We start from the raw sequence: 115343 nt of genomic DNA, 5'->3' as shown, positions 1-115343 counted from the left end.
AAGTGTGAACAAACAAAGTTGGTTTTGAGTAGTTAGTTAGGCTAAAAAGTCCATGAATTGTACCTGATGGATGGAAAAGAAAATGAAAAGCTAGTTATTTTCATGCTTTAATAAGAGGGAGATCAATGTTTTTTAAGTACTTAGTTTATACATTTTGCGTTAGTGCAACTTTGTTCCGAGATAATTTGCTAAGAGAAGAGAACGGCTAGAATACTTGATATATCTACATATTCTTGGGATGAATGAAATAGCGTATAAATACAAGAAACAGTTCTTACGCTGAAAGGCTATAAACGTTGATATATCAATACTTTATCTTGGTTACTAGTTTACATAATCTATCTTATCGGAAGCAATGTACGTATATGGCTATCATTCATATACACAAAATGAAATACGGTCATTAGTTATCAATATTAAAATGTACGACTATTTCTAATAAGTTAATAGTATAATTTGGATACTAGTAAAAAGGTGGTAAATAAATGGGGAGATACTATTATTTAAAAGGTAACGGTTGGGGCTGTGGGGTATGGTTTGTATTATTTTTACTCTTCATTACTGCACCAATTTGGATTTACTTATTAACCATCCCTCTCAGATTCTTAGTTTTTTTAGGTGAAATAGGTGAGGCAATATTCGGTGAAGGTAATGGGGCTATCATGCTTATCATTGCAGGACTATTATTTGCTGGGATGTTAGTGCTTATAGCTAAGTTCTTAGAGAAAATAGAGAGTAGAAATAAAGAGGAAGAGTAAGACGACTGTTTAACACAGTTGTTTTTTTTATTGTATTTATTTCAGTGTTTCTTATTCCATTACGGAACACGAAGTTATTAGATGATTATCATATTTTTGAGATAAGAAAGGTATTGATTTAACAACACATGATTTTGTTCAATTATTCACAAGTGAAACTGAAAAAGTTTCGTGTTTCTGAAGTTGTGTTATTAATGAAATTAACACAAATCTTTTTGAGTATTAATATTCATCTCTCATTAAGAAGAAATTGACTAAAGGGGGTAAAGGGGTGGCAGGGGGCAGTATGCCACGAACTAAGTACTTCTATAATACACATAACAATTTTTAATGATTGTAATTTTAGAAGCAGTATTCGATTAAACATACAGGTTTTATTAGAAGTTAGGATTTAACTAGCTTCTTTTTTATTGAAAAGAAAAAGCACAAAGGCTTTATCCTTCATGCTTTAAACACTTGAACTATTATTCTTTCTTTTAATAAGCACTTCTACAATCTTGTAAATGACTGCAAAAATAACGATTGCAAATAAAGCCGTAGATACAGAATAGGAATCTCTTATATATCCAATTAATGCACCGAATATAATACAACCTATTACAACTAATAAAAACTTTAATCCTTTGTTCATTTCCAATCACCTCATAATATTGGGAATAATTCCAAAAAGTACTAGATTTCTTACAATTAATGCTGTATTGTAATTATATAGAAAATTTAGAATAAAAGAAAGAAGGTTGAAGCAAAATGAAGAAATTTATCCTGAAATCTGCCATTTGTCTTACAGCATGTGCAGTATTCGCATCACCATTTAGTGCTAATGCATCAACTATGACAACCCAGCAATTGCCGGGCGACTATAACAATAGTTGTAAGGTTGTCGCAACAAAGTATTATGACAACGTTACATATAGCAACTATGAAGTAAAAGTTGTTAACGCAATTGCTACTGGTGCAGTAGGCGGAATTGGTTACGCAATTACAAAAAGTGCTTTAACTGCGTTTGTTATGGGTGGATTAAGAGAATCAATTCCAAAAGTACCTAAACAAAAAGCTGTTTATACAAAAGTACAAAGTCGTGAATGTAAAGATAGTACAGGGGTTTATCGTCAATTAATTACTACATATTATAGCGATAGCAAACGTACAAAAGAGTTAGGAACACAATATAAAACAGTACGCTAATATTAATGGGAGAGGACACGGAAAACCGTGTTCTTTTTTTTTATGCTTTTTTCGTCTGTTTTTTCACTATACGTTGTTTAGGGGGTGTAAGGAGTAATAGTTTGAGTTTCTCAGAATGGAGGTTGTAAATAAAAAATCTCTCAATACTAATCTAGCTTAAATTCTTATCATTTGTCTTACTTTTGCTATTTATTAAGTCCATATATGTAGAAAGGAGTAGAAATCTCAACTGTTGATACAGAGAGGGAGTAATTTTTATTTTGAGTAAAAGTCACATTGTGTGACAGCAATTTATTAATGGGCAGTAAAAGAGGTGAAGAGGCGAAGTGTTAACCAGTGAGTCAGTTAAATTTATTCGATTGCTAACAGATTTAACACAAAACGAATTAGCTAAGAAGTTAAGGGTAGATAGAAGTTTAATTTCAAGAATTGAAGCCGGTGAACGAACTATTACACCTGCCTTAGTTAGGCGATTAAAAGAGATTCTTTATTTGAAAGGATGGAGTGAATCAGATTTATTTCTAATTTATGAAGTGATTAAAATCCGGAAATTAAAACATGTAACTAGAAAGGATGGTCTTTAATGAATGTAAATAATATAAAACAAAATTTAAATTACATCAAAACAGTGATTGAAAATGGAAGTCTAAAAGAAAATAGAGTGATTATCAATGTGATGATTGCAGAAACCATTCACGGTCTTAAAAATACAGCATTTTTGTTTAAAGTGAAATATACAAGCGAAGGCTACAAAATGCATTATTCATCTTACGAAAAACGTGCAAAGAAATATAAATCAAGATTACTTGTCGATATGGAAGAACTGGAAAGGAAATTAAATAAGAAACCAGTTAACGAAAAAGCGTGTAAGAAACTCATTCAAAAAATGTTAGATACAGATTTATATACCTCTTACACACAGGCAGTCATTAACCAATGGCAACCAAAAACTAAACATTATAAAACGGAAGCTATTTCAATTTAATAAAGGAAAGGTGAAGAAGATGGGTGAAGAAAAAACAATTCATGATATTGAAGTTCCTGTGGGTATTAACCCAAGACAGGTAACTATTGCACAGGATTATGTTACGAGTAGGCTACAAGAAGGTTTTACAGTTTCCGGCTTTTGCACAAAACATAATCTTTCAACAAAAAGTTGGTATCAGTGGCTTAATAATGATGGTTTCAACAAATATATAAATGAAATGTCAGATGTAATTCTTCCAGCAGATGAACTTGAAGCTGTTCGGAAAATGAAGAAAAAAATTATGGGGTTTGCAGATAAGCCCAACGTGTCAGTAAGTGAACTAAAGATTTTTTCAGATACGTTTAGTTATGTCTTTGAAGCTGAAGCACGCTTGCAGATTGAAAAGTTAGGATTGAACAAAGAAATTAAATCTCAAGATTCAAAGGAATCACGTGAAGAGATGCGTGCTAGATTACTTAAAGAATTAAGGAGTTGAATGAAATGAATGCATATATGAATATTTCAGAAGGATATCAACAAATCAGAGAAGCAGCGACTTCTAAAAGGAAGGAAGAGAGTGTTACAAAAATTGATTTAACCAGTGGTAACGAATTAATAAATGTTGAAGATATGAACACCGATCAGAAAGTAGAATTGTTAACAAAAGTTGTCGCAGATTTGTTCATTAAAATAAATGGGGGTGTTGAATAATGGCAAAGAAATCCGCAGTAAAGCAAATGGGGGAATTATTTAAGAAGGTAGAACAATTAAAAGAACAGTTTGAATTTGCTTCACAAAAAGCTTTGGAAGAAGCTGAAGTATTAAAACAAGAAATTCAAGAAGAAGAAACAGAAGTACAAGAGTTATATACAATGTATGTTCTCGATCAAATTGTTCTTGAAGCTTACCAAGTAGCAAAGGATAAACTTGATAATAAAAAGAAACTCCTTGCAGTAGCTGAAGGAAAGAGTGCTGATATGGAAGGGTTAAAGAAAAAAGAATTATTTAAACTATATCACCAAATAAAAGAAATTGAAGATGACTATAGAAAGGAAGATAATCAAAACGTTGCAGTTAATCGCAAACGTATTCTTCAAGCAAAAGTTGATTATCTAAAGTTCATGCACGAAGCACAAAAAGAAATGACTGCTACTTATAAGTTTAATCGTAAAATAGGAGATTTAAAGGTTGATTTAGGGTTATTGGATTATAACCATATTGGTGGGATAAAGACAGCACAGGGATTCTTTGAAATTGCTTATGATGGAACTCCTGGGATTGAGATAACTCGAGAAGAAGTTACTTCGGCATTTAACAGAGGAGTGGTTAGTCCTAAGGTAGTAGAAGCAATCAAATAAACAAATAACAACATTTTATTCACTGGTATCTTCATTGATATCAGTGTTTGTATTTTACTATAGGAGGTTATGTTAATGGAGATATTAAAGAAGCTAAAAAATATAGTCTATTCGTTATTTAAGAAAGAAAGGGATACTGGAAAGCGTGAAATTAAAAAAATAAATAAAAATATTAAAAGAGTTGAACTACTAAAGCTGGAATTAAACCAGGTTACAAATGCTTATGATAAGAAAATAGAAGAATTGGAAGCAACACACACTTCAGCACTATGGGAGTATGAACAGTCTTATCAAAAATTACGAAAACTTGTTGAAAAACAGCAACAAGGGCTGATTGAAGAAGAAAAAATTGATAAACAACGTGAAGAAGTTAAACCATTTGAAAAAGCCTTTAATGAAGTTAATGAACAACTTATTGGTATTAAGGAACATAAGAAAGACAGTGTAATGAATATCATTTCAGAAATAGATCAATTACAAGAAAACTATACTAAAGCATTAGCTGAAGAAATTAAAACTAAATCTCTTGAAATGGTAAAGCAGAGACAAGAATATTTAAAAGAAGTACAGTCTCTAGGATATGACTACAAAAAAGCCATAGATACAGAACGTTTATTAAAAGAAACATTTGCAAAACATAATTTTGTTTACGAAGGAACGCTGGTTGATTCTCTTGCAATATTAACTAAAGATGTACCAATAAGTATTGATAAGTTATCTATTGCGGAAGATACAGTGAATGAAGCATTGATTGGTAAAATTCCATATGTAAACTGATACCCCGAACAGTTGGTTGATTCCTTCTGTTTGGGGGTTTTTTTTATGTAATTTAAAGGTATAAGAGGTATAATCTACTGTATAGAAGTGGAAAGGGGAAAAAACATTGAAACACAGTTGGGTTAAAGAATTCATGGAATTATTTTTTACAGATACGTTGAAAGCATATCAGCTTAAATCAGAAAACATACCTACAAAGCTTTATAAATATCAGCCTGTTAGTCCAGAAAGAATTGAGAGTTTAAAACAAAATAAAATATGGTTTTCAAAAGCTACTGCATTAAATGATCCTTTTGATTGTAGAAGTACTTATTTTAATGAAGATGAATTAATTACTACATTTAAAAAGCATAAGTTGGATGAAACATCAGGAAAGACCTTCGAAGAACTAGTAAAAGGAATGGATGAAATGATGGATTATTTTCGAAGTAATGTTGAATTGACCTGTTTTTCTGAAAAACCTTCTAATATGCCGATGTGGGGAAATTATGCAGATAATCACAAGGGAATATGTATAGAATATGATTTTACACAGTTAGAGTCTGACAATCAGTTTTCGAAATACCTATTTCCTGTTGGCTATGAATCGAATAGATATAACATAACTAACATTTTAAAGGATATAGTTGAGGAGAAAATTTCAAATAAGACCTATTTAATCTTTTTCTTAATGTTGTTGAAACATGACAGTTGGAATTATGAAAAAGAATGGCGAATATTTAATATAGAGGGTTATGAAGGTAACGATAGAAAAGGTTCTCTTATAGAGTGCCCTATAAAACCTACAGCAATTTATTTTGGCTTGAATTGTAGTGATGAAGATATTGAAGCTATTTCTTCAGTTGTAGATAAAGGTGTTACTAAATTACACAAAGTACAACTCAAAAACCATGAATTTTTCCATCTCGATGTGATTTAAATTATTCTGACGTATAAGAAGCTACTATTAGTGGCTTCCTATAGTGTCCTGTAGCGAAATTAGATGAATAACTATACGTTAACAAAAAGATAATTCGCTTGTAGACCTCCATAGAAGCAATGTTATATTAAGAGAAAATTAACAATGTAACATTAATTTTAAAAAAGGGTTGCAATCTGTGTCGAATGGTACTATAATAAATATTGTTCGAAGGTCGTATGAAGTGATTCATTGATAAATAACTACTTACTGTTGAATATCAGTTAATATCACGGTGGTTCACAAGTTGTCTACTATTATGACGGTTTAGTAACTTACTCAAAATCGTGTTCCTTCGGGAGTGTCGGTTCGACCCCGACCATCGGTACTTTAGCTTTACTTGACAGGATGATTCCTGTTTTTATTTTTACTTATTGGTCGACAAATTTTGATAATATTTGCGGGTGTAGTTTAGTGGTAAAACCTCAGCCTTCCAAGCTGATGTCGTGAGTTCGATTCTCATCACCCGCTCCATACATATTGTTATCACAACGCAGTGTCTCGCTTTCAAAGCTGAGATGTTGCGTTTTTTATTTTTAGCCGTAAATATAGCGTCTATCTTGAAAAGATAGACGCTATATTTACGTACATCAGTTAATGACTTGATAGGTTGCTTCGCCGCCGTGAATTTGAATGAACATGTCACTTAAGGATTTAGTTAGTTTATAAGCCTGTTCTTCTGAAAGTGAAGGTTTTAAATAGATGAACTGTACAGCTTGTGTTGTCTTTTCAGTTACGTACGCTCGGTTAGAATCCACATAAGGGCTTCCGAAAGCTCCTAGGGCATCTTTTGAAATGATTTTATTTTCTAAAGAAATGTTACGTTCATTTAGAGCTTCGTAAGACTCTTCTTTTTTACCGATAGTAAATTCAACGTGGCCCTCTAAATTAGAAGAATCATAAATTCCAATTGGTACTTCATATTGCAATGAAAAAAAGTTATTAATGTCCACAGCAGAATTGATAGAAGGAAGATACGTTTGTTTTCCTATCCGTCGAATTAAAGCTTCTATAGAAGGACGGTATTTACTTGGATCCGTTCCAAATGTTTTGAAAAGCTTTCTCCACTCGCTAACACCTTCAAATTCTGTTACTTTTTTTGACTCAAGGTCAAAATAAATGGATTCTTGAAAAAGGCGCAGACGTCCTTTTAGCATTTGAGGAGAATCGCCAACTTCAATATTTTTATACTGAATGATTCCCATTTTAAAAGAAGGGCAAAGCTGTTTAATAGCGGGTGATAATGTAAAGTTCATTTTTTTGATCCTTTCTATTATAATTAGTATTTGTTCGTTTATAGATACCATCCTATCATTTCATTGAGTGAGAAAACAGTTCAATGCATGAATATATAGAATTTCTTAGAAAGGAGGCTATTACTCACTATGAATGCGTATCAGTTGAAGGAAGAAATTATTTCATACAGCAAAGAGATTGGAATCGATAAGATTGGATTTGCGAGTGCTTCTATGTTTGATGAGTTAAAGAATCGATTGTTAGCACAGCAAGAGTTAGGTTATGCTTCAGGCTTTGAGGAACCTGATATTGAAAAAAGAGTAGATCCCACATTAGTTGTTCCAAAAGCTAGATCCATTATTTCAATTGCACTTGCGTATCCTTCTAAATTAAAGGATGCACCAAAGAGCACAAAGGAAGATCGCCGAGGGATCTTTTGCCGTGCTTCTTGGGGACAAGATTATCATACGGTTTTACGTGATAGGCTTCAAAAGCTTGAAGCTTTCATAAAAGAAAAAGTACCTGCAGCTATCCTTCAATCGATGGTAGATACAGGCGAGCTGTCGGACCGAGCTGTAGCAGAAAGAGCTGGTATTGGCTGGAGCGGTAAGAACTGTGCCATTATCACACCTGAATTCGGTTCCTACGTGTATTTAGGGGAAATGATTACAGATATCCCGTTTCCTCCTGATAAACCGATAGAAGACGGCTGTGGTACTTGTAATAAGTGCGTGGATGTGTGCCCTACCGGTGCGCTTGTAACAGGCGGTCAGCTGAATTCGCAGCGATGTATTGCCTTTTTAACCCAAACAAAAGGATTTTTAGCTGAAGAATTTCGAAGTAAATTAGGCAATCGTTTATATGGCTGTGATACATGTCAAACTGTGTGTCCTGAAAATAAAGGCAAAGACTTTCATTTTCACCCTGAGATGGAGCCTGACCCAGAACTTGCGAAGCCTAAATTAAAACCGCTTTTAACGATGAGTAATCGTGAGTTCAAAGAGAAATTTGGACATGTTTCAGGATCATGGAGAGGGAAAAAGCCAATTCAGCGTAATGCCATTATTGCACTTGCCCATTTTAAAGACCAAACCGCTGTTCCAGATTTAATTGAGTTAATTAAAAATGACGTTCGCCCTGTCATTAGAGGAACGGCGGCATGGGCGTTGGGCAAAATTGGTGATAAAGAAGCATTAGATACACTTATGAACTTAAGAGAAAAAGAAAAGGATCAAGAAGTAATTGAAGAAATGTCAAAAGGTATAGAGATGCTTCAAGAGATCTAAACCGTATTTTTATTGATAAAGTTAGCTAATGAGTCATAGCGTATAATAAACGCTTAGAAAAGTGGTGACATTATGCTAACAAAAAGGAATGTATTATATACTTTAATTAAAGCGCGTGCGGACAGCTATGTAAAAGGTGAGCTTCATGAAGACTTTAAGCCTTTCATTGAACAGCAGTGTGAGCTAAAGCGGTCTCTTGTAAAAAAAAGAGAAGTTGATGTTTTAAAATGTAATATGAAAGGTTCTATTCAATCTGCTCATACGGATCAGGAAGAAACAAGAGTATTATATAAGGTGCACATTCAGGCATTTTTAAAACAAAACGATTTTTTCTATATAGAAGAAGAAATTGAAGATCGTTTAGCTCTTTTTTATAAAGATACACTTATTCAAGATGAGCTGCTGGTAAAGGATTTTTCTGAAGATGAGGTTGAAATGGATGTAGAAGAAGTAGAGGAAGACGAAGAAAGAGCCTCTTATTATGATCGTCTTGCAGCTGTTCAGTATGCAGAAAAACATTGGGATAAACCTAATGAAAGTTATAAGCAGTTTGAGGTAAACTGCACCAACTATATCTCACAGTGTTTGCATGCAGGAAAGGCGCCGATGCGGGGGTATCCTAAAAAAGCAAACGGATGGTGGATGAGAGGGAACGCCTGGAGCTATAGCTGGGCCGTTGCTCATTCCATGCACAGCTATTTAAGTAACTCCAAATCAGGACTTCGGGCTGTGAGGAAATCTTCAGCAAGCGAACTTGTCCCGGGAGACGTTATCTGCTACGATTTTGAAGGAGATGGAAGATGGAATCATACGACGATTGTTGTAGCAAAAGACGGTCACGGTATGCCTCTTGTGAATGCGAACACGTATAATAGTCGAATGAGATATTGGGCTTATGAAGATTCAACGGCTTACACGCCAAAGATTAAGTATGATTTTTTCCATATCGTTGATCGGTAAGTCTTTCGTTTTAGCAAGTTAGTGGTATAATGATGAATAGATTTGTTAGCAGAGGTGAAAATTTGTGGGAGTACACGTAGTGTTATTTCAACCAGAAATTCCAGCAAATACAGGAAATATTGCGCGAACATGTGCAGCAACAAATACGACGCTGCATTTAGTTCGGCCGTTAGGCTTTTCAACAGATGATAAAATGTTAAAGCGAGCTGGATTGGATTACTGGGAATTTGTAAATGTGGTGTATCATGATTCATTAGAAGAAGTATTTGAAAAGTATCCTGAAGCAGGCTTTTACTTCATCACAAAATTTGGTCAACAGCCACATACAACATTTGATTATAGTGACTTAGAGCAGGATCATTTCTTCGTATTTGGGAGAGAAACAAAGGGTCTGCCAAAGCACATTATTGAAGAGAACATGGAAAGATGTCTTCGTTTACCGATGACAGAAAATGTTCGTTCTTTAAATTTATCTAATACAGCAGCTATTTTAATCTATGAAGCGCTGCGTCAACAAAATTACGCTGGTTTATCTTAAATAAAAAGCGAGGTTCAATAAAATTTGAACCTCGCTTTTTTATTTATGTCGACGATGATATGTAGTGGTTATTTTTTAACGCCCGGTTTATCATTGTATCCCGCTCTGAAGATGGATGCTAAAAAAGCAATTGTTACTCCTAATACTAAAAGTAAGCGCATTGATTTTCCTCCTCAATCTAATTAAAAGGATTATACAGCTACTGCAGTTAAAACCGACTTCCCATATCTCATGATGATAATAATGACAAAATAACTCTTCTAGAGACGTAAGTTCTCTAATAAAATTTAACCGTTCCTTCTTACTCTTTTATTATAGCTAATAAATACTTCACTGTGAATGCCTAGCAAGGACAAATTTCTGAATTTTACAATTTAAAAAGCATGTTCAAACATTTTGCTGCATAGATTGTATTAATCTTGTTCACTAGCACCATAACTAGTAGGGGAGGTCCTTTAATGGATATATTAAAGAAAGTTGAAAGATACCGCGAAGAAGAGAATCGTCTTAAGTGGGAAGGGACATTTGAAGAGTACCTAAAGCTGATTAAAGATGAGCCTTTAATTGCTCAGCCTGCACACTCTAGAGTATACAACATGATAAAGGATGCAGGAATTGAAGAGGTAAATGGTAAAAGACATTATAAATTTTTCAGTGGACAAATGTTTGGACTTGAAGATTCGCTAGAACGCTTGGTGGAAGAATATTTTCACCCAGCTGCAAAGCGTTTAGATGTTCGTAAACGTATTTTACTTTTAATGGGTCCAGTAAGTGGTGGTAAATCGACGCTAGTGACCATGTTAAAAAGAGGGCTTGAAGCTTATTCGCTTACTGATCGAGGAGCTGTTTACGCTATTAAAGGATGCCCAATGCATGAAGATCCGCTGCATTTAATTCCACATCATTTACGTAAAGACTTCTTTGAAGAGTATGGTATCCGAATTGAAGGAAACTTATCTCCTTTAAATACAATGCGATTAGAGGAAGAGTATGGAGGCAGAATTGAAGACGTCATCATCGAACGCATTTTCTTCTCAGAGGACAAACGAACTGGAATTGGAACGTTCAGTCCTTCTGATCCGAAATCTCAAGACATTGCTGACCTAACAGGAAGCATTGACTTTTCAACAATTGCAGAGTATGGATCTGAGTCAGATCCGCGCGCTTACCGCTTTGACGGAGAGCTTAATAAAGCAAACCGGGGAATGATGGAGTTCCAGGAGATGTTAAAATGTGACGAGAAATTTTTATGGCATTTACTCTCTTTAACCCAAGAAGGAAACTTTAAAGCAGGAAGATTTGCTTTAATTAGTGCAGATGAATTAATCGTAGCGCATACAAATGAAACAGAGTATCGCTCGTTTATTTCCAATAAGAAAAATGAAGCTTTGCATTCACGAATTATTGTAATGCCTGTTCCATATAACTTAAAAGTGAGTGATGAGGAAAAAATTTATGACAAAATGATTCGTGAAAGTGACGTATCAGATGTTCATATTGCCCCTCATACACTACGTATTGCGTCTATTTTTACTACGTTAACAAGATTAAAAGAGCCTAAAAAAGGCGATATCGATTTGTTAAAGAAAATGCGCTTATACGACGGTCAATCTGTAGAAGGCTATAATGATGCAGACGTAGAAGAGTTACAAAAAGAATATACGGATGAAGGAATGAGCGGTATTGATCCTCGTTATGTCATTAACCGCATTTCATCTACCATCATTCGAAAAGATATTAAATCAATCAATGCATTAGATGTACTGCGTTCATTGAAGGAAGGATTAGCACAGCATGCGTCTATTTCTGCTGAGGACCGAGAGCGTTACCTGAATTATATTTCTCTGGCGCGTAAAGAATATGATGAAATTGCTAAAAAAGAAGTGCAAAAAGCGTTCGTTTATTCTTACGAAGAGTCTGCTAAAACATTAATGGATAATTATTTAGATAATGTCGAAGCATACTGCAACAAAAATAAGCTTCGTGATCCGCTAACAGGAGAAGAGCTAAATCCAGATGATAAATTAATGCGTTCAATTGAAGAACAAATTGGTATTTCAGAAAATGCGAAAAAAGCATTCCGCGAAGAAATCTTAATTCGTATTTCCGCTTATGCACGTAAAGGAAAACGATTTGACTATAATTCTCATGAACGCTTACGTGAAGCGATTCAGAAAAAACTGTTTGCAGATTTAAAAGACGTAGTGAAAATTACAACGTCCACTAAAACACCAGATGAGCAGCAGCTGAAGAAAGTAAATGAAGTAGTGGCTCGATTGATTGATGAGCATGGGTACAATTCAGTATCTGCTAATGAACTGCTGCGCTATGTAGGAAGTTTGTTAAATCGATAACTCAGTACTAACAAGAAAACATGGCACTTCCGATCTGTGCCATGTTTTTCTTATCTCTTAAAATAAACTCTGCATAATTAGGCTAGTGTGTAGTACGCATTGCACTTAACCATCATATGATAAGTCATAAACATATACATGACACTAGACACTATAAAATGAATAGTTAATAGTAAAAGAATTAGTTAGCAAGTATACCATTCTTGCGCATAGGATAAGAGTAACCAACCTTTGAACTAAAGGTATTTGTCAGAAACTTTCGGTATAGCTTATGCATGCCGAGTAAAAACGTGCAGGTGTTTTTTAAATAAGGAGGGGAATAGCGTGGGAAAAGAAGTAGATAAAAGTTTTGCTGTCTCAAAAGAAGACTGGTCCCTCCATCGTAAAGGCCACGATGATCAAAAAAGACATCAAGAAAAAATTAAAGAAGCGATTAAAAATAATTTACCGGACTTAATTACAGAAGAAAATATCGTGATGTCCAATGGAAGAGAAGTTGTTAAAATCCCGATCAAATCATTGGATGAATATCGAATTCGGTACAATTATGATAAAAACAAACATGTGGGTCAAGGTGATGGAGACAGTAAAGTTGGGGATGTAGTAGCACGTGACGGATCTGCTGGAGATGGTCAAAAAGGAGCAGGAAAAGGTCAAGGAGCAGGTGATCAGGCTGGAGAAGACTACTTTGAAGCGGAAGTGTCCCTCATGGAGCTTCAAGAGGCTTTATTTGCTCAATTAGAACTGCCTAATCTTCAGCGAAAAGAATCTGATCAAATTGTTGTGGAACACATTGAATTTAATGATATACGACGTACAGGTTTGATGGGGAATATTGATAAAAAACGAACGATGATGAGCGCTTATAAGCGAAACGCAATGACAGGAAAGCCTGCTTTTCATCCTATTTATCCGGAGGATTTAAAATTTAAAACGTGGAATGAAGTTATAAAGCCAGAATCGAAAGCAGTCGTTTTAGCTATGATGGATACGAGCGGTTCGATGGGCATATGGGAAAAATATATGGCACGAAGCTTTTTCTTTTGGATGACACGCTTTTTACGTACGAAATACGAAACGGTGGAAATTGAATTTATTGCGCATCATACAGAGGCAAAAGTAGTGTCAGAAGAAGACTTCTTCTCCAAAGGAGAAAGTGGAGGAACCATCTGCTCATCTGCTTACCGAAAAGCGCTTGAATTAATTAACCAAAAGTATGATCCGAGCCGTTACAATATTTACCCGTTTCATTTTTCAGATGGTGATAACTTAACTTCAGATAACGCAAGGTGTGTAAAGTTAGTAAATGAATTAATGAAAGTGTCAAATATGTTTGGGTATGGGGAAGTAAATCAGTACAATCGACATTCCACTTTAATGTCTGCGTACAAAAACATTCAAGACGAAAGCTTTAGACACTTTATTTTAAAACAAAAATCAGACGTTTTTCATGCGATGAAAAGCTTTTTTAGAAAAGAGACCGAAGACCAAAAATATGCATAACCTAAAAGGCCTAGACTTGTTATCTAGGTCTTTTTTATGCGGTTTATTCAGCGCTTCTTTGGAGATAGTAAAAGTACGACTTTATCCAAAAGGAGAATAAGTGAATGAACGAAAATATAAAGAGTGAAATGCAAAAACATCAACAAAATCAGCGGTTGAATGCAGCCGAGTTAGGTTACTTATGGGCGCAATATTTAGGCGATACGCTGTATGTATGCGTTCTTGGATATTTTCTATCTGTTGTAAAAGATCCAGAGATTAAGGAACTTTTAAAAAAAGCACATCAGTTTTCACAAACTCATGTAGACGAATTGACGGAATTATTCAGTTCAGAAAAAATTCCAATTCCAGTAGGGTTTGGGGAACAAGATGTGAACAAAGGAGTTCCTGCTTTATTCGATGATATTTTTATGGCTATTTATGTAAACGAAATGGCCATTGGAGGTATGAAGAAATATGCCAGAGCGCTAAGCGCAGTGAGAAGGCAAGATATTTATGACCACCTATCTCGATGTGTAAAAGAAAGCGACATTCTTTTAGAGAATTCTAACCACGTTATTTTAAGAAAAAGCATGCTGATGAGACCTCCGGTTATTCCTTATCCTGTAAAAGTGAATTTTGTGGACGAAAAAACATTTATATCACCATTTTTCTCTCAAATGCATCCTTTAACTTCTTTAGAGGTTACCGCTATTCAAGAAATTGTTAATACAAATGTATTAGGTAAAACGCTGATGCTGGCCTTTAGTCAAGTAGCTACCACACAAAAATTACGCTCTTATTTTTTTGATGGAGTCAAGCTTGCAAGTAAGCAAATCAAGCACTTCACCGAATTACTGTCTGAAGCTGATTTACCAAGTCCGAGGTTGCTTGATGCATATGTAACCAACTCAACGATTTCACCGTTTTCAGATAAGCTGATGATGTATCATACTTCTACAGCGGTGACGATCGCTATTGATAACTGCGGTGCTGGTTTGTCTATGGCCTTCCGTTCGGATGTAGCAGTAGAATTTTCTCAGCTAATTGGGCGTATAGGGAAGTACGGAAAAGATGGAATTCGAATTATGATTGAGCAAGGGTGGATGGAAGAACCTCCAATGGCAACTGATCGTAAGAAGTTGGCAGAGAAATAAGAAAGATATGTTGTGGATTATCAGTAATTTTGCGGTGCTGAAACATATATAGCTAAATGAAAATAGGTTGCTCTAGACCCACTTGAATGAACAGTGATAAGATAAAAAAGCTGATTTTTCAAGAAGTAAGTCGAGGTGTGCAAATGAATAATAGTATAAGGGAGTCCATTGCGAAAAAAGTAGCATGGATTAGCGTATGGAGCAATATTGCCCTTACGCTAGGAAAAGTAATAGTAGGATGGATTGGAAATAGTGATGCCGTATTTGCTGATGGTATTCACTCTGCAGCGGACGTATTTGCCTCTATTATTGTCTTGTTGGTTATACGAGTAGCAAATAAGCCAGCAGATGATGATCATCCATACGGGCATGGAAAAGCAGAAGTAATTGTCTCAGGAATTGTAGGAATTATTTTATTGCTTGTATCATTTTATGTGGTATTTGAAGGAGTCGTTGGTTTATTCCATCCGGTTGAATCTCCAAATATTTTAGCCATGTGGATTGCTGTTATTTCATACATAGCAAAGGTATTATTGTACCGTTATTCTTTAAACGTAGCCAAGCAGCACCACAGTAAGGCAATTGAGGCAATTGCATTTGATCATAAAGCAGATATTGTTGCTTCTATTGCAGCGGCAATTGGTGTTTTATTATCCATTATTGGTGATAAAATGGATGTTCAACTGCTGTTATACGGAGATAAAATAGCAAGTATCTTTGTTGCTTATTTAATTTTTAACATTGCCAGACAAATGATGGGAGAGTCTTTTCAAATCTTAATGGAAGGCAATATTGATGAAGAGCTACTGAAAGAACTTGAAGAAAGTATTTATGAATTTGAAGATGTGAAGCGGATTGATCGCGTTCGAGCAAGAGAACATGGCCATTACATATTAGTGGATGTACGTATTTCAATTGACCACTTTAAAACAATTAAGGAAGGTCATGATTTAGGACGAGAAATCAAAGCTACACTTATGAAAAAGCATGATAATATTCAGGAAGTATTAATCCATTTGAATCCTTATTATCCAGATTAAAAAGACGCAGCGAAAATTTTTCGCTGCGTCTTTTTGCATTTTTTTACATACTATTTATTTTTTTAGAAACAATGAATATTAACAAGAGACATCGAGGCAGGTGAGTGGCACTGTTAATTAAACGAAGGCCTAAGCGAAAAAAAAGTCCTATCTCCCTTGAAGAAAAGGAGCCAAAAATAGAAATTGAACTTGGTACAAACATAGAAGAAACTCTAAATGTGCTAGAAGAACGGTTAGACTATACGAGCGATATAGGGAAAAGGTGGCTAAAGTTCAATTATGAGCGTGCGCTTTTAGTTTATTTTGTTCCTCTTATGGATTCAGTGAAATTAAATGAGCATGTGATCAAACCTTTATTAATCGAAAAAGAAGGAAAGATAAGTGAAATTATTCAGGCCGCTTCAATTACTCCTACAAAAGATTTGAATGAAATGATTAGTTTAATGAGCCGAGGTGCGTCTGTTTTATTAATAGAGAATGATCCGTTTGTTTATGCAATTGATTCTACCAAAACGGCTACAAGAGAAGTTAATCAAGCGCTGAATGAAAAAGTGATTAGGGGTTCACAGGAAAGTTTTGTCGAGAGCTTGGACAAAAATCTAAACATGATGAGGCAAAAATTTTTAGATGGAAGCCTTATTGTACGCTATATCGAAGTAGGCAGTATTTCACGCACTCGAGTGGCAGTTTTATATTTGAAAAATATAGCAAACGCAGAAATTTGTAATATGATTATTGATCGTATCAAACAAATTGAAGTGGATGGAGTGGATAGTGGGAGTGTCATTGAAGAGGCTCTAGAAGATTCACCTCTGTCACCATTTCCTCAGCTGCTGAATACAGAAAGGCCGGATCGAGTAATGGGTAACTTGTTAGAAGGAAGAATGGCAGTTTTAACAAATGGTAATAGTTCTGCGTTAATTGCTCCTGTTAACTTTTTTACTTTTTATCAATCGCCTGAAGATTACAATACACGTGCACTTTATGGCTCATTTTTTCGACTTTTACGCGTGTTCAGTTTTTTTGTTGCCATGAGTTTACCTGCGATTTATATTGCAACGATTTCTTTTCATTACGAGTTAATTCCTTTGGACTTAGTATTTACGGTAAAAGGATCTCTTGAGAACGTTCCGTTTCCTCCGATAGTAGAGGCATTTATTATGGTATTGATATTGGAACTATTAAAAGAAGCATCGCTCAGGCTGCCTTCATCCATTGCTCAAACCATCGGGGTAGTTGGAGGATTAGTTATCGGCACAGCAATTGTTGAAGCGAGTTTAGTTTCAAATATGATGATTATTGTTATTGCTCTAACAGCCGTTTCTTCCTTTGTTGTGCCATCAAACGAAATGAGCACAACGCTGCGAATTTTAAGTTTTCCTATGATGATCGGAGCAGCCGCTTTTGGCTATTTGGGTATTGTTTTTGTACTAGTTCTTATTGTTATGCATTTAGTTATTTTAGAGTCTATTACGATGCCTTACTTAATCCCTTTTGCGCCATTTAAATTTTCTGGCTTAAAGGATGTTTTTATAAGGATGCATCAGCTCTATTTGAATGAAAGGCCTGCTAACGCTAAGCCTCAAAAACGCCAACGTCAAAAAGCGATAAGGAATTGGGATTCAAATGAATAAAAATAGTATTTCAGCCAGCCAGCTGTTCTTTATCATTTTGCAAACTCAAATTGGTATTGGTGTTTTAGGGTTACCTTATAACTTATTTAAGACGGCGCATACGGACGGCTGGATTTCCATGTTAATTAGCGGGTGTATAATTCAAGTCATTACATTGTTCCACTGGGGACTAACGCATCGGTTGCCAGGTCTAACTTTATATCAAATGACCAGCAAGCTGCTTGGTAAGTGGATAGGGAATTTTCTAAATGTAGGATATGTATTTTATTACATCATTGTTTCAAGTGTTATTACTGTTTTGTATGTAAACGTGTTAAAGCGCTGGCTGTACCACTTAACCCCAGCATATGTTTTGGTCCTTTTATTAGTTGTTATTGCCCTATATTTTGCAAAAGAGAATGTTCGAAACATAGGGCGTTTTTTTACAATTGTATCTGTATTTTTAATCATTTTAGTCTTACTGGTGTCAAATGCTTATAAAGAGGCTGATGTCCGGTATCTATTTCCGATTGGGCACAGCGGTATTCAAAATATCTTGCTAGCGTCAAAAGAAGGAAGTATCTCAATGCTAGGCTTTGAAGCCATTTTGATTTTAGCACCGTTTGTAAAGGCAAAATCCACTATGACATTGAAAATGGTCATGCTTAGTAATTGTATCGTTACCGTTTTATATGTTTATATCATCATTGCTTGTTATTTGTTTTTTAGCCCAGATGAAATTTTAATCGTACCAGAACCGGTTTTATACATTTTGAAGGCGACACAAAACTCAGTGATTGAACGAATCGATTTGGTTTTTATTACTTTTTGGATTATTTCTGTTATTACGTCCCTTATTATGTACGTGTATATTTCAAGTGTAGGCATGCAGGAAATATTCAAAAAGAAAACTCACCGTCCGTTTGTTCCAATTGTATTGATATTCGTAACAGGTCTTTCTATTTATTTTTCAAGAACGGATAATCTTGTGGCAGCTTTGTCACAGGCAACTAACTACTTAATTTACGTATTCATTTTCTGTATTCCTATTTGTTTGTTAATTCTATCATGGATAAGAAAAGGAACAGTAAAAAATGAAGTATAAACTTATCAAGGTATTGAGCATATGTTTAATTTTAAGTTTTCTAACAGGATGTTGGGATCAAAAATTGTTAAAAGATACGATGTTTTTGTCTACAGTGGCTTATGAAAAAAAGAAAGATAAGGTGATTTCTACTATTGCGATCCGTTCCTATACGTCTAAAGAAGGGACATTAGTGAATAAAACCTATCATGTAGCAGGGGATTCACCTCGAGACGATCGTACAAAAATTAACCAGCAGGTTTCTGGAATTGTTATGTCTGCTAAAAAAAGAATTGTTTTATTTGAAAATCAATTAGCTAAGGAGGGTGTATTAGAATTATCCGACGTTTTATATCGCACATCAGAAAGTCCTTTGACAGCTAAGTATGTCATTGTAGAAGGAAAGCCGAGTACCATAGTTGAATTACAGCAAGTAGGAGAAGAGCTAATTGGAGAGTATTTAGACGGAGTTGTTCATACGGCTGAAGTCAATTCTTTAGTGCCTGTTGAAACTCTTCAGTCACTTTGTACCGTTTTATTTGATGAAGGAAAAGGACTAGCACTCCCTTATGTGAAATTAAATACTGAAAATAAGACCGTTGATGTAATCGGTACAGCTTTATTTAATGAAGATAAATTTTCAGGCATTACATTAAATCCTGAGGAATCCAAGGTGCTTCTTTTATTAGGAAATCAAAAAGGTAAATATATGATTATGAGTCACAAAATTACCATACATGATCAACAGTATGTAGTATCGTATGATGTGTCAGGCGCTAAAGCAAAAATGCACCTTAAACCGGATGCGATGTACGGAGCGAAAGTAACCATACCGCTACATGTAAAAGTAAGCATTAATGAATTTACCAAAAATGAAATGTCATCTCCTGCATTGACAAAAAAGGTGCAGGAAGAAATTGAAAAGATTCTACAAAAAAAAGCTGAAAAAGTAGTTGGAAAGCTACAAAAAGCTAATTGTGATTTTCTGGAAATAGGAAGAGAAGCAGCTGCTTATCATCCGAGTATATGGAAAAGGCTTAAATGGAGACAGGACTATAAAAACATCTCGATTAATCCGAAAGTACAAGTGGAAATTATCCATCGTGGAATTATTAATTAAAAAAAGTCATGCGAAACGCATGGCTTTTTTTAAGTGGAAAAATGTTAGTTTACAAAATAATAAAAAGGGAATTGTATTTATTTATTGATGTGATAGGATAAAAAAAGCATGTAAATCCATTCACTACGAATGAAAGCAGTGGACATATACATATAGATAATAATAAATGGTTTGGGGAGTCAAAGAAGGTGATGTTGAAGTGAATGTAAGCATCAGGTCAATCGTTAAAAAAGTCATGTTCATTCTATTTATTGCGTACGGGGCAGTGGTCATTTATGCTACTCTCATACGGGAAAACGAACATGTTTACGGAAAAGCAATGAACTTGGATTTATTTAGTACAATCCGTCTGATGTGGGACAGCGGTAATATAATGCTCACTCTGACAAATATACTGGGAAATATCGTGATGTTTGCGCCGCTTGGAATGTTTATTCCGTTGTTTATGAAGTGGTTTGACGGTTTTATTCAAGTCTTTACGACTGGTTTCTTAATCAGTTTTCTGATTGAAATTTTACAGTACAAGCTAACGGAACGAGTATTTGATATTGATGATATCTTTTTGAATACGCTAGGTACATTTATAGGCTGGGTTATTATTAAAATACTATATTGGATCAAGAACATGCTGAAAGCACGTTTCAAAAAAAGATGAAAGGACTTCTTTACGAAGTCCTTTTTGCATCTTGTTGATAGAAACACTTAATGCAGCGTCTTACGGAAGAATGTGAGGATTCAACGATAATGTGCTGACAATTTTGCTGAACAAATAATAACTTTCCTTCAAGCTGCTTAATTTGTTTTTTTAGCTGTTCTACTTCATTATTGATAGATATTTGAACCACTGTTAACAAACTCTTTAGCTTTTTCTTTCATTCCTTCTTTTCTTACTTCGTTTACATCTTTTTCATTTTCTTGAGCCATGTTACGAATATCTTGAGAAATACGCATCGAACAGAATTTAGGTCCACACATTGAACAGAAATGGGCTGTTTTAGCACCTTCAGCGGGAAGTGTTTCATCGTGATATTCTTTTGCGCGCTCTGGATCTAGTGACAGGTTAAATTGATCATTCCATCTAAATTCAAATCTTGCTTTAGACAGAGCATTATCGCGTTTTTGTGCTCCTGGATGGCCTTTTGCTAGGTCAGCAGCATGCGCAGCAATTTTATAGGTGATAACGCCTTCGCGAACGTCTTCTTTATTCGGGAGTCCTAAATGTTCTTTTGGCGTTACGTAGCAAAGCATAGCTGTCCCAAACCAGCCAATCATTGCAGCACCAATACCTGATGTAATATGGTCATAGCCTGGAGCGATGTCGGTTGTAAGCGGTCCAAGAGTATAGAAGGGAGCTTCCTGGCATATTTCCATTTGTTTATCTACGTTTTCTTTGATGAGATGCATTGGAACATGTCCAGGACCTTCAATCATAACTTGAACATCGTGTTTCCAAGCAATTTTAGTTAATTCACCAAGCGTTTCTAATTCACCGAACTGTGCCTCATCATTAGCATCTGCAATGGAACCAGGACGTAGCCCATCGCCAAGCGAAATAGCAATATCGTATGCTTTACAGATTTCACAGATTTCTTCAAAGCGAGTATATAAAAAATTCTCTTCATGATGAGCTAAACACCACTGCGCCAAGATGGATCCTCCGCGTGAAACAATACCTGTCGTACGTTTCGCTGTCAGAGGAATATAACGTAAAAGAACACCTGCGTGAATAGTAAAGTAATCAACACCTTGTTCTGCTTGTTCAATTAATGTATCGCGGTATGCTTCCCACGTTAGATCTTCTGCTACGCCTTTTACTTTTTCAAGCGCTTGGTAAATAGGAACGGTCCCTACAGGAACAGGCGAGTTGCGGATAATCCATTCGCGTGTTGTGTGGATATCCTTTCCTGTTGATAGATCCATAATTGTATCGGCTCCCCAACGCGTTGCCCATGTCATTTTTTCTACTTCATCTTCAATAGCTGAACGAATAGCTGAATTTCCGATATTAGCATTAATTTTCACATGGAATTTGCGGCCGATAATCATCGGTTCGCTCTCAGGGTGATTGATATTATTAGGGATAATCGCACGTCCTCTTGCTACTTCTTCACGCACAATTTCAGGATTCATCTGTTCACGAATAGCGATAAATTCCATTTCGGGCGTGATGACTCCTTTTTTCGCATAGTGCATTTGCGTTACATTTTGATTTTTTTTCGCGCGCAAAGGTAAACGTTTAGTGATAAAGCGCTCGTACTGATCTCTTGGATCACCGTCATAATAACCGTTATCCTGTGGCTGAACCGTACGGCCTTGATATGTTTCTACATCGTTTCGTTCTGCAATCCACTTTTCGCGCAGAGCCGGTAATCCTTTTTGTAAATTAATTTCATAAGAGGGATCTGTATAAACACCGCTCGTGTCGTATACACGTACGGGACTATTTTCTTCTTCACCAAAAGACCCTGTAGTAGGAGACTGATGAATTTCACGCATAGGTACTTTAAGGTCTTGTCTGGATCCTTGGACATATACTTTGTGACTGTTTGGAAAAGGCTTTTTCATAGAAACTGATACATTTTGTTTTGACATTACATATTCCTCCGGTTTCGCATAAAGTGTAGCTATACCGAACCATAAAAAAATCGGGTTCTGTGATAGACAGAACCCGATGGAATAGGCAAAAAAAGAATAAAACTATACTATTCTTTTCAAGACTACTTCCCTCCGCTGGTATAACCCAAATCAGGTTCAAAGGGTTAAAGAGTTTTATTGCACTCTTCTCTCAGTCTGAGCTATCAGACACCCCTAGTAGAAATAACATTCAAATTATTCAATTTACGGCTTAAGTTTACCATCATTCGGTAAAAAATCAACCCTTAAATAAAAAAAGCTAGACAATTAGCGTTGTCTAGCAGCATCGATTGCAATCACAATAGCTGTAATAATATGCATGATAAATCCCAAAAATGGAATCCAAGCAACCAGTGAGGTAACAAGCCCTAGTATGTTTCCATAAGCAGATAACCCTCGTCTATTAGCTAAAATGAGTGTGATAGCATGAAGAATAAATCCAATAAAAAGAGGAGTATAGCTAAAGCCCATAACAATTCCCGCGCCAATTAAAGGAATTCCCAGCAAGGCTTCATACCCAGCAGTGACCCATTTCATTGTACGTACATTTCCATTCATAGTAAAAAGCCTCCTAAAAAAGATACTACTATATACGAGAAAAGAGAGAAAAAAGTTTCAAATTACTTAGGGGATATGTCGTATAAGTCAGCCCTATTGGATTAAAATGATAGATGACAGTAAAGGGGGATGGAAAAAACATAATGATTTAGTCATTTTTTCACACTAAAGAAAAATAGTCTAGATGATTCATTTTTAGCTAAGGGACCAGAATTTATACTGAACATAGTGACTGCTTTTTAAAATAAATAAAAGCTGATATCGTGTTTTTTGGTTGTAGCATGTAAGCTTTTTATTACAAATTATTAAAGATTCTTATCTTTTTGCAAATACACATTGTATTTCATAGTTTTAACAATTATGATAAAAAAGCAAGTGTCAAAATAGGAAAATAGTTGAGCATGTAAAACGAAGCGATAAGCTTATTAATTTGAAAGAAAGGCAAGGTACATAGCTTTATGTGGGAAATTATTGTAGCAATCATTTTAGGGATTGTAGAAGGTTTAACAGAGTTTGCTCCCGTTTCGTCAACTGGGCATATGATTATTGTGGATGACCTGTGGTTAAATTCAAAAGAATTATTTTCATCTCCAGTAGCTAATACATTTAAGATTGTTATTCAGCTAGGGTCGATTTTAGCAGTAGTTGTTATTTTTAAAGATCGTTTTATTAATTTATTAGGATTGGGAAAAAAACCAGCTGCTGCAATTGGACCGACAAATCGCTTAAATTTAATGCAGGTAATTGTTGGTTTGTTACCCGCAGGAGTGTTAGGACTTTTGTTTGATGATTACATTGATGAACATTTGTTTTCTTTAAATACGGTGCTAATTGGCTTAGTGGTCGGAGCTGTATTAATGATTCTAGCAGATTTGTTTGGACCTAAACGTCCGCGTGTAGAGACGGTGGACCAAATGTCTTATGGACAAGCACTAGGTATAGGACTGTTTCAATGTATTGCTCTTTGGCCAGGTTTTTCTCGTTCAGGCTCAACGATTTCAGGAGGGGTTCTTCTTGGAATGAGCCATAAGGCAGCCGCAGATTTTACATTTATTATGGCAGTGCCAATTATGGCAGGAGCAAGTGGACTTTCATTGGTTAAAAACTGGCAGTATTTCACATCAGATGCACTACCGTTTTTTATTGCTGGTTTTATCAGCGCCTTTATTTTTGCGCTTATATCGATTCGCTTTTTCTTAAAATTAATCAACCGCATTAAATTAGTTCCGTTTGCCATTTATCGAATTATTTTAGCGGCTATTCTATATTTTGTATTTTTATAAAATAAATAAGCGTATTTTATAGCCATTTAAACTTCTGATAAAGACTTAAAAAGCAAGAAAAAGCTATTGCAACATTGCAATAGCTTTTTTGCATAAATATATATTATTGTCTTTTGAAAGCGTTTTATAAACATGGGTATTGACAAAACGTGTCGAAAAATAGTAAATTAATATTTGTGCAGTATAAAGTTAAGTAAAAGTAAGACTTCTGTTTAGTTTTATTGACTGTAAAAAACGTATGACAACGTATAGATCGTTTTAATTTTATAAAAATTGAATAATAAGCTTAATCGTATAGAGCGGGGGAATCATTATCGGCAGTAAAGCTGCCTTGGGGTGAATCCTTACAAAAGGTAGGAAACTCTCAATTCCGAATCCGACAGTTAACCTCGTTTGCTTTATTGAGAGAAAGAGCCCAAAATAGCGTAAGTAAAAGGCTGTTCTTTCTTAAGAATAGTCTTTTTTTGTTTTTTCAGAAAAGTATATACAAATGTCATACATCTTTGGGGAGGTACATCTATGAAAAAAATTCGTTTTGGTTTGGCTACGCAGATTTTTACCGGTTTAATCCTCGGTGTTCTTGTAGGAGTAATTTGGTTTAACGATCCGCGTGTAGTAACATACCTGCAGCCGCTGGGAGACTTGTTCTTAAGATTGATTAAGATGATTGTTATTCCAATTGTTATCTCAAGTTTAGTCGTTGGAGTTGCAGGAGCAGGTAGCGGTAAACAGGTCGGAAAGCTTGGCGTTAAAACCATTCTCTATTTTGAAATTATTACAACTTTCGCAATTGTAATCGGTGTATTGATTGCTAATATTTTTCATCCTGGACAAGGTGTAGACATTCATTCAGCACAGAAGAGTGATATTTCACAATACGTTGAAACATCCGAACAGCAAGAAGGAAAGTCAGTGGCTGAAACGTTCTTACACATTGTTCCGACAAACTTTTTCCAGTCAATTGTTGAAGGGGACATGCTAGCAATTATCTTCTTTACAGTATTGTTCGCACTTGGAGTAGCGGCAATTGGAGAAAGAGGAAAGCCTGTTGTTCAATTCTTTGACGGCGTTTCTCACGCAATGTTTCACGTGGTAAACCTAGTAATGAAAGTGGCTCCGATTGGAGTATTTGCTTTAATTGGTGTAACAGTTTCGAAATTCGGTTTAGAGTCACTTCTTTCATTAGGAAAGCTTGTTATCTTAGTTTACTTAGCGTTAATTTTCTTCCTACTTGTTGTATTAGGAGGAATTGCGAAATGGGCAGGAATTAACATTTTCCACTTATTCCGCTATATGAAAGATGAACTGTTGTTAGCATACAGTACATCTAGTTCTGAGACAGTTCTTCCGCGAATTATGGAAAAACTTGAAAAGATGGGCTGTCCAAAAGCTATCGTATCGTTCGTTGTACCAATTGGTTATACATTTAACCTAGATGGTTCTGTTCTCTATCAAGCGATTGCAGCGTTATTCTTAGCGCAGGTGTATGGTATTGATTTAACGATCGTTCAACAGCTGACGCTCATTCTGGTATTGATGGTTACATCTAAAGGAATGGCTGCGGTGCCAGGAACATCATTTGTTGTATTACTGGCTACTCTTGGAACAATCGGCGTTCCGGCAGAAGGATTAGCCTTCATTGCGGGAGTAGACAGAATCATGGATATGGCACGTACGGTTGTTAACTTAGTAGGAAACACACTAGCAGCAATTGTGATGTCTAAATCTGAAGGCAAATTTGACCCTAAAAAAGGTACAGAGGTCATGAGAGCCGGCTAATTTATAAATTAAAAAGCTACTTATTCTATTCAAAAAATTAGAATAAGTAGCTTTTTTCATAATAATTCCTTTATTATTATGGAAATTGACCCTATAATATGTAACATCAGGTATAAATATATCCAAATTTTATTCTTACATAAAAGCAGTCACTGGTTCCTTTCTTTATCAATAAATATAGAGATAGCTTAGCTAGTTGGGGGATAGTAGAGTATGTGGAAAAAGCGAATATGGGTCATTGCCTCGATAGTAATCGTATGTTTGTTAATCCCTTACAGTTTACCGATTGTGTTTGCTTTATTAACAGCATTAGCGCTTGAGGGTATTGTTCAAAAATTGCATCAATCTTTTAAAATGAAGAGAGTCTACGCAGTGCTTATGACCTTCATTTTATATGTTGTTTCGCTCATACTTATTGGATTTTTTATTGTTCGGACAATCGTTACGCAAGTGGTAGCTCTTTCAAAGATAGCGCCTTCATTTGTAAAAGAAATCTATGAAACCGCGATTTATCCAACTATTATCAAGTGGAAATACTATTCAAACGCTCTTCCTACAGAAGTGATTTCTTCTATCGAGCGCACGCTTGAAAAAACCGTAAATTCATTAGATTCTCTATTAAAAAGTACCGTGGAAATCATCATTAGCTTTGCTGCTACTGTTCCTGGATTTCTACTAGAGTTTCTTATTTATTTAGTAGCGCTTGTATTTATCAGCCTTGAGCTGCCTGCTATTAAAAATAAAATTAAGTCATTTTTAACAGAAGAAACGAAATATAAGCTACAAGTTGTCATCACTCAGCTTATCCAAGCGGGGGTTGGTTTTATTAAGGCACAAATTATTTTAAGTGTCATGACGTTTGTAATGGCTTATGTAGGGCTTTGGCTATTAGATGTTCCGTATACCGCGCTGCTTAGTTTATTAATTGTAATTGTCGATATCTTACCAATCCTTGGGACGGGCTCGGTGCTCGTTCCATGGGGGATTTTTGCTCTTACGCAAGGGCATGACTCATTAGCAATCGGCTTATTTATTCTATTTGGAGTGATTACGGTAGTAAGACGTGTAGTAGAACCAAAAGTGTTTTCTACAAATATGGGTATTTCACCTTTGGCTGCACTAGTTAGTTTGTACATTGGATTTAAACTTTTAGGTTTTGTCGGGTTGTTTTTAGGACCGGCTTTAGTTATTTTATACGATGCTCTTCGTAAAGTAGGTATTATTCAAATTAACTTTAAACTATAAAAGCGCTGGATAAAACTAGCGCTTTTTTTATTGAAACTTTTGTAGTACGTCATACGTAAAGAGGGAAAGGAAAAAACTATGTCGCGTTGGTTTTTATCTATCAATCGGCTAAATTATAGTTTTGCAGTCTTAGATTTAATGACATGAGGAGGAGAATTTTTGTTAGAGTCGGTTTTACTTTCTTTAATTGAAGCGCTAAAACAGCTCTCTTATTTTGGCGTAATTTTAGCATTAACGTTTGAGTTTGTCCCCGCAGAGCTTGTTTTACCTTTAGTAGGGTATTGGGTGTACCAAGGTGATATGAACTTGTATCTGGCTATCCTTGCAGGTACAGTAGGCGGTGTATGTGGACCGTTGACTCTTTACGCACTGGGACGTTACGGTGGACGACCGCTAGTTTTAAAATATGGAAAATATTTTTTGGTGAAAGAAAAAGAAATTGACGCTGCCGATCGCTTTTTTAATAAGTACGGCAGCGGGGTCGCTTTTTTTGGACGGTTTATTCCAGGAGTGCGTACGGCTATCTCTTTTCCATGCGGGATGGCAAAAATGAATGTATGGCTGTTTTCTATTTACACATTTGTTGCGATGCTTCCAGTAACGGCTATTTACGTATATTTAGGATATAAGTTAGGACCTAAGTGGAAAGAGGTGGGTCCGATTGTTTCTCAATACATGCAGCCTATTGGAATCGGAATTGTTGTTTTAATTGCGTTGTTTTTTATCATTAAATATGTGCGGAATAAACAAGTAGGACAGAGCTGATAAATCGAGGAAAAGAGTGAGGATATGTCAGAGCATGAACAATTGAGAATAGAATTACGAAAAATTGAAAAGTGGGAGAAAGACCAAAAAGGACTTTTTTTCTGGGAGCGGCTGGCTCGCTTGCCTTTTTCAGCTTTAGATAAAGTAACGCCAAAGTTCATTCATCAAAAAATAGAAAAATTATTAGATGAAATTGCTAAGTATGTTGATAATGGAGGCCAGTATTTAGCTAATACGTCTGCCACGCTAGAGAAAGCATCAGCCCAATTACAAGAAAATAAGCAGCTGTCAATAGAGGATGTTCAGCATTTATCTCTGCAGGAAATGGATGAGTTGGCGGAGTATTTTATTGAAGTCCGAAAAAAGAATGCGCAGCTGCAAGGAGCTACAACCGGAGTAGGTGGAATTTTCACACTGGCGATTGATATTCCTTTTGTATTGGGACTTACGCTTAAGACACTGCAAGAAGTGGCTGTTTCTTATGGTTACGATCCCACTGAGCAAGAGGAACGCATTTTTATGGTCAAATGCATGCAGTTTTCATCCTCTGATATTGTAGGAAAGCGTGCGATTTTAGAAGAATTAGCAAGCGGCAATCGAACGCAGAGCTTGCAGCAGCTCCAAGGTTGGAGAGAAGTGTTTCTAACCTATAGAGACAACTTGGGATGGAAAAAGCTATTTCAAATGATTCCTATAGCAGGGATGGTGTTTGGGGCGTATATTAACAAACAAGCGATTAGCGATATAGGAGAAGTTGGAATGATGCTTTACCGTAAAAGACGCATTTTAGAAAAAGTCTCACAATCTAAAAAATAAAAATAGGCTGGTATGAAAGTATTTTAGTTGAAGAAAAATCCGAACGAGTTTGATTCTTAGTTGAGAATCAAATACGTTCGGATTTTTTTATTGATATAGTAAATGTAGCTTTCATGTATTTAGTTGCCTCTAGGTGTTGATTGGAGGGCAAGGCGAAGACTCCTGCGGAAAAAGCGGAACAGATGAGACCCCGCAGGAGCGCAAGCGACGAGGAGGCTCAACGGCCGCCCGCGGAAAGCGAAGCCTTGCACGGAAATCAACAGCGGTGTAACGAGCGATTCATATTAGATCGTTTACCTTTTTGTTCGTGTGTAGATGGGATTGATTTGTTTATGTCTCAATTACTTTTTTTCGACATTATTTCTGGGGAAATATGTCGAGGTGTGTTAAGCCTATTTCCTTAATCAAAATGAAAAGTAGGAATGGTAATAGTGTTTTTTCGTCTGGCAATCAGTAAATAAATAATTCCAATTATACTCCATACAATACCGATAAATAAGGATGTTTTTTCTAAGTTAAGCCACATAAAAAATAAAAATAAACTGCCGAGTAAAGGCATAAGTACATATGAAATATATCCACTGAGAGATCGTTTGTTTTGTTGAATAAAATAATGGATAAAAACCGCTATGTTAACTGAACTGAACGCAATTAAAGCACCAAAATTAATTAAAGAGGTAGCTTTTTCAAGAGACAGACTTAGTGAAATTAAAGAGAGACCACCAATAATGACTACGTTCCAAACAGGCGTCTTTGTTTTAGGGTGAATATAGCCAAAAATTCTCCGTGGCAGATAACCATCTTTCCCAATTGCGTAGAGAAGTCTTGATGCACTCATATGTGAGACAAGTCCAGAAGCAATAGTTGATGTTAAGGCTGCTGCTACAAAAATAGATTGAAACAGCTGGCCGCCAATTTTATAAGCGATTTCAGCCGATGCACCTTCTAAATCATGAAACAAAGAGGCTGAAGGGAAAAGAAGCTGAGCAAAGTAAGAAACCGTAATAAATAAGGCGCCTCCCGTACATGCAATAATGAGAATCCCTTTGGGAATGGTTTTCTCAGGCTTAAGTGTTTCTTCAGCCATGGTGGTTACAGCATCAAACCCTAAAAAAGAAAAGCATAAAATAGCTGCTCCGTTTAATAAAAGAGATATAGAAGCCGATTCACTTATAAACGGTTTAAATGATAGCTCTTGCCCTTGAGTTGTAGCACTTAAAATAATAAAGATGATAGCTACTAAAATTTGAAAAGCAACTAATAGCGTACCAAAAGAAACGGTTAAATGAACGCTAAAAATATTCATTATGGTCATGATGACCACAAAGCTGATAATCCATACGGCTTTTGGAACACCTGGAAACAGAGAGCTTAGGTAAATATTTGTCAAAAGTGCATTAATCATCGGTAGAAATAGATAATCAAGAAGAGCCGTCCATCCTACCAAAAAACCAATGCTTGGATTCATTACTTGCTGTGCGTATGTATAAGAAGAACCAGCTCCAGGAAAAGCTTTTACCATTTTTCCATAACTAATGGCTGTGAATAAAATAGCAATCAACGTGAATGCATAAGCACCTGAAACATGTCCATCTGTGGATTCAGTTACAATGCCAAATGTATCGAAAACGGCCATGGGTGCCATGTAGCCTAATCCTATCACGACGATATGCCATAATTTTAGTTGTTTAAGAAGAGAAGGTCCATGATTCATATTTGTCATCCTTTCTGTGTATAATCATTCTGCAATATTTATTATTATACTATATTGTTAGATTTGTCATCTTTTTTTGAAAAAGAAGAGAAAATTGCGCGCTAAGAGATAAAGAGCGTTTAGTTAATTACTAGATAAAGCAAAAAAATGCTTTTTTTCACTTTGATTTTTACCATTGAGTCTAGAAAGCATTTTACATAAAATGAAAGAAAGTAAAAAAGCTTTCGATTAGTATGATCTACTTGTAATAAATACGAAAACAAACTTTTGAATGCGGTTACATTTTTGCGGGTGTATAAACTTATAATGATGATAAAGGAGATGAAGGAAGTGATTGCTACACCCTATATAAACTTGGAGATAAACAAGGGACCAGGTGTGCATGTTGTATTGGATGAAACAAAAAAAGATGGTGTTTATTTTATTAAATTAACGGTCAAGTCGATTAAAAAAAGAAGTCTTCCAAAAATGGCGTTAAAATGGAGCGTTCCGTTGTTAGATATCCAGCTATATAAATCTATACAAACTAGTCAGGGAGATGTGAGTACCTCTTCTGTTCATTGTTTTATGAATAAAAATGGCTCTAACCGCTACACTATTGCATGTTCAGACATACTTCACCCTATTCGGTGTGCCCCCAATTGGAAGGAAATGTGTCTAGATGTGGAGATGAACTTATTTAGTGAAAGCACTTGGTCTCTTCATAGCTACGAAACTGAACTGCGAGTAGATACAAGAATGATTGAAACAGAAGAGTTATTCAAAGATTTAGCGAAATGGTATGAAAGAAAAGAGATTAATCTAGCATCTGCTGTTGAGCATGCAACGGCAATAGATGAAAAAGGAAATGTCTCGTTAGATATTTGATGGTGAGGAGAGAGATAAAGTGGGGATCTCTATTTAATGAACGTACAAAGGAGTTTCACCTGCAGGGCCGCGATGTAAGTTATATCTTTTCAGTGTTGAGAAACGAGCAGCTTGGTCACTTATACTATGGAAAAAAGCTTAAGCACCGTCCGTCTTTTCAGCATTTTTTACGTGTGGAAACAAGAGGAGCTAGCGCTTCGGTCTATGAAGGAGAACTAGCATTTTCTCTTGAAACAATCAAACAAGAGTATCCTTCTTATGGGACAACAGACTTCAGAGAGCCAGCCTACCAACTTCTTCAGCAAAACGGAAGCCGAGTCACCAATTTTGAATACGATAACCATAAAATTTACAAGGGCAAGAAGCCATTAAACGGCTTACCTGCTACATACGTAGAAGAAGAGAGTGAAGCCACGAGTGTAGAAGTTGAACTGATTGATAAATTGCTCAATGCATCACTTATTTTAACGTATACCGTTTACGAAGACCGAAATATTATTACGCGTCACGCACGATTTGAACATAGAGGAGAAGAACCAGTCGATATTTTGCGTATCATGAGCGGCAGCATTGATTTGCCCACATCAAACTATGAAATGGTTCAGCTTTCCGGTGCTTGGATTCGAGAGAGACACGTGAAAACAAGAATGCTTCAGCCGGGTATTCAAAGTATTTCTAGTGCGAGAGGTACAAGCAGCAGTCAGCAAAACCCATTTTTAATTTTAAAGAATCCAGCTGCAACTGAACACAGTGGAGAAGCGTATGGTTTTAGTCTTGTATACAGCGGAAACTTTCTTGGACAAGTGGAAGTAGATCACTATAATGTATCAAGAATAACGATGGGTATTCACCCTTTTGATTTTCAGTGGCGACTAGAAAGTGGACAAACTTTTCAATCACCAGAACTAGTATTGGCTTATTCAAATAACGGGCTAAACGGTCTTAGCCAAGAGTATCATGAGCTTTATCGCAAGCGTCTCGCTAGAGGAAAATGGCGGGATTTAGAGCGACCAGTTTTAATTAATAACTGGGAAGCGACGTATTTTGATTTTAACGAAGAGAAAATTGTACACATTGCCAAAGAAGCACAAAAGCTGGGCGTTGAACTTTTTGTATTGGATGACGGCTGGTTTGGTAAACGTAATGATGATACAACTTCTCTTGGAGACTGGTTTGTAGATGAAAATAAGCTTCCGGGCGGTATGAAATCATTGGCTCAAAAAGTAACGGATTTAGGTATGGACTTTGGATTATGGTTTGAACCTGAAATGATTTCAAAGCAAAGCAACTTGTATGAAAAGCATCCAGATTGGTTGATTCATGTGCCAAATCGTCATCAGTCTCATGGACGAAATCAATATGTGCTTGATTTTTCACGAGAAGAAGTAGTGAATTATATTTATGAACGAATGGAAGCTATTTTAAGTGAAGCACCTATCTCGTATATAAAATGGGATATGAACCGAAATATAACGGAGATTGGATCTGTTGGGCTACCCGCGAATCGCCAGTTTGAAGTAGTACATCGCTATATTTTAGGAGTATATGATTTGTATGAGCGACTAACAAAGAAGTTTCCGGATATTTTATTTGAATCGTGTGCAAGCGGGGGCGCTAGATTTGATCCGGGAATGCTTTATTATGCTCCTCAAGCTTGGACAAGCGATAACACGGACGCGATTGAACGTCTGAAAATTCAGTACGGCACGTCTTTTGCTTATCCAATCAGTTCAATGGGAGCACACGTATCAGCCGTACCAAATCATCAAGTACGCAGAGTAACAAGTCTAGAAACAAGAGGAGACGTTGCGTATTTTGGCGCATTCGGTTATGAGTTAGATGTTACGCTGATGACAGAAGATGAAAAAGAAACGGTAAAAAAACAAATTCAGTATTATAAAAAATACCGATCTCTTATTCAAAATGGAAGATTCTATCGATTAAAAAGTCCGTTTGAACAAGATGGAAATGTGACGAGCTGGATGGTTGTTTCATCCGATCAAAAGCAGGCAATCATCGGTTATTATCAAGTATTAGCTAGATCAAATCCTTCTTATGAACGCATTGAGCTAAAAGGGCTTCATCCTGATTATGAATATACAGTGATGGAAACAGACCAAACAGCTTATGGAGATGAGCTCATGTACGCAGGAATTGCTCTAACTCATGAATATCCGGGTGTTGAAGCATACGATAAAAAATCTGGAGACTTTGTATCGGTTATTTACACACTGCAAGCGCAATAAGCAAAAAGGCTGGGACATAACGAAATAAATCCAATCGAAAGATGAACAAATGAGATACATGAGCTGGACTGCTTATGACACCGCAATTGATTTCCGTGCAAGGCTTCGCTTTTGCTCCTGCGGGGTCTCACCTGTTCCGCTTTTCCCGCAGGAGTCTTCGCCTTGCCCTCCAATCAACTGCTAGAAGGAACGAAACAAATAAAACGATATGCATCATCCAAAAAAAAAACGAACCACTCATCAAACAGGTTGATGAATGGTTCGTTTTTTACTTGGGCTCAACTACTTTTGTCCCAGTCTCTTTAAGTTAACTATTATTTATGAAGTGTTGACATAAAAGGCGTGATAATGGTAACTTTTAGTTATAATTGTTAACTTTATATTTTTTTTAGTTTACTAAAGTGGAGGGGAATCGATGGAAACCACAAGTTTAAGAGATTGGAAAGCACTTGCTCAGTCTATTATTAAAGGGAAAGAAATTACATATAAAGAAGCGCTTCAACTTCTTTATGTACCGGATGAAGAAGTGTTAGAGGTCATGAATGCCGCGTACTTAATTCGTCATCATCATTATGGAAAAAAAGTAAAGCTTAATATGATTATTAATACTAAATCGGGTTTATGCCCAGAAGACTGTGGATATTGTTCGCAGTCGATTGTATCAGAAGCGCCGATTGATAAGTATGCGTGGTTAACAAAAGAGAAAATTGTAGAAGGTGCTTTTGAAGCTCAAAAAAGAAAAGCAGGTACATATTGCATCGTAGCGTCAGGCCGCCGCCCTACTGATAAAGAAGTAGCGCACGTAGTTGGAGCGGTAAAGGAAATTCGTCAAAAGACAGACTTGAAAATCTGTGCCTGTCTAGGATTTTTAACAGATGATCAAGCACACGAACTAGTCGAGGCGGGTGTTCATCGCTATAATCATAATTTAAATACTCACGCTGATAACTATGACAATATTTGTTCTACGCATGGCTATGAAGATCGAGTCGATACGGTTACTACATCTAAAAAAGCAGGTTTGTCACCTTGTTCCGGTGCAATTTTTGGAATGGGCGAGACAAATGAACAAGCCGTTGAATTAGCTTTTCAAATTAAAAAGTTAGATGCAGATTCTATTCCATGCAATTTTCTTGTTGCCGTTCCAGGAACGCCTCTAGAAGACAAAAAGGCGTTAAAGCCAATGCAATGCTTAAAGCTGTTAGCGATGATGCGTTTTGTAAATCCAACCAAAGAAATTCGAATTTCAGGAGGCAGAGAAGTTAACCTCAGATCACTTCAGCCGCTTGGTTTGTTTGCTGCAAACTCAATTTTTGTAGGCGATTATTTAACGACTCAAGGTCAAGAACCTACAGCTGACTGGGGATTAATTGAAGATTTAGGATTTGAAATCGAAGAATGTGCACTGTGAAGCCGTTGAGAAATCAACGGCTTTTTTTATCTTCAGCAGATTTACAGGAACTATACGTTTACTTTACAAAACTCAACAGCTTCTTTATATTGCCTTCACAAATAACCATTATTATAAAACATGTGAACGATAAGTGAATAGTTACTAAGGTTATGAAATTGAGAAACCACAAAAAACAATAGGTCTATATAAACATCCTATGCGTTTTTTGTGGTTTTTTTATAAATGAAAGGAAGGAATCGTTTTGAATAAGGAAGCAGATTTCTTACAACAGCTTGGACAAGATCGTTTAATTGCATCCATTAAAAGTCCGAAAAATTTAGAGCAATTTTTAGAAACAGAGATCCAGGCCGCCTTTTTATTAACGGGAAACATCAGTGTAATTAAACGCTATGTAGATTTACTCAAACAGCATAATCGAACGGTTTTCTTACACATTGAAAAAATTCCGGGAATTAGCTATGACCGGGAAGGGCTTAAATTTCTCGCTAAGTTTGTAAAGCCCACAGGTATCGTAACCACTAAAAGTTCACTCATTAATTACGCAAAACAGGAAGGGCTGGTTGCTATTCAGCGGCTGTTTTTAGTGGATACAGACGCAGTAGCACAGGGGTTAAAAACCGTTCAAGATATTAAACCGGATGCATTAGAACTAATGCCAGGATTGATTCCGGAGATGATAGAGAAAATCGTTAAAAAAACAAGTATCCCTATTATTACAGGTGGACTCATTCAAAATGAAAGCCATATCCAAGCTGCTTTAAAAGCAGGGGCTACGGCAGTTTCTACAGGAAAATCATGGCTATGGAAAAAATATGAATGAGCGAGAAAGGAGCGTTTTTAATGAAAAAAGTAGAGTTAGTTAACGTTGGAAAGTCATACGATCAAAAAACAAATGTCATTCAAGATATTAATGTCACAATTGAACCTGGAGAATTCTTCGTATTAGTAGGTCCTTCAGGGTGCGGGAAAAGTACAATGCTGCGAATGATTGCCGGATTAGAAGAAGTCACACAGGGAGAGTTGCTAATCGGGGATGTAAAAGCAAATAAACTGCTTCCAAGTCAGCGCGATTTGTCCATGGTGTTTCAAAACTATGCTTTATATCCGCATTTGACAGTAGAACAAAATATTCTTTTTGGTCTGCATACAAAGAAGATTTCAAAGCAAGAACAGCACAAGCGCTGCAGGGAAGCAGCAGAAATGCTTGGTTTAAGTGAATATTTAAAACGAAAGCCTAGACAGCTTTCGGGAGGACAGCGTCAGCGTGTAGCACTCGCACGTGCTATAGTTACTCATTCACCTATTTGCCTGATGGATGAGCCGTTATCCAACTTGGATGCGAAGCTGCGAGCAAAGATGAGATCAGAAATTCGCCAGATTCAGCGTAAGTTAGGTATTACGATGATTTATGTCACGCATGATCAAACGGAAGCGATGACGATGGCGGATCGAATGATGATTTTAAATGGAGGTAATATTCAGCAGGTTGGGCGTCCGCTCGATATTTACAATGCACCGGCAAACACGTTCGTAGCGTCGTTTATAGGTTCTCCCCCTATGAACTTATCAAACGTTTCTATAGAAAATAACTTACTCGTTTTTGAAGATAGAAGAGCTATTTCTATGAGTGCATCATACAACAACCTTAGCGGTAAAAAGGAAGTTGTGGTTGGAGTAAGACCTGAGCACGTTCAGCTTGCGACAAACGACAACACCAGCTTTATCGTAGAGGTAGATAATGTCGAAATTCTAGGAACGGAAACACTGCTTACATTTCAAATGGGAGACAAACAGTGGATGGCTAAGTGGAACGGTCAATGGAATATAAAAGTGGGAGAGCGCGTCCCTATTTTTATCGATCCAAAACACCTGTTTTTATTTGATAGTGATACAGGTTCATGCTTGCACTATGAACCATCAACGGAAGATTTAACTGTAAAGGGGGCATTTGTATGAGTGCTGTTACCAAAACAGCAAACTCGCCTGTTTCTGTTTCATCAAATCCACAAGAAAAGAAGTCAATGCCTAACCTATTGGTAGGATTATCTTACTTGCTGCCATCATTATTGTTATTTGGTGTATTTCTTTTCTACCCAATGATTAAGACCTTATATTTAAGTCTTTTTATTACAGACACACAGGGAAATCCCTTGAAATTTGTAGGATTACAAAATTTCTTTTATCTATTTACAGATCCAAACTTTTTACAAAGTATGAAAGCCACTTTTTTATTTGTACTATACACGGTGCCTATTGGCTTAATTATTGCATTATTCCTAGCGCTAATCGCAAATGAAAAGCTAAAAGGAATTGGTTTTTTCAGAACAATGTTTTCATCTACGATGGGAATGAGCGTAGCGGCTTCTTCTGTAATTTGGATGTTTATGTATAACCCGACAATCGGTGTTATTAATAAAGTATTAAATCTTGTAGGCATTCATGATGTGCAGTGGTTATTAGATCCTAAGTATGCGCTGATTGCTGTGTCCATCTCTACGATTTGGATGAACATTGGGTTTACCTTTTTAATTTTACTTGGCGGGTTACAAAATATTGATGAAAAGCTGTATGAAAACGCGCGTATTGCTGGAGTTAGCTATTGGTATCAGCTCCGTAAAATTACGCTTCCTATGCTTTCGCCAACGCTGTTTTTTATTATCACCGTTTCGTTTATTAACGCGTTTCAAACGTTTGGACAAATTGACATTTTAACAAAAGGCGGGCCTACAGATTCCACAAATGTCATTGTTTATTCAATCTACAAAGATGCATTTGTAAACTATAATGTTGGCTCTGCAAGTGCTCAAGCTACAATTTTGTTTTTCTGTATTCTACTGGTTACGGCTCTTCAATTTAAGCTTGGAGAAAGGAAGGTACATTATCAATGAGCATCACGAGAAAATGGACAACTTATTTGTTACTCATTGCAGCTACTTTAGTATTGATGTTTCCTATTCTATACGCTTTTTCCATTAGTTTTATGAGTGGAGCGGAAGTGTTGGAAGGGAAGATTTGGCCATCATCTTTTTCATTTGAAAACTATCGGGATGCTTTTGAAAAAGTTCCGCTGCTTCATTATTTAATTAATAGTTTTGCTGTATCTATTTTTGTCATGGCTGGGCAGCTGTTAGTTTCAAGTTTGGCTGCTTTTGCATTTGTATTTATTAAATTTAAAGGAAGAGATGCTATTTTCTTTCTCTTTATTTCTACGATGATGATTCCATGGGAAGCAACGATGGTTCCTAACTTTTTAACAGCACAAAAGCTAGGCTGGATTAATAACTATTTGGGATTAACAATTCCTTTTTTCGCCTTAGCATTTGGAACATTTTTATTGCGTCAACAGTTTAAAACCATTCCGGGCGAGCTGTATGAAGCTTCTCAAGTCGCAGGGATCAGCCGCTTTCGTTTCTTTTGGAATGTTGTGCTTCCTGTTTCTAAAACAAGTCTAGTTACGCTTGGCGTATATAGCTTTTTAACAACATGGAATATGTATTTATGGCCACTGTTAGTTACAAATACAGAAGATGTTCGTACCGTTCAGATTGGTTTAAAACAAATGCAAACGCAGGAGATTTCAACTGATTGGGGAGTGGTTATGGCCGCTGTCGTAGTTGTTATTATACCGACATTATTACTATTATTCCTAGGTCAAAAACGTCTTCAAAAAGGATTAACACAAGGTGCAATTAAATAGGAGAGTGAATGTGATGAAAAAGATATTGGCTATCGTAACGGCATGCTTGCTAGTCATTCTAGGCGCTTGCTCAAACTCAACTGGTTCTTCGGAAGCGCAAGAAACTAAAAAAACAGCATCAGGTAAAACAGAAGTCGTTTTTTGGCACGCCATGAGCGGTGACCTTGAAAAATCACTCAATAAAATAGTCGATGAGTACAATAAATCTCAGGATAAAGTTGAAGTAAAGCCCGTTTTCCAAGGAACGTATGAGGAAGCACAAACAAAATTTAATACGGTAGCAGGAACTAAAGATGCACCGGCTATCATGCAAACGTTCGAAGTAGGAACGAAATTCATGATAGACAGTGGTAAGGTTCAGCCTGTTCAAAAATTCATTGATGAAGACCACTACGATACTTCACAGTGGGAGAAAAATATTTCAAGCTATTACCAAGTAGATGGAAAGCAATATTCAATGCCGTTTAACTCTTCAACACCGGTTCTGGTTTACAACAAAGATGCCTTTAAAAAAGCAGGGTTAGATCCTGAAAATCCACCAAAAACGTATGGTGAATTAAAGGCAGCTGCAAAGAAACTAACAGAGAAACAAGGAAATAAAACATCACAATACGGTTTTTCAATTCTAAATTACGGATGGTTCTTTGAAGAGCTAGTTGCTTCTCAAGGCGGTTTGTATGTAGATCACGAAAACGGTCGTAAAGGGGATGCCGAGAAGGCAGTATTTAATGGAAAAGAAGGACAAAACGCATTTAATTTAATCAATGACATGTACAAAGAAGGTACTTTCTACAATGTAGGGCAAAACTGGGACGATATGCGCGCAGCATTTCAATCTAAAAAAATTGCAATGTTTTTAGATTCATCAGCAGGTATTAAAACATTAGTAGACAATGCTCCATTTGATGTGGGTGTATCAGATCTTCCTGTGCCAAAAGAAGAGGATCGCCAAGGAGTAGCTATCGGGGGAGCATCTTTATGGATGTCTAAAGGAATTAGTGATGAAACATCTAAAGCGGCGTGGGACTTCATGAAATATTTAGCAACACCAGAAGTTCAGGCAAAATGGCACGTGGAAAGTGGCTATTTTGCGGTTAATCCTAAAGCATATGATCAAGAAATCGTAAAGAAAGAATGGAAAAAATATCCTCAACTAAAAGTGACGGTTGATCAGCTTCATAAAACTAAATCAACTCCGGCAACACAAGGCGCTTTAATTTCGGTATTTCCGGAATCACGCCAAAAGGTAGTAACAGGAATGGAGAGCCTGTACCAGGGAGTAAAGCCGAAACAAGCACTTGATCAAGCAGCAAAAGAAACGAATAGAGCATTAGAAGTAGCCAATCAAAAATAACGTATGATTACGAAGCTCGTCTTTCAAGTTATTTTGAGGACGAGCTTTTTATTTAGTGAATGACTAGTTAGGGGAGATAGAGGACAATGAATAATTCAATTGATCTTTATGCGCATCGCGGCTTTAGCGGACGATATCCTGAAAATACAATGATTGCATTTGAAGAAGCTAGAAAAATGCGAGTTTCAGGTATTGAATTGGATGTACAACTAACCAAAGACGGAGAAATAGTAGTGATTCACGATGAACGAATTGACAGAACGACGAATGGAATGGGATATGTTCAAGAATTTTCATATAAACAGCTGCGGTTATTCGATGCTGGAAGCTGGTATGATTCTCGTTTTTCTAAACAATCAATTCCCACGTTAATAGAAGTGTTTGAGTGGATGATGGACAAAAAGACAGAAATGACCGTGAACATTGAATTAAAAAATGACCAAATTTACTATCCAAAACTTGAGGAAAAAGTTCTTCGTCTAATCGATGAGTTTGATTTAGAAGATCAAGTTATTTTGTCATCTTTTAACTATGATAGCTTGGCTAAAGTGAGATCTCTCCATTCATATATATCAACAGGTTTTTTATTTGAAGGCGTGAGTGAAGATGCGATTGGAAAAGCAAAATCGATAGGTGCGCACCTGCACTGTGATATGTCGTTTGCTCTTTCTTCGTACGGGAAAAAAGCAAAGCAAGAAGGATTAGACTTACGAGTATATACAATTAATGAACTGAATGACTTTTTGAAGCTCCAGCAGGCTTCAGTAAAAGTAGTGATGACAGATTACCCTAACCGTTTTTCCTCTACAATGTTCAAAGGATGACGCAGAAAGGCCGTATGTATTCGTACGGCCTTTTTTATAGGGTAAATATTATTTTATTCTGAATAGTATAAAATTTATATTGTGAAATTGTTTTATAGATGATATATTGAGAGTAGATTATAATGTTCCTTATGAAAGCGAATACATGTTGCGTAGCTCCGCAAACGTTCATTTGCCGGTCCCTAGCATCGTCTGTTATCTCTTTTAGGAGGAATAAAAAATCATGTATGATCAAGATACTATCTATATTATTGGAGATGCCAAAGCTCCTCAAAGCAATCCGATTACTAAAAAGTTCAATCAGTATTTTTTAGGATTGGTAGTTGATAAAACAAATGGAAAAATTATTGATGTGGAATGCTCAGCGACGATTGAGTTAACCGTTCGATTTGTTCAATCAATTTTTATTGGACGTCATATAAGTGATCCCACCCTTATAGACGACATTAACAGCCGCTACTTCGGGTCTTCCCAAAAAGCGCTGGTGGTAGCGTTTCATGATGCACAGAAAAAATATCAGCAAATAACAGCTGCTTTGTCTACATAGACCTAGACGAAATCCAGCCTGACGTTTTCAAACGTTGGGCTGGATTTTGTTTTGCATAAAAACATTTTCGGGGAGATGAAGGGGGAAGAATAAATGATTCAAGATGGATTTATGTATGTGAGTGTGTTAACTGCCTTTGCTGCGCTCATGGTAGGGATTGAAAAACGATTTAAAGGCAATGGATTTTTTAAGTTTATTCCAGGTATTGTACTTATTTATATAGGAGCCGCTCTTATGCAAACGGCAGGATTATTTGGGGATAGCGAGTCAAATGCCGCCATGTATGCAGGCGTTAAAAATGCACTTCTTCCTGCTATGCTGATGCTTATGCTGTTAAAGTGTGATGTTCGAAGTGTAATTAAACTTGGTCCAAGAATGCTGGGAGGATTCATCGTTGCGGTTTTTAGTATAATGATAGGCTTTATCCTCGTCTATGCCATCTTTAAGAATTTCTATGTAGAGGATACGTGGAAAGCTTTTGGTGCTTTATCAGGAAGTTGGACCGGGGGGTCAGCTAACATGGTTGCCCTTCAAGGGATTTTGGATGTTCCAGAAAATATATTTGGCTACGCTCTTATAATGGATACGATTAACTATGCCGTATGGGTTATGTTTATGTTTTGGCTTGTACCATTTGCAGCTAAATTTAATAAATGGACAAAAGCAGACGTCAGCTTTATTGAGAATAGTATAGATGAAGTCGCAGCAACATCTGAAAGCGAAAAAGAAGGCCCACAGTTTCAGCATCTTCTTTATTTGCTTGGGCTAGGTTTGTTCGTTTCGGCATTGTCTACATTTATCGGAGGGCGTTTGCCTGAAGTGGGAGCCGTTATTAATGCAACGAGCTGGACGATTATGATTGCTTCTGTCGTTGGTTTAGTGCTTGCTGTAACTCCAGCGGCAAAAATTCCAGGTACGCTCGATGTATCAAACGTTATGTTATACATCGTTGTAGCGTTAATTGCTTCTCAATCAGATTTTTCAAATTTAGCTCAGGCTCCTATTTACTTAGTATCTGGTTTTCTCATTATGTTCGTCCACTTAGTGATCATGCTGTTGCTAGCTAAACTATTTAAATATGATTTATTTACGCTCGGGGTAGCCAGTTTAGCTAATATTGGCGGAATGGCGTCTGCTCCAATGCTTGCAGCTGCTTATAACCGTGCACTGATTCCGGTAGGAGTCATTATGGCTCTGATGGGTTCCTTCTTAGGTACTTATTTTGGTATGATGATCGCCAAAATTTTAGGGGCGATCTAAGAATAAACCAAAATAGATATAAAAGAATATGTGTGCTGAATCGAAAGGAAGCGATTGAAATGATAATTAAAGACATAACTGTAAAGCATCAAACCGTTCCACTGCTCGTTCCGTTTAAAACAGCGCTTCGAACAGCAACAGAGATAGACAGCATAAGTGTAGAGATTCAGTTAGAAAACGGAATAAAAGGAAAAGGAGCGGCTTCGCCAACATATGTTATTACAGGCGATTCTTTAGAAGGCATTCAAGCTGCACTTCAAGGACCTATTAAACTAGCGCTAATAGGGGAGGATATACGTCAGTTTCAAAAACTCTTAAAAAAAATTCAAAGCTGCTGTATTCACAATTCAAGTGCTAAAGCGGCTGCTGATATCGCTTTGCATGATGCTTATACAAAGTTTCTCAACATTCCTTTATATGCTTTCTTGGGCGATAAGCAGCCTATCTCTACGTGTATGACGATAAGTGTTGATACACCTGAAAAAATGGCTGAAGACGCACAAAAAAGTGCAGCGGACGGATTTGACATTTTAAAAGTGAAGGTAGGTTCAATTCCTGAGCTAGACCTTGAGCGTATTAAACATATTCGATCTGTCATTCCGGATCATGTAAAACTTCGGTTGGATGCAAATCAAGGATGGACTCCAAAACAAGCAGTGCAATTAATTAATGAAATGGAAGCTCTCAACTTTGGTATTGAACTGGTAGAACAGCCTGTCGCTGCTCATGATTGGGAAGGGTTAAAGTTTGTGACTGAACGAGTAAACATACCCATTATGGCAGATGAGAGTCTATTTTCTGCCAAAGATGCATTAAGGCTTGTAAGCGGGCGGTACGTGGATCTTTTAAATATTAAGCTAATGAAGTGCGGAGGCATTAATGAAGCAAGAAAAATCGCGAGTATTGCTGAGGCGAACGGTGTTGCGTGTATGATTGGAAGCATGATGGAACCATCACTTTCCGTGGGAGCAGCTGCTCATCTGGCAGCCGCTCATCCAAATATCACGTATTTTGACTTAGATGCTCCTCTTTGGCTTTCAACTGAACTGGATGTGTTAAAGTACAGCGGTCAAGAGGTTTTCTTATCAGAATCTTCCTGGAATAGGAGAAATCACCGTTCCTATCTCAAAATAAAAAGATAGTAATATAGTAGAAGGAGAGAGACGATGAATATAAAACGTTGGCTTTTGACGGTAACAACAGTTATTTTAGCTACATTTGGAGTCAGTGCAGTTCCTTCTGTTCATGCTTCTGAAGAAAAAGAAACTGCTTATATAGATGTCGCAGCAGCTACTCTTTGGACAGCACCAAACATCTTGCGTGAAGTGGACGCTCCGTCAGCTACTAATCCTGTAGATATGAAGAAGTGGACCACATCGATGAATTTGAAACAGAAGCAGCAGTTATCTAGTGACGGGATGCTTGAGACACAAGCGTTATATGGAAACAAAGTAACGGTTTTAGAGAGACAAGGAGATTGGGTCAAAGTAGCTGTAGACGGACAGCCTACTTCTCGAAATGAATTAGGATATCCCGGGTGGATGCCTACTAAACAATTAACCTATAGCAAAAGGTACGAACAGTATGCAAAGAAGCCTTTTGTAATGGTGACGGCTCCGACTACTTATTTGTATCATTCGCCTTCTTTGAAAAAGAAAGGTATTGAAGTTAGCTATAATACGCGCTTACCTCTTTTGGTAAAATCAAAGAGTGCATATAAAGTATTAAAACCAAATGGAAAGACAGCATGGGTTTCTGCAAAAGCAGGAAAAATCTACGCTTCTCAAAAAGATATTCCTGTACCAACTGGCACGGAGCTTGTTGAAAGCGGAAAGGCATTTTTAAATCTTCCATATTTATGGGCTGGCATGAGTGGTTTTGGATTTGACTGCTCTGGATTTACGTTTACGATGTACCAGTCCCATGGTATTACAATTCCACGTGACTCAGGCCCACAGTCTAGAGCAGGGAAACCAGTAGAGATGAACAATCTTCAACCCGGAGACTTATTATTCTTTGCCTATAACCAAGGGAAAGGAAGCGTCCACCATGTAGCAATGTATGCGGGAGATGGTATGATGATTCATTCGCCGAACTCCGAGCGGACAGTAGAGATTATTCCTTTAAACACGAAGGGGTATATTGAAGAGTATGCAGGTGCACGTCGTTATTTACCTTAATTAGTAAGATAAGAAAGAAGCTCTTTTTGTGAAGGGCTTCTTTTTTAATATAGGTATAAATAAAAATTAGAAAATTTAGATTATTTACGTTTAACTACTTCTCAGTAGGGGAAGAAGTAAAGTAAGAAAAAAAACATTTTTCTTCTCGAAACATATTGACTTTATGTGCAGGGCGTTATATTATTATAAAGCGTCGTTGAGACATAACAGTAACAACGAAGCTGAAAAAAGAATTTTAAAAAGTTGTTGACATTACGTCGGTAACTTGATAAAATAATAAAGTCGCTTAAGAGCGGCGGTTGAACTTTGAAAACTGAACAAAGCGACAAACGTCAACGTTAATTTTTATTTTTTAAAATGAGCAAGTCAAACATTTCTTCGGAGAGTTTGATCCTGGCTCAGGATGAACGCTGGCGGCGTGCCTAATACATGCAAGTCGAGCGAACTGATTAGAAGCTTGCTTCTATGACGTTAGCGGCGGACGGGTGAGTAACACGTGGGCAACCTGCCTGTAAGACTGGGATAACTTCGGGAAACCGAAGCTAATACCGGATAGGATCTTCTCCTTCATGGGAGATGATTGAAAGATGGTTTCGGCTATCACTTACAGATGGGCCCGCGGTGCATTAGCTAGTTGGTGAGGTAACGGCTCACCAAGGCAACGATGCATAGCCGACCTGAGAGGGTGATCGGCCACACTGGGACTGAGACACGGCCCAGACTCCTACGGGAGGCAGCAGTAGGGAATCTTCCGCAATGGACGAAAGTCTGACGGAGCAACGCCGCGTGAGTGATGAAGGCTTTCGGGTCGTAAAACTCTGTTGTTAGGGAAGAACAAGTACGAGAGTAACTGCTCGTACCTTGACGGTACCTAACCAGAAAGCCACGGCTAACTACGTGCCAGCAGCCGCGGTAATACGTAGGTGGCAAGCGTTATCCGGAATTATTGGGCGTAAAGCGCGCGCAGGCGGTTTCTTAAGTCTGATGTGAAAGCCCACGGCTCAACCGTGGAGGGTCATTGGAAACTGGGGAACTTGAGTGCAGAAGAGAAAAGCGGAATTCCACGTGTAGCGGTGAAATGCGTAGAGATGTGGAGGAACACCAGTGGCGAAGGCGGCTTTTTGGTCTGTAACTGACGCTGAGGCGCGAAAGCGTGGGGAGCAAACAGGATTAGATACCCTGGTAGTCCACGCCGTAAACGATGAGTGCTAAGTGTTAGAGGGTTTCCGCCCTTTAGTGCTGCAGCTAACGCATTAAGCACTCCGCCTGGGGAGTACGGTCGCAAGACTGAAACTCAAAGGAATTGACGGGGGCCCGCACAAGCGGTGGAGCATGTGGTTTAATTCGAAGCAACGCGAAGAACCTTACCAGGTCTTGACATCCTCTGACAACTCTAGAGATAGAGTGTTCCCCTTCGGGGGACAGAGTGACAGGTGGTGCATGGTTGTCGTCAGCTCGTGTCGTGAGATGTTGGGTTAAGTCCCGCAACGAGCGCAACCCTTGATCTTAGTTGCCAGCATTTAGTTGGGCACTCTAAGGTGACTGCCGGTGACAAACCGGAGGAAGGTGGGGATGACGTCAAATCATCATGCCCCTTATGACCTGGGCTACACACGTGCTACAATGGATGGTACAAAGGGCTGCAAGACCGCGAGGTCAAGCCAATCCCATAAAACCATTCTCAGTTCGGATTGTAGGCTGCAACTCGCCTACATGAAGCTGGAATCGCTAGTAATCGCGGATCAGCATGCCGCGGTGAATACGTTCCCGGGCCTTGTACACACCGCCCGTCACACCACGAGAGTTTGTAACACCCGAAGTCGGTGGAGTAACCGTAAGGAGCTAGCCGCCTAAGGTGGGACAGATGATTGGGGTGAAGTCGTAACAAGGTAGCCGTATCGGAAGGTGCGGCTGGATCACCTCCTTTCTAAGGATTTTTACATGACGTACGTTTTGACACTTTGTTCAGTCTTGAGAGTTCAATCTCTCAATTATAGAAAGCATACTACTTTCTTCTTACTATATAAGAAGAATTTTGGTTGCGATTGTTCTTTGAAAACTAGATAACAGTAATTGCTGAGGAAAAGTGAAACTTTTCTTTAATCAAACCAATAAATAACACAACTTTATGTTGTACCATTTATTCGCTAATGGTTAAGTTAGAAAGGGCGCACGGTGAATGCCTTGGCACTAGGAGCCGATGAAGGACGGGACTAACACCGATATGCTTCGGGGAGCTGTAAGTGAGCTTTGATCCGGAGATTTCCGAATGGGGAAACCCACTGTTCGTAATGGAACAGTATCTTTATCTGAATACATAGGATATTGAAGGCAGACCCGGGGAACTGAAACATCTAAGTACCCGGAGGAAGAGAAAGCAAATGCGATTTCCTGAGTAGCGGCGAGCGAAACGGAATTAGCCCAAACCAAGAGGCTTGCCTCTTGGGGTTGTAGGACACTCTATACGGAGTTACAAAGGAACGAAGTAAATGAAGCGACCTGGAAAGGTCCGTCGAAGAAGGTAACAACCCTGTAGTTGAAACTTCGTTCCCTCTTGAGTGGATCCTGAGTACGGCGGAACACGTGAAATTCCGTCGGAAGCTGGGAGGACCATCTCCCAAGGCTAAATACTACCTAGTGACCGATAGTGAACCAGTACCGTGAGGGAAAGGTGAAAAGCACCCCGGAAGGGGAGTGAAAGAGATCCTGAAACCGTGTGCCTACAAGTAGTCAGAGCCCGTTAACGGGTGATGGCGTGCCTTTTGTAGAATGAACCGGCGAGTTACGATCCCATGCAAGGTTAAGCTGATAAGGCGGAGCCGTAGCGAAAGCGAGTCTGAATAGGGCGTTTAGTATGTGGTTGTAGACCCGAAACCAGGTGATCTACCCATGTCCAGGGTGAAGTTCAGGTAACACTGAATGGAGGCCCGAACCCACGCACGTTGAAAAGTGCGGGGATGAGGTGTGGGTAGCGGAGAAATTCCAATCGAACCTGGAGATAGCTGGTTCTCTCCGAAATAGCTTTAGGGCTAGCCTCATGTTGTGAGAGTCTTGGAGGTAGAGCACTGATTGGACTAGGGGCCCCCAACGGGTTACCGAATTCAGTCAAACTCCGAATGCCAAAGACTTATCCATGGGAGTCAGACTGCGAGTGATAAGATCCGTAGTCAAAAGGGAAACAGCCCAGACCACCAGCTAAGGTCCCCAAGTATACGTTAAGTGGAAAAGGATGTGGAGTTGCTTAGACAACCAGGATGTTGGCTTAGAAGCAGCCACCATTTAAAGAGTGCGTAATAGCTCACTGGTCGAGTGACTCTGCGCCGAAAATGTACCGGGGCTAAACGTATCACCGAAGCTGTGGATTGACATCTTAGATGTCAGTGGTAGGAGAGCGTTCTAAGTGCTGTGAAGTCAGACCGTAAGGACTGGTGGAGCGCTTAGAAGTGAGAATGCCGGTATGAGTAGCGAAAGACAAGTGAGAATCTTGTCCACCGAATGCCTAAGGTTTCCTGAGGAAGGCTCGTCCGCTCAGGGTTAGTCGGGACCTAAGCCGAGGCTGAAAAGCGTAGGCGATGGCCAACAGGTTGATATTCCTGTACCACCTCCCCGCCGTTTGAGTAATGGGGGGACGCAGTAGGATAGGGTAAGCGCGCTGCTGGATATGCGCGTTCAAGCAGTTAGGCTGATGAGTAGGTAAATCCGCTCATCATAAAGGCTGAGCTGTGATGACGAGGGAATTATAGTACCGAAGTTCCTGATTCCACACTGCCAAGAAAAGCCTCTAGCGAGGCGGGAGGTGCCCGTACCGCAAACCGACACAGGTAGGCGAGGAGAGAATCCTAAGGTGATCGAGAGAACTCTCGTTAAGGAACTCGGCAAAATGACCCCGTAACTTCGGGAGAAGGGGTGCTCTGGTAGGGTGTATAGCCCGAGAGAGCCGCAGTGAATAGGCCCAGGCGACTGTTTAGCAAAAACACAGGTCTCTGCGAAGCCGCAAGGCGAAGTATAGGGGCTGACGCCTGCCCGGTGCTGGAAGGTTAAGAGGAGGGGTTATCCTTTGGGAGAAGCTCTGAATCGAAGCCCCAGTAAACGGCGGCCGTAACTATAACGGTCCTAAGGTAGCGAAATTCCTTGTCGGGTAAGTTCCGACCCGCACGAAAGGCGTAACGATCTGGGCACTGTCTCAACGAGAGACTCGGTGAAATTATAGTACCTGTGAAGATGCAGGTTACCCGCGACAGGACGGAAAGACCCCGTGGAGCTTTACTGTAGCCTGATATTGAATTTTGGTACAGCTTGTACAGGATAGGTAGGAGCCTGAGAAGCCGGAGCGCTAGCTTCGGTGGAGGCGTCGGTGGGATACTACCCTGGCTGTATTGAAATTCTAACCCGCGGCCCTGATCGGGCCGGGAGACAGTGTCAGGTGGGCAGTTTGACTGGGGCGGTCGCCTCCTAAAATGTAACGGAGGCGCCCAAAGGTTCCCTCAGAATGGTTGGAAATCATTCGTAGAGTGTAAAGGCACAAGGGAGCTTGACTGCGAGACCTACAAGTCGAGCAGGGACGAAAGTCGGGCTTAGTGATCCGGTGGTTCCGCATGGAAGGGCCATCGCTCAACGGATAAAAGCTACCCCGGGGATAACAGGCTTATCTCCCCCAAGAGTCCACATCGACGGGGAGGTTTGGCACCTCGATGTCGGCTCATCGCATCCTGGGGCTGTAGTCGGTCCCAAGGGTTGGGCTGTTCGCCCATTAAAGCGGTACGCGAGCTGGGTTCAGAACGTCGTGAGACAGTTCGGTCCCTATCCGTCGTGGGCGTAGGAAATTTGAGAGGAGCTGTCCTTAGTACGAGAGGACCGGGATGGACACACCGCTGGTGTACCAGTTGTCTTGCCAAAGGCATCGCTGGGTAGCTATGTGTGGACGGGATAAGTGCTGAAAGCATCTAAGCATGAAGCCCCCCTCAAGATGAGATTTCCCATAGCGCAAGCTAGTAAGATCCCTGAAAGATGATCAGGTTGATAGGTCAGAGGTGGAAGCGTGGCGACATGTGTAGCTGACTGATACTAATCGATCGAGGACTTAACCAAACTTTTAAAAGCGTAAGCTTTACTCAGCAACCTGTTACCTAGTTTTGAGAGAGCAATCTCTTGTCTGGTGGCGATAGCGAAGAGGTCACACCCGTTCCCATACCGAACACGGAAGTTAAGCTCTTTAGCGCCAATGGTAGTTGGGACTTTGTCCCTGTGAGAGTAGGACGTTGCCAGGCATTTTTATTATCGCGGGGTGGAGCAGTTCGGTAGCTCGTCGGGCTCATAACCCGAAGGTCGCAGGTTCAAATCCTGTCCCCGCAACCAAATTATCTTTTATACATACTTGAATATATTATTACTATCCTTAGGCATAGCCTAAGGATTTTTTGTTTGGCTATATTTATAAACACTTGTTTAGGTTATGATATAAGATAGTGATGCAGATTAATCAGGAGGTTTTTTATGTTACAAAGCAATATTCAAACTTATATTGAAAAAGAAATGAACGTTCAAGGTCAATCTTTATCTCTATATCAAGAAGAAAAGGAATATGCGTTGCAAAAAGAGTTGGTGCCGCAAAACCTGATGATAGAAGAAAAAGAGGCATCTTCACGTTTTAAAGATTCTTATATCGAAAGAGTAGATAAAGAAACGGACGAGCTGATCGCAGAAGAATCTCCTCTTTCGTTTTTAGATACTCCTCTTTCTTACTTAAAAGAACACAGAAGTGAATTTCTATATGTAGAATCAAAATGGTTTGAATTTATTAAGCTTGATGGATGTTCTTTTGAAGTGGATGATGTGTTTGGCACATATAAAGTATTAACGGGGTTACATATGCAAAAAAAATTCGGTTCTGTACTAAAACAATTTTTTGCTAAAGAGCTTAATGAAAGCCCAACAAGCGTCCAGCTTTTATTTAATGATAAAGATGGATTATGGGATGTGAATATTGAGTTAGATGCTATAAAAGAGTTTGATGAAAAAATGTCAATAGGTGAAGCTCTTGTTCTTACATATCGCTTTTTCTTTCATCTAGTGGAGTATGTAGAGAACGAAAAAGCTTAAAAATGATGATTACTTTTACTATAAAGATGCTGGGACAAAAGCAGTTTAGTTAACGTTGAACACGAACTATCTATCAAAAATAGATAGTTCGTGTTTTTTAATGGTCATGGTGAACGTAGGTTTCAGTATGAGGTGCTTCTAGCTGTTGGTTGGAGGGCAAGGCTCCATCGCCCGCTCGCGGAAAGCGAAGCCTTGCACGTAAAGCAACAGCGGCGGAACAAGCATCCCAGGTTATTTATCCGGGTTGTTCGTCTTTAGATTGCATTCATTTCGTTATGGCCCAATCTCTTTTTTGATAGGTGATACATAATGAATGTTAAGTGAAGCTGGAAATATATTTACATCTCTATGTTTTTATGGAATGATAAAGAGTATCTTTACATATATGACTGATATGGGTGAAGAACAACTATCAGGAATCTTTCTAGTTTTTTGAGAAAGCAGCCTACATATTAGCTGTTAATAGTACTCCGAGCAAGAAAGCTTCCGTAGGATGAAGTATAATATATACATACAGGAACTATTTTTAACTCTATAAAAAATGTCTGCTGACGTATGGGATTATAAATAAAGAGGGGATGTTCATGTTATTAAGAAAAATAAAGTCTGAAGAATTGGCAGAAGTCTATCAAATGGGATATGCGGCATGGCCTAAAGGCAGGACGTACAAAGAGTATGTTAGAGATAATCAAAAAGAAGAAACATATGGAATTCGGTATGTATATGTAAATGAAGAGAATCAAATTATTGGTTCATTTATTTTGCTTCTTTTACAAACTCCTCGATTAAAGTTTGCTTTGCATGGTATTGGGTCCGTTGTTGTTCATCAGCTTTATCAACGAATGGGGTATGGCCGAGATATGCTTGAAGACTTTTTTAAAAAGATGAAGATAGAGAAGCGCAGCGCTATTTTTATGCTTTATAGCGATATTCTTCCTGAATATTATCATCAGTTTGGGTTTAAGGAGCTCCCTTCTCATTTACAGCGTTATCCTCAATCCATTGCTATGGTAAATTGCAGCGAGTCACAATATGAATACTTAAGTAAGCAATCCATAGAAGACATACCGGCCTATTTTTAAAAGGTATGTCTTTTTTATAGTATTTATCGACACAATCGTTTACAATTTTATGTAAGCGTTTTCTTTATTTGGAGATGAATGATTTTATTTGTCCTCATAACTGTAGGCAAATCGTGCAGTCAATATAAATTTTATTACATAAAACCTTGCTATCATCTTACTAGTAACTCTTATTCATTTCCATACCATACCGTGTACGTTTGCTGCTAAGTATAACCATATCAATATAAGGAGGAAGCAGGAAGATGAAACGATTATTTATAGCAGGGATGATTTTTATGCTTTTTTTATCTTTAGGTGCTGTATCTTCTTCAGCCGCAGGAAGTTTTACCTCTAAAACATATAACGGAAGAACATACAAACTGTACGTACCTAGCAGTTATCAGGGAGGTGCTGCCTTACCTCTAGTAGTTATGCTACATGGCTGTACTCAAGACCCTGATCAATTTGCAGCAGGAACACAAATGAATGCACTGGCAGAAACAGAGAAGTTCTTTGTCCTCTATCCAGAACAGCCCTCTTCTGCTAATTCAAATAAGTGTTGGAACTGGTTTGATACTGCTCATCAATCAAGGGGAAGCGGTGAACCAGCGTTAATTGCTGGAATGGTTAATCAAATAAAAAGCAGTTATTCAATAGATGCTGACCAAGTCTTTGTTGGAGGGCTATCTGCTGGTGCAGCTATGAGTGTTATTATGGGAGCTACTTATCCAGACATATTTGCGGCTATCAGCGTTGGGGCGGGCTTAGAATATAAAGCAGCCACTAGTGTAACAGGTGCTTATACAGCAATGAGCAGTGGAGGTCCTAATCCTATCCAACAAGGAGATTTAGCCTATTCAGCCATGGGAGAGCATAAGCGAGTGGTTCCGGTTATTTTGTTTCATGGGACAGCTGACTACACTGTTGCCCCTATAAATGCGCATCAAATACTATCGCAATGGGCTCAAACAAATGATAGAGCGTCTGATGGACTGGATAATAACAATATTGATGATACGGCAGATCAAACTTTACCAGGTACAGTATCCGGTGGAAGAAGCTATACGCAATATATTTACAAAGATACAGCAGGAAAAACAGTAATGGAAAAGTACATGATAGAAGGAATGGGACATGCTTGGTCAGGGGGAAGTACATCCGGTTCTTATACAGATCCTAAAGGGCCAAATGCAACTAAATTAAGTTGGAACTTTTTTAAAAATCATCCGAAGAATGGTGACGCTCCTAATCCAGGAGATATATCCCCGCCGGTTACAGCTGCTTCACCAGCGGGAGGAACGTATGGAAGTTCTGTTTCTGTCACATTATCACCCAATGAACCTGCCACCACTTACTATACATTAGATGGAAGTACACCAACTGTTAATTCTCTAAAGTATTCTGAGCCTATTAGCATCAACTCTAGCAAAACAATAAAATTTTTTAGTGTAGACGCTGCGGGTAATCAAGAGGGAGTAAAGACGGAAGTTTATCAAATTTCTGGAACTTCAGAGAAATCCTCAGTATTTTCTTCGCTTGCTGCTGAAGATGGATTTATCGGAAATTTATCAGCTGACGGTATGAGTAGTTCTATTCATAAAATTGGGGATAAGGGAATGTACAATACCGACACATACCGAACCATTTTATCTTTTGATACAAGCTCTTTACCTGATGATGCAAGTATTACGGATGTATCTTTGAAAATTTATCGCAAATCTTCAACTGGTAATATTTCATCTTTGAAAGGCGATATTAAAAGCGGTGTATTTGGAACTAGCAGTGCTTTAGAACAAATAGATTACCAGGCCTCACCATCTATTTCAGCGGCCTTCCAAATGTCAGTGCCTTCACTCGATAATGGATATACAACTATTCAACTTCCTTCCTCACTTTTGGGATATATGAATAGGAACGGCAAAACTCAGTTTCGCTTGTCAAGCTCAGGTTCAGCGGACTTTTTAAGTGACGTAGTTGAAATTTATGGGGGCGACAATCCTGCATATGCTCCAACTTTAACTGTTTCATATAAGTAAAAAAACCTTCTAAAAGCAGTTAGCTTTTAGAAGGTTTTTTTTTGCTGATAAGTTACTTTTATCACCGAATACAACTCCAACTTTTTATAGAGTTTTCTTCAAATTTTGACATGATTTTGATGAAATTTAATCATTATTCAAAAATGAATTGTCAGAAATATTACAAGAAAATGTTTAAAATTAATTAAATCCGTAATAAAAGTAAAATATTCCTGTAATGGAAGTGAAATGAACAGGTGGTATCATTCAGTCATTGAGTAAATAAGGAGGTATTCGGAAAATGAAGAAATTTGTATTTACTCTAGGGACAACGGCAATTCTTTCAGCAGGATTTGTAGGTGCAGCATCTGCCTCTACAAGCGGAACGTATGAAGTACAAAAAGGTGACACTTTATGGAAAATCGCTCAAAATCATAATGTGAGCGTAGACGAGCTAAAAGATGCTAATAACTTAACATCAACACTAATTTATCCAAATCAGACACTAAACTTATCTAGCATAAAAGAAATCGTACATACTGTAAAACGTGGTGACACTTTGTGGTCAATCGGTCAACATTATGGCGTAACAGTAGAAGAAATTAAAGAATGGAACGGTTTAACATCAGACTTAGTTTTCCCTGGAGAACAATTTAAAATTAAAGCGGCACAAGCAGCTCAATCTCAAACAGCTAGTGCGCCAGTAGCAAAGGCAGCTCCACAAGTGCAGCAGTCTCAAACGGCACAAGCTCAGCAAGAACAAGCAGCCCAAGAGCAAGCACAAAAAGAACAAGAGCAAGCTCAAGTAGCAGCCCAAGAGCAAGCACAAAAAGAACAAGAGCAAGCTCAAGCAGCAGCCCAAGAGCAAGCACAAAAAGAACAAGAGCAAGCTCAAGTAGCAGCACAAGAACAAGCACAAAAAGAACAAGCACAAAAAGAACAAGAGCAAGCTCAAGTAGCAGCCCAAGAGCAAGCGCAAAAAGAACAAGAGCAAGCTCAAGCAGCAGCACAAGCACAGGCAGCCCAAGAGCAAGCGCAAAAAGAACAAGAGCAAGCTCAAGCAGCAGCACAAGAGCAGGCACAAAAAGAACAAGCAGCTCAACAGCAACAACAACAAGCTCAGCAACAACAACAAGCTCAACAACAGCAACAACAGCAGTCTCAACAGCAAGCTAGCGGCAAGTCTATGACTGTTGAAGCAACAGCTTATACAGCTAATTGTGCTGGATGCAGTGGTACGACAGCTACTGGAGTAAATTTAAAATCAAATCCAAATCAACGAGTAATTGCGGTTGATCCTAGCGTTATTCCATTAGGTTCAAAAGTATACGTTGAAGGTTATGGTCAAGCTGTAGCGGCAGATACGGGTGGCGCAATTAAAGGAAATCGAATTGACGTATTCGTTTCTTCAGATAGTGCTGCACAAGACTGGGGCAGAAGATCAGTTAAAATTACAGTTATCGACTAATACTAGTCTTATAGAATAGAAGTAAGAAGAGATGTCTTTTAAAAGACATCTCTTTTTTTATGCTTAAAATAAACGTTTGAAAAAAATAGGTCGGGGCATACTGAAATTTATAGTAGGAATTAGTTTGTTATATTAGTAATTATTTCTTAATTTATATACAATGTTTGAGTGTCTTAAAAAGCTTAAATTATGTCAGGAGTATAGAAATATGAAATTTTATAAAAAAATAGCATTACTAATAGTGCTGGGTGTGATCGCAGGATTCTCGTATCTAGGCTATCAGGGATTATTTCGGCACGACGATCATTTGAACACGTCTGATCATAATCCTTTATCTTCTTCTAAACAGAAGCAAAATAGCATAGAAGTTGTTGGGAACCCCGAATCCATTGCCGTGCTAGTAAATAAGCAAAATCTTCTTCCTGATCACTATGAACCCGCTGACCTTGTATACCCAGACGTTCGGTTTATATTTAAAGAAAAAATTGAAAAGCGACAAATGCGTACAGAAGCAGCAAAAGCGTTAGAAAGAATGTTTTCAGCTGCTGAACGAGAAGGGATTTACCTAGCCGGTGTTTCCGCTTATCGTTCTCAAATTCGCCAGGAATCTCTTTATCAAGCGTACATAAAGCAAGATGGAGAAGCGGCAGCCAGTCATTATAGCGCCCATCCAGGCAGCAGTGAGCATCAGACTGGTTTAAGTATAGATGTATCAAGCAGCACAGGTAAGTGTGCGGCTCAAGATTGTTTTAAAGATACTCCTGAAGCCAAATGGATTGAAAGAAATTCATATAAATATGGATACATTGTTCGCTATCCAGAGGGAAAGCAGCAGATTACAGGTTATAAATATGAGCCGTGGCATATACGATTTGTCGGAAAAGAACTCGCCTCTAAAGTGTATAAAAAAGGAATTACGTTAGAAGAATATTATAATGACTACATGCAAGTTGATAATCCAGTTCAATAAAAAAGAAGAGTTATATAAACTCTTCTTTTTTTGTATTGCTGGAATATACCCTTACTTTAAAAGTTGGAACGAGGGAAAGATGTAGAGATGAACCACGGGATGCTATATCCTATGCCTTACTAGTAAAAGAGTTATCGCTTATAAATTATAATGAATTTTGTGATAAAGAATACTCATGTTCGTTTTCATTTCCCTTCACATATTCTACAAAAAAGGGAGGTGAAAGAAAATGAGTTTTTACGGAGGTTATGGTTATGGATACGGAGCAGGTCACGGAAGTAGCTTTGCGTTAATCGTTGTGCTATTTATTTTACTAATCATCATCGGTGCTTCATGGGCAGGGCACTATTAATAAGGTGTCCATAAATAAACTCCCTTGAAATAATTCAAGGGAGTTATCTATTTTTATCTATAACTAGGTAACTGTAAGTACGAAGTGCTTACATATCCTTTAAAGCCGTTGTATTCTACAAAAGCCCAATCAAATGAAAGCTTGTTATCTTTTGAGTAGCCCCAAGCTAAGAAGCTGACGCTTTTTCCTCTAGGAACAGTTGTTACAACTTTGTTGCTTGTGCTAGGCCCTGTGCGTAAATTAAGGTTAGCAGCTGTATGAACAATAGTAGGGACTTTCATTAAATAGGAAGTACTGATATATCCGGTGCCGCCAATTATTTTAATGGCAGCCCAGTCTGCATTTACAAACTTGACTACTTCAATTTGATCTTTTTTTCTTAATGTATCAAGAATCTTTCCCTGAGTGCTAGGTTTTGAACGTATATTGAGTACGTTTGCTGTCACTTCATATACGCTGAACGGTGCGTTTATTTTTTCTGCTGCACTTGCTGTTTGCTCGTGAGTGAATGGCAGTGTTCCAGATAGAGATGAAAAAGTAAAGCCAGCTGCTAATGCAAAAACCGATATAGATTTTGTAATTGTCTTCATGCGAATATCCAACTCCTTAGTGAAATAGGTTATATCTTTTTCTATAACACTAAGAATAAAGAATACTTGTTTCTAAATTGTTACCAACATGCATCCTAGTTGTAAATTTACGAAAGGTCTGTAAAAAGGTTTATTTCACAGACCTTTTAATAGCGCTATTGTTACTCACCCTCGCAATCTCCGTTGATTTATGAAAAGAAAAATATACAAAAATTGATAATACTGTCCCATAAATGCTCCACAAAGCTAAAGCAAAAATAAATTCTTTCTGCAGGCAATAAATAATGGTTAAAGCAACTAGTGCAATAAAACTTATTAAAATGGTCTTTTTCATAAGCACCCCGCCTATTTAGTTTAATTACTCTATACGCTTTTTGATCGTGCTTTACCCTATAATTATTCGGTCATTGCGCTAAAGATGAAAGGAAAAAGTTAAACAAAGCCGAACTTATAATAAAAAGAGAGATGCAGGAGGATACGTATGTTAAAACAACATGTACTAGAAGATATACAAAAGCTACAGTCTATTTGCCAACAAGAAGAAAAAATAGAGCTGAAGCTGAATTTTGACATGTTACGAAGTCGAAAACAAAATGAAGTTAACGATTTTTTTTATTATGAAAATAATCAGCTTGTTGGATTTATTGGTCTTTATGGGTTTGGGAATACAGTAGAAATATGCGGAATGGTCGATCCTAGCTATCGCCGAAAAAAGATTTTTTCAAAGCTGTTTTCTCAAGCTTTACATATGTGTAAGAAGCGTGAGTATACAGAGATTTTATTAAATGCTCCTGGCGATTCGATTTCAGGCAGGGGGTTCTTAAAGAAGATTCCATGTTCATTTACTTTTTCAGAATATCAAATGAAGTGGGTGAAAAAAGAATTAGAAGATGATAATCCCTTTGTTACACTTCGCTCTTCCCTATTAGATACCGATATGAAAATGGAAATGCAAGTTAATATGGAATGCTTTGGTATGTCTTTAACAGAAGCAGCTGCTTATTATGAGCAAATGAAAACGGAAGAACAGCAAAATCATTTTATCGTAGAGTACAATAGTCAGGCGGTTGGAAAGTTAAGGGTATCTTATGATAAAAGCGAAGCATGGATTTATGGATTTGGTATTTTACCTTCCTATCAAAAATTAGGAATAGGAAAGGCTGCTTTAAAACAAGTCGTTTTACAGCAGCATCAGCTAGGATATGATGTATTTCTTGAGGTTGAAGCAAAAAACAAACGCGCTTTGCAACTTTACGAAACATGCGGCTTCGATTCATATCACGTGCAGGATTATTACGTATACAGCTTGTAGATAAAAAACACGGAAATCTTAGATTTTCGTGTTTTTTATTTACATATTAGATGATATGTGATTTTTTGAGTAAATAATGAGAAAGTAGAGAAAAAGTGATATGCCCGTTGATAAAAACAGGGAAGGCCATACAAATAAGATCGGAGCACTGCAAGCAAGGATACACGTAAGAATACCTCCAATAAATGCTTTTCTAAATAATTGATAAGCCATATACCCCAGGCTAATACTGACAAATACATTGATGAGGCTAAGAAAAATAAACGAAAAAAACAAATTATCTCCCCCCTTGTTTTTAATACACAATAAAAAGAAATATTTCACATGTTTAGTGTAGCAAAAAAGAAAAAACAATAAAATTTGGATCCTAAAGATGAAAAAGGAAGCCATCTGTGTTATGTATAGTAAAGTGAATGAGAACGTTAAAAAAGGGAATGAGTTAATAAAGCGATATAATAGAAAGAAAGGAGTAAAAGGATGGAATTTGCCCATATCTTTACACTAAGTGTATCTGTTGTAACAGCTATTAATATTTTATTAGCCGGTATTCTTATTTTCATTGAACGAAGAGATATAGGATCTACATGGGCGTGGCTTCTTATTTTATTTTTTATACCAATTGTCGGTTTTATTGTATATCTATTCTTTGGAAGACAGCTAAAACAGAAAAACTTTTATAAATTGTCATCTGATGAGCGGGAATATTTAAGATCTTCAGTGGAAGAGCAATTAAAAGAGCTTAAAGCGACCCATGAATATCGAAATGATTTATTAATCCAACATAATAAACTGCTGTTCACTAATTTAAATTCTTCTAAGTCACTTGTGCGCATCGACAACGAAATTGATATCTTTAGTGACGGTAATCAAAAATTTGAGGCATTGTTTGAGGATATTCGAAATGCTAAAAAAGAAATTAATATTCAATATTATATTATTCAACGAGATAATCTTGGAAAAAAATTAAGAGATGAGCTAACAAAAAAAGCAAAAGAAGGCATAAAGGTTCGCGTTCTTTATGATGAAGTAGGATCTAGAAAAATGACGCCATCATTCTTTAAGGAGCTTATTTCATATGGCGGCGAAGCACAGGCATTTTTCCCTTCAATTCTTCGCTTAATTAATTTTCGGATTAACAATCGAAATCATCGAAAGCTTTGTATTATCGATGGTGAAGTAGCATACATAGGAGGATTTAACGTAGGAGATGAATATTTAGGGTTAGATCCAAAAATGGGTTATTGGAGAGACACTCATTTTCGCATTAAAGGAGAGTCAGTGAACGATATTCAAGGGCGATTCATTTTAGATTGGCATCAAGCAACAAAGCAGCCAATTGAACTGGAACAATTTTTGCATCGTACAGAAACTCATTCTGGAACAGTTCCTGTACAAATTGTAGCAAGCGGTCCCAATTCGACTACCCAGCACCTGAAAAACATGTATATCTCATTGATTATGTCGGCCAAAGAAAGTGTATACCTTCAAACGCCTTACTTTATTCCTGACGCAAGCTTTATGGATGCTTGTAAAATTGCTTTATTATCTGGAGTAGAGATTCATATTATGATTCCAAACAAACCTGATCATCCTTTTGTTTATTGGGCTACGTGGTCTCATGTAGGGGAACTGCTGGCATACGGTGCGAATATTTATCTCTATGAAAAAGGCTTTTTGCATGCTAAAACGATTGTAGTAGATAATGAAGTGTCTTCTGTAGGAACGACGAATATCGATCCGCGAAGTTTCAGCCTTAATTTTGAAGTGAATGCAGTTGTATATGACCAGACTATTTCCAAAAAGTTGCAGAACCTGTTTCTTGAAGATGTGCAATGCAGTTCAAAATTAACGTTTGAACGATATAAAGAGCGCTCTCTTCTTATAAAATTTAAAGAAGCGGTATCTCGCTTACTGTCACCAATTTTATAATAAAAATCATTGATATCATGAAACAGACTTGAATTTTTAGATTCAGGTCTGTTGTTTTATTGGTTTCTCCTTGTAAGGAGAGCTAGAGATAAAGTTAAAAAGTTTTACCAAAAAATCCAAGGGTATTAATACTATAACAAGCTAAAAAATGATAATACCTAGGAGGAATAGAAAATGACAAAAAATGTAGTAGGTACGTATGATTCAGAAGAGGCCGTTATTACAGCGATTCGAAATTTAAAAACACAGGGATATCCGGACAGTGCACTTTCTGTTTTGACAAACAGTGGTCCTCATCATGAAAATACAGAAGTGATTGAGCGTTCTGCAGGAATCGATGTGCAAACAGTTGATACAGATCAACACTCAAAGCACCATCAATCCTTTATGGAGAAAATAAAAAATGCTTTTACTTCGTCTGAAGAAAAAATGGATCAAGATGTTAATCGAATCGAAAATCAATTAACCGAATATGGTGTACCTGCTGCGGAAGCTTCCTCGTATGTATCTGATCTTAAAAACGGAAAAGTTTTGCTGATGGTAGACGCAGTTGAGCATGATAAACACAATTCAGCTCTAGGACAAACCGTGACACCTGCTGAAAAATCAGCTGACCCAATGAATGAAAAAATGTTATACGGCAATCACGAAAATAAAATAAGGTAATGTTGAAGGAACTAAATAAGATAATAAAAGACTGCGTTCTTAAATAAAAGCTAGTTAACGAAAGGAAGGGGACCGATGAGAAATCTAGAAAAAACGGAATATGAACTTGACTATTTAAAACAGCAGCAAGAAGTTAATCAAGAGCTCATCAAAGTTTCACAGTCTCTTGTCGCTACGTTAAAACAGTATGAAGAAGAACCGACCAATACAGAAGTGTTAGCTGTAATCGCTGATTTAGAAGGTCAGCAAGAACAGCTCAAAGCAAAGACCGAAAAGATATCTGAAGAGCTTGCACATTTATAAAGTGAGATAAAAGAAGTTCCTATAAAAGGAACTTCTTTTTATATTTTATTATACACAGTCTATTGTGAGAGAAAGAGAATCTTATATAACCGGATGTGAACGTTATGGGGGTAGTGATTTTGTTTTAGATACGTATAGATGAGAAGGAACGCGATAAGACATTATATAAAAATGGGAAAAAGGAAGAACGGTCATTCGCTCTTCCTCCAGCCGTATTGCTTATGATAGTGATTTAGAAACGTCCGCCGCCAAGTTGCTGTTCAGCCATTTGCACAAGGCGTTTTGTGATTTCTCCGCCTACTGAGCCGTTTGCGCGTGCAGTTGTGTCAGGACCAAGAGTTACGCCAAATTCGCTAGCGATCTCATACTTCATTTGATCGATTGCTTGTTGAGCACCGTGTACTGCTAATTCGTTGCTGCTCTTATTTCTGCTGTTTGCCATCATAATCAACTCCTTTTATAAGGTTAAGATTATGATTTGATTAATAGATAGTTTTTATACATAAAATAAAAAAATTTTTTCAAGGACTTATAGAATATGCTTATTGGAATATAGTTACAAAGTTTTCCACTAGGTAACGGAAAATAATTATGTGTAGAAAGAGAGAGAGGTCACGTAAAATAGAACACAAGTAAGTAAGCGGTTACATAATGATCGAGATAGAAAGAGAATTTTAATATTCCTATTCTATTTAAAAGGGGAGATTTTCTATGTATCAAAGGTTAAAAAATTCTGTACTATTGGCTATTACATTGAGTTTAGCAATTGGCATTGTACTCTCTTATGAGAAAGAAGCGCTAGCGAAGCAGACGCACGAAAAAGCTACATCCTATCGTACAGTGACAGAGATTTATGATTGGGGAGCGGCGATCACAAAAATTATTATTGACTTAGGTGAACCTGTTCCAACTAATTCACTTACAAAAGAAACGTTTAAGGTGCATGTGGCTCGAAGTGATAGTCGATTAAAACCGTCTTTATTGGAACAAGGAGATCGTACAATAAAAAAAGCCTATATATCCGATAAAGATGGACAACCAGCCGTACACACTGGAAAATATGCAGTTTTAGAAATGGAAGTTGGACCAGCTGTTTCATTAGGAGCACCACTAAATTATGATGAATATGGTACAGGGTTAAATGCATGGATAGACAGTCAATACACCATTACTCAGCAAAAAGACATGATAACAAATAAAGGAAAATTGTCAGGGCTTGTAGTGAAACAGTTTGCGGGAGAGGAAAAAGAACTCGTAGATGATTTTACAATTAAAAAAGGTATATATCATAATATAGAATTAGCATACGCAAGTCATGCTCCGGCAAAGGATAAGAAAAAGAATCCATTAATCATTTGGCTACATGGTGGAGGAGAAGGAGGAACAGATGCAACAATTCCCTTATCTGCCAATAAAGCTGTTAGTTTTATCACAAAAGAAACTCAGGCTTATTTTGAAGGTGCCTACGTTTTAGTACCGCAAGCGCCAACAAAATGGATGGATGGTTATATCGGTGAAGCGGATGGAACTTCTATTTATAAAGAATCACTGATGGCACTAATTCAAGAATATGTTGCTAAAAATCCTGATATTGATCCCAATAGAATCTATATCGGAGGAGCATCTAACGGCGGATATATGACTATGCTTATGATTCGTGATTATCCAAACTATTTTGCAGCAGCATTTCCAGTATGTGAAGGACTAAATGATAGATTAATTACGGATCAAGATCTTGAAAAGATGAAAGAAACGCCTATTTGGTTCGTAGCCGCTAAAAATGATACGGTTCTTCCACCAACGATTAACACTCTTCCAACTTATGAACGTTTGGTGAAAAGCCATGCAAATAATGCTTATTTATCACTATTTGAAGATGTGCATGACACCACGGGTTTATACAAAAATAATGATGGTTCGCCCTATCAGTATAACGGGCATTCATCTTGGATATATCTGTATAATAATGAACCCAACGCTAAAATAAATGGAGCTACAACAACCATAATGGAATGGATGAGCAAGCAATCGTTGAACAACAATTAATCATTTATAAAAAAGCTGTTTCAAGTAGAGCAGCTTTTTTATGTCTCTTTTAAAGCTAAAGCATATATCTAAAATAAACGATTGAATACTTTCGTGATAAAATAAGGAAAGAGATCACGAAGAAAGGAACAGTGAAAGTGAAACCAACCATTTACGATGTTGCGAAAAAAGCAGGGGTATCGATAGCCACTGTATCCAAAGTAATCAATCAGACAGGCCGTATTAGTGAAAAAACGATAAAAAAAGTAAATGAAGTAATGATGGAATTAGATTATCAGCCTAGCAGTGTTGCAGCTGCGTTAACTGGGAAAAAGACATACACAATTGGCGTGCTAGTTCCTGACATCTCTAATCCTTTTTTCGCAGAGGTAGCAAGAGCTTTTGAGAATAGTGCCAGAGCAGCGGGATACACGCTTTTTTTATGCAGTACGGATCATCAAACAGAACGTGAGCATGAATACATAGATCTTTTATTCAAAAAGCAAGTAGATGGAATTATTATCGCAACCGAACTAAATGATACGAAGCTAGTAAAGAAAATTGTGAAGCATGATGTACCACTTGTATTGTTTTCAGTTGATCATCCTTCTATCTCAACGCATGTAGTGACAATTGATAACGTTCGCGGAGGATATATCGCAGGTACGTATTTAATAGAAAAAGGTCATCAATCGGTAACGATTATCACTGAAAAAGATAGAAAAAGCAGTGAGGGGCGATTAGCAGGATTTAAACAAGCGCTCACAGAGGCAAATTTATCACTAGAAAATCAGTCCATTATCAGCTGTTATTCAACAGTAGAAGATAGCAGAAGAGCAAGTAAACAGCTGCTTTCTTTGCCTAATAGGCCGACAGCAGTCTTTGCATGTACGGACTTAATTGGAATATCCCTCATAAATGAGGCAAGAAAGCAGGGGCTTTCAATTCCAGGAGATCTGTCGGTAATTGGATTTGATAATACAATTTATGCGGATATTGCTGAGCCTGGTTTGACAACGATTGAACAACCTATTTCGCAGATGGCAACTAGTACGTTCGAACAGCTGTTAAAGTCTATGAAAAAAGAAGAGCATGCAAAGCAGCGAATAACAATTATTCCAGAACTAGTAGAACGTGCGTCGGTAAAAAAGCTATAAAACAGAGAAAAGAAAAAGCTGCATGTGCCCAGGCACATGCAGCTTTTTTACTTAATAATATTTATAGAGAGACCGGATTTTTGACTTCGTTTATTGTTTCGCCTTTGACTGTTGTTTCTGTTGGAATTGTAAGGAAACCCGTTAAAAAAGCTCCAAAGAAATATAGGCAAGCAAAGATCCAGATTACGCCGCCCGTGCCTAAAAGACCTATGAAAATAGTTACAATTAAAGGGCCTACAAAAGCAGAAAGTCCAGATCCTAAATTCAATACGGACATCGCAGCTCCTTTATTCTCCGGAGCTAAGGAAGGCACTAACGCTGTAAGAGGGACATATCCTGCTAGTGTTGCACCGTAACAGCATGCGACAATCATCATTACCCAATAATTATGTCCTACGAATTGAGGTACATAGTAAAGAGCGAGTGTTACAATTCCGCATCCTACTCCACCAAACCATTTGATTGTATTTACCCAGCCAAATTTATCTCCAACAATACCAAAAATAATATTAAAAGCCATATTCACAAAAAACAGAGTGCCCCAGATTTGAAGCCATTCGCTCATTGTGAAATCGTGTTTCATCATATAGGTTGGCAAGAAGACAACAAATCCAAATTGAGCAGCGGAGTTAATAATCTTTACAACTCCACCGATCCCTACTTTAGGGTTCTCAAATGCAATTGTAATCCCTTTCATTAATTCTTTTGTTTTGTTATCGCTTACTTTTTGAACGGTAAATCTGTCTTTATTCATGATAATTGAAAAGATTCCGCCGATCAAAACAAAAAGTAAACCACTCCACAAGGTAGCAATTTCGCCGATTTTAGGAACCATGTAACTGGAATAAAAAGCTCCGATTACGCTTAAACCAAGCTGGAAGACAAACCAAAACCAGCCTACTGCTTTTGAAAGCATTTCCTGGGGCGTGCGGTAAGACACCCAGACCAAGAATGAGTAAGCAAATAAAGGGTAGCCAAATCCTCTAAGAGCATAACAAATTAATATAATTGTGTAATTCATAATATGAAGTCCTATACCTATAAATCCAATTGAACCAATAATAAAGGATATCAAGCCGAATGCCATTGCTTTTCTAGGACCCCACAGCTGAACCAGTACGCCGGAGAACCAGGAAGAAATAGAGACCGTAATACCGTAAACGGTAAAAAGTAAAGCAGCATGTTCAATGGTTAAACCTCTTTCTACAAGATAAGGAGATAACCATCCTTGTTCTAAGCCATCGCCAATCATAAAAACAATAATACCTATGTATCCCCACGTTAAATGAGAAGGGATCCCAATCCTGTCAAGAGCTGTTTTTCTGGAAATAAATTCATTCATTTTTCCACACCACCAGATCGATTATTTTGTTGAAAACATCAAACTAATTTGGTTAAGCGCTTAATCTATTTGATAAAAAGTATACGCTTACATTTTTTAAACGTCAATTAAAATTTTAAATATATCTAATTTTCAATTAAATGATTTCAACAGTGGAAATAGTAGTAGATAAGATTATAATAACTTGCCCTTATTATAAGAATACTTAAATATAGAGAATTCCCTTAATTTTAAGCATAAATAGATAAAAATAAGGTTTTTCATACTGTACAATCAGATGAATAAAAAACAAATATTCTAAATAATCTATAAAAAATGTTGCATTTCAAAAAACAGTATGTATAATTGGAAATAGGAAAGCGCTTAACCTAAAAATAGGTTTGAGCGAATGTTTTCTTAACTTTTAATTAAAGGGGAAAATAAGATGGGGATTCTTACAATTGGAATAATTGGTGCTGGACGAATAGGTAAATTACATGTTGATAATTTAAAATTAATGCCGCAAATAAAAATTAAAGCGGTTTCAGACGTAGTGGTAGATCATTTGCACGAGTGGGCTGCAAGTAAAGGAATTTCAACGTTAACAACAAATTATCAAGATTTATTAGCAGATTCAGAAATTGATGCCGTTTTCATTTGTTCGCCAACGAATACGCACGCATCGATTATTGAAGAAGCTGCTCGAGCGAAAAAGCATATTTTCTGTGAAAAGCCCGTTAGTTTTTCAGTAGAAGAAACAATCCAAGCGTTAGAAGTAGTAAAAGAACACGGCGTACAGCTTCAAGTTGGCTTTAACCGACGATTTGATCCCAACTTTAAAAAAGTGCATGATCTTGTACAGCAAGGAGAAGTAGGACAGCCGCACATTTTAAAAATCACCTCCAGAGATCCTCAGCCTCCGAGTCCAGAATACGTCCGCGCTTCAGGAGGATTGTTCATGGATATGATGATTCATGATTTTGATATGGCTCGTTATGTAATGGACAGTGAAGTAATTGAAGTATCGGCTTACGGGACGACGCTCATCGATCCTGCTATTGAAGAAGCAGGGGATATAGATACGGCAATTGTGTCATTAAAATTTGCAAACGGAGCTTTAGGCGTGATTGATAACAGTCGTCAAGCTGTCTACGGTTACGACCAGCGCCTTGAAGTTTTTGGTGAAAAAGGTTCCGCTACTGCTGATAATTGCCGTCCAACTACAGTAGAAATATCAACAGGCGAAAGTGTAGTGAAAGAGAAGCCGCTATATTTCTTCCTTGAACGCTATACACAAGCATATATAGATGAAGTAACACAGTTTGCAAGAGCAATTATGGAAAATCAAAGCGTAATTTGTACAGGTAACGATGGATTACAGGCAGAACGAATTGCTAAAGCAGCAAAAAAATCTTTACTATCAGGGCAGCCAGTGAAGATTGAACATAAAAAATACGCAGTGAATTAATGATAGAAATGTGGGCTGAAAGAGAATATCTTGCTCTTTTCGCCTTTTTAGGAAAGCGCTTAACTAAGGAGGAGTAAAGATGAATCCGCTTGTTTTTAAAGAAAATCGTGAGTTAGATTTTATCGCTATCGGTCGCTTATGTATTGATTTAAATGCAAATGAAACACAGCGTCCAATGGAAGAGACTAAAACATTCACTAAATATGTAGGAGGCTCTCCAGCTAATATTGCGATTGGAGCAGCAAGGCTAGGCTTAAAAACCGGTTTTATCGGAAAAGTATCAGATGATCAAATGGGCCGCTTCATTACTGGGTATCTTCAAAAAAATAAGATTAATACAGATAGTATTGCTGTCGATAAAACAGGGGCTGTAACGGGGCTTGCTTTTACGGAAATCAAGAGCCCTACAGATTGCAGCATCTTAATGTATCGAGATAACGTAGCGGATTTAAAACTAGATCCTACAGAAGTATCAGAAGAATATATTAAGAAGTCAAAGGCTCTTTTAATATCTGGAACTGCTCTTGCACAAAGTCCTTCTCGTGAAGCTGTATTTCTAGCATTAGAATACGCACGCAAGCATGAAGTTGTAGTGTTTTTTGATATTGACTATCGTCCATATACATGGGAATCGGAAGCTGAAACGGCAGTCTATTTTAATTTAGCTGCTGAAAAATCAGATGTGATTATTGGTACGCGAGAAGAGTTTGACATGATGGAAAAACTTTTAAATTATAAAGAATCTAATGATCAAGTAACAGCAGAGCGCTGGTTTTCTCACCATGCTCAAATCGTCGTGATTAAGCATGGTGGAGAAGGATCTATTGCCTATACAAGAGATGGTAAGTCTCACCGTGGAGGAATATTTAAAACAAAAGTTCTGAAAACGTTTGGTGCTGGTGATTCCTATGCTTCAGCCTTTATTTATGGATTGATGCAAGGACTGGAAATTCCACAGGCAATGCGATTGGGGGGGGGCTCCGCTTCGATTGTCATTTCAAGACACAGTTGTTCAGATGCTATGCCGACAAGCGTTGAGCTCTTCAACTTTATGGAGACAGCAACTGAAGTTTTGCAGGAAGCCTAATAAACAAAGGGAAAATCTTGAGAGATTAAAGGAATAGAAGCTTATTAAAATGAGATAAAGGGAGAGATATTCTATGACGCAAACAGCAGTAAAAACAGTAAAAAACTATATTGGTGGACAATGGATTGAATCAGCTGCATCAAAAACGGAACCTGTGTATAACCCAGCAACAGGTGAATTAATCGCACAGGTACCTCTTTCTACAAAAGAAGACGTAGATCAAGCGGTGCAAGCAGCAAATGAAGCGTTCAAAGGGTGGGCAAAAACAGCTGTGCCTAAACGTGCACGAATTTTATTCAAGTATCAGCAGCTATTAGTAGATAACTGGGATGAATTAGCAAAGTTAGTGACAGTTGAAAACGGAAAAAGCTTTAACGAAGCGCGAGGTGAAGTGCAGCGTGGAATTGAATGCGTAGAATTCGCGGCAGGAGCTCCTACGTTAATGATGGGGAAACAGCTTCCTGATATTGCAACAGATATTGAGTCTGGCATGTACCGCTATCCAATTGGCGTCATTGGAGGAATTACACCGTTCAATTTTCCAATGATGGTTCCTTGCTGGATGTTCCCGCTTGCGATCGCTTGCGGCAATACATTTGTGTTAAAGCCTTCTGAGCGTACGCCGCTGTTAGCTGCAAGATTAGCTGAGCTGTTTGAAGAAGCTGGTTTGCCAAAAGGTGTATTAAATATTGTAAACGGCGCGCATGATGTGGTAAACGGTCTTCTTGAACATAAATTAGTGAAAGCTATTTCGTTTGTAGGTTCCCAGCCTGTAGCTGAGTACGTGTACAAAAAAGGTACGGAAAACTTAAAGCGTGTTCAAGCTTTAGCCGGTGCTAAAAACCATTCAATTGTATTAAATGATGCAGATTTGAACGTAGCAACAAAACAAATTATCGGAGCCGCTTTTGGTTCAGCAGGTGAACGCTGTATGGCAGCATCTGTTGTTACTGTACAAGAAGAAATTGCGGATCAGCTAATTGAAAGATTAGTAGAGGAAGCAAATGATATTGTAATTGGGGACGGCTTAGAAGAAAACGTCTTCTTAGGACCAGTCATTCGTGAAAATCATAAAGAGCGTACGCTCAGCTATATTGAATCAGGCGTGCAAGAAGGAGCGGAGCTTATTCGTGACGGTCGCACAGATGCAGCAGTAAATGGCAAGGGCTACTTTGTCGGACCAACGATTTTTGATCATGTTACGCAAGAAATGAAAATTTGGCAAGATGAAATTTTTGCACCTGTGCTGTCTATTGTACGTGTGAAAACATTAGAAGAAGCTATTGAAGTAGCTAATAACTCTCGATTTGCAAACGGTGCTTGTATTTATACAGATAGCGGCGCAAGCGTACGTGAGTTCCGTGAAAATATTGAATCTGGTATGTTAGGAGTAAATGTAGGGGTACCGGCACCTATGGCATTCTTCCCATTCTCTGGCTGGAAAGATTCTTTTTACGGTGATCTTCATGCAAATGGTACGGACGGCGTGGAGTTTTATACAAGAAAGAAAATGGTAACAACGCGCTGGTAAGTGATTCATTAAAAATCGCATTCCATTTTAAAAGGAGGTATCAGGAATTAAAGATATTCCTTATGCTTCCTTTTTTAAAATCGCAATCTAGTATTAGAAGGGAGAAAGAAGCATGGAAACAGTTAGAATGACGACGGCACAAGCATTAGTGAAGTTTTTAAATCAGCAGTATGTTGAATTTGATGGAAAGCAGCATCAGTTTATTAAAGGGATTTTTACAATTTTCGGGCACGGAAATGTAGTAGGTCTTGGGCAAGCTTTGGAAGAAGACCCAGGAAATCTAGATGTATATCAAGGACGTAATGAACAAGGAATGGCCAATGCAGCGATGGCTTTTGCAAAACAAAAACATCGAAAGCAGATTATGGCTTGCACATCTTCAGTAGGACCAGGTTCGGCAAATATGGTTACAACGGCAGCAACAGCTTCAGCTAATAACATTCCAGTTTTGTTGCTTCCCGGCGATGTATTTGCAACTAGACAGCCTGATCCTGTTTTGCAGCAAATTGAACAGTCATATGATTTATCTATTTCTACAAACGATGCTTTCCGTCCAGTGAGTAAGTACTGGGATCGCGTAAGCCGCCCTGAACAATTGATGACAGCTATGATTAATGCGATACGTGTGTTAACGAATCCTGCAGATACGGGAGCTGTAACTATTTGTTTGCCTCAAGATGTGCAGGGAGAAGCATGGGACTTTCCAGCTTATTTCTTCCAAAAGCGCGTTCACCGCATTGAGCGTCGCCTTCCGACTAGGGACAGTCTAGCAGATGCAATTCAAGCAATAAAAACAAAGAAAAAGCCAATCATCATTTGCGGAGGAGGCGTTCGGTATTCAGAAGCTGCAAAAGAGTTAAAACAATTTGCTAGTGAGTTCCATATTCCATTTGGAGAAACTCAAGCTGGGAAAAGTGCCGTTGAAAGCGACTATCGCTATAATCTTGGCGGAATAGGTGTAACAGGAAACTCAGCTGCTAATACAATCGCTAAAGATGCGGATTTAGTAATTGGAGTAGGCACTCGATTTACTGATTTTACAACAGCATCTAAACAGCTTTTTCAACATCCCGACGTGCAATTTCTTACTGTTAACACGTCTGAATTTCATGCAAATAAACTGGATGCCGTGAAGCTTGTAGCTGATGCAAAAGAAGGGTTGTTTGCTCTTAGGAAAGAGCTCATGTCAATTGGCTATCAGTCTGGTTACACGACAGAAATTGCAAGTGCAAAAGACGCATGGGAAGCAGAATTAGAGCGTCTACATAGCATACGTTTTACAGGGGCAGATTTTATTCCAGAAATAAAAGGTCATTTAGATGAAAGCTTAGCTGAATATGCAGAATCACTTGGTACTCAATTAACGCAAACAGAAGTAATTGGAGAGGTGAATAAGCTCCTTGATGACAACTCCGTCATTGTTGGTGCAGCTGGAAGTCTTCCAGGTGACTTACAGAGAATGTGGAAGTCTAATAAACCCAATACCTATCATATGGAATATGGATATTCATGTATGGGATATGAAGTATCAGGTGCACTTGGAGTTAAGCTAGCTGAACCAGCTAAAGAAGTGTATGCGATGGTTGGAGATGGAAGCTATCAAATGCTGCATTCAGAGCTCATTACAAGCCTTCAAGAAAGAAAAAAGATAAATATTTTACTGTTTGATAACTCCGGATTTGGATGTATTAATAATCTTCAAATGTCAAATGGAATGGGGAGTTTTGGAACAGAGTTTCGCTATCGAAACGATGAAACAGGAAAATTAAACGGAAACGTGATGAAAATTGATTTTGCAGCCAGCGCCGCAGGCTACGGTGTAAAAACCTATCGTGTAAGCTCTCTTGAAGAACTAAAAACGGCAATGGAAGATGCACAAAAACAAGAGACTTCTACATTAATTGATATTAAAGTGCTACCCAAAACTATGACAAACGGTTATGAATCGTGGTGGCATGTAGGAGTAGCAGAGGTATCTGAAAATCACCATGTACAAGAAGCCTATAAGGATAAAGTGAAAAATCTTGAAATGGCCAGAGGTTATTAACAAGCAAGAGAAATGGCCGATGTTGAGGGGGAAACATTCGGTGAATATAATAGCATTTTCAATTTGATATAGGGGAGAGGAAGACATGTTCAAGGAAAACACGGTCAAACTGGGGATTGCTCCAATCGCTTGGACAAATGATGACATGCCTGAACTAGGAGCTGAAAATACATTTGAACAGTGTATCAGTGAGATGGCTTTAACCGGTTTTAAAGGAAGTGAGGTAGGAAACAAATATCCGCGAAATGTTTCGATCTTAAGGAAGGCATTATCACTTCGGAATTTAGAAATTGCAAGCGCATGGTTTAGTACATTTTTAACGACAAAGCCGCTGGAAGAAACGGTGACGCCATTTATTGAACATCGCGATTTTTTATACGAAATGGGAGCAAAAGTAATTGTTGTATCTGAACAAGGACACAGCATTCAAGGGATGATGGATGTACCTTTATTCAAAGAAAAGCCCGTGTTCACGCCAACAGAGTGGAGCAGCCTTATAGAAGGCCTGCACTATCTTGGGAAACTAGCAAGAGAGAAAGATATGCATATTGTCTATCATCATCACATGGGAACAGGCGTCCAAACAACAGAAGAAATTGAGCAGCTAATGGAGCTTACCAATCCAGAACTTGTTTCGCTCCTATTTGATACCGGTCATCTTGTTTTTTCAGGCGAAGAACCTCTTTATATCTTAAAAAAATATCTTCATCGTATTAAACATGTTCATTTAAAAGATATTCGCCAAGAAGTAGTTGATCGAGTCAAACAACAAGACCTGAGCTTCTTGCAAGCGGTAAAAGAAGGAGCCTTTACTGTTCCAGGCGACGGAGTTATTGAATTTGATGAAGTATTTACTACGCTTGCCGCTTCTGATTATAACGGCTGGTTTGTCGTAGAAGCAGAACAGGATCCAGCGCTTGCTAATCCTTTTGAATATGCGTTAAAAGCAAGAAACTTTATTAAAGAAAAAAGCGGTCTTTAATTTCTATTGTAAAAGGTTTTACGCCTTTTATATGTTTATGAAAGGAAAGGAGGAGATGAAATGAAGCCAACCATCTATAGTGTGGCTGAAGAAGCAGGTGTATCAATTTCCACCGTATCAAAAGTTATCAATCAAACCGGTCACATTAGTGAAAGAACAAGACAAAAAGTAATTGAGGTTATGGGGCAGTTGAATTACCATCCAAGCGTCGTAGCATCTGCTTTAACAGGAAAGCCTACTAAAACGATTGGGCTTCTCGTACCCGACATCTCCAACCCTTTTTTTGCCGATTTGGCAAGAAGCATAGAAGACCGAAGTCATGAGCGAGGTTTCCATGTTGTAATGTGTAATACCGATAACGATGCGGAAAAAGAGAAAAAATATCTATCGCTGTTAATTCGTCAGAGAATCGACGGTTTAATTGTAGCATCTGCTTTTCGCAATGCTAATCTTTTAAAAAATATGCTGAAGCAAGATATACCCATTAGCGTTATTGCTTCAGAAATCCCTCACATATCTGTTAATACAGTGACAGTGGATGACTATAAGGGAAGCTATTTGGCGACTGATTATTTGCTATCTTTGCATCATAAAAAAATTGCGATTATTACAGAAAATGCAAAAAGTAATCACGCCCGTTTAGATGCTTTTCGAGATGCCATGCAAGAAAATGGAATCACTGTGTTACCTCAGCACGTTATTACGACCGAAGCAAGTATTCAAAAAGGATATGAAAGTGCTAAGCAAATTTTTTTAATGAAGGAGAAAGTGACGGCTATTTTTGCTTGTAACGATTTACTGGCTATTGGCGTCATACAAGCGGCAAAAGAATTCAACATTGATGTGCCGAAGGACTTATCAGTGATTGGCTTTGATAATACCGTTCTTTCTACTACCATCACGCCCATGTTGACGACGGTAGCACAACCGACAAAAGAAATGGCTGTAAACGTAGTGGATTTGCTGGTTAGAGAAATGGAATACTCAACGATGCATAAAGAACATTTACTTCTTGAGCCGAAATTGATTGTCCGGAAATCGACGGCTCCGTTACGAAGAAACGCCACAGCATCTGCAAATAATTGAATACAATCAAGAGTATTGCTGTTAATAAAAACTCTTCACAGTCACATATTCAAAAGAATGTATAAAGTCTATGAAGAAAAAATGAGTGATTAGTAAATTCTGATTGCGCTACTACATAAAGGAGGAAGTTAAACATGCTAGGTAAATTAGGTGAATTAAATAAAGGATACAACGTACTTACAGAAATGGCCGGTCAGCACAAAGATATGTTGATGGATATTGGGATTTATAATATGTCTCAAGGAAAAGAGGAAACTTTACTAGACAGCAACAATGAAACGGCTATTCTTTTACTAGAAGGAAAGGTAAAGCTAGAGTGGGAAGGACATTCGAAAGAAATTCAGCGTGAGTCTCTTTTTGAAGAAGAGCCTTGGTGTTTGCACGTTTCGAAAAATGTGGAGGTTAAAATTACCGCGCTTGCCAATAGTGAAGTACTAGTTCAAAAAACGGATAATGAAAAAGAATTTTCATCAAAATTATATACGCCTGAAGACTGTCAAAATACAGTAGCTGGTGAAGGAGTATGGGAAGGTACCGCTCAGCGTGTCATTCGGACAATCTTTGATTATAATAACGCTCCTTATTCTAACCTTGTTATTGGAGAAGTTATTTCTTATCCAGGAAGATGGTCGAGCTATCCGCCTCATCATCATGATCAGCCTGAAGTATATTACTATCGTTTTGACAAGCCGCAAGGATTTGGCTGTGCAATGGTTGGAGAAGATGCATACCGTGTAGTTGATAATAGTTTTATTACAATTCCAGGTGAATTAGATCATCCTCAAGCAACGGCTCCCGGCTATGCGATGTACTTCTGCTGGATGATTCGCCATCTTGACAATAATCCATGGACAGACCGTATTATGGAAGAAGAGCATAAGTGGTTATTAGAGCCGGATGCAAAAATTTGGCCTGAAAAATAAATAAAACTCTTTATACAAAATGAGTTTCAAATGTTGAAAAACCTCGAATAAAAAAATAATTATGCGTAAAATAATAGTTTATTTTTGTAAAATTTGTTTTTATATGTTAAAGTATAGCTTGTATTAATATTCAGGCGATGATATCGCTCTTTTTGGCAGATTCCTTTTTTAGGAGTCTCTTTTTTTTCTAAACAGAAGCAAGAGATCGTATGTCAATCAAAAAAAAGGAGATAAGCGTAGCCGCTTATCTCCTTTTCTTTTTAGCATTATCTAACGCTAAGTTCTTTTTCACTACTTTTTCTAAAGCAACTTCCACGTGAACATTTTTTTCATCGATGTCATTCACAAGCACGACGGTTCCTTTTCGTCCTTTAATCTTTAAATCATCACCCGTAGAAGGAATGTTTTCCCTCAGCTGGCTTAATAGAAGCTTTCTGTTTTCAAAAAAGTGGACAGCCACCATTTTATCTCACCTAATTTCATATGATATGTGTGATACAAAGATGTGTATATGAAATCCTTCCTATACGTTATGTCGTCAGGGGTGGTTTTAGAACACGTTGAATAGACAATTGTTGCATCGATATATGAAATAAATAGGGTGGCATAGTTATAAATCTTCTATTCTTGGACATACTTATACTACTAATCTAAAAAGGGATGTGGATGAAAATGAAGGTGGCTATCGGATTAAGTGTATTTACGGTCTTTACAGGAGCAATTGCGTTAGGGTCAGTTTACTTTTTAGCAGGGATCTTTTCGTTTTTCTTAACGGTTTTTTCATAAAAAAATCCACCAAGAGGTGGATTTTTTTATTTAGCAGCGGCTTTTGTTTCATGAGGCGAATTGCCGATAAATCCAAATTTTCCGCCGACAACTTCTTTTACTTCGTGGATGACAATAAAAGAATTCGGATCAATTTGCTGGATTTTCTTTTTAATTTTTAATAACTCGTTCTTTTTAATAACAACGTAGATAATGCGTTTATCTTTGTTGGCGTAGTAGCCATATCCATAAAAGATGGTAGCTGCATTTCCAAATTCACTGGTGATCACTTGCGCAATGTCTTTGTACTGATCAGACATAATCGTCATTGCTTTTTTGTTGTGGAAACCTTCGATAACAACATCGACGATTTTAGCACAAAGATAGACGAATATAAAAGTATAGAGGGTATTGTTGACGCCAATAGCAAAAACCGATGCTAAAATAATGACGCTGTCCATGTAGAACATGCTTTTCGAGATATTGTAGCCTTTTGTGTAGTTTAATAAATAAGCTAAAAGAGTTGTGCCGCCGGTAGATCCATCCGCGATAAAAATGAGTGCCAGTCCTGTTCCCATTAGTAAAGCCCCGAATACAATTCCTAAAATCATGTCGTGAACGTGAAAAGGAATATAGCTGACCAGACCTAAGAAAACGGACGTCATGACAGCTCCTAGAATCGTATAGAGAATCGTTTTTTTAGTTAGAAATTTATAAGCTAAGGCAATGAATACAAGGTTCACAAGAAATGTGCTGATACTTGTAGGGATATGAAATAAATAATATAAAACAAGAGCAATACCAACCGTACTTCCGTCACCTAATTTATTTGGAATGACAAAAAAATCAATGGATGCAGCAACTAAAAGCGCTCCGGCAATAATTAAAATGATGTCTTTATAGATTGTTTTCAATATGCAAACCTCCCTGATTATTAGGATATTTTCATGTGTAATCTTGTTTTTACTAGTGTTTCACAAATGATAAAATAAAAAACGTCTTAGAAATTGTCTAGTTATAAAACTGATCAACTTCTAAGACGAAGAATTACGATACTTGTATAGGTCTTGATCCGGCTTTTCTATGCTTCGATGTCACCGATTATATAAACCTCTGACCGCTATGTCAACGCTATGAGAGATGTTCAACTTTTCAAAAAATAGAAGGCGGTTTCCTGTATAAAAAAGAATCCTTTGCGACGGCGCAAAGGATTTTCAAATTTATTGGAATAGGGGGAATATGTTATTAGAATTGCCATTTTCATAAATTAATATACCTTCATTTTTTTAAAAATTATTTGTTAATGACGATTGAAAGTTTGTAATTCACATGCTGATTTAGCTCTGTCAAAAAATCATTTAATTCTTCATTTGAATGAAATTTGCATTCTAGTAAGTAGCAGCCATCGCCGCTGATTTTAAAGTTGTTGATGACGTACTTCTTCTGACTTTCTACAAATGTAAGGTAGGGGTGGTGATGAATGCTCTGCGTATAGATATTTAAAAATGCATGGACGGTGTAGCCAAGTTTTCGTTCATCAATGTTAATTGTATAGCCTTTGATAATGCCTTCATCTTCTAACTTTAATACTCTAGCAGAAGCGGCTTGTCCGGTTAAATGCACTTTTTCTCCTAATTCTTTCATCTTCATACGTCCATTTTTTGATAGCTCTTCTAGTATGCGCTTATCTGTATTATCTAACATCGCTACAAATCCTTTCGTATTTCAAATCAAAAGGGTTAACTACTTTATGTCACCTATGTATACGGATACGTCTTCTATTTTATACTAAAGAAAAGTAAGAAAAAAGAGCAGTCAATATGGAAGACATGAAAGCAGCAGTAGTTTGCAAACAGCTAAATTGACGAAAGCTTAAGCTTGCTGTATGATTCTTTGAGTGTTTACGTGGTTCGTAACCATCCCACGTTAAAAAACTAAGGAGAGAATAGTAAGATGAATATAAGAACACTTTGCGTCAACGGTCTTTTAGCAGCTATGTATATTGCTGTTAGCATGTTAATTCAGCCGTTTGGCTTCACCAATATCCAATTTCGTATATCAGAAATGTTCAATCATTTGATTGTATTTAATAAAAAGTACGTGTACGGCATTGTACTAGGGGTATTTCTGACGAATTTGTTTTTTTCACCAATGGTCGCTTATGATCTGGTGTTTGGGGTAGGACAATCTGTACTATCATTACTCATTACCATTTTTTCTATGCGCTACATTAAAAATATGTGGGCTCGTATGCTTATTAATACACTTGTGTTTACGTTTACGATGTTTATTATTGCGTTTGAACTGCACCTAGCATTTGATTTACCATTTTTCTTTACATGGTTAACAACAGCTGTTGGTGAGTTTGTGGTTATGCTTGTTGGAGCACCAATTATGGCGGCCATTAATAAACGTGTACAATTTAATAAGCTAGTTGGATAAAAAGATGCGGCTGTGATAAATCTCACAGCCGCATCTTTTTATCTTTGTTATTCTATAAGTGTAGTGATAAACCCCTTATTATTGAAGAGCTTTTCACGCATGGACAAATTACCCATATCTAGCATGTAAAAAGAGCAGGTCGCTATTGCGTTCTGCTCTTTTTGCGTAACGGAATAGCGAGTATTCAATTAGATTATTTTGAAAGAAGAAGTGACAAATCTCACAGCGCGTTCTTTTTTCTTTGGTTACGATATACATATAGTTGGCAAACTCCTTATCGAAAAGTTTTTCGCACAACAACACATTACCTATGCGTAGCAATTAAAAAAGCAGACCGCCAAGGTTTGCTTTTTTAATTGTGTATTTTTACCATTAAATAACTTTTTTGAGTTATAATTGTAAAATAATCTTTGTTACGAGAGAGGGGATTATTTTTTGAATAGAAAGTTAGGAATTCTTGTTTTATTAGTGTTAGCTATCTTATTTGCCGGGTGTTCAAAAGAAGAAGACAACGTTCCTTTAAGAGAACTAGAAAAGATCCATATTAACGTCATCAAAGAACAAAAGATGAAGCAAGGGATTTCGTATGAATTGGAATTCGTAAACAAGAGCGATTTGACCATCAAACAAAACGACGTATTTTTATCGTATCCACTAAAAATAAAAAACGGTTATTCTGAAAATAAATTTAAGGTGTTAGCAGAAGGCAATAAGTTAAATATTAAGCCAAAACAAAAGGTAAAGTTGACTGCATTTCTTCCTTATAAAGGAATTAATAAAGAAGCGTTAGCTATTGATGAGCCTGACGTAAAGTGCATAGGATATTGGAATAAGATCGATGACTACCATCAATTTTCTTTTGGAGGATATTTGAAGCGAGAATAATACATGGATTTGTTAAATGATGGAACTTATGAAGCGTGAAATCGTATATAAATCAAGGGGGAGATTTTATTGAAGAGATATGGACTATTTATCATTAGTTTCATCGTTTTCTTGGGTAGCTTTCAACTGCTATCAGGAATGATTCTTACGCTCTTATATGTTCCAGAAAGTTCGACTATGTGGAGCTCAATCGAAGGATTATCAAGTAAAGTAATGTTTGGCAGTTATTCTGGTAGCTTTGCTTTTATGATTCCCGCTGTAGCAGCTACAGCCGCTTTTTTTATCTCTAAAAAATGGGTTAGGAAAAGTGTATAAGAAACTGATAGCGGTGGTGAATAAACAGTGAATGTAGACACGGATAGATTAGTTAGCTTCTTTATTTTATGGGGAACACCCGCTGCTTTTAGTATAATAGAGTACTTTAAACTGAGTAAAACTGAAAAAAAAGAAGCTATACGAGACTTAACATCATTAAAATCGATTATAACAACAGGCTTTATATTGATTGGAGGAGTGATGGCGAGTTTAGGTAGAGTATTATCGCTGCTGCCTCTGCACATTATAGGTACTTTTATTTTAGTCATTGGTGGTATCGTGGGCGCTATTGAAGCATGGAAAACAGAAAAAAAGAGAGGTATTATTATCCTTGTTTTCATAGTATCTATGATTGCTTTTACATTTGTAATATAAATTCTGCATGTAACAAGAGCTGCTCAAACTATGAGCAGCTCTTGTTAGTTTCTCACTTATTGCGCTTCAAGCTGCTGATCTTTTTTCTTTAATGTAAGAGCGAGCAGGAACGAAACGATAGCAAAAGCGATGGCTACATAATAGACGGTATGAACTCCGCTTGTCATACTTTTTATTTGTAACAGCGTTTTATTCGTTTCATTTGATTGTTGAATAAAGTGCTGAGAAGCCATGGTCATAATACTTGTATACAAAGCGGGTCCAATTGCGCCTGAAACTTGGTTAATCGTATTTGAAATGGCTGAACCGTGAGCGTGAAGCGGTTTAGGTACTTGATTTAAAGCAAGCGTCATTACGGGTCCTATGCTTAAACCTACGCCAATTGTAAAGGCAGCGTATAAAATAGCTGCGGTCATCGTGGTTGTTTCTCTTGAAATGGTAGTGAACAAACTTAAAATAAACGTTAAAAGAATTAAACTTGTTAAAAGCAGCGGTTTAAATCCAATTTTATCAAACAAACTTCCTCCGACCATAGCTGTTAGAGCCAGCGTTACTCCTCCTGGAAGCATAAGAAAACCTGATGGTAGCAACTCTATACTGATCCAGTCAATCCAGACGTTTAGGTCTTGTATAGGAGTGAAGATTGACGTTGGTTTGACAGGTGTAAGCATTGCTTGAAATGTTAAGAATAAGTTTACAAAGTATTTTGAGGCTATCCTTTTATTTCTGTTAAAAAAATATAGTCAAGTAATGAAATTAAAAGAAGACGAGAAGCGTATAGCATGTTACGATAGGGACGGTATAGAAATTGACACATATCGGTTTCTAATAGAAGAGACAAATTTTAAAATTTTTAAATGTAAGGTTGTGATTCACCTGAGACTGAATAAATTTATTAGTGAATCTGGCAAAGCGTCAAGACGCGGGGCAGATAAGTTAATTAGTGAAGGAAGAGTAACCGTTAATGGAAAGGTTGCAAAAATCGGAGATCAAGTTAAGCCTGGCGATGATATTCGAGTAAGCGGCCAACAGCTTCGGATTGCTCGAAATAATGTATATATTGCACTTAATAAACCAGTCGGCATTACAAGTACGAGTGAGAAAAAAGTAAAGGGAAACATCATTGACTTAGTCAATCACCCTTTGCGTATTCATCATGTCGGACGACTAGATAAGGATTCAGACGGCTTAATTTTACTTACAAATGACGGCGATATTATTAACGAAATTTTACGTGCAGAAAACAAGCATGAAAAAGAATATATTGTTGCAGTAGATAAGCCGATTACACCCGAGTTTATCAAAAACATGTCTGAGGGAGTAAAAATTTTAGGTACAAAAACGCTTCCTTGTAAAGTGACACAGCTGTCTAAGTACGAGTTTCAAATTATTTTAACACAGGGCTTAAATCGTCAAATTCGCCGTATGTGTGAAGTGCTCGGATATGAAGTATACCGACTTCAGCGTACGCGTATTATGAATATTCACTTAAACAACTTGCCTGTTGGGCAATGGAGAGATTTAACGAAAAAAGAGCGTACGCAGCTATTCAAAGAATTAGACTATGAACCTAAAGAGTGGTAAATCAAAAGACACCAGCCTGTTAGACTGGTGTCTTTTTTTATTCGCATACAACTACTTGTCTAGAAAATACGCTTTTGCGCGCTACGCAGCGATCTGAAATAGAAAAGCCAGCTTCATGAATCATATGGTCAATCGTGTCTACTGTAATTACGACTACTTTATCCGCAAAGCGGCGAGCGTGTTTTAAAATAGAAAGCTGATCTTCAGGCGTCGCGTGGGTGTAGAGATTGTAAGGCATGTCGATGATCGCTACGTCATAGTGAGTGGTAACATCCGAAATCGGTCCGGTTTTGACATCACCCTTTAAGCCGAAATGCGCAATATTTTCACGAGATCCGTCGGTCACAAGTGGGTTGATATCGCGTCCTACAATATCAATGCCCATTGAAAGAGCTTCTACGAGGACTGTACCAATACCACAGCATGGATCAATCGCTTTGATTCCTTCAGGCTTTGGAACGGCAATGTTAGCTACAGCTCTTGCAAGGCGGGTACTGAGTGCCGTAGAGTATTCACGCGGTTTCTTCAAATGATGCAGCCATACAGCTTCGCTTTTTTGATATTTTCCAAAATACCAGCGTCCTTCAAATGGAACAATTCCAAACAAATGGTCAGGGTTATGCAAGTCTGCTTCTGCTACAAAATGCCAACCCACATCACGTTCAATCGCACGCTGACCTTTATAGCTTATTTTTTGATCTTTTTCTAAGTCATTAATTTTCATAAAAATGAGTTTAAATGTTTGATCTCCAAGGTCAATATCTTCTACTTGTTTGCAAATATCTGCAAGGTCATCTGATTCATACATAATATCTAATCGCTCTTTGATAAAAGGGCTTCTGCTTGGATCAAGTTTAACGGCGCTTTTTATGATAGGTTTCTCAGTTTCAATTTCAAAAAGAGAGCGTCTCTCTAATTGACATAGTGAGAGTTCCTCTTCGCTGCATGCGTATGTGTAGATATACTGAGGCAGCTGCGTATGGTTATTCAATATCGTATCATCCTTTATCGTATCTAATTATCCTTCTTCTCAAACAATAGCGAGAAAAGAAGAGAAAAGCAACGAATTTAAATATATTTGGCTGTGAATACTAAATTGAAGCGCTACATAGTCCACTTATTTGACAAAACATGCTAAAATAACTGATGATAACCTGCATGTGCTGCTGTTTATACAAAAGAACTGGATCAAGGTTTCTCAAAAATCATTTATACACTGCTGACATTTTGATGAATAGGAGAGGCTACGTGATGTCTAAAAGTGATCATGAAAAGCAACAGATGAGTCGGGCTGATATGAAAAAACAAGCTAAAACATCCTCGCAAAACCTTGTGATGAACGTACTCATTGCCATTGTATCTGCATGTATTTTAGCTCTTATTATAAATATTTTTGTACTAATGAAATGAGCCGTTATGCTGCTCATTTCTTTTTATTAGGTTCAGCTTTTATTGAAGAGTTTGAGGTCTCTTTCACTAGAGAGCACATTGTGAATAGCATATCTTTTTTTTACAAATGATAGTTGTGATATGATAAAGCAATAATACATTAGACAAAAAGCTGGAGGTTACTTAGTATGCCATTACTTAGATTTGATGTAATAGAAGGAAGAGACGAAAAAGAGTTAAAAGCATTACTAGACTCTACTCATCGAGCGATGCTAGAAGCCTTTGGCGTCCCAGAACGCGATCGTTATCAAATTGTACATCAGCATCCTGCTCATGAAATGATTATTGAAGATACAGGTCTTGGCTTTGAGAGAAGCAAGGATTTGGTTATTATAAGCGTGACGAGCAAACAGCGAACAGAAGAGCAAAAACAAGCTCTTTACAAATTAATTGTAAAAGAGCTGGGAGAAAGCTGCGGAATTCAGCCAAGCGACATTATGATTTCAATTGTTGAAAACGGTAATGCTGACTGGAGCTTTGGTATGGGAGAAGCTCAATTCTTAACTGGGAAATTATAAAATGGTTTATTATCTAGAGAAGCCCTTATTTCTAAGGGCTTTTTCTCATTTTGTCTATAAAAATATTATTCTCTTAGTCACATCTTACTCAAAATTAAATACAGACATCTGTCAAATGAATGATACAATAAGCTTATATGCCGTTTTGAGTGGGAAAACCAAAAAAGAGTTCGGCGTACTAACTTCAGAACAACAATAATTTTACATAAAGATGTAAAGATTTAAAGGTTAAAAGAGAAATGTATAAAATCTGTAAAACAAAAGAACAGTTACGCGTTAAACATAGGAGTAAAAGGTTCTTCACGTGTTTTTTCGGATAATAAGAGAAAGTAATTTTGATCATTGAGGAGGAACTTAGAATGTTTGGATTTGATGCAGATGTATCGCCATTAGTGCGAATTAAAGTAATTGGAGTCGGCGGTGGAGGAAATAACACCGTTAACCGTATGATTGAACATGGTGTACAAGGGGTAGAATTTATCGCCGTTAATACGGATGCTCAGGCGCTTAATTTATCTAAAGCAGATGTGAAAATGCAGATTGGTGCGGCATTAACGCGAGGATTAGGTGCAGGAGCTAATCCAGAAGTAGGAAGAGAAGCTGCAGAAGAAAGCAGAGAGCAAATTCAAGAAGTACTGCAAGGCGCAGATATGGTATTCGTAACAGCTGGCATGGGGGGAGGCACTGGTACTGGAGCAGCTCCGGTTATTGCCCAAATTGCCCGTGAACTAAATGCTTTAACAATTGGAGTAGTTACTCGCCCTTTCAAGTTTGAAGGAAATAAACGTACCAAGCAAGCAGTAGGCGGTATTACTGCGATGAATGAATCGGTAGATACCCTTATTGTCATTCCAAACGACCGCTTGCTTGAAATCGTTGATAAAAAGACACCTATGCTTGAAGCATTCCGTGAAGCAGATAATGTTCTTCGCCAAGGTATTCAAGGTATTTCAGATTTAATCGCTGTTCCGGGGCTGATTAACCTTGACTTTGCTGATGTAAAAACAATTATGTCTAATCAAGGATTTGCGCTTATGGGTATCGGACGAGCTTCGGGATCAGATCGAGCAATTGAAGCAGCGAAAAAAGCGATTTCTAGTCCGCTGCTAGATGCATCGATTGATGGAGCAAGAGGCGTGCTGCTGAACATTACGAGCGGCAGCAGCCTGAGTCTTTACGAAGTACAGGAAGCAGCAGATATTGTCACGTCCGCTTCTGATCAGGACTTAAATATGATTTTTGGATCTGTGATTAATGAAGATTTAAAGGACGAAATGATGGTAACCGTTATTGCCACTGGATTTGATGATGAAGATATTTCACCATCAGCTTCCACTTCTAGAGTTTCAAGAGCACGCTACTAAATTAAATAACCAGCTTTTATGGTGGCAATTGTTTTTCAATTGCCTTAAAAGGGAATCCGGTGAAAATCCGGAGCGGTCCCGCCACTGTAACAAGGAGCCTTATGTCAAAAAGCCACTGTCTATTTAGAGACGGGAAGGCGGTATAAGGCAATGACTTGAAGCCAGGAGACCTGCCATAAATCGCAGCACACAATAACCTACGAGGATAGGGAGGTGTTTTGGCAGAATCAAAAATACGATAAACAAGGGATACGTTTATCTGAATTTGTTGTGAAGGCAAGCACTTCTTTTTAGAAGTGCTTTTTTTTGTGTATTAAAATAGAAGGTGGAAAAATGAATGATAAATAATAAAAAACTTGTATCTATGATATTTCTCGTGTTACTTTGCCTCACTGCTTGCGCTCCTAATGAAGAGAGCGTAAGTATAAAAGAAAGAAAGAAAACGGATAAAAGTGTGACGTTTTTATTTAATTTTACATCTGCAACGCTTGATCCTCATACGGACGATAATTATACAGCAGTTCGTGGGGGAGTAGGGGAGACGCTTGTTAAAATCAACGACGATTTAAAAATAAAGCCTTGGCTTGCTGAAAAGTGGGAAACGAAAGATAACGGCCTTACATGGACATTTATGATAAGAAAGAACATCACGTTTCAAAATGGAAAAGCGCTGGATGCAAATGCCGTTAAATCTTCTCTTCAAAGAACGATAGACCAAAGTTATGCGATGAAAAACGCTTTAAATATTAAAGAAATGAAAGCGAACAGTCATGCGCTGACAATTACATTAAAAGAACCAATGCCTAAATTTCCTTCTGAATTAGTGCATCCAAATACAGCTATTATAGATGTTGATGCTTCTAATATAGCTAAGAAGCCCATTGGTACGGGTCCATTTCGCGTCTTGTCTTTTGATCAAGGAAATCAAGTGAAATTAGAAAGATATGAAAATTATTGGGGTGGAAAAGTGAAATTGAAAAGTGCGATCTTTGGATTTAACGAAGATGCTAATGCGCGAGTTGCTGCTCTTCAATCTGGAACAGCCGATATTATTTATCGCCCGCCTTTAGAAAGCTTGGGCACTTTACAAACAGATCCGTCTTTTAAAGTAAGTGGAGTACCTAGTGTGCGCACCCATTTATTGCTTTACAATCAAACCAATGACGCATTAAAAGACGAAAATGTAAGAAAAGCTATCGATACCTTATTGAACCGAAAAGAAATTGTTAGCAGCATCATGAACAATCAAGCGGCAGCGGCTCGAGGTCCATTTTTACCCCAATTTCCTTTTGCTGATAGTACTGCTAATGAGCAAAGAGGTATGACATCTGCTAAAAAATATTTAGAGAAAGCAGGCTATCAAATCAAAAATGACAAAGCAATCAAAAATGGAAAGCCACTATCGCTCTCTCTTGTCACATACAGTTCTTTGCCAGAACTGCCTTTAATTGCTCAGCTTATACAGTCTAATGCCAAAGAGTTAGGAATTACTATTAAGATTCACCTAGTTGAAGATAGCGATGAATATGTAATGGCAAAAGATGATTGGGATTTAGCATTGTACAGCCTTATCACAGCACCTAGAGGAGATGCCAGTTATTATTTAAGTACGAACTATTTGCCCGGCGGTGGTTTAAATGCCAGCCGGATTAATGATGATACGCTAACAAAAATGATAGAACAGTTAAATTCAACAGTAGATGACGCAAAACGAGATCAGTTAGCCAAACAAGCAACCGCTTTGATTAATAGAAAAATGCTGACGTCATCGATTGTACATCCAAACATTGTTGTTGCTTATAATCAAAAAGTGAAAAACTGGACAACACATCCAAGCGAGTATTATATGCTGACTCAGCATTTAGACGTAACGCCGTAGTTAACATTGCAGCATAAGCAGAGAAAAGAAAAAGTATACAATGATCGTTAAAAGGATGTGACAGTAAACGTGCAAGAAGTACAAATGTATCAAATTAAAGAAGTAAAAGAAAAGGATGCTGAAGTGATTCAGTTTGTCATGAATATGCGGAATGAGCTATTTCCTATGCTGGAAAAAAATCAGCTTCCTGTGGATTTGCTTCATTTTAATGAACATTACGTTCAAGCGAAAGACGCTGCTTTTTTTGCAGCTGTTACGGAAAATCAACAAGTAATTGGAACCATTGGTTTATACGCTTACGATGGACGGTTTCATGCATTAAAAGAGCGATATGAACATAGAACTGCAGCTGAGATTGTAAAATGCTATGTCGATCCAGCGTACCGGCGTCTAGGCATTGGACAGCAGCTGTTAAAAGCAGTTGAACAATTTGCCCAAAGTCATTTTTATGACACGCTGTATCTGCATACTCATCCTTTTTTACCTGGCGCTATTCCTTTTTGGGCTTCACAAGGCTTTATCAAAAGGCTAGCTGAACAGGATGAACCATGGAATACGCTGCACATGGACAGAAAAATACAACGAGTCGTAACGTAACGAGATCATACAGTAATTACCATGGAATCTGTATATGGGCTCAGGCTATAATGAACGTAACTTACATTTATAGCCTGTAGGGCAAGTCCTTACAGAAAAGAACCACGTTTCGAATTGGCTGAAACGTGGTTCTTTTCTGTAAAAAACAAGTAACAAAATATTTTTAAAAATATATATGAAATCGCTTTCAAAATAATGAAATATATTATATAATTACTAGTGTTGTGTTGTACTTTGTTAGTGTTAAATCAATATCCTACATGTGTGAGCCGATTGCCTTATGGTAGTCGGCTTCCTTTTTATGGTAGGATTCTAAAATGAAATAGCATTCGTTAAAATGGCTGTAATCGTCATGACAATAGTTGTCCCAAAGGCCCACTTGAAAAGAAACTTTTGATGCTCGCCGAAATCTACTTCAACCAGCCCAATCAGAATGAAAGTAGCGGGTACTAAAGGAGATAGAGGAAACCCAGTTGTGGAATGTCCCAATAAAGCTGCTCGTCCTATCTCTACAGGGTCTACACCAAAATTAGCTGCTGTATGGCTAATAACAGGTAAAATGCCAAAGTAATAAGCATCAGGTGAAAATACAAAGCTAAGAGGAAGGCTCGTTATTGCTACAACTAAGGGAAGGTGAGAGCCCAGCCATTCAGGAGTTAGGCTGACAATAGTATTTGCCATGGCATCCATCATTTTTGTTTCTGTAAAAACGCCTGTGAAAATTCCGGCTGCAAAAACCAATGTACTAACCATTACAAAGCTGTTTGCATGACTTAAGATTCTTTCCTGCTGTTCTTTTGGATGAGGAAAATTAACAAATAAAGCAATGGCAAAAGCAATAGCAAATAAAATTGGAATAGGAAGTATGTCTATGATCAAGAGAGTCATTAAGCACAGTGTCAATAAGGCATTAAACCAAAAGAGTCTAGGTGGCTTCCCAGGGATTTCATGAACTGAAAGCTGTTCAGCAAAAGCCATTGATGCACCTTTTAAATGAATGGTTCCTAAGCGCGCTTTTTCTCTCTTTCCGAGTAAGTATGCTGAAAATAAAGTCCACATCAATCCCGCTGCCATAGCTGGAATAAGAGGGGTAAATAGATCTGATACTTCTAATTGTAAACTTGCTGCGGCTCTTACGAGAGGACCTCCCCAAGGAATCATATTCATAACACCTGCGCTTAAACTAATAACACAAGCCAGTATTAGTCGGTTCATTCCCAGTTTTGTGTACAAAGGGAGCAAGGCGGAAACTGTAATTAAAAATGTAGAAGAGCCGTCTCCGTCCAAGCCAACAAGCATTGTAATAACGGCAGTTGCCATTACGACTTTTAAGGGATCGCCTTTCACAATGTTTAGGATACGAGAAATCATAGGATCAAATAAACCGACGTCAATCATTAGTCCAAAATATAAAATGGCAAAAACGATCATAATGGCCGTAGGAGCTACTTTTAAAATACCATTCATCATCATATCGCCCATATCAGCACTAAAACCTCCAATTACACCAAAGAGGATAGCGACAAAAATAAAAGCAACAACCACGGACAAGCGTTTACTAATGACAAGAAATAGAAAAGTCGCAATCATTCCAAACCCTAACAAAGAAAGCATTATCCATCACCTCTTAAAAAATTAGAAAATTCTATTAATTTATATTATAGCATTAGAATTAATGTTAAAGTTTGGTATTTTTAAATAAGGTAACTTCAACCTAAAACTAAAAACTAAAAAAGCCGCCTTGTAGGCGACTGGTTTAAGCTAGGTCAGCTGTTATGGACTGCTTTTGAAGGTGATCAGACAGCAGGCTGTAGGCGATAATCTTCTTTTTGTATTGTTTCACGACGTCGACATGATCATCATAGCTGTATACGCATAGTCGAACATCGTTTTTCCCTTTTTTCGTATCGATAACAAGTGGAGTTTCACTGTCTTCTAGGTGTTTATAATAGTCCTTATTTCCTTCATGGACATAATATTGTTTTAAAAATGTTGCTTTATTAAAATAATCAATCACTTGCATTTTGTCTTTGCCTTCTAAATGTTTCCCATCAACTGTGACAGTAGCGTTTTGATCATCAAGTGTTGGGTGTAATTGAAATTTAGTCATAAGCCATTTGACCACTGGAGTTGGAAGACACGTTATTAATATTTTGAGTGCACTTACAAGAATGATGGAAAGTAATACAATCCATGTCATAGTTAATCATCTCCGCTTAAATTAAATAAGATTACATACTTATTTTACCACAGAGAACATGATTGCTTTTTGTACATTATGTGAACCTTCTTTAGTGAAAAGATGTATATGAAATGCGTTTATTTATGCACATTTAGGGAAATATAAAATTATAACAAATACTACATATAAAAAAGGAGAAAAAATTATGTTGTGGACGATTATTGGACTTTTATTTATTTTTTGGTTATTAGGATTAGTTTTTCATATTGGCGGCGGCATCATTCACATTCTTCTTGTCATTGCAGTGATTGTGCTGATCGTAAAACTTGTGAAACGAATTTAGATATAAAAAGCCTTTCCTTAGGGAAAGGCTTTTTATGTGGAGAGATTATAAAAACGAGCTGTATTTCGATATAAAAAATCATATGTCTCCGTTACAGAAACCCTTTTGAGACGTGCTATTTCCTGAACGGACTGATGCATCATTGATGGAACCGTTGTCTGGTTTTGAAAAGGTCCTTCAAATGGCCACGGACCATCTGTTTCGACCATCAAGTAGTCAAGAGGGTAATCTGTGGCAAGCGCTTGGATTTTAGGTTTATATACAATATCAGGTGTAACGGAAATATAGTAGCCGTTGTTTTTCATTCGTTCAACGGTTTTTTTAGCTCCTTTGAACCAGTGGAAGTGAGCTTTAGGCACAGAATGTTTTTCTAGTAAGTTGCACACGATCTCAGCATCTTCATATACAGCGTGAAGAATTAACGGTTTCCCCCATTTTTTTGAATGAATAATAAAAGCTTCAAGCAGCTCCAAATAGGGCTCTAGAGAAAGAGTATAGGTCTGACTTAAGTAATAAGGTAGACCAACCTCCCCAACAGCGATCATTTCTTCATTGTTTTGATCAATCCAAGCAAACAGCTCCGCTAATTCATTTGAAGAAGGCAGCATTTGTTCAGGGTGAAATCCGTAGGCAGGTTTCACGCAGGAATATAACTTGCTGATTTTTTGATTAAGTTGGCAAGAGTGTAATGTAGAAGATACAGAAATAAGCGCTTGTAACGAAGGATCCTGCTCAACTATGTCTTTCCAGCTTTTCTGTTCATATTGATCTAGATGAATATGCGAGTCAATAATTCGTTTCATAAATAATGCTCCTCCCAGCCTATTTTGTTTAAAAATAATACGTAAGAGAGTGTATGATTCTGTTAAGCCTCCACTTTATTTCTTATTTGTTTTCTGTTCCCCCATTTAGTAATAGATGAGAACGTATAAACAATAAGAGCTAACCAAATAAAACTAAAAGCAATAACATGAGCTTTTGTTAGCGATTCATGGTATAGAATGACTCCTGCTAGTAAAGACAAGGTTGGTGAAATATATTGAAGAATACCAAGCATTGATAATGATACTTTTTTAGCACTTTTTGTGAATAATAGGAGTGGTAAAGCTGTAACTACTCCACTGCCCATTAATAAAAGACTTGTTGAAAAAGAATCAAAAAACTGCAAGTGTGATTGAAACGTAAGGTAGCCTATGTATGCTAATGCAATAGGGGAGATGACCATCGTTTCAAGAGTTAATCCAATCGTTGAATCAGCTTTAATCTTTTTCTTTGCCAAACCATATAATCCGAAGGTAACAGCTAAGCTAAGCGAAATCCAAGGAACCACACCATAATGAAGACTAAGCGTTAAGACGCCGATTCCTGCTAGTATAAATGCAAAAATTTGAGCCCCGCTTAATCTCTCTTTTAAGAAAATAACACCTAATAAAACACTTGTTAGGGGATTAATATATTGTCCAAGGCTCGCTTCTACTATTTTTCCATTAATGACAGCCCACATAAAAATGCCCCAATTTGCACTAATAAGTACAGACGCAGTAAAAAGGGACCAGAATAAGGATGGTTTTTTCACTATTTCTTTTATAAACGTAATGTATGTACGCCATTTCTTTGTCATTAATAAAAGAATAAGCATAAAAATAAAAGACCAAAAAACGCGCTGAGCTAAAATCTCACCTGGTGCTACGTGGTGAACCAGCTTCCAATAAATTGGCGTGAGCCCCCACATAAGATAAGAAAGGACCGCATATATCACACCATCTCTGTCGGGATTTAAGTTCATGTGAAACCTTCTTTCTAACATAAGATAAAATCAGTAATAAAAGTCATAGATTAACATAAAAAAGCAGCATAAACGATTATATCACAGAGAAAAACGATTCTTCACATGTTGAATGGCTCAAAAAAGCGCTATGCGCCAGGTCATTGCTTTTCTATGTCTAAAATAAAATCAAATTGCGTGTTTCTAACAAGGTAAGTGCTTACACAAGTGTGCATGATAAGCACTCTTTCAGCTTATATTCAAGTGGTTATGAAAAACAGTTGATTTCCCCATTAGAAACTGTCAAGCTTAGGGAAGAAGAAAATCTTAGATGAAAGAATATATAGGTGACGAATATGATCGAAATAAAAATGTCTACGATAAGCGATGGAGAATTTAACAGAGGTGTATTTGCTAAGCAAGATATTAAAAAAGGAACGCTTATTCACGAAGCTCCTGTTATCGCTTATCCTAATAAAGAGCATGATTTTATTGAGAAAACAACACTAGCGGATTATGCTTTTGAATATGGAGTGAATCATACGGCTATTCTTTTGGGATACGGTATGCTGTTTAATCACTCGTATACACCCAATGCTACGTATGAAATTAATTTTGACAATCATACCTTTGATTTTTATGCATATACGGATATCCAAGCAGGAGAAGAAATTCTCATCAACTATAATGGAGATGAAGATGATCAAGAGCTCCTTTGGTTTGATCGTGAAGATGAAGAAGAACAAAAGTAAAAAGTTAAGCCCATCGAAAATCGATGGGCTTTTTATTATGCTTTTTTATCCGGATACATAGTAGAGTTCAAACGGATGAATTGGTAAATATGCGTAATAATAACTTTTAAAACGGCATATCCAGGAACGGCTAAAATAATACCGATGATTCCGAATAAGTTTCCGGCGGTTAGAATGACAAAAATGACCGTAATCGGGTGAATATCCAGGCTTCTTCCCATAATTTGCGGAGAGATTACTTTGCCTTCAAGCAATTGAACAACTGCCCAGACAATGGCCAGTTTTACAAGCATGAAAGGAGAGGTAATAAACGCAATAATAATGGCTGGGATAATGGCGATAATAGGACCAAGGTAAGGGACAACATTGGTTACCATGGCGATAATCGCTAGAAGTAATGCATAATCTAACCCAATAATCAGATAGCCAATGAAAAGCAGTACACCTATACAAATCGCAACAAAAATTTGCCCGCGAATATATGCGCTTAATGCGTGGTTCATGTCGGCTAAAATGAATTTAGCTTCAGAACGAGAGCGGTTTGGAAGCAGTTTTACAATGTAATTAGGTAAGTTTTTCCCATCTTTTAATAAGTAAAAAAGAATAAAGGGTAAAACGGCAACCGATAATATAATTTCTGTAATGGTGCCGACAAAGTTTACAATACCGCTTGAAAATCCAGAAACATATTTACTCAAGTGTTTTGATGCATCTTTTGAAATCTTATCTAGGTCCGTGTTAGCCGACTGAAGACCTTGTTCGACATATCGGTTATTCGAAAGGTTCGTCACCGCATGCTGAACGTCATGCGTCAGCTCTGGGATATTATCAATAAGACGGTCAACTTGATTTTTTAGAGGCGGAATAACCGATGAAATAATAATGGCTAATGCGCCGATAATCACTATGTATAAAACAAGAATGGAAATAATTCGTTTTACACCTTTTCGTTCTAAAAAGTCAACAAGCGGATTAAATAAATAAAAGCAAATTCCTGCTAAGATAATCGGCAGTGCGATTGTTTTAATAAAAATAGAGATAGGAATTAAAATAAATCCGATTTTTGATAACGAAAAAATAGTCATGCTGAGAATAAAAATAATAATTGTATATACAACAAATTTATTATTTAAGATTTTTTCTCGGAAAAAAGTTCCTTTCTGAGGTCTAGGTTCCAAGCTGTTCAACTCCTTTTAAAAATAAATGTATAGTTATCATACCCTGATTTGGACTAATTTAAGAGGGTTTTTTACAAAGAAGTGTGCATACTAGTAAAAAATCTTCTAGAAAGAAGGGGTGAAATCATTGAAAGAAGACAAACAGCCATCGTATGATGATTTCTCTACAGTAGAAAAAAGCCATGAATATATAACCGCTGAAGAATTTCCAGACGGTCCTTTCGGCTCTCCTGTTAATCAAAAACTGGGGAAATCTACTTCATGGGAAGAAGGGCAGCGAACGTATAGCGCATTTAATTATGAAAACAAAAATCTTCATGAAAAAGCGCAAAGATTATTTCCAGGCGCTCATCCTGTACATGATAACCCAGAGGAACATGAACAAAATCCAAGTTAATGTCTTTATTATGCTCTGAATATATTGCCCTATCTTTTTGCTGAATTATGTTGACAATAAGCAAGTTAGCCTGTAATATAAAACGTAACTTATCACTGTTTCTACAGGATTCGACAAAATTTGATTTACTTAAACTTGTGATTTCAACTTCTATTTACAGCTATTAGAGCGCTGTAAGTAGAAGTTTTATTTATGTTATCGATAAAAAAGAAAAAAGCAGGTCTGCTCAAGCAGGCCTGCTTTTTTCTTATTGAACAGCGTCAAATTTATTTACTTTCCACTGTGAACCAGATTTATAGAATGTGACAGTGCGTTTTACGCTGCCTCCATCTACAGTTGGGACTGTGAATTCATAAGAGCGAACTGTTGATGTTTGATACACAAGCTTTGTTTTTGCTTTTGACCATTCTAACATGCTGAATCCGTCGCCGATTGGGTGTGCAAGTTTGCCGTTATATGTGATATAGCCGTAATTTGTTAGTCCTTTTTCTACTGCACTATTTGTAAATGTTTCAGATAAGTAGCTTGATAGCTCAGCTTTTGTATCAAATTCAGGGCAAAGATACACGTACTCAGTTCCTTTATATTCAAATGTACGTTCTGTACATGGTTTGTTTTTATAACCGTGCAGAGCACTCCAGAAATGATTGCTGGCACTAGCTGCAATTTTGACAGCATTTGCATCCGTTAGTGTTGTAGATGTTGTTTGTGCTGTAACTCCAGTGCTTAGTGTAAAGAAAATAGCGATTGATGATAAAACTAGTCCAATTTTTTTCATTTCTAACTCACTCCTAATTAATTAACCTTATTTATGTAACAATTATGTGTTTTATATTTCTTTTGTTACATTTATATTACAATAAATCTATAATAAAAGAAAGTGTTTTGTCTTTTTTTCTTAAATTTTTTTAGATTTTTACTAGTTTCTGAAGTAGATATAATAAATAAATTGCGGATAAATGTTGATTTATCAGGTTTTTTAAACCAATTTTTCTGTTTTGCATTCGTTTTGTTACAAACAATCTTTTTGTAACAAAAATGTAACAAAAGAAACTGAATACTTTTACGATACAGAAAAATAAAGATAAAACGGTGAAAAAGCGATTCTAAAAGTTTATTTTCCTTTTTTTGGGCATATTTCTTTTGCGGTTTTGAGCTTTTTAGTAGAGTAGATTAAGAGGAGGCGAAATCATGAAAGCCATTATACATAGTGAGAAAAGCGGTATAGCAGGCATGAATTACAGAGATCTTCAGGAGATGCCCCCTGAAAGAGGAGAAGTAAAAGTAAGGTTAAAAACAGCAGGTTTAAACCGGAGAGATTTATTTGTTATGAATAATCGAGGCAAAGGAGATAAGCCGTTTATTCCCGGTTCAGACGGTGCAGGTATTATAGAAGAAGTGGGAGAAGGCGTAAAAGGTTTAAAAATTGGAATAGAAGTGATCATTAATCCAAGTCTGGAGTGGGATCTGATAGAGGACATTCCGTTTACGCCTAAAATTTTAGGTGGTCCATCGAATGGAACGTTTGCAGAGTATGTAATCATAAAAGCGGATAATGTTGTGCAAAAGCCGCCTTATCTATCTTGGAAACAAGCGGGAGTTCTTTCATTATCAGCTTTAACTGCGTATAGAGCTCTCTTTACAAAAGGGCAGTTAAAAAAAGGAGAACATCTACTTATTCCTGGTATAGGGAGCGGAGTTGCGACTTATGGCTTGTTATTCGCAAAAGCTATCGGAGCTGACGTAACGGTTACTTCTAGAAGTGATGAAAAAAGAAAGCAAGCCCTAAAGTATGGAGCTGATTATGCATTAGACAGTGGAAGTAACCTAAAAGAAGAAATCAACGATAGAAAAGTAGATATCATACTTGATAGTGTGGGGGCAGCTTTATTTCCGACGTATTTTGAAATACTAAAGGCAAATGGAAGAATTGTTAATTTTGGTGCGAGTTCTGGAAATGAAGTTGAATTGCCTCTAAGAACTATTTTTTATCCTCAATTCAATATACTTGGCACATCTATGGGAAGTCAGGAAGAATTTGTGGACATGATGGATTTTATAGAGAAACATCAAATTAAACCAATCGTCGATAGATTCTATCCGCTGTCAGAGGCAGCTGCAGCTTGCGAACGATTAGATAAAGGAAAACAATTTGGCAATATAGGTTTACTTATTTCAGAATAAAAAAATCCCCGGCGCTAACTGGGGACTTTTTTATATAATCAAACGTTTGTTTAAATGAAAGAAACAAGGTAATAACAGGATTTTTAGCAGTTTTTTATCATAACCACCAAGCCAATAAAAAGGTAACAAATCCTCCTAGTATCAAAAATCCCATGCTGTATTTGAGCGTGTATTTAAACAGTTCACCCTCTTTTCCGGCTAAACCTACTGCTCCAGCAGCGACAGCAATTGATTGAGGAGAAAGCATTTTAGCCATCACGCCGCCGGCAGTATTAGCCGCTACGAGAATAATTGGCAAGACATTAATTTGCTGAGCTGTAGTTAGCTGCAAGTTGCCGAACAGCGCATTATTCGATACGACAGACCCCGTTAGAAATACGCCAATCCAGCCAAGAAATGGAGATAAAAATGGAAAATAAGCAGCTGATGTAGCGAGTGCCAATCCAAGTGTAGAGGACTGTCCTGAATAATTTGAAATAAAAGCAAAAGCAATGACCATCATAATCGTCATAATAGGTCTTGATAGTTCTTTTACGGTTTCCAAAAGAGTGGTCCATGCCACTTTTGCCGATACGTTAAGCAAGAAAACTGAAAGGATACAAGCGATAATAATTGCCGTACCTGTTGCTGCAAATAAGTCTATTTTTAAGACAGCAGCGTAAGGCGTAGGATCTTTTACTAAAGGCGCTGCTTTAATTACGTGATTGTGTAAAAATGGGACGTTAATAAGCAGGTTCAGATGTTCAAGCGCCGTTTTGACAAAAGAAATGCTCCAAGCCGTAACGAGTATCGTTAATAGAATAAAAGGAGACCAAGCCTTTAAAATTTGTTTTGGTGACAGGCTGAAGCTTTTAGCTGCTGCCGGGCTTGTTCTTTTAATATAAAAAGCAAGAGCAAGCAAACTCACAATAGAAGATGTGATATTTGGAAGTTCAGGGCCGATGTATGTAACAGTTAAATACTGCGTCAGTGCATAAGAAATGGCTGTGATGCTCGTTGCTTTCCATACGTCTTTTAATCCTTTTATCCCATCCATAATAAAGACAAGTAAAAAAGGGATAAGAAAAGAAATAATCGGAAGCTGCGTGCCAAGAAAATGAGCAATTTCTTTTGGATCAATGCCAGATACTTGTCCTGCGACAATGACAGGAATCCCCATGGCGCCAAAAGCTCCTGAAGCTGTATTAGCAATTAAGCATAGCGCCGCTGCTTTTAACGGTTTGAATCCAAGTCCAACTAGAAGCGCTGCTGTAATGGCAATTGGAGCTCCAAATCCTGCTGCTCCTTCTAAAAAAGCATTAAAGGAAAAAGCAACAAGCAGCATTTGCAAGCGGGGGTCATCGGTTATTGAAATAATAGATTGCCTAATGGTAGTAAACTGTCCGCTTTTGACAGTTAGCTTGTATAAGAACACCGCGCCGATAATAATATAGCTGATGGGCCAAAGTGCATACAAAAACCCATAGCCTGTGGCTCCTAAGACCATTGAGGCAGGCATATCATAAAAATAAATAGCAATAATCATAGAAAGAAGTACCGTAATACCAGCAGCAATGTGTCCTTTTAATTTCAAAAGAGTTAAAGCAATAAAGAAAAAGATGATGGGGATGAGTGCAATTAGTGCAGAAAGCCAAATATTATTTAACGGATTATATACTTGAGTCCACGTCATATTCATACACCTCTACTACATATTTAAAACAAGGGAGCGGGGGAGTCCCCCGCAAAAATCTTTTGATGTTACACAAAAGCTCTGTCGCGAGTTTGCTTAAGAATGCTAGCAGAGTGCTCGAGCTGCTGCTGTTCGTGAGGAGTTAAATTTAATTCAATAATTTGGCGCACGCCGTTTTTATTAATGATAGCCGGCACGCCGATATACACATCAGAAATACCGTATTGTCCTTCTAATAAAGCAGATACCGTTAAAATAGAATTTTCATCATCTAAAATAGCCTTGGTGATGCGTACAAGTCCCATCGCAATTCCGTAATAAGTCGCTCCTTTTCGATTAATAATATGGTAAGCCGCATCGCGTGTTTGTTCGAATAGATGCTGCATATCCGGCTCTTTTTCAATAGCAGCAGTATTGATAAAATGTTCGAGCTTCACACCGCCAATTTGCGCGTGGCTCCAAACAGGAAATTCCGTATCTCCATGTTCCCCCATAATATAAGCGTGGACGTTGCGAGAATCTACTTCGAAATAGTCGCTTAACAAGTAGCGGAAGCGAGCTGTGTCAAGAATCGTTCCTGAACCAATTACTCGTTCGTTTGGTAATCCTGATACTTTTTGTGTAACGTGTGCGAGAATATCAACTGGATTTGTTGCCACTAAAATGATGCCGTCAAATCCGCTGTTCATAATATCTTTTACAATGCATTCAAAAATTTTAACGTTTTTTTCAACTAAATCTAAGCGCGTTTCCCCTGGAGCTTGATTAGCGCCCGCTGTAATAACTATTAAATCAGCATCAGCGCAGTCTTTATAATCTCCAGCCCAGATTTTCATCGGTGTGGCAAATGGCATTCCATGATTGATATCGCGTGCTTCGCCTTCTGCTTTTTCTTTGTTCATATCGATTAACACTAATTCATTGGCAATACCTTGATTCACCATTGAAAAAGCGTAGCTTGAGCCAACAAAACCAGTTCCGATAACGGCAACTTTTCGTGTCTTTGGTGTAAATTGTGTTTTCATTTGTATCATCCTTTGAATTTTATTTTGTGATGTTTTTCACAATGTTAGTGTAACAAGAATAAATACCCTCGGCTGTGATAAAAATCACACCCTTAAAAAAATAGTAAACAATTTTACAGGGCGATTTAAAAAAGGGTTCTTCTACATGAAGTGCCACATTTAGAAAGATCTTAAACGTTTAAAGTGTTGAGTAAAGGCAACTTGTTTTGCAGAAAGCTAAAGAGTTTAACATTCTCTATTTGTATGTTAACAGCCAATAATGTTTCTATAGACCCACACGAAATCCATTTGTTACACTAAGTTTGCTTATTTTGAATAAAGGAGTGGAAGGGATGGAGAACTACTATGAGCAAGCCCAAAAAGGCGCTTGGGTTAGTATCTTATCATATATCTTTTTATCAGCATGTAAACTTATTATTGCGGGTGTCACCGCTTCCTCTGCTTTAAAAGCCGACGGTCTTAATAATGTTACAGATATTATTGCATCAATTGCCGTCTTAGTCGGCTTAAAAATCTCTAAAAAACCTCGCGATAATGATCATCCCTATGGACATTCCAGAGCGGAACATATCTCTTCACTTATTGCTTCTTTTATCATGATGGTCATCGGACTAGAAGTATTGGTCGACGCGGGTCAGTCATTATTTATGGACAAATCTGAAGCGCCTAATTTACTGGCTGCTTGGGTAGGTCTTGGAGCGGCTGCTGTTATGGGTGGTGTCTACCGGTATAATATTAAGCTTGCTAAAAAACTTGATAGCCAGTCTTTATATGCGGTTGCTAAAGATAATTTGTCTGATGCACTTGTGAGTATAGGGGCTGTTGTGGGAATTTTCGGCTCACAATTCGGCCTGCCCTGGCTGGACGTGGTTGCTGCTTTTGCTGTGGGAATTATTATTTGTAAAACAGCCATCGAGATTTTTAAAGAAGCGGCTCACTCCTTAACGGACGGATTTGATGAAGAAAAGTTAGGGCACTACAAAGAAAGCATTGGGCTTGTAGAAGGTGTAAAAGAAGTAGAAGATGTGAAAGCGCGCAAGCTTGGTAATCAAGTCGTGATTGATGTAACTGTTAAAGTAGATCCCCATTTAAATGTTATTAAAAGCCATGAAATTGCTGATCAAATTGAACATATGATGAACGATGAGCATCAGATTAAAGATACGCTTGTTCATATTGAACCTGATGCATACGAAAAGCAAAAATAAAACCAGCACGTTCTTTCGTTATGAAAGGATGGGCTGGTTTTATTTTTGGAGAAATTTGAAATAAATCACAAAAACTTCTTCAAAAATGAAAATGAAAAGCCGTTATTAGTAATATAAAGATTTTTGTAGAAGGGTGAGGGAATGAAGAGGTTAAGTGCAAAGCTCGTAGTATTTTTTAGTATTTTTATAGCTATTTTATTATTAGTTGTTTCAGGGGCTGTTTATCAATTTACCAAAACACAAATAGAAAAAGATGTAGAGATTCAGTCTCAAAGTCAAGTGAAAGAGTTAAAAGAAACGATTCATACGTACTTAGACATGTATAGTCGTTCTTTGCTGACGTACAGTGAGAACGATGTAATCGTTAATTTTGTTAAGCAGGAAGGAAATCAAACAAACCAAGAGAAAAATCCGTATTTTACATGGAATACGGTTCAAAAAGAGTTTACGCAGTTTAAAGAAAAATATCCGAACCTGGCACTTGAATACATAGGCACAAAAAATAAAGGAATGTATTCTGTTCCTAAGCAAGAGTACGGATCAGGTTATGACCCGACTTCAAGAGTTTGGTACAAACAAGCAATGGCATTACCTGATCAAGTAATTTATACGGATCCATATGAAGATGCAGCAACGAAAAAGACGGTTGTGACGATTGCAAAGGCTATTTTAGATCCAGATACTAAAAATGTGCTGGGCGTTATAGCTACTGATTTAGACTTAGATGCATTAAAAAACATTGTAGGTAAAGCAGAAGTAAATCACGGTGGATATGCATTTTTATTTGATCAAAATGGCACAGCGCTCGTTCATCCAACAGAAGCTGGAAAAAATTTAATGAATCAGCCATTTATGAAAAAAATGTACGAAGCAGACCGGAATAAAGATTTCATGAAGTATACCTTTCAAGGTGAAGAGAGAGTGATGGCATATGATACTCTCGAAGGAACGAATTGGAAGATAGGAAACGCCTTTATTTATAATGAAATGCTCTCAAGCGCTCATCATTTACTGAATGTGATTGTCTGGATTGCGTTAATTGGCATCTTATTATCAGTGGTGTTAACCATCTTTTTCTCAAGAATCATTACGAATCCGGTTCGCCGCTTGAAAAACGAAGTAGCCAAAGTAACAGCTGGCGATTTAACAGTTCAGGTTCAGACGAAGTCAAAAGATGAAATTGGTGAACTTACTCATTTATTTAACGATATGGTAGCTAAAATGAAAACATTGATTGGCACGGTTCAGACGTCTGTTGAGACAGTAAAAACGTCTGTTGAAGACTTGAGTGCTGTATCTGAAGAAGCAACTGCATCCAGTGAAGAAATTGGCCGGGCTATCCATGAGATTGCCAGCGGCGCCACGCAGCAGGCTTCTGACGCTGACTCTACTAATCACAAAACGATGAGTTTATCTTCACAAATTGAAGAAGTCATTGAACAAAACGCCCAGATTAATAAAATGACGATTGAAGCTGTAACCATCAATGAAAAAGGCTTAAAACAAATGCAGCTGCTTCGCAACCAAACTACCGAATCATCTCAGACGATTCACGGTGTTCAAACGGTAATGGAAGAGTTAACAAGTAAGATGAAAGAAATTGAATCTATTATTTTTACAATTAATAGCATTTCAGATCAGACAAATTTACTTGCACTAAATGCTAGTATTGAAGCAGCTCGTGCAGGAGAACATGGCAAAGGATTTGCGGTAGTAGCTGAAGAGGTACGAAAACTTGCTGAACAGTCCTCTCAGGCTACTGAACAAGTTCGCCACACGATTGCAGCGATTCAAGGGGAAGTCGCGGCTGCTCGTGAAGAATGCAACCGGACAGAAGAACTTTCAAAATCTCAAGACTTTGTGGTAGGAGACACAGAACAAGCTTTTCGTGAAATTGCTACTACCATTGAGCAGGTGGCAGCGGCTGTCGAACATGTAACAAGCAGCATGGACAGCATTGATGAGCATAAGGCAGACGTGGTAGCGGCCATTCAAAGTATAGCAGCTATTGCACAGCAATCAGCAGCAGGAACGGAAGAAATTACGGCTTCTACAGAAGAACAAATTAGAGCTATTTCTACTGTTTCTCAATCGGCTGAACATTTGCAAGAGATTAGTGAAGAATTGGCGAACTTGATTCGTCAATTTAAAATTAAATAAAAAAGAGCGCCAATAACATATTGGCGCTCTTTTTTATTTAATAGGAAAACAAGTTGCTGTACGGTAAAAAAACCTGCTGATCTGGAGGTGCAACAGCTGACACGCGCTGATGTGTAAACGGGTGTATAAAAGAAAGCTTAATGGCATGTAAAGCTTGCTGCTGATCTTTTAATCTCTTTCCGCCATAAAGCGTATCACCAAGTAATGGATGGCCGATGTGACTCATATGAACACGTATTTGGTGAGTGCGTCCGGTCTCGAGCGAAAGTTCAATAAGCGTTTCATTTTTTGCCATATTGCGCTTTAACACGCGATAAGATGTTTTGGCAGCTTGTCCCGTTCTAGATACTCTTCTTCTCGTAGCGTGATGGCGATCGCGTCCAATAGGTTCATTAACGATTCCTTGCTCTTGTTTCATGAGTCCTTGGACAAGAGCAACATAAGTCCGGTTAATTTTACGTTCAGCCAGCAGCTGGTCAAACACAGAGCTTGCTACAAAATGCTTCGTGAATAAGATAGCACCTGATGTATCGCTGTCCAAACGGTGAACGTGTCTAGGCTTTGTTTTGAGGCCTATTTTTTGAAAATAAGCAGCTACAGCATTTAAAAGAGTTTTTTGGTCCTGCTCTGATGAAGGATGAGTATTTAGGTTTATTGGTTTGTTTACAATTAGCACGTGTTCATCTTCAAACAAAATCTCTATATTAACATTGTAAGGTGTTATTTCATCAGGTTCTGCTTCAAAAAAAGGGAGTGACACTCTATCATTTTCCTTAAGAGTGTTCCTCCATGGTAAAGGTTCACCGTTTATAAGCACATTTTTATTCATCCGAAACTGATGCAGCGTTTTTTTAGGAATACGCCATTTCGTTTTTAAATAATCTTCAATTGTTTGCCCTGCATCATTTTTTGCGATTTTATCTTCTAGCCATTGGCCGTGTATACTCATATTTAATCCCTTCCTTACATACTAGTAAATATCCTTTAATCTTTAAAAAGAACTTGTAAATAATTAGGAGGAAATAACTACCTGAAGTTCTCGTTTTATGTTTATGTTATGCTAAATAAAGAGACATAAGTTAAGAGAAAAAAGGGGGGGTAACCATGAAAATTGCCCAAGCAGCTCCGCCAGAAATGGAGAATTACATAGAAGAGTTGACTGAACAGCTTCGCTATGACTTGTTACCTCGGTATGTATCTGTAGATAAGCTTAATCCTGATGAATTATTAAATCCAGATTATTGTACAGACCATTTATATAATGGCTTACTCGATGAAGCATTGCAAGTCATTAGTAGCCTTCAGACAATAATTGCCGTAATTGAAGCGATTCAACATCGGCCGATTGAAGAAAGCGACTGCGAGCAATTCGAAAAAAATATTGCAATTTTAAAAAAATACGGGTTTTTATTTCCTGTTTCCATTGAGTGTTTTGCAAAAGAAAACAATTTGATTACGTATTCGTATGAATCGTTTTATAATTCATACATAAATTAAAGAGGCTGGGAGAAACGTATTTTAGCCTAAGTGAAAAACGAACTATTGATCAGCAAGTTTGATGAGTGGTTCGTTTTTTTATGGTGAATACAACTTCATCTGTTTCGTCCTTCCAGCAGTTGATTGAAGGGCAAGGCGAAGACTCCTGCGGAAAAAGCGGGACAGATGAGACCCCGCAGGAGCGCAAGCGACGAGGAGGCTCAGCGCCCGCCCGCGGAAAGCGAAGCCTTGCATGGAAATCAACGGCGGTGTCATAAGCGGTTCAGTTCATGTATCTCATTTGTTCGTCTTTAGGTTGGATTCATTTAGTTCTGTACCGGCCTCTTTTTAATCATATATTTCAGACTTCTATTGGACATTCAAAAAGAGCTTGTGATATGGTCAAACTTGTATAAATCCATCAAAAAATAAATAGGAGCGAAAACATGACAAAAGCAAAATTATGTTTTATTGGTGCAGGCTTTCACGCATCAACGAACATTTACCCCTCTGTTATTGAAGCGGGAGCAGAAATTAAAGCAATTTCCACACGCAGTATCGAAAGATCAAAAACTGCTCTTCAACGATTTGGGAGCAGCGGTACGCCGTACGATGATTATAAGAAAATGCTAAAGCAAGAAAAGTGCGATGGAGTAGTGGTTGTGGCACAGCCTGAAGATCATCCTGCTTTGGTGCTGGATTGCATTCGAGCAGGACAAAATGTTTATGTGGACAAGCCTTTGGGGATGAATGAAAGAGAAGCAAAAGAGATTTCAGATGCTGCTAAGCAAGCTGGCGTAAAAGTTATGGTAGGTTTTATGAAGCGCTATGCGCCTTGTTATATGAAGTTAAAAGAATTAATTGAAGAAGGTAGCCTAGGAAGTGTCCGTTCATTTCAAGCAAGATTTGCTGTAGACAGTACCCCTTTTTGTAAAGATGAAGAGCAGTTTATGAAGCTTGCTGCCATACATATTGTTGATCTCGTCCGTCACTTGTTCGGCGAAGTCGTTCACGTGACAGGGTTCAGAAATAATCATGGTGAATATATTTCAAATAGTATTTCGCTGAAGTTTGACAATGGCACTGTAGGGAGCCTGTATTTTACTGGCATGACAGCATGGTCTCGAGAAAGTGAAAACTTATTAGTGACATTTGACGATGGCTTTGCTTTTGTTGACGAGATAAATTCATTAACTATTCACGAATCCCAGACTTTTGATGAATTACCGTGGAAATCATTAAAAGAAAACGATCGTGTGTTTACACCTTCTGCTTCACCGATGTCGGGAGCTTATCGAGATCTTTACCTTCGTGGTTTTGTTGGAGAGATGGCTCATTTTATTGAGTGTTGTACAAATGACCAAGAACCTCTTTCCAGTGGGAGCGACAATGTAAAAACGATGAGATTATGTGATCAAATACTGTCATCTTTAATGTAAAGAAAGCTTTAAAGAAAAGAATGTACGATGAATAGATTACTGTAAATTATGTAAATCATACTAAATAATGTTATGATTAGACAGGTCGTATAAACGAAAGCATTTACCTTTCATAAGATTACAAAACGTTTCAATCTTATTACATATGTTTAAAATTAGCCTAAATGGTTTCTTTTTACGCCTATATCATATACAATGCCCCCTAGATGATTTTTTCGAATAGCTAATAATCGTTTGGGATTATGAAAGGAGATTAATCATGAGAAAACTGATGTATACATTGCTCATTGGGTTAATTGCTGCAGCTTTAACAGCTTGTGGTTCAAACGATGATGCAAAGCAATCAAAGAACGATGATCAAAAAACTGCACAAACTGAGAAGCAAAAAGAGGCTCAGGAAAAGCAGGAAAAGCAAGCAAAAGAAATGCAGAAGAAATTAGATAAACAAAAAGTAGATGAAAAGAAAACCGTAGCAGTTGTAAACGGTAAAAAAGTTTCGGGTGAAGAATATAATGCAGCCCTGGCTACATCACAAAATCAGTACCAACAAATGGGACAAGACCCAACTTCTAAAGAAGCAGCTAAACAAGTAAAGCAGCAAACAATTGACAATTTAGTAGGTCAAACGCTGCTATTGCAAGAAGCTGAAAACAAAGGCTATAAAGCAACTGATGAAGAAGTAGATAAAAAGTTCAAAGAAACGAAAAAGCAGTTCAAGACAGATAAACAGTTTAAAGCGGCATTAAAAGATGCAGGAATAACTCAATCACAATTAAAGTCTGAGCTGGCTGACAGCATTAAATATCAGCAGTACGTAGATAAAGACATCCAAACACCAGAAGTAACAGATAAAGAAATTCAAGATTATTACGATCAATTTGCAAAACAAAGCCAAAGTCAAGCAAGCGGCGGTAAAGAACAATCTCAAATGCCAAAGCTTGAAGACGTAAAGCCTCAAATTAAGCAGCAGCTTGAACAACAAAAGAAACAAGAAGCATTAGAGAAAAAAGTTGAAGAACTTAAGAAAAATGCAAAAGTTGAAGTGAAGCTTTAAATACAAATGAAACGGCCCTTTAAAGGGCCGTTTTTTGTTATGTACATTATTGCTTCTTGTCAGTAAAAAGGGGTGCGTGAAAGATTTTATTGTATTTTGACTTATAAGGTAAAAAGTGTTCTGATGGTTTGCCTTTCATCCTATACTTTTCTTATATAGATATAAGAGAAATTGGGGGAGTCGATAAATGAAAAAGGTGGCTGTTTTTTTTGTTGGGCTTGTTTTTTTACTCGCGGGGATGGGTCTGACAGGCAACGCTTCTGCGGCGTCCAATCAACTTGTTATCATTAACAAATCTACTAACACACTTGCTTTTTATGATGGAGGCAAATTGGTAAAGACGTTCAAAGTTGCGACAGGGAGGCAGATGAGTTATACACCAGAAGGTACCTTTAGCATTGTGAATAAAATTAAAAACCGGCCTTATTATAAAGACAACATTCGGGGAGGAGATCCTAGAAATCCACTAGGTGATCGCTGGCTAGGATTAAATGCGCGCGGAACGTATGGCACGACGTACGCTATTCATGGAAATAATAATCCAAGTTCTATCGGGACTTACGCAAGTTCAGGGTGCATTCGTATGTATGATGAAGAGGTACGCTGGCTGTTTGACCGCGTTCAAACCGGTACAAAAGTGGTTATTGGTCAATTTCATTCTCAAAGTTTTGATTCAATCGCTGTTAAAAACAAATACAAAGTAAGCAGTGCTTCAGTCGCCCAGAATCTTTGTAAAACAAAAAAGCTCTCAAAAGGCCAAATTGGTTTTGTAACGATTCAATCACCGATGGTTTTGTTAAAAGAAGAAAAAGGAAAATGGGTAAAGATTCGCACGTTAAATCGCGGTGAACGCTATAATGTATATAAAATAAATGGCATTAAAGTCTCTTTAGGACCAGGATTTATTGAAAATTATCCTAATAAAAAGACATCCATAAAATTAGATATTTGCAAATAGAAAATGAGGCTGAGGCAAAAGTATTTTAGCCTAAGTGAAAAACGAACCATTGATCAAAATGTTTGATTCTTGGTTCGTTTTTTTTATTATGGTGAACGTAGGTTTCATCTGTTTCGTTCCTTCTAGCAGTTGATGGGAGGGCAAGGCGAAGACTCCCGCGGAAAGCGGAGTCTTGCACGGAAATCAACAGCGGTGTCACAAGCTATCCATACGAGGTAATGTATCCATTTGTTCGTCTTTAGATTGGATTCATTTCGTTATATCTTAACCTCATTTTTTGAATTTTTAATAATGTTTATTATAATAAAAAACAGGGAAACTAATTGCCTAATGAAGAGAGAGAAAGGGTTGTTTTAGCGTATGTCTACAATAGATTTATCAAAATTCGAGAAAAAAATGATTATTCGTAACATCAAACCGGACGATATAGATGAAATTTTAGCACTTCAAAAGCTATCATTCCCGGGAATGGATCCGTGGAAAAAAGAACAGCTTGAAAGTCATCTGGCCATTTTTCCAGAAGGACAAATATGTGCAGAGTACGACGGGGAAATTATCGGATCTTGTTCAAGCTTGATTGTGAACTTTGATGAGTACGATGATCAGCATACGTGGGACGATATTACGGACGAAGGATACATTACAAATCATAACCCGGAAGGCTACAATCTGTATGGAATTGAAGTAATGGTTCATCCAAAGTATCGCGGCATGAAAATAGGACGCCGCTTATATGAAGCGCGTAAAGATTTAGCACGTGAATTGAACCTGAAAAGTATCATCATCGGAGGAAGAATTCCTAATTACCATAAGCATTCAGCTGAAATGTCGCCTAGAGAGTATGTAGAGCAAGTTATTCATCATAAAATTTATGATCCAGTGCTATCTTTTCAGCTAATGAACGGATTTACGCTTATGCGTATAAACCCTGGTTATCTTCCCGATGATCTAGCTTCTAATAAGTATGCAACGCTGATGGAATGGAACAACGTAGATTACGTTCGCCGTTCAAAACGCCATTTTAAAACGTCATTCCCAGTGCGTATTTGTGTTGTTCAGTATATGATGAAACAGATCAATTCATTTGAAGAGTTTGCAACACAGGTAGAATATTATACAGATGTTGCTTATGACGCAAAAGCCGACTTCTGCGTATTCCCGGAAATTTTCACAACTCAGCTAATGTCTTTCTTGAATGAAAAGATTCCAAGCAAAGCGGTTCAGCGCGTAGCAGAATATACAGAAGAGTACATTGAGCTATTCACTAACTTAGCGGTTAAATATAACGTAAATATTATTGGAGGATCCCACTTCGTCGAAGAAGATAATGGAGATATCTTTAATATTGCGTATTTATTCCGCCGAGATGGAACAATTGAAAAGCAGTATAAAGTGCATATTACACCTAATGAAAGAAAATGGTGGGGAATTAGCCCAGGAGATAAAGTTGAAGTGTTTGATACAGATTGCGGTAAAATTGCCATCCAAATTTGCTATGACATCGAATTTCCGGAGCTTGCTCGTATTGCTACAGATAAAGGTGCAAATATTATTTTTACGCCATTCTGTACGGAAGACCGTCAAGGCTATCTGCGCGTAAGATACTGTTCTCAGGCGCGCGCGATCGAAAACCAAATTTATACGGTTATCGCAGGTACAGTTGGAAACCTGCCTGAAACAGAAAACATGGATATTCAGTATGCGCAGTCTGCTATTTTTGCACCGTCTGATTTTGAATTTGCACGAGACGGTATTGTAGGAGAATGTAATCCTAATATTGAAATGGTGGTTATTGGAGATGTAGATTTAGAAATTCTTCGCCGCCAGCGTCAATCAGGAACGGTTCGTCAATTAAAAGACCGACGCCACGACGTTTACAATATTAAATATAAAAAATAACGCAGTTTCTAAAGACATCATGCAAATGCATGGTGTTTTTTATTTCAACTTTTGCCATAATAAAAACTATTACAATGAATTTTGTGGACTAACCATGGAAAAGAGGGGAAAACATGAGTTTTCATGGACAATCGGTATTACCCGCTGTTCGAGATATGAAGCAATTGGAAAAGTTTTTAGCAAGTAATTATGAGTACGGAGTTCTTTTAGACAATCAAGTGGGCATGCTAAAAGGAATCATGAAAGAAGTCCATAAGCATGAAAAAAAGTTAATTATTCATTTAGACTTAATTCATGGCTTAAAGCACGATGAATATGCGGTTGATTTTTTGTGTCAGGAGTTTAAGCCTGCGGGAATTATTTCGACAAGAACAAACGTTATTTTAAAAGCTAAACAAAGAGGGATTTATGCCATTCAACGGGTCTTTTTATTGGACAGCACGGCTTTGAAGAAAAGCTACGAGTTAATGAAGAAAGTAAAACCGGATTATATTGAGCTTCTTCCTGGAATTGTGCCCACTTTAATCCAAGAAGTTAAAGCTGAAACGGGCATTCCTGTGTTAGCTGGAGGTTTAATACGAACGGCAGAAGAAGTTCATAATGCTTTAGAAGCCGGGGCTTCTGCTGTTACAACATCAAATAGAGAACTGTGGAGTATTTCAACTTAAAAAAACTGTTTGACAACGCTTTCATCATCTAGTAAACTTCTAGATAAGTTAATAGATGTGAGGGAGAATAGGAGATCCACGGTATAGCCTTTTAATGATTTTATTAGGGGGATGTATGGTGGATTTTCTTATTTTCTTGTTATTTTAATCGTTTTCATACAAAGGGGAGGTTATTTATATGCAAGCATTCTTAGGAGAAATAATTGGAACAATGATTTTAATTATCCTTGGCGCTGGTGTATGTGCGGGCGTCAATTTAAAAAAATCGTTTGCTGCTAATTCAGGATGGATCGTTATCACAATGGGATGGGGAATGGCGGTAGCGATGGCAGCATATGCGGTTGGTAATATGAGTGGGGCACACTTAAACCCAGCGTTAACCGTAGCCCTTGCTATTACAGGTGATTTTCCGTGGTCACAAGTACCGATGTACATCTTAGCTCAGTTTATTGGAGCGATTCTTGGTGCAACAGTTGTTTATTTACACTATCTTCCACACTGGAAAGAAACAAAAGATGCCGGTACAAAATTAGGCGTATTCGCAACGGGACCAGCAATTGCTAACCCATTTGCAAACGTTTTAAGTGAGGCAATTGGGACGTTTGTATTAGTTGTAGGAATCTTAGCAATTGGAGCAAATAAATTTACAGATGGATTAAATCCTTTAGTAGTAGGGTTTTTAATCGTAAGTATCGGTTTATCATTAGGAGGAACAACAGGCTATGCCATAAACCCTGCTCGTGATTTAGGACCACGTATCGCTCATGCTATCTTGCCGATACCTGGCAAAGGCAGCTCGAACTGGAAATACGCTTGGGTGCCAGTAGTGGGTCCTTTATTAGGCGGATCAATTGGCGCAGTATTTTATCAAGCGGCATTCTTAAATAAAATGTCTAGCAGCTTATGGATTGTCTTAAGCATTGCGGTGATTGTTTTAGCTGTTATTTACGCTGTTTCTAAACAAAAAGCAGCACAAATTCAATCAGCAGTAGTACCAAAAAAATGAATGCGCTTTACCATCTAACTATGTACAATAAAGAAACGACACTATACAGAGAATAGGGGATATTGATATGGAAAAATTTATTTTATCTTTAGACCAAGGAACAACAAGCTCACGAGCAATGTTATTTAATAAAAAAGGTGAAGTTGTACATGTAGCTCAAAAAGAGTTTACGCAGTACTTCCCAAAACCAGGTTGGGTAGAGCATAATGCTAGTGAAATTTGGGGTTCTATCCTTGCCGTTATTGCATCTTGTCTATCTGAGTCAGGTGTTCATGCTGATCAAATTGAAGGAATTGGAATTACCAATCAGCGTGAAACAGCAGTAGTATGGGAAAAAGCAACAGGAAAGCCGGTATACAATGCAATCGTATGGCAGTCTCGACAAACGTCTGGTATTTGTGAAGAGTTAAAAGCAAAAGGATTAAACGATACGTTCCGCGACAAAACGGGATTATTAATTGATGCATACTTCTCTGGAACAAAAGTAAAGTGGATTTTAGATAACGTAGAAGGTGCACGAGAAAAAGCAGAAAACGGTGAATTGTTATTCGGAACAATTGATACATGGTTAATTTGGAAGTTATCAGGCGGAAAGGCGCATGTAACGGATTACTCAAACGCATCCCGCACGCTTATGTTCAATATCTACGATTTAAAATGGGATGATGAACTGCTAGATATCTTAGGGGTACCGAAATCAATGCTTCCAGAAGTAAAGCCTTCTTCTGAAGTATACGCTCATACAGTAGATTATCATTTCTTTGGTAAAAACATTCCAATTGCTGGAGCAGCAGGGGATCAGCAAGCCGCTTTATTTGGACAAGCTTGCTATGAAAAAGGAATGGCAAAAAACACCTATGGAACAGGCTGCTTTATGCTCATGAATACGGGTGAAAAAGCAGTTAAGTCCGATCACGGCTTATTAACTACATTAGCATGGGGGATTAACGGAAAAGTAGAATATGCGCTTGAAGGCAGTATTTTTGTAGCAGGATCTGCTATTCAGTGGCTTCGCGACGGTTTAAGAATGTTTAAAAATGCGGCTGAAACTGAAAACTATGCAACACGAGTAGAGTCTACAGACGGCGTATATATTGTGCCAGCTTTCGTAGGACTTGGAACGCCATATTGGGATAGCGATGTACGTGGAGCGATGTTTGGATTGACTCGCGGTACAAAAAAAGAACACTTTATTCGTGCAACGCTTGAATCACTAGCTTATCAAACAAGAGACGTATTAAGCGCGATGGAAGCAGACTCTGGAATTACATTAAAAACATTGCGTGTAGACGGAGGAGCAGTTAAGAATAATTTCTTAATGCAGTTCCAAAGTGATGTGTTAAATGTTCCTGTTGAGCGTCCTCAAGTGAATGAAACAACCGCTCTTGGGGCAGCATATTTAGCGGGTCTTGCGGTCGGCTACTGGAAAGATTGTGATGAAATTGCGCAGCAGTGGAATATGGAAAAATCTTTCGAACCAAATATGGAAGAAGAACAACGTGAAGAATTATATAGCGGCTGGAAAAAAGCCGTACATGCCACAATGGCTTTTAAGTAATTATTTGATGAAAACCCTTTAATTAAAAGCGCATGTATGATATAATGTATTCAAGTTAATAAATTGGTTGGAGAATCGGAGAGACCACAGATCCATATGTAGGCATACTATATATGTGATTTGTGGTCTCTATTTTTGTATATTGGAAAATTTTGATATCTTTGAAAAATGAAAGGGGAATGACGTATGTTTTCAAGTCAAACACGTTCGAATAAATTGGTAGACATGACACAAAATCAATATGATTTATTAGTAATTGGTGGGGGAATTACTGGATCAGGTATTGCACTTGATGCGACTCATCGAGGCATGAAAACGGCATTAGTTGAAATGCAGGATTTCGCAGCAGGAACATCTAGTCGTTCAACGAAGCTTGTTCACGGCGGTCTACGCTATTTAAAACAGTTTGAAGTTAAAATGGTAGCCGAAGTTGGTAAAGAACGTGCCATTGTATATGAAAATGGCCCTCATGTAACGACTCCGGAGTGGATGCTGTTACCTTTCCATACGGGTGGAACATTTGGGAAATTCTCAACTTCAATTGGACTGCGCGTATATGATTTCTTAGCAGGGGTAAAACGTGCAGAGCGCCGCAAAATGTTTAGCGCAGAAGAAACGCTTAGACGCGAGCCACTGGTGAAATCTAAAGAGTTAAAAGGTGGCGGTTACTACGTTGAATATAAAACAGATGATGCACGTTTAACGATTGAAGTAGCTAAAGAAGCTGCTGCAAGAGGAGCAGATTTAGTCAATTACACAAAAGTGGAAAACTTCATCTACGATAAAGGAAAAGTAGTAGGGGCTGTTGTTCGCGATCAGCTTACGAATAAAGAATATAATATCTATGCAAAAAAAATCGTCAACGCTGCAGGTCCATGGGTGGACACGCTGCGTGAAAAAGATAATTCAAAAAAAGGCAAGCAGCTTCAATTAACAAAAGGAATTCACTTAGTTATTGATCAAGAGCGCTTTCCGTTAAAACAAGCCATTTACTTTGATACACCTGACGGACGTATGGTATTTGCGATTCCGCGTGATGGAAAAACATACGTAGGCACAACAGACACGGTCTATAAAGAAGACGCTAGACATCCGCGTATGACTGTAAAAGACCGTCAATATGTTGTTGATGCAATTAACTATATGTTCCCAACGGTTGATATTACAGTAGACGACGTAGAATCAAGCTGGGCGGGTGTTCGTCCACTTATTCACGAACAAGGAAAAGATCCTTCTGAAATTTCGCGTAAAGATGAAATCTGGACATCAGAATCAGGTTTAATTACAATCGCTGGAGGGAAATTAACTGGGTACCGTAAAATGGCTGAAATTGTCGTAAATCGCGTAGCTGAAGATTTTAAAGCAGAAGGACGCGAATTTGAAAGCTGTCAAACTAAACATTTACCGATTTCTGGAGGTAATGTAGGAGGTTCAGGCGGGTTCCCAACGTTTGTAGAGCAAAAAGTCAAAGAAGGCATCAAACTAGGGTTATCACGTGACGCTGCTGAAAAGCTTGTAAAACGCTATGGCTCAAACGTAGACAAAGTATACCGCTACATGATTGAACGTCCGGATCAGCTAAAAAACAGTGACCTTCCAGCTAGTGTATTTTTGCAAATTCAATATGGTATCGAAGAAGAAATGGTTTCGAAACCAGTGGACTTCTTCATTCGACGTACGGGCGCTTTATTCTTTGATATCAACTGGGTAAGAAGCTGGAAAAAACAAGTGATTGCTCATATGGCCGAAGAGTTAAAGTGGACGCCTGAGCAAACAAAAACTTATACGGATGAATTAGAACAGCACCTTCATGACGCAGTTGTACCAGTAGATGAAAAAGTTAACCGTATGACAGGTATTTCATGATAAAATAAAAAAGTACCTCAAAATTTGTCAATACAGCCATAATATAATAGCAGGAAGTCAAATTTTGACGAAGAAATATAATATGACTGTTAAAAAAAGAGAAAGACGATTACTCGTTTTTCTCTTTTCATACATATTTACATTTATATAAGGGGGCTTTTTTTATGAGTTGGAAAGAAACGTATACATCTTGGATTAATCACCCAAATTTAGATCCTGAATTACGTCAAAATTTGGATGCAATCAAAGGTGATGAAAAACAATTAGAAGATAGTTTTTACAAAACATTGGAATTTGGAACAGGCGGAATGCGTGGAGAAATTGGAGCGGGTACAAACCGTATGAATACATATACAATCCGAAAAGCTTCTGAAGGCTTTGCTGAGTACATTAAACAAGCTGGCGAAGAAGCTATCAAGCAAGGCGTAGTCATTGCATATGATTCTCGCCACAAATCGCCTGAATTTGCGATGGAAGCAGCAAAAACATTAGCAAGTCACGGAATTAAAACGTATGTATTTGAAGAGCTAAGACCAACACCTGAACTTTCATTTGCAGTGCGTGAGTTAAACGCATTTGGAGGTATTGTTATTACAGCGAGCCACAATCCTCCTGAATATAATGGATACAAAGTATATGGTCCAGACGGTGGTCAGCTGCCGCCAAAAGAAGCTGATGAACTAGTTGGCTTTGTAAATGCTGTGGAAAATGAACTTACATTAGCTGTTCAATCTGAAGCGGAGCTAAAAGAAAAAGGTGTTATTGAAATGATTGGTTCAGCGATTGACGAAGCATACAATGAGAAGCTAAAAACGATTTTAATTAATCCAGAGCTAGCTTCTGAAATAGGTAAAGACTTAAAGGTAGTTTTTACACCTCTACATGGTACAGCTAATAAGCCAGTTCGCAACGCGCTTCAATCCATCGGT

At 37.6% G+C, this 115343-nt stretch carries 106 protein-coding genes, 2 tRNA genes, 3 rRNA genes, 1 pseudogene and 4 riboswitches (1 of these 116 cut by a window edge); of the genes and pseudogenes, 90 read left to right on the top strand and 22 right to left on the bottom strand.

Annotated elements, in window-relative coordinates; genetic code table 11:
* Positions 1-485: 485 nt before the first annotated feature.
* Entirely contained in the window at positions 486-758 is a 273-nt protein-coding gene (locus ACXAE4_RS25690) for a hypothetical protein (RefSeq protein ID WP_475237236.1), read from the top strand.
* 448 nt (positions 759-1206) lie between these two features.
* On the opposite strand, the gene ACXAE4_RS25685 is transcribed toward ACXAE4_RS25690, so the two are convergent.
* Positions 1207-1389, bottom strand: coding sequence for a hypothetical protein (locus ACXAE4_RS25685; RefSeq protein WP_322551691.1), 183 nt, complete (start codon positions 1387-1389; stop codon positions 1207-1209).
* Between the two features lie 116 nt (positions 1390-1505).
* On the opposite strand from ACXAE4_RS25685, the gene ACXAE4_RS25680 reads away from it, so the two are divergent.
* The 9 genes from ACXAE4_RS25680 to ACXAE4_RS25640 all read left to right on the top strand — a co-directional run bounded on the left by ACXAE4_RS25680 (position 1506) and on the right by ACXAE4_RS25640 (position 6477).
* Positions 1506-1943: a hypothetical protein gene (locus ACXAE4_RS25680; RefSeq protein ID WP_322551692.1), complete on the top strand. Its 438-nt coding sequence runs from the start codon at positions 1506-1508 to the stop codon at positions 1941-1943.
* Between the two features lie 326 nt (positions 1944-2269).
* Positions 2270-2527 carry a helix-turn-helix transcriptional regulator gene (locus ACXAE4_RS25675; protein ID WP_322551693.1) on the top strand — a complete coding sequence of 86 codons (258 nt, stop codon included), beginning with the start codon at positions 2270-2272 and terminating at the stop codon, positions 2525-2527.
* The gene (locus ACXAE4_RS25670) at positions 2527-2928 is read left to right on the top strand and encodes a hypothetical protein (RefSeq protein ID WP_322551694.1); all 402 of its coding nucleotides are present in this window, start codon (positions 2527-2529) and stop codon (positions 2926-2928) included. Before ACXAE4_RS25675 ends, ACXAE4_RS25670 begins: the two co-directional genes overlap by 1 nt.
* Before the next feature lie 19 nt (positions 2929-2947).
* Complete coding sequence (locus tag ACXAE4_RS25665) at positions 2948-3406, top strand: hypothetical protein (RefSeq protein ID WP_475237233.1); 459 nt, start codon at positions 2948-2950, stop codon at positions 3404-3406.
* A 5-nt stretch (positions 3407-3411) separates the two neighbouring features.
* Entirely contained in the window at positions 3412-3621 is a 210-nt protein-coding gene (locus tag ACXAE4_RS25660; RefSeq protein ID WP_475237231.1) for a hypothetical protein, read from the top strand.
* On the top strand, positions 3621-4268 hold the full coding sequence (locus ACXAE4_RS25655; RefSeq protein WP_475237229.1) for a hypothetical protein: 648 nt from the start codon (positions 3621-3623) through the stop codon (positions 4266-4268). Before ACXAE4_RS25660 ends, ACXAE4_RS25655 begins: the two co-directional genes overlap by 1 nt.
* A gap of 75 nt (positions 4269-4343) precedes the next feature.
* Positions 4344-5045 carry a hypothetical protein gene (locus tag ACXAE4_RS25650; protein ID WP_475237228.1) on the top strand — a complete coding sequence of 234 codons (702 nt, stop codon included), beginning with the start codon at positions 4344-4346 and terminating at the stop codon, positions 5043-5045.
* 106 nt (positions 5046-5151) lie between these two features.
* Positions 5152-5964: a DUF2971 domain-containing protein gene (locus ACXAE4_RS25645; RefSeq protein WP_475237225.1), complete on the top strand. Its 813-nt coding sequence runs from the start codon at positions 5152-5154 to the stop codon at positions 5962-5964.
* Between the two features lie 439 nt (positions 5965-6403).
* Positions 6404-6477: transfer RNA gene (locus ACXAE4_RS25640), tRNA-Gly, on the top strand.
* Positions 6478-6593: 116 nt separating this feature from the next.
* Here the strand turns inward: ACXAE4_RS25640 and ACXAE4_RS25635 are convergent.
* Positions 6594-7259, bottom strand: a complete 666-nt coding sequence (locus ACXAE4_RS25635) for a B3/B4 domain-containing protein (RefSeq protein WP_028412694.1) — start codon at positions 7257-7259, stop codon at positions 6594-6596.
* A gap of 129 nt (positions 7260-7388) precedes the next feature.
* On the opposite strand from ACXAE4_RS25635, the gene queG reads away from it, so the two are divergent.
* The 11 genes from queG (at position 7389) to ACXAE4_RS25580 (ending at position 20528) form a co-directional block, all read left to right on the top strand.
* Positions 7389-8525, top strand: coding sequence for a tRNA epoxyqueuosine(34) reductase QueG (gene queG, locus ACXAE4_RS25630; protein WP_033580873.1), 1137 nt, complete (start codon positions 7389-7391; stop codon positions 8523-8525).
* A 72-nt stretch (positions 8526-8597) separates the two neighbouring features.
* Complete coding sequence (locus ACXAE4_RS25625) at positions 8598-9485, top strand: amidase domain-containing protein (protein WP_028412692.1); 888 nt, start codon at positions 8598-8600, stop codon at positions 9483-9485.
* Positions 9486-9549: 64 nt separating this feature from the next.
* Positions 9550-10023 carry a tRNA (uridine(34)/cytosine(34)/5-carboxymethylaminomethyluridine(34)-2'-O)-methyltransferase TrmL gene (trmL, locus tag ACXAE4_RS25620; RefSeq protein ID WP_016762878.1) on the top strand — a complete coding sequence of 158 codons (474 nt, stop codon included), beginning with the start codon at positions 9550-9552 and terminating at the stop codon, positions 10021-10023.
* Between the two features lie 458 nt (positions 10024-10481).
* Positions 10482-12377 (top strand): PrkA family serine protein kinase, encoded by a 1896-nt coding sequence (locus ACXAE4_RS25615; RefSeq protein ID WP_013055179.1) that lies wholly within the window; start codon positions 10482-10484, stop codon positions 12375-12377.
* Positions 12378-12701: 324 nt separating this feature from the next.
* A complete protein-coding gene (gene yhbH / locus ACXAE4_RS25610) occupies positions 12702-13880 on the top strand; it encodes a sporulation protein YhbH (protein WP_028412691.1) in 1179 nt (392 codons plus the stop codon).
* Between the two features lie 104 nt (positions 13881-13984).
* Positions 13985-15016 (top strand): DUF3231 family protein, encoded by a 1032-nt coding sequence (locus ACXAE4_RS25605; RefSeq protein WP_028412690.1) that lies wholly within the window; start codon positions 13985-13987, stop codon positions 15014-15016.
* 143 nt (positions 15017-15159) lie between these two features.
* Complete coding sequence (locus ACXAE4_RS25600) at positions 15160-16056, top strand: cation diffusion facilitator family transporter (protein WP_014461808.1); 897 nt, start codon at positions 15160-15162, stop codon at positions 16054-16056.
* Between the two features lie 104 nt (positions 16057-16160).
* Entirely contained in the window at positions 16161-17690 is a 1530-nt protein-coding gene (locus ACXAE4_RS25595) for a spore germination protein (RefSeq protein WP_289578701.1), read from the top strand.
* Positions 17683-18774: a GerAB/ArcD/ProY family transporter gene (locus ACXAE4_RS25590; RefSeq protein ID WP_155010765.1), complete on the top strand. Its 1092-nt coding sequence runs from the start codon at positions 17683-17685 to the stop codon at positions 18772-18774. The genes ACXAE4_RS25595 and ACXAE4_RS25590 overlap by 8 nt, the downstream gene beginning before the upstream one ends.
* Complete coding sequence (locus ACXAE4_RS25585) at positions 18764-19873, top strand: Ger(x)C family spore germination protein (RefSeq protein WP_154990985.1); 1110 nt, start codon at positions 18764-18766, stop codon at positions 19871-19873. The genes ACXAE4_RS25590 and ACXAE4_RS25585 overlap by 11 nt, the downstream gene beginning before the upstream one ends.
* Before the next feature lie 199 nt (positions 19874-20072).
* A complete protein-coding gene (locus ACXAE4_RS25580; RefSeq protein WP_228123026.1) occupies positions 20073-20528 on the top strand; it encodes a VanZ family protein in 456 nt (151 codons plus the stop codon).
* A 167-nt stretch (positions 20529-20695) separates the two neighbouring features.
* Here ACXAE4_RS25580 and thiC read toward each other — a convergent pair whose 3' ends face one another.
* A complete protein-coding gene (gene thiC / locus ACXAE4_RS25575; RefSeq protein WP_028412684.1) occupies positions 20696-22465 on the bottom strand; it encodes a phosphomethylpyrimidine synthase ThiC in 1770 nt (589 codons plus the stop codon).
* A 113-nt stretch (positions 22466-22578) separates the two neighbouring features.
* A riboswitch (TPP riboswitch) is annotated at positions 22579-22693 on the bottom strand.
* A gap of 81 nt (positions 22694-22774) precedes the next feature.
* A complete protein-coding gene (locus tag ACXAE4_RS25570; RefSeq protein ID WP_014461804.1) occupies positions 22775-23065 on the bottom strand; it encodes a hypothetical protein in 291 nt (96 codons plus the stop codon).
* A gap of 458 nt (positions 23066-23523) precedes the next feature.
* On the opposite strand from ACXAE4_RS25570, the gene ACXAE4_RS25565 reads away from it, so the two are divergent.
* The 6 genes from ACXAE4_RS25565 (at position 23524) to ACXAE4_RS25540 (ending at position 29224) form a co-directional block, all read left to right on the top strand.
* Complete coding sequence (locus tag ACXAE4_RS25565) at positions 23524-24348, top strand: undecaprenyl-diphosphate phosphatase (protein WP_033580867.1); 825 nt, start codon at positions 23524-23526, stop codon at positions 24346-24348.
* A 273-nt stretch (positions 24349-24621) separates the two neighbouring features.
* Positions 24622-24761, top strand: a riboswitch (cyclic di-AMP (ydaO/yuaA leader).
* 106 nt (positions 24762-24867) lie between these two features.
* Positions 24868-26127, top strand: coding sequence for a cation:dicarboxylate symporter family transporter (locus tag ACXAE4_RS25560; protein WP_028412682.1), 1260 nt, complete (start codon positions 24868-24870; stop codon positions 26125-26127).
* Between the two features lie 213 nt (positions 26128-26340).
* Positions 26341-27372, top strand: coding sequence for a sporulation integral membrane protein YtvI (gene ytvI / locus ACXAE4_RS25555; protein ID WP_013055188.1), 1032 nt, complete (start codon positions 26341-26343; stop codon positions 27370-27372).
* A 159-nt stretch (positions 27373-27531) separates the two neighbouring features.
* Positions 27532-28137: a DedA family protein gene (locus tag ACXAE4_RS25550; RefSeq protein WP_013055189.1), complete on the top strand. Its 606-nt coding sequence runs from the start codon at positions 27532-27534 to the stop codon at positions 28135-28137.
* Between the two features lie 24 nt (positions 28138-28161).
* Positions 28162-28953 (top strand): EcsC family protein, encoded by a 792-nt coding sequence (locus ACXAE4_RS25545; protein WP_028412681.1) that lies wholly within the window; start codon positions 28162-28164, stop codon positions 28951-28953.
* 136 nt (positions 28954-29089) lie between these two features.
* Entirely contained in the window at positions 29090-29224 is a 135-nt protein-coding gene (locus ACXAE4_RS25540) for a hypothetical protein (protein WP_255256646.1), read from the top strand.
* Between the two features lie 129 nt (positions 29225-29353).
* On the opposite strand, the gene ACXAE4_RS25535 is transcribed toward ACXAE4_RS25540, so the two are convergent.
* A complete protein-coding gene (locus tag ACXAE4_RS25535) occupies positions 29354-30667 on the bottom strand; it encodes an APC family permease (protein ID WP_028412680.1) in 1314 nt (437 codons plus the stop codon).
* Between the two features lie 321 nt (positions 30668-30988).
* On the opposite strand from ACXAE4_RS25535, the gene ACXAE4_RS25530 reads away from it, so the two are divergent.
* The 23 genes and pseudogenes from ACXAE4_RS25530 (at position 30989) to ACXAE4_RS25420 (ending at position 57024) form a co-directional block, all read left to right on the top strand.
* Positions 30989-31534, top strand: a complete 546-nt coding sequence (locus ACXAE4_RS25530) for a hypothetical protein (protein ID WP_223546639.1) — start codon at positions 30989-30991, stop codon at positions 31532-31534.
* Positions 31535-31536: 2 nt separating this feature from the next.
* On the top strand, positions 31537-33780 hold the full coding sequence (locus ACXAE4_RS25525; RefSeq protein WP_475237213.1) for an alpha-galactosidase: 2244 nt from the start codon (positions 31537-31539) through the stop codon (positions 33778-33780).
* Between the two features lie 415 nt (positions 33781-34195).
* Positions 34196-35191, top strand: coding sequence for a biotin synthase BioB (gene bioB, locus ACXAE4_RS25520; protein WP_034264346.1), 996 nt, complete (start codon positions 34196-34198; stop codon positions 35189-35191).
* Between the two features lie 244 nt (positions 35192-35435).
* Positions 35436-36014 carry a glycerol-3-phosphate responsive antiterminator gene (locus ACXAE4_RS25515; protein WP_028412676.1) on the top strand — a complete coding sequence of 193 codons (579 nt, stop codon included), beginning with the start codon at positions 35436-35438 and terminating at the stop codon, positions 36012-36014.
* Between the two features lie 20 nt (positions 36015-36034).
* On the top strand, positions 36035-37150 hold the full coding sequence (locus tag ACXAE4_RS25510) for an ABC transporter ATP-binding protein (protein WP_028412675.1): 1116 nt from the start codon (positions 36035-36037) through the stop codon (positions 37148-37150).
* The gene (locus ACXAE4_RS25505) at positions 37147-38082 is read left to right on the top strand and encodes a carbohydrate ABC transporter permease (RefSeq protein ID WP_028412674.1); all 936 of its coding nucleotides are present in this window, start codon (positions 37147-37149) and stop codon (positions 38080-38082) included. Before ACXAE4_RS25510 ends, ACXAE4_RS25505 begins: the two co-directional genes overlap by 4 nt.
* Positions 38079-38891: a carbohydrate ABC transporter permease gene (locus ACXAE4_RS25500; RefSeq protein WP_028412673.1), complete on the top strand. Its 813-nt coding sequence runs from the start codon at positions 38079-38081 to the stop codon at positions 38889-38891. Before ACXAE4_RS25505 ends, ACXAE4_RS25500 begins: the two co-directional genes overlap by 4 nt.
* Positions 38892-38904: 13 nt before the next feature.
* Entirely contained in the window at positions 38905-40245 is a 1341-nt protein-coding gene (locus ACXAE4_RS25495; protein ID WP_475237209.1) for an ABC transporter substrate-binding protein, read from the top strand.
* An 86-nt stretch (positions 40246-40331) separates the two neighbouring features.
* On the top strand, positions 40332-41069 hold the full coding sequence (locus ACXAE4_RS25490) for a glycerophosphodiester phosphodiesterase (RefSeq protein WP_098112429.1): 738 nt from the start codon (positions 40332-40334) through the stop codon (positions 41067-41069).
* Between the two features lie 223 nt (positions 41070-41292).
* Positions 41293-41616, top strand: a complete 324-nt coding sequence (locus tag ACXAE4_RS25485) for a DUF3870 domain-containing protein (RefSeq protein WP_028412670.1) — start codon at positions 41293-41295, stop codon at positions 41614-41616.
* 93 nt (positions 41617-41709) lie between these two features.
* On the top strand, positions 41710-42876 hold the full coding sequence (locus ACXAE4_RS25480) for a DUF819 family protein (RefSeq protein WP_475237206.1): 1167 nt from the start codon (positions 41710-41712) through the stop codon (positions 42874-42876).
* 59 nt (positions 42877-42935) lie between these two features.
* Positions 42936-44010, top strand: a pseudogene (locus ACXAE4_RS25475) (dipeptide epimerase).
* Between the two features lie 32 nt (positions 44011-44042).
* Complete coding sequence (locus tag ACXAE4_RS25470; RefSeq protein ID WP_033580858.1) at positions 44043-45056, top strand: C40 family peptidase; 1014 nt, start codon at positions 44043-44045, stop codon at positions 45054-45056.
* A 375-nt stretch (positions 45057-45431) separates the two neighbouring features.
* Positions 45432-46983 (top strand): 16S ribosomal RNA (locus ACXAE4_RS25465).
* Positions 46984-47208: 225 nt separating this feature from the next.
* Positions 47209-50144 (top strand): 23S ribosomal RNA (locus ACXAE4_RS25460).
* A gap of 63 nt (positions 50145-50207) precedes the next feature.
* Positions 50208-50323: ribosomal RNA gene (rrf, locus tag ACXAE4_RS25455) — 5S ribosomal RNA — on the top strand.
* Together the 16S, 23S and 5S rRNA genes with 1 tRNA gene alongside form the textbook arrangement of a ribosomal RNA operon.
* A gap of 11 nt (positions 50324-50334) precedes the next feature.
* Positions 50335-50411 (top strand) — tRNA-Met (locus ACXAE4_RS25450).
* Between the two features lie 138 nt (positions 50412-50549).
* Positions 50550-51155 carry a hypothetical protein gene (locus ACXAE4_RS25445; protein WP_028412728.1) on the top strand — a complete coding sequence of 202 codons (606 nt, stop codon included), beginning with the start codon at positions 50550-50552 and terminating at the stop codon, positions 51153-51155.
* Between the two features lie 584 nt (positions 51156-51739).
* Positions 51740-52237, top strand: coding sequence for a GNAT family N-acetyltransferase (locus ACXAE4_RS25440; protein ID WP_013055206.1), 498 nt, complete (start codon positions 51740-51742; stop codon positions 52235-52237).
* Positions 52238-52482: 245 nt separating this feature from the next.
* Complete coding sequence (locus ACXAE4_RS25435) at positions 52483-54255, top strand: extracellular catalytic domain type 1 short-chain-length polyhydroxyalkanoate depolymerase (protein ID WP_098113527.1); 1773 nt, start codon at positions 52483-52485, stop codon at positions 54253-54255.
* 280 nt (positions 54256-54535) lie between these two features.
* On the top strand, positions 54536-55702 hold the full coding sequence (locus ACXAE4_RS25430) for a 3D domain-containing protein (RefSeq protein ID WP_289578702.1): 1167 nt from the start codon (positions 54536-54538) through the stop codon (positions 55700-55702).
* Between the two features lie 208 nt (positions 55703-55910).
* Positions 55911-56672, top strand: a complete 762-nt coding sequence (locus tag ACXAE4_RS25425; RefSeq protein WP_028414360.1) for a M15 family metallopeptidase — start codon at positions 55911-55913, stop codon at positions 56670-56672.
* Positions 56673-56901: 229 nt separating this feature from the next.
* Positions 56902-57024, top strand: a complete 123-nt coding sequence (locus ACXAE4_RS25420; protein ID WP_074682883.1) for a YjcZ family sporulation protein — start codon at positions 56902-56904, stop codon at positions 57022-57024.
* Positions 57025-57077: 53 nt separating this feature from the next.
* On the opposite strand, the gene ACXAE4_RS25415 is transcribed toward ACXAE4_RS25420, so the two are convergent.
* Positions 57078-57614: an SH3 domain-containing protein gene (locus ACXAE4_RS25415; RefSeq protein ID WP_028414359.1), complete on the bottom strand. Its 537-nt coding sequence runs from the start codon at positions 57612-57614 to the stop codon at positions 57078-57080.
* A gap of 481 nt (positions 57615-58095) precedes the next feature.
* On the opposite strand from ACXAE4_RS25415, the gene ACXAE4_RS25410 reads away from it, so the two are divergent.
* The 4 genes from ACXAE4_RS25410 to ACXAE4_RS25395 all read left to right on the top strand — a co-directional run bounded on the left by ACXAE4_RS25410 (position 58096) and on the right by ACXAE4_RS25395 (position 61824).
* On the top strand, positions 58096-58926 hold the full coding sequence (locus ACXAE4_RS25410) for a GNAT family N-acetyltransferase (protein ID WP_028414358.1): 831 nt from the start codon (positions 58096-58098) through the stop codon (positions 58924-58926).
* Positions 58927-59403: 477 nt separating this feature from the next.
* A complete protein-coding gene (gene cls, locus ACXAE4_RS25405) occupies positions 59404-60855 on the top strand; it encodes a cardiolipin synthase (RefSeq protein WP_155010635.1) in 1452 nt (483 codons plus the stop codon).
* A 174-nt stretch (positions 60856-61029) separates the two neighbouring features.
* On the top strand, positions 61030-61521 hold the full coding sequence (locus ACXAE4_RS25400; RefSeq protein ID WP_047751706.1) for a YflT domain-containing protein: 492 nt from the start codon (positions 61030-61032) through the stop codon (positions 61519-61521).
* Positions 61522-61596: 75 nt separating this feature from the next.
* On the top strand, positions 61597-61824 hold the full coding sequence (locus ACXAE4_RS25395) for a hypothetical protein (protein ID WP_028414355.1): 228 nt from the start codon (positions 61597-61599) through the stop codon (positions 61822-61824).
* Between the two features lie 232 nt (positions 61825-62056).
* Here ACXAE4_RS25395 and ACXAE4_RS25390 read toward each other — a convergent pair whose 3' ends face one another.
* On the bottom strand, positions 62057-62266 hold the full coding sequence (locus tag ACXAE4_RS25390; RefSeq protein ID WP_016762907.1) for an alpha/beta-type small acid-soluble spore protein: 210 nt from the start codon (positions 62264-62266) through the stop codon (positions 62057-62059).
* Positions 62267-62535: 269 nt separating this feature from the next.
* Here ACXAE4_RS25390 and ACXAE4_RS25385 point away from each other — a divergent pair, with 269 nt between their 5' ends.
* Positions 62536-63870 (top strand): prolyl oligopeptidase family serine peptidase, encoded by a 1335-nt coding sequence (locus tag ACXAE4_RS25385; RefSeq protein ID WP_155010637.1) that lies wholly within the window; start codon positions 62536-62538, stop codon positions 63868-63870.
* A gap of 137 nt (positions 63871-64007) precedes the next feature.
* Positions 64008-65006 (top strand): LacI family DNA-binding transcriptional regulator, encoded by a 999-nt coding sequence (locus ACXAE4_RS25380; RefSeq protein ID WP_028414353.1) that lies wholly within the window; start codon positions 64008-64010, stop codon positions 65004-65006.
* 61 nt (positions 65007-65067) lie between these two features.
* On the opposite strand, the gene ACXAE4_RS25375 is transcribed toward ACXAE4_RS25380, so the two are convergent.
* Complete coding sequence (locus tag ACXAE4_RS25375; RefSeq protein WP_033580688.1) at positions 65068-66348, bottom strand: MFS transporter; 1281 nt, start codon at positions 66346-66348, stop codon at positions 65068-65070.
* A 424-nt stretch (positions 66349-66772) separates the two neighbouring features.
* Between ACXAE4_RS25375 and iolG the strand changes: the two genes are divergently transcribed.
* The 7 genes from iolG to ACXAE4_RS25340 all read left to right on the top strand — a co-directional run bounded on the left by iolG (position 66773) and on the right by ACXAE4_RS25340 (position 75451).
* On the top strand, positions 66773-67795 hold the full coding sequence (gene iolG, locus ACXAE4_RS25370) for an inositol 2-dehydrogenase (protein WP_028414351.1): 1023 nt from the start codon (positions 66773-66775) through the stop codon (positions 67793-67795).
* Between the two features lie 79 nt (positions 67796-67874).
* Positions 67875-68882, top strand: a complete 1008-nt coding sequence (gene iolC / locus ACXAE4_RS25365) for a 5-dehydro-2-deoxygluconokinase (protein WP_289578703.1) — start codon at positions 67875-67877, stop codon at positions 68880-68882.
* A gap of 73 nt (positions 68883-68955) precedes the next feature.
* Complete coding sequence (locus ACXAE4_RS25360) at positions 68956-70413, top strand: CoA-acylating methylmalonate-semialdehyde dehydrogenase (protein ID WP_028414349.1); 1458 nt, start codon at positions 68956-68958, stop codon at positions 70411-70413.
* 112 nt (positions 70414-70525) lie between these two features.
* Positions 70526-72460, top strand: a complete 1935-nt coding sequence (gene iolD / locus ACXAE4_RS25355) for a 3D-(3,5/4)-trihydroxycyclohexane-1,2-dione acylhydrolase (decyclizing) (protein ID WP_028414348.1) — start codon at positions 70526-70528, stop codon at positions 72458-72460.
* Between the two features lie 85 nt (positions 72461-72545).
* Positions 72546-73442 (top strand): myo-inosose-2 dehydratase, encoded by an 897-nt coding sequence (iolE, locus tag ACXAE4_RS25350; protein ID WP_028414347.1) that lies wholly within the window; start codon positions 72546-72548, stop codon positions 73440-73442.
* A 60-nt stretch (positions 73443-73502) separates the two neighbouring features.
* A complete protein-coding gene (locus ACXAE4_RS25345; RefSeq protein ID WP_028414346.1) occupies positions 73503-74528 on the top strand; it encodes a LacI family DNA-binding transcriptional regulator in 1026 nt (341 codons plus the stop codon).
* A gap of 134 nt (positions 74529-74662) precedes the next feature.
* A complete protein-coding gene (locus tag ACXAE4_RS25340; protein WP_028414345.1) occupies positions 74663-75451 on the top strand; it encodes a 5-deoxy-glucuronate isomerase in 789 nt (262 codons plus the stop codon).
* Positions 75452-75695: 244 nt separating this feature from the next.
* On the opposite strand, the gene ACXAE4_RS25335 is transcribed toward ACXAE4_RS25340, so the two are convergent.
* The 3 genes from ACXAE4_RS25335 to ACXAE4_RS25325 form a co-directional block, all read right to left on the bottom strand.
* Positions 75696-75914 carry a hypothetical protein gene (locus ACXAE4_RS25335; RefSeq protein WP_013055227.1) on the bottom strand — a complete coding sequence of 73 codons (219 nt, stop codon included), beginning with the start codon at positions 75912-75914 and terminating at the stop codon, positions 75696-75698.
* A gap of 349 nt (positions 75915-76263) precedes the next feature.
* Positions 76264-77130: a YitT family protein gene (locus ACXAE4_RS25330; protein WP_028414344.1), complete on the bottom strand. Its 867-nt coding sequence runs from the start codon at positions 77128-77130 to the stop codon at positions 76264-76266.
* 379 nt (positions 77131-77509) lie between these two features.
* A complete protein-coding gene (locus tag ACXAE4_RS25325) occupies positions 77510-77920 on the bottom strand; it encodes an Lrp/AsnC family transcriptional regulator (RefSeq protein WP_028414343.1) in 411 nt (136 codons plus the stop codon).
* Positions 77921-78115: 195 nt separating this feature from the next.
* A riboswitch (PreQ1 riboswitch) is annotated at positions 78116-78160 on the top strand.
* Between the two features lie 9 nt (positions 78161-78169).
* Here ACXAE4_RS25325 and ACXAE4_RS25320 point away from each other — a divergent pair.
* The 4 genes from ACXAE4_RS25320 to ACXAE4_RS25305 all read left to right on the top strand — a co-directional run bounded on the left by ACXAE4_RS25320 (position 78170) and on the right by ACXAE4_RS25305 (position 80233).
* Positions 78170-78658: a QueT transporter family protein gene (locus tag ACXAE4_RS25320; RefSeq protein ID WP_028414342.1), complete on the top strand. Its 489-nt coding sequence runs from the start codon at positions 78170-78172 to the stop codon at positions 78656-78658.
* Between the two features lie 435 nt (positions 78659-79093).
* A complete protein-coding gene (locus ACXAE4_RS25315; protein ID WP_475237197.1) occupies positions 79094-79543 on the top strand; it encodes a hypothetical protein in 450 nt (149 codons plus the stop codon).
* A gap of 69 nt (positions 79544-79612) precedes the next feature.
* Positions 79613-79858, top strand: a complete 246-nt coding sequence (locus tag ACXAE4_RS25310; RefSeq protein ID WP_289578705.1) for a hypothetical protein — start codon at positions 79613-79615, stop codon at positions 79856-79858.
* Positions 79859-79885: 27 nt separating this feature from the next.
* Positions 79886-80233 (top strand): hypothetical protein, encoded by a 348-nt coding sequence (locus tag ACXAE4_RS25305; protein ID WP_289578706.1) that lies wholly within the window; start codon positions 79886-79888, stop codon positions 80231-80233.
* 56 nt (positions 80234-80289) lie between these two features.
* On the opposite strand, the gene ACXAE4_RS25300 is transcribed toward ACXAE4_RS25305, so the two are convergent.
* The gene (locus tag ACXAE4_RS25300) at positions 80290-80949 is read right to left on the bottom strand and encodes an MFS transporter (RefSeq protein WP_475237365.1); all 660 of its coding nucleotides are present in this window, start codon (positions 80947-80949) and stop codon (positions 80290-80292) included.
* Positions 80950-81100: 151 nt separating this feature from the next.
* On the opposite strand from ACXAE4_RS25300, the gene rluF reads away from it, so the two are divergent.
* A complete protein-coding gene (rluF, locus tag ACXAE4_RS25295; RefSeq protein WP_014461744.1) occupies positions 81101-81817 on the top strand; it encodes a 23S rRNA pseudouridine(2604) synthase RluF in 717 nt (238 codons plus the stop codon).
* Between the two features lie 37 nt (positions 81818-81854).
* On the opposite strand, the gene ACXAE4_RS25290 is transcribed toward rluF, so the two are convergent.
* Complete coding sequence (locus ACXAE4_RS25290; protein ID WP_028414337.1) at positions 81855-82808, bottom strand: TRM11 family SAM-dependent methyltransferase; 954 nt, start codon at positions 82806-82808, stop codon at positions 81855-81857.
* Positions 82809-83068: 260 nt separating this feature from the next.
* Here ACXAE4_RS25290 and ACXAE4_RS25285 point away from each other — a divergent pair, with 260 nt between their 5' ends.
* From ACXAE4_RS25285 to ACXAE4_RS25265, 5 genes are all read left to right on the top strand, one after another.
* Entirely contained in the window at positions 83069-83227 is a 159-nt protein-coding gene (locus ACXAE4_RS25285; protein WP_165635927.1) for a hypothetical protein, read from the top strand.
* Between the two features lie 167 nt (positions 83228-83394).
* Positions 83395-83784 (top strand): tautomerase family protein, encoded by a 390-nt coding sequence (locus ACXAE4_RS25280; protein WP_289578707.1) that lies wholly within the window; start codon positions 83395-83397, stop codon positions 83782-83784.
* A gap of 359 nt (positions 83785-84143) precedes the next feature.
* Entirely contained in the window at positions 84144-85148 is a 1005-nt protein-coding gene (ftsZ, locus tag ACXAE4_RS25275; RefSeq protein ID WP_014461739.1) for a cell division protein FtsZ, read from the top strand.
* Positions 85149-85150: 2 nt separating this feature from the next.
* A riboswitch (cobalamin riboswitch) is annotated at positions 85151-85341 on the top strand.
* Between the two features lie 144 nt (positions 85342-85485).
* The gene (nikA, locus tag ACXAE4_RS25270) at positions 85486-87027 is read left to right on the top strand and encodes a nickel ABC transporter substrate-binding protein (protein ID WP_289578708.1); all 1542 of its coding nucleotides are present in this window, start codon (positions 85486-85488) and stop codon (positions 87025-87027) included.
* Between the two features lie 69 nt (positions 87028-87096).
* A complete protein-coding gene (locus ACXAE4_RS25265; protein ID WP_051137139.1) occupies positions 87097-87624 on the top strand; it encodes a GNAT family N-acetyltransferase in 528 nt (175 codons plus the stop codon).
* Positions 87625-87936: 312 nt separating this feature from the next.
* Here the strand turns inward: ACXAE4_RS25265 and ACXAE4_RS25260 are convergent, their stop codons facing one another.
* Positions 87937-89238 carry a CitMHS family transporter gene (locus ACXAE4_RS25260; protein ID WP_154990753.1) on the bottom strand — a complete coding sequence of 434 codons (1302 nt, stop codon included), beginning with the start codon at positions 89236-89238 and terminating at the stop codon, positions 87937-87939.
* 142 nt (positions 89239-89380) lie between these two features.
* Complete coding sequence (locus tag ACXAE4_RS25255; protein WP_154990752.1) at positions 89381-89824, bottom strand: YfmQ family protein; 444 nt, start codon at positions 89822-89824, stop codon at positions 89381-89383.
* A gap of 187 nt (positions 89825-90011) precedes the next feature.
* Here ACXAE4_RS25255 and ACXAE4_RS25250 point away from each other — a divergent pair, with 187 nt between their 5' ends.
* Positions 90012-90149: a lmo0937 family membrane protein gene (locus tag ACXAE4_RS25250; protein ID WP_013055244.1), complete on the top strand. Its 138-nt coding sequence runs from the start codon at positions 90012-90014 to the stop codon at positions 90147-90149.
* A gap of 32 nt (positions 90150-90181) precedes the next feature.
* Here the strand turns inward: ACXAE4_RS25250 and ACXAE4_RS25245 are convergent, their stop codons facing one another.
* The gene (locus ACXAE4_RS25245; RefSeq protein ID WP_154990750.1) at positions 90182-90952 is read right to left on the bottom strand and encodes a TatD family hydrolase; all 771 of its coding nucleotides are present in this window, start codon (positions 90950-90952) and stop codon (positions 90182-90184) included.
* 62 nt (positions 90953-91014) lie between these two features.
* On the bottom strand, positions 91015-91935 hold the full coding sequence (rarD, locus tag ACXAE4_RS25240; protein ID WP_154990748.1) for an EamA family transporter RarD: 921 nt from the start codon (positions 91933-91935) through the stop codon (positions 91015-91017).
* A 335-nt stretch (positions 91936-92270) separates the two neighbouring features.
* Here rarD and ACXAE4_RS25235 point away from each other — a divergent pair, with 335 nt between their 5' ends.
* The gene (locus ACXAE4_RS25235) at positions 92271-92666 is read left to right on the top strand and encodes an SET domain-containing protein (RefSeq protein WP_028414329.1); all 396 of its coding nucleotides are present in this window, start codon (positions 92271-92273) and stop codon (positions 92664-92666) included.
* 35 nt (positions 92667-92701) lie between these two features.
* Here ACXAE4_RS25235 and ACXAE4_RS25230 read toward each other — a convergent pair whose 3' ends face one another.
* On the bottom strand, positions 92702-93844 hold the full coding sequence (locus ACXAE4_RS25230) for an AI-2E family transporter (protein ID WP_013081622.1): 1143 nt from the start codon (positions 93842-93844) through the stop codon (positions 92702-92704).
* Between the two features lie 127 nt (positions 93845-93971).
* On the opposite strand from ACXAE4_RS25230, the gene ACXAE4_RS25225 reads away from it, so the two are divergent.
* Positions 93972-94241, top strand: coding sequence for a hypothetical protein (locus tag ACXAE4_RS25225; RefSeq protein WP_014461729.1), 270 nt, complete (start codon positions 93972-93974; stop codon positions 94239-94241).
* 247 nt (positions 94242-94488) lie between these two features.
* Here ACXAE4_RS25225 and ACXAE4_RS25220 read toward each other — a convergent pair whose 3' ends face one another.
* Complete coding sequence (locus ACXAE4_RS25220) at positions 94489-95019, bottom strand: IseA DL-endopeptidase inhibitor family protein (RefSeq protein WP_014461728.1); 531 nt, start codon at positions 95017-95019, stop codon at positions 94489-94491.
* A gap of 413 nt (positions 95020-95432) precedes the next feature.
* Between ACXAE4_RS25220 and ACXAE4_RS25215 the strand changes: the two genes are divergently transcribed.
* On the top strand, positions 95433-96425 hold the full coding sequence (locus ACXAE4_RS25215) for a zinc-binding dehydrogenase (protein WP_289578709.1): 993 nt from the start codon (positions 95433-95435) through the stop codon (positions 96423-96425).
* A 97-nt stretch (positions 96426-96522) separates the two neighbouring features.
* Here ACXAE4_RS25215 and ACXAE4_RS25210 read toward each other — a convergent pair whose 3' ends face one another.
* Together ACXAE4_RS25210 and ACXAE4_RS25205 are read right to left on the bottom strand one after the other, a co-directional pair.
* Entirely contained in the window at positions 96523-98103 is a 1581-nt protein-coding gene (locus ACXAE4_RS25210) for a lactate permease LctP family transporter (protein WP_186807083.1), read from the bottom strand.
* A gap of 62 nt (positions 98104-98165) precedes the next feature.
* Complete coding sequence (locus ACXAE4_RS25205) at positions 98166-99122, bottom strand: L-lactate dehydrogenase (RefSeq protein ID WP_154990742.1); 957 nt, start codon at positions 99120-99122, stop codon at positions 98166-98168.
* Positions 99123-99454: 332 nt separating this feature from the next.
* On the opposite strand from ACXAE4_RS25205, the gene ACXAE4_RS25200 reads away from it, so the two are divergent.
* Together ACXAE4_RS25200 and ACXAE4_RS25195 are read left to right on the top strand one after the other, a co-directional pair.
* A complete protein-coding gene (locus ACXAE4_RS25200; RefSeq protein ID WP_028414323.1) occupies positions 99455-100330 on the top strand; it encodes a cation diffusion facilitator family transporter in 876 nt (291 codons plus the stop codon).
* A gap of 141 nt (positions 100331-100471) precedes the next feature.
* On the top strand, positions 100472-102490 hold the full coding sequence (locus ACXAE4_RS25195) for a methyl-accepting chemotaxis protein (RefSeq protein WP_475237186.1): 2019 nt from the start codon (positions 100472-100474) through the stop codon (positions 102488-102490).
* 37 nt (positions 102491-102527) lie between these two features.
* Here ACXAE4_RS25195 and ACXAE4_RS25190 read toward each other — a convergent pair whose 3' ends face one another.
* On the bottom strand, positions 102528-103439 hold the full coding sequence (locus ACXAE4_RS25190) for an RluA family pseudouridine synthase (RefSeq protein ID WP_047751693.1): 912 nt from the start codon (positions 103437-103439) through the stop codon (positions 102528-102530).
* 155 nt (positions 103440-103594) lie between these two features.
* On the opposite strand from ACXAE4_RS25190, the gene ACXAE4_RS25185 reads away from it, so the two are divergent.
* The 11 genes from ACXAE4_RS25185 to ACXAE4_RS25135 form a co-directional block, all read left to right on the top strand.
* On the top strand, positions 103595-103987 hold the full coding sequence (locus ACXAE4_RS25185; RefSeq protein ID WP_013081630.1) for a YhcU family protein: 393 nt from the start codon (positions 103595-103597) through the stop codon (positions 103985-103987).
* An 80-nt stretch (positions 103988-104067) separates the two neighbouring features.
* Positions 104068-104244, top strand: a complete 177-nt coding sequence (locus ACXAE4_RS25180) for a hypothetical protein (protein ID WP_156830715.1) — start codon at positions 104068-104070, stop codon at positions 104242-104244.
* 168 nt (positions 104245-104412) lie between these two features.
* The gene (locus ACXAE4_RS25175; protein WP_028412595.1) at positions 104413-105405 is read left to right on the top strand and encodes a Gfo/Idh/MocA family protein; all 993 of its coding nucleotides are present in this window, start codon (positions 104413-104415) and stop codon (positions 105403-105405) included.
* 259 nt (positions 105406-105664) lie between these two features.
* Entirely contained in the window at positions 105665-106459 is a 795-nt protein-coding gene (locus ACXAE4_RS25170) for a SurA N-terminal domain-containing protein (protein WP_028412594.1), read from the top strand.
* Positions 106460-106646: 187 nt separating this feature from the next.
* Complete coding sequence (locus ACXAE4_RS25165) at positions 106647-107417, top strand: L,D-transpeptidase (protein WP_014461717.1); 771 nt, start codon at positions 106647-106649, stop codon at positions 107415-107417.
* A 360-nt stretch (positions 107418-107777) separates the two neighbouring features.
* Entirely contained in the window at positions 107778-109316 is a 1539-nt protein-coding gene (locus ACXAE4_RS25160; RefSeq protein ID WP_013055260.1) for a carbon-nitrogen hydrolase family protein, read from the top strand.
* Positions 109317-109429: 113 nt separating this feature from the next.
* Positions 109430-109984, top strand: a complete 555-nt coding sequence (locus ACXAE4_RS25155; protein WP_028412593.1) for a glycerol-3-phosphate responsive antiterminator — start codon at positions 109430-109432, stop codon at positions 109982-109984.
* Between the two features lie 178 nt (positions 109985-110162).
* A complete protein-coding gene (locus ACXAE4_RS25150; protein ID WP_028412592.1) occupies positions 110163-110990 on the top strand; it encodes an MIP/aquaporin family protein in 828 nt (275 codons plus the stop codon).
* A gap of 67 nt (positions 110991-111057) precedes the next feature.
* Entirely contained in the window at positions 111058-112548 is a 1491-nt protein-coding gene (glpK, locus tag ACXAE4_RS25145) for a glycerol kinase GlpK (RefSeq protein ID WP_028412591.1), read from the top strand.
* Positions 112549-112734: 186 nt separating this feature from the next.
* Positions 112735-114414 (top strand): glycerol-3-phosphate dehydrogenase/oxidase, encoded by a 1680-nt coding sequence (locus tag ACXAE4_RS25140; protein WP_028412590.1) that lies wholly within the window; start codon positions 112735-112737, stop codon positions 114412-114414.
* A gap of 164 nt (positions 114415-114578) precedes the next feature.
* Positions 114579-115343, top strand: partial view of a phospho-sugar mutase gene (locus ACXAE4_RS25135; protein ID WP_165573915.1) — the beginning only. The gene runs 990 nt beyond the window's last position; the window shows 765 of its 1755 coding nt (coding positions 1-765); its start codon is at positions 114579-114581; its stop codon lies off the right edge, out of view.

It is taken from the genome of Priestia sp. ABM2_011 (genome assembly GCF_056158845.1).
This window is presented reverse-complemented; position numbering and strand designations above follow the sequence as displayed.

What these genes read in the sequence shown, in the direction of transcription:
- ACXAE4_RS25690 (WP_475237236.1), top strand. Translation starts at nt 486, where the DNA reads ATGGGGAGATACTATTATTTAAAAGGTAACGGTTGGGGCTGTGGGGTA.
- ACXAE4_RS25685 (WP_322551691.1), bottom strand. Translation starts at nt 1,389, where the DNA reads ATGAACAAAGGATTAAAGTTTTTATTAGTTGTAATAGGTTGTATTATA.
- ACXAE4_RS25680 (WP_322551692.1), top strand. Translation starts at nt 1,506, where the DNA reads ATGAAGAAATTTATCCTGAAATCTGCCATTTGTCTTACAGCATGTGCA.
- ACXAE4_RS25670 (WP_322551694.1), top strand. Translation starts at nt 2,527, where the DNA reads ATGAATGTAAATAATATAAAACAAAATTTAAATTACATCAAAACAGTG.
- ACXAE4_RS25665 (WP_475237233.1), top strand. Translation starts at nt 2,948, where the DNA reads ATGGGTGAAGAAAAAACAATTCATGATATTGAAGTTCCTGTGGGTATT.
- ACXAE4_RS25660 (WP_475237231.1), top strand. Translation starts at nt 3,412, where the DNA reads ATGAATGCATATATGAATATTTCAGAAGGATATCAACAAATCAGAGAA.
- ACXAE4_RS25655 (WP_475237229.1), top strand. Translation starts at nt 3,621, where the DNA reads ATGGCAAAGAAATCCGCAGTAAAGCAAATGGGGGAATTATTTAAGAAG.
- ACXAE4_RS25650 (WP_475237228.1), top strand. Translation starts at nt 4,344, where the DNA reads ATGGAGATATTAAAGAAGCTAAAAAATATAGTCTATTCGTTATTTAAG.
- ACXAE4_RS25635 (WP_028412694.1), bottom strand. Translation starts at nt 7,259, where the DNA reads ATGAACTTTACATTATCACCCGCTATTAAACAGCTTTGCCCTTCTTTT.
- queG (WP_033580873.1), top strand. Translation starts at nt 7,389, where the DNA reads ATGAATGCGTATCAGTTGAAGGAAGAAATTATTTCATACAGCAAAGAG.
- ACXAE4_RS25625 (WP_028412692.1), top strand. Translation starts at nt 8,598, where the DNA reads ATGCTAACAAAAAGGAATGTATTATATACTTTAATTAAAGCGCGTGCG.
- ACXAE4_RS25615 (WP_013055179.1), top strand. Translation starts at nt 10,482, where the DNA reads ATGGATATATTAAAGAAAGTTGAAAGATACCGCGAAGAAGAGAATCGT.
- ACXAE4_RS25605 (WP_028412690.1), top strand. Translation starts at nt 13,985, where the DNA reads ATGAACGAAAATATAAAGAGTGAAATGCAAAAACATCAACAAAATCAG.
- ACXAE4_RS25600 (WP_014461808.1), top strand. Translation starts at nt 15,160, where the DNA reads ATGAATAATAGTATAAGGGAGTCCATTGCGAAAAAAGTAGCATGGATT.
- ACXAE4_RS25590 (WP_155010765.1), top strand. Translation starts at nt 17,683, where the DNA reads ATGAATAAAAATAGTATTTCAGCCAGCCAGCTGTTCTTTATCATTTTG.
- ACXAE4_RS25585 (WP_154990985.1), top strand. Translation starts at nt 18,764, where the DNA reads ATGAAGTATAAACTTATCAAGGTATTGAGCATATGTTTAATTTTAAGT.
- thiC (WP_028412684.1), bottom strand. Translation starts at nt 22,465, where the DNA reads ATGTCAAAACAAAATGTATCAGTTTCTATGAAAAAGCCTTTTCCAAAC.
- ACXAE4_RS25570 (WP_014461804.1), bottom strand. Translation starts at nt 23,065, where the DNA reads ATGAATGGAAATGTACGTACAATGAAATGGGTCACTGCTGGGTATGAA.
- ACXAE4_RS25565 (WP_033580867.1), top strand. Translation starts at nt 23,524, where the DNA reads ATGTGGGAAATTATTGTAGCAATCATTTTAGGGATTGTAGAAGGTTTA.
- ACXAE4_RS25560 (WP_028412682.1), top strand. Translation starts at nt 24,868, where the DNA reads ATGAAAAAAATTCGTTTTGGTTTGGCTACGCAGATTTTTACCGGTTTA.
- ytvI (WP_013055188.1), top strand. Translation starts at nt 26,341, where the DNA reads ATGTGGAAAAAGCGAATATGGGTCATTGCCTCGATAGTAATCGTATGT.
- ACXAE4_RS25545 (WP_028412681.1), top strand. Translation starts at nt 28,162, where the DNA reads ATGTCAGAGCATGAACAATTGAGAATAGAATTACGAAAAATTGAAAAG.
- ACXAE4_RS25535 (WP_028412680.1), bottom strand. Translation starts at nt 30,667, where the DNA reads ATGAATCATGGACCTTCTCTTCTTAAACAACTAAAATTATGGCATATC.
- ACXAE4_RS25530 (WP_223546639.1), top strand. Translation starts at nt 30,989, where the DNA reads ATGAAGGAAGTGATTGCTACACCCTATATAAACTTGGAGATAAACAAG.
- bioB (WP_034264346.1), top strand. Translation starts at nt 34,196, where the DNA reads ATGGAAACCACAAGTTTAAGAGATTGGAAAGCACTTGCTCAGTCTATT.
- ACXAE4_RS25510 (WP_028412675.1), top strand. Translation starts at nt 36,035, where the DNA reads ATGAAAAAAGTAGAGTTAGTTAACGTTGGAAAGTCATACGATCAAAAA.
- ACXAE4_RS25505 (WP_028412674.1), top strand. Translation starts at nt 37,147, where the DNA reads ATGAGTGCTGTTACCAAAACAGCAAACTCGCCTGTTTCTGTTTCATCA.
- ACXAE4_RS25500 (WP_028412673.1), top strand. Translation starts at nt 38,079, where the DNA reads ATGAGCATCACGAGAAAATGGACAACTTATTTGTTACTCATTGCAGCT.
- ACXAE4_RS25495 (WP_475237209.1), top strand. Translation starts at nt 38,905, where the DNA reads ATGAAAAAGATATTGGCTATCGTAACGGCATGCTTGCTAGTCATTCTA.
- ACXAE4_RS25490 (WP_098112429.1), top strand. Translation starts at nt 40,332, where the DNA reads ATGAATAATTCAATTGATCTTTATGCGCATCGCGGCTTTAGCGGACGA.
- ACXAE4_RS25485 (WP_028412670.1), top strand. Translation starts at nt 41,293, where the DNA reads ATGTATGATCAAGATACTATCTATATTATTGGAGATGCCAAAGCTCCT.
- ACXAE4_RS25480 (WP_475237206.1), top strand. Translation starts at nt 41,710, where the DNA reads ATGATTCAAGATGGATTTATGTATGTGAGTGTGTTAACTGCCTTTGCT.
- ACXAE4_RS25470 (WP_033580858.1), top strand. Translation starts at nt 44,043, where the DNA reads ATGAATATAAAACGTTGGCTTTTGACGGTAACAACAGTTATTTTAGCT.
- ACXAE4_RS25445 (WP_028412728.1), top strand. Translation starts at nt 50,550, where the DNA reads ATGTTACAAAGCAATATTCAAACTTATATTGAAAAAGAAATGAACGTT.
- ACXAE4_RS25440 (WP_013055206.1), top strand. Translation starts at nt 51,740, where the DNA reads ATGTTATTAAGAAAAATAAAGTCTGAAGAATTGGCAGAAGTCTATCAA.
- ACXAE4_RS25435 (WP_098113527.1), top strand. Translation starts at nt 52,483, where the DNA reads ATGAAACGATTATTTATAGCAGGGATGATTTTTATGCTTTTTTTATCT.
- ACXAE4_RS25430 (WP_289578702.1), top strand. Translation starts at nt 54,536, where the DNA reads ATGAAGAAATTTGTATTTACTCTAGGGACAACGGCAATTCTTTCAGCA.
- ACXAE4_RS25425 (WP_028414360.1), top strand. Translation starts at nt 55,911, where the DNA reads ATGAAATTTTATAAAAAAATAGCATTACTAATAGTGCTGGGTGTGATC.
- ACXAE4_RS25420 (WP_074682883.1), top strand. Translation starts at nt 56,902, where the DNA reads ATGAGTTTTTACGGAGGTTATGGTTATGGATACGGAGCAGGTCACGGA.
- ACXAE4_RS25415 (WP_028414359.1), bottom strand. Translation starts at nt 57,614, where the DNA reads ATGAAGACAATTACAAAATCTATATCGGTTTTTGCATTAGCAGCTGGC.
- ACXAE4_RS25410 (WP_028414358.1), top strand. Translation starts at nt 58,096, where the DNA reads ATGTTAAAACAACATGTACTAGAAGATATACAAAAGCTACAGTCTATT.
- cls (WP_155010635.1), top strand. Translation starts at nt 59,404, where the DNA reads ATGGAATTTGCCCATATCTTTACACTAAGTGTATCTGTTGTAACAGCT.
- ACXAE4_RS25400 (WP_047751706.1), top strand. Translation starts at nt 61,030, where the DNA reads ATGACAAAAAATGTAGTAGGTACGTATGATTCAGAAGAGGCCGTTATT.
- ACXAE4_RS25395 (WP_028414355.1), top strand. Translation starts at nt 61,597, where the DNA reads ATGAGAAATCTAGAAAAAACGGAATATGAACTTGACTATTTAAAACAG.
- ACXAE4_RS25390 (WP_016762907.1), bottom strand. Translation starts at nt 62,266, where the DNA reads ATGGCAAACAGCAGAAATAAGAGCAGCAACGAATTAGCAGTACACGGT.
- ACXAE4_RS25385 (WP_155010637.1), top strand. Translation starts at nt 62,536, where the DNA reads ATGTATCAAAGGTTAAAAAATTCTGTACTATTGGCTATTACATTGAGT.
- ACXAE4_RS25375 (WP_033580688.1), bottom strand. Translation starts at nt 66,348, where the DNA reads ATGAATGAATTTATTTCCAGAAAAACAGCTCTTGACAGGATTGGGATC.
- iolG (WP_028414351.1), top strand. Translation starts at nt 66,773, where the DNA reads ATGGGGATTCTTACAATTGGAATAATTGGTGCTGGACGAATAGGTAAA.
- iolC (WP_289578703.1), top strand. Translation starts at nt 67,875, where the DNA reads ATGAATCCGCTTGTTTTTAAAGAAAATCGTGAGTTAGATTTTATCGCT.
- ACXAE4_RS25360 (WP_028414349.1), top strand. Translation starts at nt 68,956, where the DNA reads ATGACGCAAACAGCAGTAAAAACAGTAAAAAACTATATTGGTGGACAA.
- iolD (WP_028414348.1), top strand. Translation starts at nt 70,526, where the DNA reads ATGGAAACAGTTAGAATGACGACGGCACAAGCATTAGTGAAGTTTTTA.
- iolE (WP_028414347.1), top strand. Translation starts at nt 72,546, where the DNA reads ATGTTCAAGGAAAACACGGTCAAACTGGGGATTGCTCCAATCGCTTGG.
- ACXAE4_RS25345 (WP_028414346.1), top strand. Translation starts at nt 73,503, where the DNA reads ATGAAGCCAACCATCTATAGTGTGGCTGAAGAAGCAGGTGTATCAATT.
- ACXAE4_RS25340 (WP_028414345.1), top strand. Translation starts at nt 74,663, where the DNA reads ATGCTAGGTAAATTAGGTGAATTAAATAAAGGATACAACGTACTTACA.
- ACXAE4_RS25335 (WP_013055227.1), bottom strand. Translation starts at nt 75,914, where the DNA reads ATGGTGGCTGTCCACTTTTTTGAAAACAGAAAGCTTCTATTAAGCCAG.
- ACXAE4_RS25325 (WP_028414343.1), bottom strand. Translation starts at nt 77,920, where the DNA reads ATGTTAGATAATACAGATAAGCGCATACTAGAAGAGCTATCAAAAAAT.
- ACXAE4_RS25320 (WP_028414342.1), top strand. Translation starts at nt 78,170, where the DNA reads ATGAATATAAGAACACTTTGCGTCAACGGTCTTTTAGCAGCTATGTAT.
- ACXAE4_RS25285 (WP_165635927.1), top strand. Translation starts at nt 83,069, where the DNA reads ATGTCTAAAAGTGATCATGAAAAGCAACAGATGAGTCGGGCTGATATG.
- ACXAE4_RS25280 (WP_289578707.1), top strand. Translation starts at nt 83,395, where the DNA reads ATGCCATTACTTAGATTTGATGTAATAGAAGGAAGAGACGAAAAAGAG.
- ftsZ (WP_014461739.1), top strand. Translation starts at nt 84,144, where the DNA reads ATGTTTGGATTTGATGCAGATGTATCGCCATTAGTGCGAATTAAAGTA.
- nikA (WP_289578708.1), top strand. Translation starts at nt 85,486, where the DNA reads ATGATAAATAATAAAAAACTTGTATCTATGATATTTCTCGTGTTACTT.
- ACXAE4_RS25260 (WP_154990753.1), bottom strand. Translation starts at nt 89,238, where the DNA reads ATGCTTTCTTTGTTAGGGTTTGGAATGATTGCGACTTTTCTATTTCTT.
- ACXAE4_RS25255 (WP_154990752.1), bottom strand. Translation starts at nt 89,824, where the DNA reads ATGACATGGATTGTATTACTTTCCATCATTCTTGTAAGTGCACTCAAA.
- ACXAE4_RS25250 (WP_013055244.1), top strand. Translation starts at nt 90,012, where the DNA reads ATGTTGTGGACGATTATTGGACTTTTATTTATTTTTTGGTTATTAGGA.
- ACXAE4_RS25245 (WP_154990750.1), bottom strand. Translation starts at nt 90,952, where the DNA reads ATGAAACGAATTATTGACTCGCATATTCATCTAGATCAATATGAACAG.
- rarD (WP_154990748.1), bottom strand. Translation starts at nt 91,935, where the DNA reads ATGAACTTAAATCCCGACAGAGATGGTGTGATATATGCGGTCCTTTCT.
- ACXAE4_RS25235 (WP_028414329.1), top strand. Translation starts at nt 92,271, where the DNA reads ATGATCGAAATAAAAATGTCTACGATAAGCGATGGAGAATTTAACAGA.
- ACXAE4_RS25220 (WP_014461728.1), bottom strand. Translation starts at nt 95,019, where the DNA reads ATGAAAAAAATTGGACTAGTTTTATCATCAATCGCTATTTTCTTTACA.
- ACXAE4_RS25215 (WP_289578709.1), top strand. Translation starts at nt 95,433, where the DNA reads ATGAAAGCCATTATACATAGTGAGAAAAGCGGTATAGCAGGCATGAAT.
- ACXAE4_RS25210 (WP_186807083.1), bottom strand. Translation starts at nt 98,103, where the DNA reads ATGAATATGACGTGGACTCAAGTATATAATCCGTTAAATAATATTTGG.
- ACXAE4_RS25205 (WP_154990742.1), bottom strand. Translation starts at nt 99,122, where the DNA reads ATGAAAACACAATTTACACCAAAGACACGAAAAGTTGCCGTTATCGGA.
- ACXAE4_RS25200 (WP_028414323.1), top strand. Translation starts at nt 99,455, where the DNA reads ATGGAGAACTACTATGAGCAAGCCCAAAAAGGCGCTTGGGTTAGTATC.
- ACXAE4_RS25195 (WP_475237186.1), top strand. Translation starts at nt 100,472, where the DNA reads ATGAAGAGGTTAAGTGCAAAGCTCGTAGTATTTTTTAGTATTTTTATA.
- ACXAE4_RS25190 (WP_047751693.1), bottom strand. Translation starts at nt 103,439, where the DNA reads ATGAGTATACACGGCCAATGGCTAGAAGATAAAATCGCAAAAAATGAT.
- ACXAE4_RS25185 (WP_013081630.1), top strand. Translation starts at nt 103,595, where the DNA reads ATGAAAATTGCCCAAGCAGCTCCGCCAGAAATGGAGAATTACATAGAA.
- ACXAE4_RS25180 (WP_156830715.1), top strand. Translation starts at nt 104,068, where the DNA reads ATGGTGAATACAACTTCATCTGTTTCGTCCTTCCAGCAGTTGATTGAA.
- ACXAE4_RS25175 (WP_028412595.1), top strand. Translation starts at nt 104,413, where the DNA reads ATGACAAAAGCAAAATTATGTTTTATTGGTGCAGGCTTTCACGCATCA.
- ACXAE4_RS25170 (WP_028412594.1), top strand. Translation starts at nt 105,665, where the DNA reads ATGAGAAAACTGATGTATACATTGCTCATTGGGTTAATTGCTGCAGCT.
- ACXAE4_RS25165 (WP_014461717.1), top strand. Translation starts at nt 106,647, where the DNA reads ATGAAAAAGGTGGCTGTTTTTTTTGTTGGGCTTGTTTTTTTACTCGCG.
- ACXAE4_RS25160 (WP_013055260.1), top strand. Translation starts at nt 107,778, where the DNA reads ATGTCTACAATAGATTTATCAAAATTCGAGAAAAAAATGATTATTCGT.
- ACXAE4_RS25155 (WP_028412593.1), top strand. Translation starts at nt 109,430, where the DNA reads ATGAGTTTTCATGGACAATCGGTATTACCCGCTGTTCGAGATATGAAG.
- ACXAE4_RS25150 (WP_028412592.1), top strand. Translation starts at nt 110,163, where the DNA reads ATGCAAGCATTCTTAGGAGAAATAATTGGAACAATGATTTTAATTATC.
- glpK (WP_028412591.1), top strand. Translation starts at nt 111,058, where the DNA reads ATGGAAAAATTTATTTTATCTTTAGACCAAGGAACAACAAGCTCACGA.
- ACXAE4_RS25140 (WP_028412590.1), top strand. Translation starts at nt 112,735, where the DNA reads ATGTTTTCAAGTCAAACACGTTCGAATAAATTGGTAGACATGACACAA.